Source organism: Actinocorallia aurantiaca, assembly GCF_039533685.1.
Classification (GTDB): Bacteria; Actinomycetota; Actinomycetes; order Streptosporangiales; family Streptosporangiaceae; genus Actinocorallia; species Actinocorallia aurantiaca.
In genome coordinates this window covers 29791-141999 of record NZ_BAAATZ010000012.1, presented here as the reverse complement: position 1 = coordinate 141999, position 112209 = coordinate 29791, and the positions used below count along the sequence as shown (strand labels likewise).

General features: G+C 72.0%; 111 protein-coding genes, 5 tRNA genes and 1 riboswitch (1 of these 117 only partly in view). Of the genes, 69 read left to right on the top strand and 47 right to left on the bottom strand.

The window, feature by feature from the left end; translation table 11 throughout:
• A protein-coding gene (locus tag ABD327_RS15810) for a formylglycine-generating enzyme family protein (protein ID WP_344451126.1) crosses the window boundary here: on the bottom strand, nt 1-96 show its 5' portion. Its footprint begins 813 nt before the window's first position; 96 of the gene's 909 nt are visible here — the first part of the coding sequence; the start codon lies at nt 94-96; the stop codon falls past the left edge of the window.
• A gap of 53 nt (nt 97-149) precedes the next feature.
• Between ABD327_RS15810 and ABD327_RS15805 the strand changes: the two genes are divergently transcribed.
• From ABD327_RS15805 to ABD327_RS15780, 6 genes are all read left to right on the top strand, one after another.
• A complete protein-coding gene (locus tag ABD327_RS15805; RefSeq protein WP_344451124.1) occupies nt 150-1283 on the top strand; it encodes a sensor histidine kinase in 1134 nt (377 codons plus the stop codon).
• Between the two features lie 31 nt (nt 1284-1314).
• Nucleotides 1315-2037, top strand: a complete 723-nt coding sequence (locus tag ABD327_RS15800) for a LytR/AlgR family response regulator transcription factor (RefSeq protein WP_344451123.1) — start codon at nt 1315-1317, stop codon at nt 2035-2037.
• A 49-nt stretch (nt 2038-2086) separates the two neighbouring features.
• Nucleotides 2087-2452 carry a hypothetical protein gene (locus ABD327_RS15795; protein WP_344451585.1) on the top strand — a complete coding sequence of 122 codons (366 nt, stop codon included), beginning with the start codon at nt 2087-2089 and terminating at the stop codon, nt 2450-2452.
• On the top strand, nt 2449-3918 hold the full coding sequence (locus tag ABD327_RS15790; protein ID WP_344451122.1) for a sodium/solute symporter: 1470 nt from the start codon (nt 2449-2451) through the stop codon (nt 3916-3918). The genes ABD327_RS15795 and ABD327_RS15790 overlap by 4 nt, the downstream gene beginning before the upstream one ends.
• A 192-nt stretch (nt 3919-4110) precedes the next feature.
• A complete protein-coding gene (locus ABD327_RS15785; protein ID WP_344451121.1) occupies nt 4111-4440 on the top strand; it encodes a DUF485 domain-containing protein in 330 nt (109 codons plus the stop codon).
• The gene (locus ABD327_RS15780) at nt 4437-6071 is read left to right on the top strand and encodes a solute symporter family protein (protein WP_344451120.1); all 1635 of its coding nucleotides are present in this window, start codon (nt 4437-4439) and stop codon (nt 6069-6071) included. Before ABD327_RS15785 ends, ABD327_RS15780 begins: the two co-directional genes overlap by 4 nt.
• Before the next feature lie 112 nt (nt 6072-6183).
• Here ABD327_RS15780 and ABD327_RS15775 read toward each other — a convergent pair whose 3' ends face one another.
• Nucleotides 6184-6732, bottom strand: a complete 549-nt coding sequence (locus ABD327_RS15775) for a hypothetical protein (RefSeq protein WP_344451119.1) — start codon at nt 6730-6732, stop codon at nt 6184-6186.
• 163 nt (nt 6733-6895) lie between these two features.
• On the opposite strand from ABD327_RS15775, the gene ABD327_RS15770 reads away from it, so the two are divergent.
• A complete protein-coding gene (locus ABD327_RS15770) occupies nt 6896-7570 on the top strand; it encodes a hypothetical protein (RefSeq protein WP_344451118.1) in 675 nt (224 codons plus the stop codon).
• A gap of 145 nt (nt 7571-7715) precedes the next feature.
• Here ABD327_RS15770 and ABD327_RS15765 read toward each other — a convergent pair whose 3' ends face one another.
• The 4 genes from ABD327_RS15765 to ABD327_RS15750 all read right to left on the bottom strand — a co-directional run bounded on the left by ABD327_RS15765 (nt 7716) and on the right by ABD327_RS15750 (nt 12675).
• The gene (locus ABD327_RS15765; RefSeq protein WP_344451116.1) at nt 7716-8837 is read right to left on the bottom strand and encodes an acetate/propionate family kinase; all 1122 of its coding nucleotides are present in this window, start codon (nt 8835-8837) and stop codon (nt 7716-7718) included.
• Complete coding sequence (gene pta / locus ABD327_RS15760; protein WP_344451115.1) at nt 8834-10876, bottom strand: phosphate acetyltransferase; 2043 nt, start codon at nt 10874-10876, stop codon at nt 8834-8836. The genes ABD327_RS15765 and pta overlap by 4 nt, the downstream gene beginning before the upstream one ends.
• Nucleotides 10877-10980: 104 nt before the next feature.
• Complete coding sequence (locus tag ABD327_RS15755; protein ID WP_344451114.1) at nt 10981-11853, bottom strand: hypothetical protein; 873 nt, start codon at nt 11851-11853, stop codon at nt 10981-10983.
• A gap of 372 nt (nt 11854-12225) precedes the next feature.
• A complete protein-coding gene (locus ABD327_RS15750) occupies nt 12226-12675 on the bottom strand; it encodes an ATP-binding protein (protein ID WP_344451113.1) in 450 nt (149 codons plus the stop codon).
• 212 nt (nt 12676-12887) lie between these two features.
• Between ABD327_RS15750 and ABD327_RS15745 the strand changes: the two genes are divergently transcribed.
• From ABD327_RS15745 to ABD327_RS15685, 13 genes are all read left to right on the top strand, one after another.
• Nucleotides 12888-13121, top strand: a complete 234-nt coding sequence (locus ABD327_RS15745; RefSeq protein WP_344451112.1) for a DUF397 domain-containing protein — start codon at nt 12888-12890, stop codon at nt 13119-13121.
• 199 nt (nt 13122-13320) lie between these two features.
• Complete coding sequence (locus ABD327_RS15740) at nt 13321-14217, top strand: helix-turn-helix domain-containing protein (protein WP_344451111.1); 897 nt, start codon at nt 13321-13323, stop codon at nt 14215-14217.
• 346 nt (nt 14218-14563) lie between these two features.
• A complete protein-coding gene (locus ABD327_RS15735; protein ID WP_344451110.1) occupies nt 14564-15805 on the top strand; it encodes an aspartate aminotransferase family protein in 1242 nt (413 codons plus the stop codon).
• Nucleotides 15802-16488 carry a hypothetical protein gene (locus ABD327_RS15730; RefSeq protein WP_344451109.1) on the top strand — a complete coding sequence of 229 codons (687 nt, stop codon included), beginning with the start codon at nt 15802-15804 and terminating at the stop codon, nt 16486-16488. The genes ABD327_RS15735 and ABD327_RS15730 overlap by 4 nt, the downstream gene beginning before the upstream one ends.
• The gene (locus ABD327_RS15725; protein WP_344451108.1) at nt 16485-17483 is read left to right on the top strand and encodes an SDR family oxidoreductase; all 999 of its coding nucleotides are present in this window, start codon (nt 16485-16487) and stop codon (nt 17481-17483) included. The genes ABD327_RS15730 and ABD327_RS15725 overlap by 4 nt, the downstream gene beginning before the upstream one ends.
• Before the next feature lie 8 nt (nt 17484-17491).
• Nucleotides 17492-17740: an acyl carrier protein gene (locus ABD327_RS15720; RefSeq protein ID WP_344451107.1), complete on the top strand. Its 249-nt coding sequence runs from the start codon at nt 17492-17494 to the stop codon at nt 17738-17740.
• Nucleotides 17737-19338, top strand: a complete 1602-nt coding sequence (locus tag ABD327_RS15715) for a fatty acyl-AMP ligase (RefSeq protein WP_344451106.1) — start codon at nt 17737-17739, stop codon at nt 19336-19338. Before ABD327_RS15720 ends, ABD327_RS15715 begins: the two co-directional genes overlap by 4 nt.
• A gap of 50 nt (nt 19339-19388) precedes the next feature.
• Entirely contained in the window at nt 19389-21164 is a 1776-nt protein-coding gene (locus ABD327_RS15710) for an AfsA-related hotdog domain-containing protein (protein ID WP_344451105.1), read from the top strand.
• Complete coding sequence (locus ABD327_RS15705) at nt 21161-23770, top strand: phosphoenolpyruvate synthase (protein ID WP_344451104.1); 2610 nt, start codon at nt 21161-21163, stop codon at nt 23768-23770. Before ABD327_RS15710 ends, ABD327_RS15705 begins: the two co-directional genes overlap by 4 nt.
• Entirely contained in the window at nt 23767-24771 is a 1005-nt protein-coding gene (locus ABD327_RS15700) for a hypothetical protein (protein ID WP_344451103.1), read from the top strand. The genes ABD327_RS15705 and ABD327_RS15700 overlap by 4 nt, the downstream gene beginning before the upstream one ends.
• Nucleotides 24768-25274 (top strand): hypothetical protein, encoded by a 507-nt coding sequence (locus tag ABD327_RS15695; RefSeq protein ID WP_344451102.1) that lies wholly within the window; start codon nt 24768-24770, stop codon nt 25272-25274. Before ABD327_RS15700 ends, ABD327_RS15695 begins: the two co-directional genes overlap by 4 nt.
• Complete coding sequence (locus ABD327_RS15690) at nt 25274-25717, top strand: type II toxin-antitoxin system RatA family toxin (protein ID WP_344451101.1); 444 nt, start codon at nt 25274-25276, stop codon at nt 25715-25717. The genes ABD327_RS15695 and ABD327_RS15690 overlap by 1 nt, the downstream gene beginning before the upstream one ends.
• 13 nt (nt 25718-25730) lie before the next feature.
• A complete protein-coding gene (locus ABD327_RS15685) occupies nt 25731-26381 on the top strand; it encodes an SDR family NAD(P)-dependent oxidoreductase (protein WP_344451100.1) in 651 nt (216 codons plus the stop codon).
• 136 nt (nt 26382-26517) lie between these two features.
• Here the strand turns inward: ABD327_RS15685 and ABD327_RS15680 are convergent, their stop codons facing one another.
• Nucleotides 26518-27297, bottom strand: coding sequence for an alpha/beta hydrolase (locus ABD327_RS15680; protein ID WP_344451099.1), 780 nt, complete (start codon nt 27295-27297; stop codon nt 26518-26520).
• 161 nt (nt 27298-27458) lie between these two features.
• On the opposite strand from ABD327_RS15680, the gene ABD327_RS15675 reads away from it, so the two are divergent.
• Both ABD327_RS15675 and pyk read left to right on the top strand, forming a co-directional pair.
• Complete coding sequence (locus ABD327_RS15675) at nt 27459-28673, top strand: MFS transporter (RefSeq protein WP_344451098.1); 1215 nt, start codon at nt 27459-27461, stop codon at nt 28671-28673.
• Between the two features lie 88 nt (nt 28674-28761).
• A complete protein-coding gene (gene pyk, locus ABD327_RS15670) occupies nt 28762-30186 on the top strand; it encodes a pyruvate kinase (protein WP_344451097.1) in 1425 nt (474 codons plus the stop codon).
• A gap of 52 nt (nt 30187-30238) precedes the next feature.
• Here pyk and ABD327_RS15665 read toward each other — a convergent pair.
• Nucleotides 30239-30312: transfer RNA gene (locus ABD327_RS15665), tRNA-Leu, on the bottom strand.
• Nucleotides 30313-30407: 95 nt separating this feature from the next.
• Here ABD327_RS15665 and ABD327_RS15660 point away from each other — a divergent pair.
• The 9 genes from ABD327_RS15660 (at nt 30408) to ABD327_RS15620 (ending at nt 38966) form a co-directional block, all read left to right on the top strand.
• Complete coding sequence (locus tag ABD327_RS15660) at nt 30408-31022, top strand: ANTAR domain-containing response regulator (RefSeq protein ID WP_344451096.1); 615 nt, start codon at nt 30408-30410, stop codon at nt 31020-31022.
• Nucleotides 31023-31214: 192 nt separating this feature from the next.
• On the top strand, nt 31215-32387 hold the full coding sequence (locus tag ABD327_RS15655) for a branched-chain amino acid ABC transporter substrate-binding protein (RefSeq protein ID WP_344451095.1): 1173 nt from the start codon (nt 31215-31217) through the stop codon (nt 32385-32387).
• A gap of 110 nt (nt 32388-32497) precedes the next feature.
• Nucleotides 32498-33448 (top strand): branched-chain amino acid ABC transporter permease, encoded by a 951-nt coding sequence (locus ABD327_RS15650; protein WP_344451094.1) that lies wholly within the window; start codon nt 32498-32500, stop codon nt 33446-33448.
• Entirely contained in the window at nt 33445-34638 is a 1194-nt protein-coding gene (locus ABD327_RS15645) for a branched-chain amino acid ABC transporter permease (protein WP_344451093.1), read from the top strand. Before ABD327_RS15650 ends, ABD327_RS15645 begins: the two co-directional genes overlap by 4 nt.
• 86 nt (nt 34639-34724) lie before the next feature.
• A complete protein-coding gene (locus tag ABD327_RS15640) occupies nt 34725-35465 on the top strand; it encodes an ABC transporter ATP-binding protein (RefSeq protein WP_344451584.1) in 741 nt (246 codons plus the stop codon).
• On the top strand, nt 35455-36225 hold the full coding sequence (locus ABD327_RS15635; RefSeq protein WP_344451092.1) for an ABC transporter ATP-binding protein: 771 nt from the start codon (nt 35455-35457) through the stop codon (nt 36223-36225). The genes ABD327_RS15640 and ABD327_RS15635 overlap by 11 nt, the downstream gene beginning before the upstream one ends.
• An 88-nt stretch (nt 36226-36313) precedes the next feature.
• Nucleotides 36314-37219 carry an ABC transporter substrate-binding protein gene (locus tag ABD327_RS15630; protein ID WP_344451091.1) on the top strand — a complete coding sequence of 302 codons (906 nt, stop codon included), beginning with the start codon at nt 36314-36316 and terminating at the stop codon, nt 37217-37219.
• A complete protein-coding gene (locus ABD327_RS15625; protein WP_344451090.1) occupies nt 37219-38166 on the top strand; it encodes an amino acid ABC transporter permease in 948 nt (315 codons plus the stop codon). The genes ABD327_RS15630 and ABD327_RS15625 overlap by 1 nt, the downstream gene beginning before the upstream one ends.
• On the top strand, nt 38166-38966 hold the full coding sequence (locus ABD327_RS15620; RefSeq protein WP_344451089.1) for an amino acid ABC transporter ATP-binding protein: 801 nt from the start codon (nt 38166-38168) through the stop codon (nt 38964-38966). The genes ABD327_RS15625 and ABD327_RS15620 overlap by 1 nt, the downstream gene beginning before the upstream one ends.
• Nucleotides 38967-39025: 59 nt before the next feature.
• On the opposite strand, the gene ABD327_RS15615 is transcribed toward ABD327_RS15620, so the two are convergent.
• Both ABD327_RS15615 and polA read right to left on the bottom strand, forming a co-directional pair.
• The gene (locus ABD327_RS15615; RefSeq protein ID WP_344451088.1) at nt 39026-39580 is read right to left on the bottom strand and encodes a DUF4352 domain-containing protein; all 555 of its coding nucleotides are present in this window, start codon (nt 39578-39580) and stop codon (nt 39026-39028) included.
• Between the two features lie 315 nt (nt 39581-39895).
• Nucleotides 39896-42592, bottom strand: a complete 2697-nt coding sequence (gene polA, locus ABD327_RS15610) for a DNA polymerase I (protein ID WP_344451087.1) — start codon at nt 42590-42592, stop codon at nt 39896-39898.
• Between the two features lie 194 nt (nt 42593-42786).
• Between polA and ABD327_RS15605 the strand changes: the two genes are divergently transcribed.
• The 8 genes from ABD327_RS15605 (at nt 42787) to ABD327_RS15570 (ending at nt 49007) form a co-directional block, all read left to right on the top strand.
• Nucleotides 42787-43176, top strand: coding sequence for a PaaI family thioesterase (locus ABD327_RS15605; protein ID WP_344451583.1), 390 nt, complete (start codon nt 42787-42789; stop codon nt 43174-43176).
• Nucleotides 43177-43330: 154 nt separating this feature from the next.
• The gene (locus tag ABD327_RS15600; RefSeq protein ID WP_344451086.1) at nt 43331-44443 is read left to right on the top strand and encodes an efflux RND transporter periplasmic adaptor subunit; all 1113 of its coding nucleotides are present in this window, start codon (nt 43331-43333) and stop codon (nt 44441-44443) included.
• On the top strand, nt 44440-45195 hold the full coding sequence (locus tag ABD327_RS15595) for an ABC transporter ATP-binding protein (RefSeq protein WP_344451085.1): 756 nt from the start codon (nt 44440-44442) through the stop codon (nt 45193-45195). The genes ABD327_RS15600 and ABD327_RS15595 overlap by 4 nt, the downstream gene beginning before the upstream one ends.
• Nucleotides 45192-46469, top strand: a complete 1278-nt coding sequence (locus ABD327_RS15590; RefSeq protein WP_344451084.1) for an ABC transporter permease — start codon at nt 45192-45194, stop codon at nt 46467-46469. Before ABD327_RS15595 ends, ABD327_RS15590 begins: the two co-directional genes overlap by 4 nt.
• Before the next feature lie 7 nt (nt 46470-46476).
• Nucleotides 46477-47037, top strand: a complete 561-nt coding sequence (locus ABD327_RS15585) for a hypothetical protein (RefSeq protein ID WP_344451083.1) — start codon at nt 46477-46479, stop codon at nt 47035-47037.
• Nucleotides 47038-47049: 12 nt separating this feature from the next.
• Nucleotides 47050-47430, top strand: coding sequence for a PT domain-containing protein (locus ABD327_RS15580; RefSeq protein WP_344451082.1), 381 nt, complete (start codon nt 47050-47052; stop codon nt 47428-47430).
• Between the two features lie 6 nt (nt 47431-47436).
• On the top strand, nt 47437-48411 hold the full coding sequence (locus ABD327_RS15575) for an HlyD family secretion protein (RefSeq protein WP_344451081.1): 975 nt from the start codon (nt 47437-47439) through the stop codon (nt 48409-48411).
• 62 nt (nt 48412-48473) lie between these two features.
• On the top strand, nt 48474-49007 hold the full coding sequence (locus tag ABD327_RS15570) for a hypothetical protein (protein ID WP_344451080.1): 534 nt from the start codon (nt 48474-48476) through the stop codon (nt 49005-49007).
• On the opposite strand, the gene ABD327_RS15565 is transcribed toward ABD327_RS15570, so the two are convergent.
• Nucleotides 49004-49810 carry an SAM-dependent methyltransferase gene (locus ABD327_RS15565; protein ID WP_344451079.1) on the bottom strand — a complete coding sequence of 269 codons (807 nt, stop codon included), beginning with the start codon at nt 49808-49810 and terminating at the stop codon, nt 49004-49006. The two genes, ABD327_RS15570 and ABD327_RS15565, sit on opposite strands and share 4 nt — an antisense overlap.
• A gap of 149 nt (nt 49811-49959) precedes the next feature.
• Here ABD327_RS15565 and ABD327_RS15560 point away from each other — a divergent pair, with 149 nt between their 5' ends.
• The gene (locus ABD327_RS15560; protein WP_344451078.1) at nt 49960-51591 is read left to right on the top strand and encodes a CocE/NonD family hydrolase; all 1632 of its coding nucleotides are present in this window, start codon (nt 49960-49962) and stop codon (nt 51589-51591) included.
• A 7-nt stretch (nt 51592-51598) separates the two neighbouring features.
• Here ABD327_RS15560 and ABD327_RS15555 read toward each other — a convergent pair whose 3' ends face one another.
• The gene (locus ABD327_RS15555) at nt 51599-51931 is read right to left on the bottom strand and encodes a PLD nuclease N-terminal domain-containing protein (protein ID WP_344451077.1); all 333 of its coding nucleotides are present in this window, start codon (nt 51929-51931) and stop codon (nt 51599-51601) included.
• A gap of 87 nt (nt 51932-52018) precedes the next feature.
• Here ABD327_RS15555 and ABD327_RS15550 point away from each other — a divergent pair, with 87 nt between their 5' ends.
• Nucleotides 52019-52738 carry an integrase gene (locus tag ABD327_RS15550; RefSeq protein ID WP_344451076.1) on the top strand — a complete coding sequence of 240 codons (720 nt, stop codon included), beginning with the start codon at nt 52019-52021 and terminating at the stop codon, nt 52736-52738.
• A 7-nt stretch (nt 52739-52745) separates the two neighbouring features.
• Here ABD327_RS15550 and ABD327_RS15545 read toward each other — a convergent pair whose 3' ends face one another.
• Nucleotides 52746-53492, bottom strand: coding sequence for a GNAT family N-acetyltransferase (locus ABD327_RS15545; protein WP_344451075.1), 747 nt, complete (start codon nt 53490-53492; stop codon nt 52746-52748).
• Between the two features lie 58 nt (nt 53493-53550).
• Here ABD327_RS15545 and ABD327_RS15540 point away from each other — a divergent pair, with 58 nt between their 5' ends.
• Both ABD327_RS15540 and ABD327_RS15535 read left to right on the top strand, forming a co-directional pair.
• A complete protein-coding gene (locus ABD327_RS15540) occupies nt 53551-53763 on the top strand; it encodes a DUF2277 domain-containing protein (RefSeq protein ID WP_344451074.1) in 213 nt (70 codons plus the stop codon).
• 172 nt (nt 53764-53935) lie between these two features.
• A complete protein-coding gene (locus ABD327_RS15535; RefSeq protein WP_344451073.1) occupies nt 53936-54523 on the top strand; it encodes a hypothetical protein in 588 nt (195 codons plus the stop codon).
• On the opposite strand, the gene ABD327_RS15530 is transcribed toward ABD327_RS15535, so the two are convergent.
• The 9 genes from ABD327_RS15530 to ABD327_RS15490 all read right to left on the bottom strand — a co-directional run bounded on the left by ABD327_RS15530 (nt 54475) and on the right by ABD327_RS15490 (nt 63932).
• Nucleotides 54475-55587, bottom strand: coding sequence for a hypothetical protein (locus ABD327_RS15530; RefSeq protein WP_344451072.1), 1113 nt, complete (start codon nt 55585-55587; stop codon nt 54475-54477). The genes ABD327_RS15535 and ABD327_RS15530 overlap by 49 nt on opposite strands.
• Nucleotides 55588-55666: 79 nt before the next feature.
• Entirely contained in the window at nt 55667-56344 is a 678-nt protein-coding gene (locus ABD327_RS15525; RefSeq protein ID WP_425547139.1) for an adenosylcobinamide amidohydrolase, read from the bottom strand.
• A 2-nt stretch (nt 56345-56346) separates the two neighbouring features.
• The gene (locus ABD327_RS15520; RefSeq protein ID WP_344451070.1) at nt 56347-57108 is read right to left on the bottom strand and encodes an ABC transporter ATP-binding protein; all 762 of its coding nucleotides are present in this window, start codon (nt 57106-57108) and stop codon (nt 56347-56349) included.
• Nucleotides 57105-58163 (bottom strand): FecCD family ABC transporter permease, encoded by a 1059-nt coding sequence (locus ABD327_RS15515; RefSeq protein ID WP_344451069.1) that lies wholly within the window; start codon nt 58161-58163, stop codon nt 57105-57107. Before ABD327_RS15515 ends, ABD327_RS15520 begins: the two co-directional genes overlap by 4 nt.
• Nucleotides 58164-58167: 4 nt before the next feature.
• Complete coding sequence (locus ABD327_RS15510) at nt 58168-59079, bottom strand: ABC transporter substrate-binding protein (RefSeq protein WP_344451068.1); 912 nt, start codon at nt 59077-59079, stop codon at nt 58168-58170.
• A 78-nt stretch (nt 59080-59157) separates the two neighbouring features.
• A riboswitch (cobalamin riboswitch) is annotated at nt 59158-59271 on the bottom strand.
• Nucleotides 59272-59289: 18 nt separating this feature from the next.
• The gene (locus ABD327_RS15505; protein ID WP_344451067.1) at nt 59290-60594 is read right to left on the bottom strand and encodes an AAA family ATPase; all 1305 of its coding nucleotides are present in this window, start codon (nt 60592-60594) and stop codon (nt 59290-59292) included.
• Nucleotides 60581-62074: a hypothetical protein gene (locus ABD327_RS15500; protein ID WP_344451066.1), complete on the bottom strand. Its 1494-nt coding sequence runs from the start codon at nt 62072-62074 to the stop codon at nt 60581-60583. The genes ABD327_RS15505 and ABD327_RS15500 overlap by 14 nt, the downstream gene beginning before the upstream one ends.
• Complete coding sequence (locus ABD327_RS15495; RefSeq protein WP_344451065.1) at nt 62071-63162, bottom strand: hypothetical protein; 1092 nt, start codon at nt 63160-63162, stop codon at nt 62071-62073. Before ABD327_RS15495 ends, ABD327_RS15500 begins: the two co-directional genes overlap by 4 nt.
• A complete protein-coding gene (locus ABD327_RS15490; protein WP_344451064.1) occupies nt 63159-63932 on the bottom strand; it encodes a hypothetical protein in 774 nt (257 codons plus the stop codon). Before ABD327_RS15490 ends, ABD327_RS15495 begins: the two co-directional genes overlap by 4 nt.
• Before the next feature lie 216 nt (nt 63933-64148).
• On the opposite strand from ABD327_RS15490, the gene ABD327_RS15485 reads away from it, so the two are divergent.
• From ABD327_RS15485 to ABD327_RS15475, 3 genes are read left to right on the top strand one after another with little or no spacing between them, the layout of a single operon-like run.
• The gene (locus tag ABD327_RS15485) at nt 64149-65759 is read left to right on the top strand and encodes an alkaline phosphatase D family protein (RefSeq protein WP_344451063.1); all 1611 of its coding nucleotides are present in this window, start codon (nt 64149-64151) and stop codon (nt 65757-65759) included.
• 35 nt (nt 65760-65794) lie between these two features.
• A complete protein-coding gene (locus tag ABD327_RS15480) occupies nt 65795-66271 on the top strand; it encodes an NUDIX hydrolase (RefSeq protein WP_344451062.1) in 477 nt (158 codons plus the stop codon).
• A gap of 41 nt (nt 66272-66312) precedes the next feature.
• Nucleotides 66313-67236 (top strand): hypothetical protein, encoded by a 924-nt coding sequence (locus ABD327_RS15475; protein WP_344451061.1) that lies wholly within the window; start codon nt 66313-66315, stop codon nt 67234-67236.
• Nucleotides 67237-67249: 13 nt separating this feature from the next.
• On the opposite strand, the gene ABD327_RS15470 is transcribed toward ABD327_RS15475, so the two are convergent.
• Both ABD327_RS15470 and ABD327_RS15465 read right to left on the bottom strand, forming a co-directional pair.
• A complete protein-coding gene (locus ABD327_RS15470) occupies nt 67250-68296 on the bottom strand; it encodes a Swt1 family HEPN domain-containing protein (RefSeq protein WP_344451060.1) in 1047 nt (348 codons plus the stop codon).
• Between the two features lie 17 nt (nt 68297-68313).
• Complete coding sequence (locus tag ABD327_RS15465; RefSeq protein ID WP_344451059.1) at nt 68314-70302, bottom strand: hypothetical protein; 1989 nt, start codon at nt 70300-70302, stop codon at nt 68314-68316.
• A 142-nt stretch (nt 70303-70444) separates the two neighbouring features.
• On the opposite strand from ABD327_RS15465, the gene ABD327_RS15460 reads away from it, so the two are divergent.
• The 3 genes from ABD327_RS15460 (at nt 70445) to ABD327_RS15450 (ending at nt 72642) form a co-directional block, all read left to right on the top strand.
• A complete protein-coding gene (locus tag ABD327_RS15460; protein WP_344451058.1) occupies nt 70445-70996 on the top strand; it encodes a DivIVA domain-containing protein in 552 nt (183 codons plus the stop codon).
• Nucleotides 70993-71271 (top strand): hypothetical protein, encoded by a 279-nt coding sequence (locus tag ABD327_RS15455; protein ID WP_344451057.1) that lies wholly within the window; start codon nt 70993-70995, stop codon nt 71269-71271. Before ABD327_RS15460 ends, ABD327_RS15455 begins: the two co-directional genes overlap by 4 nt.
• A gap of 99 nt (nt 71272-71370) precedes the next feature.
• Nucleotides 71371-72642, top strand: coding sequence for a cytochrome P450 (locus ABD327_RS15450; RefSeq protein WP_344451582.1), 1272 nt, complete (start codon nt 71371-71373; stop codon nt 72640-72642).
• A 7-nt stretch (nt 72643-72649) separates the two neighbouring features.
• Here ABD327_RS15450 and ABD327_RS15445 read toward each other — a convergent pair whose 3' ends face one another.
• From ABD327_RS15445 to ABD327_RS15420, 6 genes are all read right to left on the bottom strand, one after another.
• Nucleotides 72650-73297 carry an O-methyltransferase gene (locus tag ABD327_RS15445; RefSeq protein ID WP_344451056.1) on the bottom strand — a complete coding sequence of 216 codons (648 nt, stop codon included), beginning with the start codon at nt 73295-73297 and terminating at the stop codon, nt 72650-72652.
• Nucleotides 73298-73306: 9 nt separating this feature from the next.
• Nucleotides 73307-75610, bottom strand: coding sequence for a SpoIIE family protein phosphatase (locus tag ABD327_RS15440; RefSeq protein WP_344451055.1), 2304 nt, complete (start codon nt 75608-75610; stop codon nt 73307-73309).
• A 37-nt stretch (nt 75611-75647) separates the two neighbouring features.
• Complete coding sequence (locus tag ABD327_RS15435; protein ID WP_344451054.1) at nt 75648-77762, bottom strand: ATP-binding protein; 2115 nt, start codon at nt 77760-77762, stop codon at nt 75648-75650.
• An 86-nt stretch (nt 77763-77848) separates the two neighbouring features.
• Entirely contained in the window at nt 77849-78265 is a 417-nt protein-coding gene (locus tag ABD327_RS15430; RefSeq protein WP_344451053.1) for a hypothetical protein, read from the bottom strand.
• A gap of 109 nt (nt 78266-78374) precedes the next feature.
• Nucleotides 78375-79304 (bottom strand): helix-turn-helix domain-containing protein, encoded by a 930-nt coding sequence (locus ABD327_RS15425; RefSeq protein ID WP_425547123.1) that lies wholly within the window; start codon nt 79302-79304, stop codon nt 78375-78377.
• Between the two features lie 19 nt (nt 79305-79323).
• Nucleotides 79324-79608 carry a DUF397 domain-containing protein gene (locus tag ABD327_RS15420; protein ID WP_344451052.1) on the bottom strand — a complete coding sequence of 95 codons (285 nt, stop codon included), beginning with the start codon at nt 79606-79608 and terminating at the stop codon, nt 79324-79326.
• A 192-nt stretch (nt 79609-79800) separates the two neighbouring features.
• Here ABD327_RS15420 and ABD327_RS15415 point away from each other — a divergent pair, with 192 nt between their 5' ends.
• From ABD327_RS15415 to ABD327_RS15375, 9 genes are all read left to right on the top strand, one after another.
• Nucleotides 79801-80010, top strand: a complete 210-nt coding sequence (locus tag ABD327_RS15415) for a hypothetical protein (protein ID WP_344451051.1) — start codon at nt 79801-79803, stop codon at nt 80008-80010.
• 94 nt (nt 80011-80104) lie between these two features.
• Nucleotides 80105-80977, top strand: coding sequence for a 3-methyladenine DNA glycosylase (locus ABD327_RS15410; RefSeq protein ID WP_344451050.1), 873 nt, complete (start codon nt 80105-80107; stop codon nt 80975-80977).
• A 137-nt stretch (nt 80978-81114) separates the two neighbouring features.
• Nucleotides 81115-81954, top strand: a complete 840-nt coding sequence (locus ABD327_RS15405; protein WP_344451049.1) for a nitrilase-related carbon-nitrogen hydrolase — start codon at nt 81115-81117, stop codon at nt 81952-81954.
• 22 nt (nt 81955-81976) lie between these two features.
• Nucleotides 81977-83383, top strand: coding sequence for a dihydropyrimidinase (gene hydA / locus ABD327_RS15400; protein WP_344451048.1), 1407 nt, complete (start codon nt 81977-81979; stop codon nt 83381-83383).
• 10 nt (nt 83384-83393) lie between these two features.
• On the top strand, nt 83394-84398 hold the full coding sequence (locus ABD327_RS15395) for a TIGR03842 family LLM class F420-dependent oxidoreductase (RefSeq protein WP_344451047.1): 1005 nt from the start codon (nt 83394-83396) through the stop codon (nt 84396-84398).
• Entirely contained in the window at nt 84395-85219 is an 825-nt protein-coding gene (locus ABD327_RS15390; RefSeq protein WP_344451046.1) for an ABC transporter permease, read from the top strand. The genes ABD327_RS15395 and ABD327_RS15390 overlap by 4 nt, the downstream gene beginning before the upstream one ends.
• Complete coding sequence (locus ABD327_RS15385; RefSeq protein ID WP_344451045.1) at nt 85216-86043, top strand: ABC transporter ATP-binding protein; 828 nt, start codon at nt 85216-85218, stop codon at nt 86041-86043. Before ABD327_RS15390 ends, ABD327_RS15385 begins: the two co-directional genes overlap by 4 nt.
• On the top strand, nt 86040-86798 hold the full coding sequence (locus tag ABD327_RS15380; RefSeq protein WP_344451044.1) for an ABC transporter permease: 759 nt from the start codon (nt 86040-86042) through the stop codon (nt 86796-86798). The genes ABD327_RS15385 and ABD327_RS15380 overlap by 4 nt, the downstream gene beginning before the upstream one ends.
• Nucleotides 86799-86839: 41 nt before the next feature.
• A complete protein-coding gene (locus tag ABD327_RS15375) occupies nt 86840-87952 on the top strand; it encodes an ABC transporter substrate-binding protein (RefSeq protein ID WP_344451043.1) in 1113 nt (370 codons plus the stop codon).
• A 52-nt stretch (nt 87953-88004) separates the two neighbouring features.
• On the opposite strand, the gene ABD327_RS15370 is transcribed toward ABD327_RS15375, so the two are convergent.
• From ABD327_RS15370 to ABD327_RS15360, 3 genes are read right to left on the bottom strand one after another with little or no spacing between them, the layout of a single operon-like run.
• The gene (locus tag ABD327_RS15370) at nt 88005-88688 is read right to left on the bottom strand and encodes a hypothetical protein (RefSeq protein ID WP_344451042.1); all 684 of its coding nucleotides are present in this window, start codon (nt 88686-88688) and stop codon (nt 88005-88007) included.
• Entirely contained in the window at nt 88685-89296 is a 612-nt protein-coding gene (locus tag ABD327_RS15365) for an RNA polymerase sigma factor (RefSeq protein ID WP_344451041.1), read from the bottom strand. Before ABD327_RS15365 ends, ABD327_RS15370 begins: the two co-directional genes overlap by 4 nt.
• Nucleotides 89297-89327: 31 nt before the next feature.
• Nucleotides 89328-90638, bottom strand: coding sequence for a sensor histidine kinase (locus tag ABD327_RS15360; RefSeq protein ID WP_344451040.1), 1311 nt, complete (start codon nt 90636-90638; stop codon nt 89328-89330).
• A 165-nt stretch (nt 90639-90803) separates the two neighbouring features.
• On the opposite strand from ABD327_RS15360, the gene ABD327_RS15355 reads away from it, so the two are divergent.
• The 3 genes from ABD327_RS15355 (at nt 90804) to ABD327_RS15345 (ending at nt 93075) form a co-directional block, all read left to right on the top strand.
• Nucleotides 90804-91997, top strand: a complete 1194-nt coding sequence (locus tag ABD327_RS15355) for a PucR family transcriptional regulator (protein WP_344451039.1) — start codon at nt 90804-90806, stop codon at nt 91995-91997.
• 101 nt (nt 91998-92098) lie between these two features.
• On the top strand, nt 92099-92590 hold the full coding sequence (locus ABD327_RS15350) for an LURP-one-related/scramblase family protein (protein ID WP_344451038.1): 492 nt from the start codon (nt 92099-92101) through the stop codon (nt 92588-92590).
• Nucleotides 92591-92592: 2 nt separating this feature from the next.
• Entirely contained in the window at nt 92593-93075 is a 483-nt protein-coding gene (locus tag ABD327_RS15345) for a potassium channel family protein (RefSeq protein WP_344451579.1), read from the top strand.
• Nucleotides 93076-93097: 22 nt separating this feature from the next.
• Here ABD327_RS15345 and ABD327_RS15340 read toward each other — a convergent pair whose 3' ends face one another.
• From ABD327_RS15340 to ABD327_RS15300, 9 genes are all read right to left on the bottom strand, one after another.
• Nucleotides 93098-93586, bottom strand: a complete 489-nt coding sequence (locus tag ABD327_RS15340; protein ID WP_344451037.1) for a DUF1269 domain-containing protein — start codon at nt 93584-93586, stop codon at nt 93098-93100.
• A 52-nt stretch (nt 93587-93638) separates the two neighbouring features.
• Entirely contained in the window at nt 93639-94856 is a 1218-nt protein-coding gene (locus tag ABD327_RS15335) for an ion channel protein (protein WP_344451036.1), read from the bottom strand.
• A 16-nt stretch (nt 94857-94872) separates the two neighbouring features.
• On the bottom strand, nt 94873-95913 hold the full coding sequence (locus ABD327_RS15330) for an AI-2E family transporter (protein WP_344451035.1): 1041 nt from the start codon (nt 95911-95913) through the stop codon (nt 94873-94875).
• 75 nt (nt 95914-95988) lie between these two features.
• Nucleotides 95989-96063: transfer RNA gene (locus tag ABD327_RS15325), tRNA-Gly, on the bottom strand.
• A gap of 74 nt (nt 96064-96137) precedes the next feature.
• Nucleotides 96138-96209, bottom strand: a tRNA-Val gene (locus ABD327_RS15320).
• A 1-nt stretch (nt 96210) separates the two neighbouring features.
• A tRNA-Cys gene (locus ABD327_RS15315) sits at nt 96211-96284 on the bottom strand.
• A gap of 20 nt (nt 96285-96304) precedes the next feature.
• Nucleotides 96305-96376: transfer RNA gene (locus ABD327_RS15310), tRNA-Gly, on the bottom strand.
• 70 nt (nt 96377-96446) lie between these two features.
• The gene (locus tag ABD327_RS15305) at nt 96447-97235 is read right to left on the bottom strand and encodes a TIGR03084 family metal-binding protein (RefSeq protein WP_344451034.1); all 789 of its coding nucleotides are present in this window, start codon (nt 97233-97235) and stop codon (nt 96447-96449) included.
• On the bottom strand, nt 97235-98209 hold the full coding sequence (locus tag ABD327_RS15300) for an alpha/beta hydrolase (RefSeq protein ID WP_344451033.1): 975 nt from the start codon (nt 98207-98209) through the stop codon (nt 97235-97237). The genes ABD327_RS15305 and ABD327_RS15300 overlap by 1 nt, the downstream gene beginning before the upstream one ends.
• 207 nt (nt 98210-98416) lie before the next feature.
• Between ABD327_RS15300 and ABD327_RS15295 the strand changes: the two genes are divergently transcribed.
• Entirely contained in the window at nt 98417-101302 is a 2886-nt protein-coding gene (locus tag ABD327_RS15295) for an AMP-binding protein (RefSeq protein WP_344451578.1), read from the top strand.
• 3 nt (nt 101303-101305) lie between these two features.
• On the opposite strand, the gene ABD327_RS15290 is transcribed toward ABD327_RS15295, so the two are convergent.
• Nucleotides 101306-101887: a class I SAM-dependent methyltransferase gene (locus ABD327_RS15290; protein WP_344451032.1), complete on the bottom strand. Its 582-nt coding sequence runs from the start codon at nt 101885-101887 to the stop codon at nt 101306-101308.
• Between the two features lie 56 nt (nt 101888-101943).
• Here ABD327_RS15290 and ABD327_RS15285 point away from each other — a divergent pair, with 56 nt between their 5' ends.
• Together ABD327_RS15285 and ABD327_RS15280 are read left to right on the top strand one after the other, a co-directional pair.
• The gene (locus ABD327_RS15285) at nt 101944-102510 is read left to right on the top strand and encodes a pentapeptide repeat-containing protein (protein ID WP_344451031.1); all 567 of its coding nucleotides are present in this window, start codon (nt 101944-101946) and stop codon (nt 102508-102510) included.
• A gap of 27 nt (nt 102511-102537) precedes the next feature.
• Nucleotides 102538-104145: an MFS transporter gene (locus ABD327_RS15280; RefSeq protein WP_344451030.1), complete on the top strand. Its 1608-nt coding sequence runs from the start codon at nt 102538-102540 to the stop codon at nt 104143-104145.
• A 27-nt stretch (nt 104146-104172) separates the two neighbouring features.
• Here ABD327_RS15280 and ABD327_RS15275 read toward each other — a convergent pair whose 3' ends face one another.
• Both ABD327_RS15275 and ABD327_RS15270 read right to left on the bottom strand, forming a co-directional pair.
• Entirely contained in the window at nt 104173-105240 is a 1068-nt protein-coding gene (locus ABD327_RS15275; protein WP_344451029.1) for an MBL fold metallo-hydrolase, read from the bottom strand.
• 59 nt (nt 105241-105299) lie between these two features.
• Nucleotides 105300-105722 carry a pyridoxamine 5'-phosphate oxidase family protein gene (locus tag ABD327_RS15270; RefSeq protein WP_344451577.1) on the bottom strand — a complete coding sequence of 141 codons (423 nt, stop codon included), beginning with the start codon at nt 105720-105722 and terminating at the stop codon, nt 105300-105302.
• Nucleotides 105723-106426: 704 nt separating this feature from the next.
• Between ABD327_RS15270 and ABD327_RS15265 the strand changes: the two genes are divergently transcribed.
• Nucleotides 106427-106888 (top strand): DUF4259 domain-containing protein, encoded by a 462-nt coding sequence (locus tag ABD327_RS15265; RefSeq protein WP_344451028.1) that lies wholly within the window; start codon nt 106427-106429, stop codon nt 106886-106888.
• 205 nt (nt 106889-107093) lie between these two features.
• Here the strand turns inward: ABD327_RS15265 and ABD327_RS15260 are convergent, their stop codons facing one another.
• Nucleotides 107094-107603 carry a hypothetical protein gene (locus ABD327_RS15260; protein ID WP_344451027.1) on the bottom strand — a complete coding sequence of 170 codons (510 nt, stop codon included), beginning with the start codon at nt 107601-107603 and terminating at the stop codon, nt 107094-107096.
• A gap of 1085 nt (nt 107604-108688) precedes the next feature.
• Between ABD327_RS15260 and ABD327_RS15255 the strand changes: the two genes are divergently transcribed.
• The 3 genes from ABD327_RS15255 (at nt 108689) to ABD327_RS15245 (ending at nt 110330) form a co-directional block, all read left to right on the top strand.
• Entirely contained in the window at nt 108689-108898 is a 210-nt protein-coding gene (locus tag ABD327_RS15255; protein ID WP_344451026.1) for a hypothetical protein, read from the top strand.
• 109 nt (nt 108899-109007) lie between these two features.
• Complete coding sequence (locus ABD327_RS15250; RefSeq protein ID WP_344451025.1) at nt 109008-109670, top strand: hypothetical protein; 663 nt, start codon at nt 109008-109010, stop codon at nt 109668-109670.
• A 153-nt stretch (nt 109671-109823) separates the two neighbouring features.
• Nucleotides 109824-110330, top strand: a complete 507-nt coding sequence (locus ABD327_RS15245) for a hypothetical protein (RefSeq protein ID WP_344451024.1) — start codon at nt 109824-109826, stop codon at nt 110328-110330.
• Nucleotides 110331-110363: 33 nt separating this feature from the next.
• Here the strand turns inward: ABD327_RS15245 and def are convergent, their stop codons facing one another.
• Complete coding sequence (gene def, locus ABD327_RS15240) at nt 110364-110888, bottom strand: peptide deformylase (protein ID WP_344451023.1); 525 nt, start codon at nt 110886-110888, stop codon at nt 110364-110366.
• A gap of 185 nt (nt 110889-111073) precedes the next feature.
• Here def and ABD327_RS15235 point away from each other — a divergent pair.
• Nucleotides 111074-112209: penicillin-binding transpeptidase domain-containing protein (locus tag ABD327_RS15235; protein ID WP_344451022.1), on the top strand; the 1136-nt coding region annotated here is incomplete at its 3' end.

The window sequence follows — 112209 nt, the reverse complement described above, 5'->3', positions numbered from 1 at the left end:
CTTCCGCGCCGGGGGAGCGCTCAGCGCGACCGGCTGGGGCGCGGAGGCGGGACGGGAGGCGGCGCAGCAGGGGGGGACGGAGGACTCGGCGGTCATGAAACCCAGGTTATCTTCCGCCCGGAAGCCGCCGTCCGGGTTAGCTTTGCCGGGTGGAATTCGTCTTGCCGGCCGGGCTGGCGGTGGTTCTGGTGGCGGGGGCCGTGTCCCTGCTGGTGCGGCTGCGGCGGCGTGATCTCGGCGGGCCGGTGGAACGGGCCGCGTTCGAGACGCTGCACAAGGCCTCGCTGGCCGCGCCCGCGCTGCGCGGCGGGCTGACCCGGCAGGGCGCGGAGAAGGCGGGGCGGCACCTGCGGGAGCTGCTGGGCGCGGACGGGCTGGCGATCACCTGCCGGGACGAGGTGCTCACCGGGCCCGGGGACGCGCTGGGGCTCGCCGCCGAGACCCTCGCCTCGGGGCGCGCCCGGGTGGTGGAGCTGCCGGACGGGCGCGCGGCCGTCGTGGTGCCGCTGACCACGGACGGCGAGGTGGTGGGGGCGCTGATCGCCTACGGGGAGCAGGCCTCGGCGGGGCTGGTGCGGGCCACCGAGGAGGTCGCCCGGTGGGTGGACACCCAGCTGGAGCTGGCCGAGCTCGACCGGTCCCGGACGCTGCTGGCGGAGGCCGAGGTCAGGGCGCTGCGGGCGCAGATCTCTCCGCATTTCATCTACAACGCCCTCACCACGATCGCCTCGTTCGTGCGGACGGACCCGGAGCAGGCGCGGGAGCTGCTGCTGGAGTTCGCCGACTTCACCCGCTACTCCTTCCGGCGGCACGGGGACTTCACGACGCTGGCCGAGGAGCTGCGCAACGTCGACCGTTTCCTGCTGCTGGCCCGCGCCCGGTTCGGCGAGGACCGGCTGCGGGTGACGCTGCGGATCGCGCCGGAGGTGCTGCCGGTGGCCGTCCCGTTCCTGTGCCTGCAGCCGCTGGTGGAGAACGCGGTCCGGCACGGTCTCGAGGGGCGGCCGGGGCCGGGGCGGATCATCCTGCTGGCCGAGGACGCCGGAGCCGAGTGCCGGATCAGCGTGGAGGACGACGGCGTCGGCATGGACCCCGAGGAGATGCGCCGGGTGCTGGCGGGGGAGCGGTCGGGCGAGGGCGGGATCGGCCTGGCCAACGTGGACTCCCGGCTGCGCCAGGTCTACGGCGACGACTACGGCCTGGTGGTCGAGACGGCCGCCGGGGCCGGGACGAAGGTCGGCCTCCGGGTGCCCAAATATCATCCGGGGGTTTCGGCCGGTTGACATCTAATGTGAGGGTCATCACGCTTTGTGGATGCGTGTGCTGGCAGTCGACGACGAGGCCCCCGCCCTGGACGACCTGGTGTACCTGCTGCGCTCCGATCCCAGGATCGGCGAGGTCAGCGGCGTCCGCGACGGCGCGGCGGCGCTGCGCGCCCTGGACCGGGCTCTGGCGGCGGACAGGCCCTTCGACGCGGTCTTCCTGGACGTCCGGATGCCCGGCCTGGACGGCATCGTGCTGGGCAGGCTCCTCGCCCAGTTCGCCACCCCGCCCCGCCTGGTCTACGTGACCGCGCACGAGGAGCACGCCGTCCAGGCCTTCGAGATCCAGGCGGCCGACTACCTCCTCAAACCGGTGCGGCCCGAACGGCTGGCCGAGACCGTCCGCCGCATCACCGACGACACCGCCCCGCCCCCGCCGGAGCCCGAGCCCCTGGCCGTCGAGCTCTCCGGCGTCACCCGGTTCGTCCAGCCGGGCGAGGTCCACTACATCGAGGCCCAGGGCGACTACGCACGCCTCCACACGGCCTCCGGCAGCCATCTCGTCCGCATCCCCCTCACCGCGCTGGAGGACCGCTGGCGCGACGCGGGCCTGCTGCGCATCCACCGCAGCCACCTGGTCGCCGTCCAGCACATCACCGAACTCCGCCTCGACAGCGGCCGCTGCACCGTCGTGGTCGCCGGGAACGAGCTCCCGGTGAGCCGGCGTCACACCCGCGAGCTCCGGGACCGGCTGCTGAGGCGGGACCGCCCGTGATCTCGGCGTGTCCCGGCGCGTTCGCCTGCATGCTGGCCGGGTGGACGCGATGAGTGAACGCCGGGTGGCGGTGACGAGCCCCCGGAAGGGGACGACACGCCGCAGACCGAATCCCGGGACGCGGGAGATCGACGAGCAGACGCGCCTGGGAGAGGTGTACATGAGCGCGCTGGTGCGCTCGCAGCTGCGGCTGTCGTTGTTCGTGTGCACGCTGCTGGCGCTGCTGGTCGGCGGGCTGCCGCTGCTGTTGCTGCTGGTCCCGCCGGTGCGGGAGGCGCGGCTCCTGGGACTGCCGCTGCCGTGGCTGCTGCTGGCGGGGGCGGTGTACCCGGTGTTCGCCGGGATCGGCTGGTGGTACGTGCGCCAGGCCGAACGCAACGAGAGGGACTTCGAGGACCTCGTGGAGCGCCGGTGAACCTGGCCGCCGTGGCGCTGGTGTCGGTGGCGACGCTGCTCGCGGGGTTCTACGGGCTGCGCCTGTCGCGGACGACGTCGGACTTCTACGTGGCCTCCCGGACGGTCTCGCCGCTGGCCAACGCCTCGGCGATCGGCGGCGAGTACCTGTCGGCCGCCTCGTTCCTGGGGGTCGCGGGGCTGGTGCTGGCGGGCGGCGCCGACCTCCTGTGGCTGCCGGTCGGCTGGACCGGCGGCTACCTGGTGCTGCTCGTCCTGGTCTCGGCGCCGCTGCGCAGGTCCGGCGCCTACACGCTGCCGGACTTCGCCGAGGCGAGGCTGGAGTCGATGGCGGTCCGGCGCACGGCGAGCCTGCTGGTGGTGCTCATCGGCTGGCTGTACCTGCTGCCGCAGCTGCAGACCGCCGGACGGGTGCTGGCCGGGATGATCGGCGCGCCGGGCTGGCTGGGCGGTCCGCTGGTCGCCGCGGTCGTGATCATCGGGGTGCTCGGAGGCGGCATGCGCAGCATCACCCTCGTCCAGGCGTTCCAGTACTGGCTGAAGCTGACCGCGCTGGCCGTCCCGCTGGTGTTCCTGCTGGCGGCCTGGCGGCGCGACGGGGCTCCGGCGATCGACGACCGGGAGTGGCTGCTGCCGCTGACGGGCGACCAGCAGCTCTACTCGACCTACTCGCTGATCCTGGCGACGTTCCTGGGGACGATGGGGCTGCCGCACGTCCTGGTGCGGTTCTACACCAACCCCGACGGGCGGACCGCCCGCCGGACCACGGCCGTCGTGCTGGTGCTGCTCGGCGTGTTCTACCTCCTCCCTGCCGTCTACGGCGCGCTCGGCAAGCTGTACGCCTCCGACCTGGCCGACGCCGACGGGGTGGTGCTGGAGCTGCCGCGGCGGCTCGTCGGGGGCGTGCTCGGCGACCTGCTGACCGCGCTGCTGACGGCCGGGGCGTTCGCGGCGTTCCTGTCGACCTCCTCGGGCCTGACGGTGTCGGTGGCGGGGGTGATCGGCCAGGACCTGCTGCGCGGCGGGGTGCGCTCGTTCCGCGCGGCGACGGTCCCGGCGCTGGGCGTGCCGCTGCTGCTCGCCCTCCTGCTGCCCTCGTCGCTGCCGGTCGCGACCATGGTCGGGATGGCGTTCGCGCTGTCGGCCTCGACGTTCTGCCCGCTGCTGGTGCTGGGGATCTGGTGGCGGGGCCTGACCGCGGCCGGGGCGCTGGCGGGACTGCTCACCGGCGGGGCGCTGACCGGCGCGGCGGTGGTCTGGACGGTCGCGGGCGGTCCGGGCGAGGGCTGGGGAGCCGCGCTGCTGGCCCAGCCGGGAGCCTGGACGGTGCCGCTGACCTTCCTCGTCATGGTCGTGGTCTCCCGGTGCACGGCGCGTCCCGCGGGGGTGGCGCGGACGATGGTGCGCCTGCACACGCCCGAGCGGCTGCGGCTGGACCGGGGCGACTGGCGGCCCCGCCGGGTCTGAGGCCGGAGGAGCGGGAAGCACCCGGCGAAGGCCGTTCAACGCGTTTGATTGACCGTTCATCGCACGCCGTCAGGGATGAACGCAGCCTGGAAGCGGCTCGGCGATACATGTCTCCTCTGGTCATGGGCGGGGCTTTACGTTGTGGGCGCACGCCATCCGCCGTGACCACCGTCACTTTAAGGAGGCCCCCTGGTGAGCACCCCCCGAGAGGGTCGGGAAGTGAACGCCGTCTACGAGGAGCTCCGGGCCCGACCGGAGTTCTCCGAGCTGCGGCGCCGCTTCCGCGCCTTCGTCTTTCCCGTGACCGCCGCGTTCCTGTTCTGGTACCTGCTCTACGTCGTACTTTCGGGGTGGGCCCGCGACTTCATGGGACAGCAGGTCCTGGGCTCGATCAACGTCGCGCTGATCTTCGGCCTGCTGCAGTTCGTCTCGACCTTCGCGATCGCCTACTGGTACTCCCGGTACGCCGGGGCCAAGCTCGACCCGCTGGCGGAGAGCCTGCGAGAGGAGGCCCGCAGATGAGCCACGAGGCACTGGCCATCACCCTGTTCCTGCTGTTCGTCGGGCTGACCCTGTTCCTGACGGTCCGCGCCTCCCGGCAGACCAAGGACGCCACCGACTTCTACGCCGGAGGACGCTCCTTCTCCGCAGGGCAGAACGGCCTGGCGATCGGCGGCGACTACATGTCCGCGGCGTCGTTCCTGGGCATCGCGGGGATCATCGCGCTCAGCGGCTACGACGGCTTCCTGTACTCGATCGGGTTCCTGGTCGCCTGGCTGGTGGCGCTGCTGCTGGTCGCCGAACTGATGCGCAACTCCGGCAAGTTCACCATGGCCGACGTGCTGGCCTTCCGGATGAGCCCCCGGCCCGTCCGCACCGCCGCGGGGGTCTCCACCATCACGGTGTCGATCTTCTACCTGCTGGCCCAGATGGTCGGCGCGGGCGCGCTGGTGGCGCTGCTGTTCGGCCTGACCAGCGAGTCGGCCAAGGCGCTGACCATCGTCGGCGTCGGCATCCTCATGATCGTCTACGTGGTCGTGGGCGGCATGAAGGGCACCACCTGGGTGCAGATCGTCAAGGCGGTGCTGCTCATGGGCGGCGCGACCCTGATCACGCTGCTGGTGCTCGGCAAGTACGGCTTCAACCTCTCCAGCCTGCTGAGCGAGGCCGCCGCCCAGAGCGGCAAGGGCGACGCCTTCCTGGAGCCCGGCCTGAAGTACGGCACCGAGGCGCAGGGCCTGGCCGGCAAGCTCGACCTGATCAGCCTCGGCCTCGCGCTCGTGCTGGGCACCGCGGGACTGCCGCACATCCTCATCCGCTTCTACACCGTGCCGACCGCGCGGGACGCCCGCAAGTCGGTGCTGTGGGGCATCGGGATCATCGGGGTGTTCTACCTGCTCACCCTGGTGCTGGGCTTCGGCGCCGCGGCGCTGGTGGGGTCCAAGACGATCGCGGCGTCCAACGCGGCGGGCAACACCGCGGCGCCTCTGCTGGCCGAGCGGATCGGCGAGATCGTCTTCGGCGACGTCGGCGGCACGATCCTGCTGGCGTTCATCGCGGCCGTCGCCTTCGCCACGATCCTGGCCGTCGTCGCCGGGCTCACCCTGGCGTCCTCCTCGTCCGTCGCGCACGACCTGTACGCCCACGTCATCCGCAAGGGCGAGGCCACCGAGCAGGAGGAAGTGCGCGTCGCCAAGATCTCGGCGTTCGTCATCGGCGCCGTCGCGATCGTCCTCGGCATCTTCGCGCAGAAGCTCAACGTGGCCTTCCTGGTGGCCCTGGCCTTCGCCGTCGCCGCCTCCGGAAACCTCCCGGCGATCCTCTACAGCCTGTTCTGGAAGAGGTTCAACACCGCGGGCGCGGTCGCCGCGATCTACGGCGGTCTCGGCTCGGCCGTCGTGCTGGTGATCTTCTCCCCGGTGGTCTCGGGCAAGGGCGTCGGGCCCGACGGCAAGAGCCTGTCCCTGTTCCCCGCGAGCGTCGACTTCCAGTGGTTCCCGCTGGAGAACCCCGGCCTCGTCTCGATCCCCCTCGGCTTCCTCTTCGGATACCTCGGCACGGTCCTCAGCAAGGAGTACCGCGCCGACAAGTACACCGAGATGGAGGTCCGCTCCCTGACCGGCGTCGGCGCGGAGGAGGCGACCCCCCACTGACCGCCGCCGCCCGCCGACCTCCCCGGCCCCCGCCGGGGAATCGGGGGAAGCGCGGTCCCGGCCTCTTCCACTCGCACCCCGGGCCGGGGCCGCGCTCTCTGCCGTTCCCGCCTCAGTCGCGGTCGGTCCGGGCGAGGTAGTCGCGGGTCAGGCGGTCGACGGCGGCGAGGGCCTGCTCGGGGGCGGCCTCGCCGTTGAAGGAGGCCGTGACCCGCAGATCCCGTACCCGGGTCGTCAAGGTCGTCATGCTGCCGCTCGCGGCCGGTCCAGAGGGGGAGACGGAGGAGGGGATCTCGAAGGAGAGGAGGTAGGCCTCGTCGCCGAGTCCCGGATAGGAGGTGCCGCGTTCCCCCTGGCTCCGGACGTCCCGGCGCGCACGCTGGACGGCGTCCGCCTTCTCGGTGGCCCGGTGGCGCTGGGCGGAGAGGTCGATCGAACCGCCCGCCGGATCGGTCAGGTACTGGCACCGGGTGCTCAGCCCGTCGTTGTCGTCGTTGCCGCGCGAGACCTCGCCGAGCAGGGACCGGGCGGTCTCCTCGGTCAGCACGTCGCAGGCGCGGACGAGCGGCCGGGGGTCTTCGGACCGGCTCTTGAAAAAGAGGAGGCCCGCGGCGAGGAGGACCGCCGCTCCCGCCGCCGTGAGGATCAGCCATTTTTTCATCTGGGTATTAAGTCAGCTTCCGCGGCTTTTGGAAATTTCAAGCTTCGGAACGCCCCGTCCCGGCGGGCTTTCCGCCGGCGGGTAACGAAGCGTGAGGGGAAAGGATGCCCGCTCGTAACGCGGACATCGGAAGCCGTGCACTTTTGGTGGCTACGCTGGATCCATGGGGGAAATGCGGAGTGTGGATCTCCCCGGGGACGTGCAGCTCGCTTATACGGGGTGCTGGGTGCCGTCGTTGCGCGACCAGTCCTTCTTCAAGGAGCTGGACCTCACCGGGGTGAGCGATGAGATCTTGCGTGAGGTGGGGGAGATGCCCTGGCTCACGGTCCTGAAGGCGCAGGGTGATTTCAGCGACGCGGGGGCGGAGGCTCTGCGGGGGCTGAACGGATTGACCGATCTGACGCTGGAGTCGCCTCACCTGCGAGGCGACTTCGCGCTGCCGGAGGCGGACCTGCGGGTGGTCTCGCTGACGGGTGAGGGACTGACGGACAGGTCGTTCCGGATGCTGGGGCTGCATCCGGAGCTGAAGGTCGTCCGCCTGTCGGCGGGGGAGGCCACCGGGACGGGGCTGGGCTGGCTGCCGCCGGGGCTGCGGATGCTCTACCTGCGATTGCCGAGGCTGACTCCGGAGGCGCTGGACGTCCTGGCCCAGCTTCCCTACCTGAGCACGCTCACGTTCGCGGGCACCGAGCCGACGTTCAGGCTCGCGTCCCGGCTGGCCCGCTACGCCGGGCAGCTGACGCGGGTGGACTTCCTCGGGGTGGAGCAACCGCCGCCGGACATCCTGCGCACCCTCGCGGAGGCGGGGATCAGGGTCAACGCCGCGATCGCGATCTGAGCTCGCCCGCGGGCCTCGTCTTCGGGATTCGCCCGGGATCGAATTACTTTGTAAAGGTCCTGGCCCGGGCGAATCCCGGCGGAAGGCGAGACCGCGAAGCGGCCGATGCGCCGGACGGGTAGTACCGCCGGCCGGACGGCTCCGGTCAGCCCAGGCCGGTGACGGCGAGGGCCTGGCCGGCGATCTCGCGTTCCTCGTCGGTGGGGACGACGAGGACGGTCACGGGGGAGCCGGCGGCCGAGATGACGCGGGGGGCGCGGGAGGGGGAGGTGTTGGCCTCCGGGTCGAGGACGATGCCGAGGTTCTCCAGGCCGGTGAGGATCATGGCCCGGGTGCGGGGGTCGTTCTCGCCCACGCCCGCGGTGAAGACCAGAACGTCGAGGCGGCCCAGGACGGCGTAGTAGGCGCCGACGTACTTGCGGGCGCGGCGGGTGTAGACCTCCATGGCCAGGGCGGCGGCGGGGTCGCCCGCGTCCACCAGGGGCCAGATCTCGCGGAGGTCGTTGTGGCCGCACAGGGCGAGCAGGCCGCTCTCGTGGTTGAGGGCGTGGTCGACCTCCTCGACGGACAGGCCGCGGGTCCGGGCGAGGAAGGCGGCCAGGGCCGGGTCGACGTCGCCGGAGCGGGTGCCCATGACCAGGCCCTCCAGGGGGGTGAGGCCCATGGAGGTGTCGACGCAGCGCCCGCCCTCGACGGCGCTGGCGCTGGCCCCGTTGCCCAGGTGCAGGACGATCGAGTTGACCTCCGGGTACGGGCGGTCCAGGAACTCGGCGGCCCGGCGGGAGACGTAGGCGTGCGAGGTGCCGTGGAAGCCGTAGCGCCGGACGCCGCCGGCGGTCCACTCGCGGGGGATGGCGTAGGTGTAGGCCTCGGGCGGCATCGTCTGGTGGAAGGCGGTGTCGAAGACCGCGACGTGCGGCACCGAGGGGAAGACCTCGCGGGCGGCGCGCACCCCGATGAGGTTCACCGGGTTGTGCAGCGGCGCCATCGGGCTCAGTTCCTCGATCCTCCGCTCCACCGCGTCGTCGATGACCACGGGGTCGGCGTACCGGGTGCCGCCGTGCACCACCCTGTGGCCGACGACGGCGACCCGTTCCAGATCCGGGCCCGCGGCCTCCAGTTCGGCGAGGACCTTCCGCATGCCCTCGGCGTGGTCGGAGACCCGCTCGACGATGCCGCCCGCCGCCGTCTCCAGGGACGGGACCTCCACCAGCCGGTACTTGATGGAGGAGGATCCGCAGTTGAGCACCAGGACGTACCGCATCATGCTCCCTGCGCCTGGATCGCGGTGATCGCGACGGTGTTGACGATGTCCTGCACGGTCGCCCCCCGGGACAGGTCGTTGACCGGTTTGCGCAGTCCCTGCAGGACGGGGCCGACGGCCACCGCCCCGGCGCTGCGCTGCACCGCCTTGTAGAGGTTGTTGCCGGTGTCGAGGTTGGGCACCACGAACACCGTGGCGCGTCCCGCGACCTCGCTGTCGGGCATCTTGGCCCGGGCGACGGTCTCGTCGGCCGCCGCGTCGTACTGGATGGGCCCCTCGACGAGAAGGTCGGGCCGCAGCTCGCGGACGAGCGCGGTGGCCCGCCGCACCTTCTCCACCTCGGCTCCGCTGCCGGACGTCCCGGTGGAGTACGACAACATCGCCACCCGGGGCTCGACCCCGAACGCCGCGGCGGTCACCGCCGACTGGACGGCGATGTCGGCGAGCTGCTCGGCCGTCGGGTCGGGGTTGATCGCGCAGTCGCCGTAGACGAGGACCCGGTCCTCCAGGCACATGAAGAACACGCTGGAGACGATGGCGGTGCCCGGCGCGGTGCGGATGATCTCGAACGGGGGCCGGATGGTGTGCGCGGTGGTGTGGGCCGCGCCCGAGACCATCCCGTCGGCCAGGCCCAGCTGCACCATCAGCGTGCCGAAGTACGACACGTCCGTCACGGTGTCGCGCGCGAGCTCCAGGGAGACGCCCTTGTGCGACCGGATCCGCGCGTACTCCAGCGCGAACCGGTCGCGCAGCTCCCGGTCGTAGGGGCTGATCACCCGCGCCGCCTCGAGGTCGAGGCCCAGCTCGGCGGCCCGCGTCCGGATCTCGTCCTGCTCGCCGAGCAGGACGAGATCGGCGACCCCGCGCCGCAGCAGGGTGTCGGAGGCGCGCAGGATCCGCTCCTCGCCGCCTTCGGGCAGGACGATGACGCGCCTGTCGCCGCGCGCCCGCTCCAGCAGGTCGTACTCGAACATCAGCGGGGTGACGGCGGAGGAGCGCGTGACGTGCAGGCGCTCGAGCAGCCGCTCGCCGTCGACGTTCTCGGAGAACAACCGCAGAGCAAGGTCGATCTTGCCGGTGCTGGTGGGGCTGAACCGGCCCTCGGCCCGGCCCAGCCGGGTGGCGCACTCGAAGGTGTCCAGGTCCGTGGCGATCACCGGGAGTTTCGGCGCCATGCCGTCGACCAGCCTGAGCACCGGTTCGGGCAGGTCGAGCCCGCCGGTCATGACGATCCCCGAGAGGGCGGGGAAAGTGGCCGCGGAGTGCGCGGCCAGCAGCCCCGGCAGCAGCGCCGCCGCCCGGTCGGAGGGGATGATCACCGTCTGGCCCTCGGACAGCCGTTCCAGGATGTGGGGGAGGGACATGGCGCCGACCGCCAGTCCCGACACCTCCCGGCCGAGCTGCTGGGAGTCGCCCCGGAAGAGCGTGCCGGAGCAGGCGGCCATGAGGTCCCCGACGGTCGGCGCGTACAGCCGGGGCTCCTCGGGGATCACGAACGTGCGTTCGATGCCGACGGCGGCCCGCACCGCCTCGGCCTCGCCGGGGTCGACGCGGGTGATCGCCACGCCCAGCAGCGCCGCGTGCTCGGCGGCCAGTTCCTTGGCGGCGACCGCCACGCCCGCCGCGACCTCCTCGGGCCGCCGCCCGTGCCCGGCGGCCAGCAGCAGCACCGGGGTGCCCAGGTGGGAGGCGAGCACCGCGTTGAACTCGAACTCCGTCGGCGCGCCCACGTCGGTGAAGTCGGTGCCGACGACGATCACCGCGTCGCAGACGGCGGCCAGCGCCCGGTAGGCGGCGACGATGTCGGCGGTCGCCCTGGCGGGGTCGCGGTGCACCTCGCCGTAGGTGACCCCGGTGGCGCCGCGCGCGTTGAACCTGCTCACCACGGTCTCGATGATCGAGTCGACCCGCCCGTCCTCGACCACCGGACGGTACACGCCCAGTCTGCGGACCTTGCCGGAGAGCAGTTCGGCGAGCCCGAGGGTGACGGTCGCCTTGCGGGTCGCGGCTCCGGTGGCGGCTATGTAGACGGCGCTGGTCATGGGACTCCTGTCCGGAGGGGTCTTCGAAAAACGATCGTAGTTCCGCCGGGCCCGCCCGAACGAACGAGGTGGGGAAAACCCGGGAGACGGCGATCACGCCCGGGTCAGGCGGACCCCACCAGCCAGCGGGGGTCGGCGCCCAGCCAGGTCCCGGGAAGGGGGCGGACGTCCCAGCGGCGCCCGTCGTAGACGCCGAGTTCGCCCGCGCCCGCCGCGTACAGGGCGGTGGGGGAGGAGGCCAGCGCGTTGACGGACAGCGGGACCCGGTGCCGGGCCCAGCGGCGTCCCGTCCACTGCAGCAGGGTGCGGCCGGCCGCCGCCCAGGGGTGTCCGCGCCAGAACGCCAGCGTCGTGACGGGTCCCGTCCTGGTGCGGCGCTCGCTCCAGGAGCGGCCGTCGAAGAGCAGCAGCACTCCTTCGCCGTTGCGTTCGCCGCCCGCCCAGACGTACTGGTCGAGGGAAGTGACGGACAGGAGTCGCGTGGCGGGGCCGGGCGGGGCGACGGGCGTCCAGCCGCTGAGCCCGCGGCGCAGGACGACGGTGCCGGGGAAGCCGTGCCCCACCGCCCAGTCGCCGTGCACTCCGGTCAGTACGTAGGGGAATCCGGTGCCCGGGGCCTTCTCCTCGGTCCATCCTTCGGCGGTCCGGTGCAGCAGCAGCGGGGTCTCGGCGGCGGCGAGCCGGTCGAACGCCCCGCCGACGGCGGTACGTGCCGACACCCCGGTGAGCATCGCGCCGCTGAGCGCGGGGTTCGGGGCGGGCAGGGACTCCCTCTCCCAGAACGTCCCGTTCCAGGCCAGGACGAGGGGGCCGGAGCCGGTGGCGCCGACGGCGTAGGGGTCGCACACGGCCTGCAGCAGGAAGCCCGTGCCCGGGTCCGGCAGAAGGGTGCGCTGGAACCCCCGGGCGTCGCGGTGCGCGGCCGCGCCCCGGACGGTGCTGGCCTCCGCCGCGCGGACCGGTCCCCCGACGTTCATGCCGCGAAACTATAGACAGCCGAAACGGTCATGTCGCCCCACAGCCTTGAAACGATGACCTTTCCCCCTGTTTACCCCGCTCAACTACCTAACACTCCGAGACCGTCGTTTTCGGTATCGACTCGGAGGGTCGCCGCTCCCGGCCGGTCCCGCAGAGAGCACCGGTGCCGGGAACACCAGAGGGAACACGCCCGGGGGCGTCGGCGCAATCGTGTCGCGCCGGTTTGGGGAAATGCAGGGGGAAGAGGAGGCCGGGGCCTCCCCCGCGCACGCGCCTCGGTCCGCGCCGGCACCGCCGTCCGCGGAAGGGAAGGGCTTCCGGACGGCGAAGGTGCCGGGGATCGGCGCGACGCGGCGGGGGAGGGCGCGGGCTCAGATCGCGAACGAGGCCCAGACGGCCTTGCCGCCGGTCGACAGCGGGGCCCAGCCCCAGGCTTCGGAGACCGCCGCGACCACCTGCAGGCCCCGGCCGCTCTCGGCGAACTCGTCGGGCTCGCCGAGCACCGGGGGCTCCCCGCTGGGGTCGGTGACGATCACCAGGATGCGGCGCTCCTGGCGCATGAGGATCAGCTGGATCGGGGCGCGGGCCATCCGGTGCCGGCCCGGCAGGCCGTAGCGCAGGGCGTTGGTGACCAGCTCGGAGATCACCACCTCCGACTCGCAGAGGAGGTCCTCCAGTTCCCATTCGGCCAGGGTCCTGCGGGCGAAGTCCCGGGCGAGTCTGGGTGAGTCCAGGTTGCTGTTCAGCGGGTGACGGGCGAGCCGGCTGGTGCCCGAGACGGGAGGGGTAGGCCAGTGGCTCGCGTTCAGGGTCGGCAGCATCTCAGGCCATCGGCCTTCTTCGACGCAGGAGAGCCGCCGACTGTGAATCATGCGAGGAGCCCGCTTAACGGTCATGAAAAGTCCTGACGCGGTCCGGTGATGCGCTGCGTGGGTGTCCGCTATCTTTCCCTTCCGAGCCGTGCAGGTGCAAGGGCTTCTGCACGTGCATCGGTCCTTGCAGCGGAAAAATCATGCTTGGAACGGAGCAATCCATGGGGGATCACGCACAGGGAGCACTCGTGCACGCAGTAGAGCCGCTCTGGCTCAAAAGCCGCCGCAGCAACCCCAGCGGTAACTGTGTCGAGCTCAGCGCGCTGCCGAGCGGGGAGATCGCCATGCGCAACTCCCGGTACCCCGACGGCCCGGTGCTCATCTACACGAGGGCGGAACTCGAGGCCTTCCTCGGCGGCGCCAAGGACGGTGAGTTCGATCACCTTGTCGCCTGAGGCCGGAGACCCGGCCGCGGGGACGGCCGGGAAGTCCCGGCGGCCTGACCCGGGGGCTGACCCCGGTCACCTGGCCTTACGGAGGGCGGTCATCGCGCAACGCATGGTCAAAGCGTGGCATCTCGTGGGATACTGATCCGCCCGAAGATGGATTTCTCATAGGGCCCAGCCGGAAAGGCGGGCCTCAAGGGAGCCCCGAATGGTTCAGGCGGCAGACGCGACCGTGTTGAACATCTCCGCCGCGGCCGGCGGAGGCCCCACCGTGCTGCGCATCCTGCTGGGTGCGCAGCTGCGGAGCCTGCGGGAGGCCAGGGGCATCACCCGCGAGCAGGCGGGCTACGCGATCCGCGCGTCGGACTCGAAGATCAGCCGGCTGGAGCTCGGCAGGGTCTCCTTCCGCGAGCGCGACGTGGCCGACCTCCTCACCCTGTACGGGGTGCACGACGTCGCGGAGCGGGAGAAGGCCCTCGGCCTGGCCCGCCGGGCCAGCACCAACGGGTGGTGGCACAACTACAACGACATCCTTCCCCGGTGGTTCGAGAACTACATCGGGCTGGAGGAGGCGGCCAGCCGCATCCGCGCCTACGAGGTGCAGTTCGTCCCCGGGCTGCTGCAGACCGAGGGATACGCCCGGGCGGTCACGCTCCTGGGCCACAACGGGGCGGCCACCGAGGAGGTCGAGCGCCGGGTCGAGATGCGCATGAAGCGCCAGGAGCTGCTGCGCTCCGACCACGCCCCCCACCTGTGGGCGGTGGTCGACGAGGCGGTCGTGCGGCGCCCCCTGGGCGGCCGGGAGGTGATGCGCGAGCAGCTGCGGCACCTGATCACCCTGTGCGAGCTGCCCAACGTGACCCTCCAGATCGTGCCGTTCGCGCGGGGCGGCCACGCGGCGGCCGGAGGGCCCTTCAGCATCCTGCGCTTCGCCGAGCCCGACCTGCCGGACATCGTCTACCTGGAACAGCTCACCAGCGCGCTCTACCTCGACAAGCGCGACGACATCGAGCGCTACCTGACGGTGATGGAGCAGCTCTGCGTGGAGGCCGAGTCGGTCACCGACACTCCGGCCATTCTCAAGCGCATCCACGACGCCATGTGAAGCGGTCCCCTTCGTGGACGTCCGGTCTTCGGGTCACGACCCGAGGGCCGGGCGTTTTTGTTTTCCGGAGCGGTTCGGCGGGTGCGGTTCCAAGCAGGGACGATAATTGCTCGGCGGGGCCGAGTTTGTGATTTTCCTGACAGGATCGGAATGCGTTAAGCGGCCTGCAGCCCCTGTGGTGTAAGGGCTATCGCTCCTGGTGTGACCTGGGGCACCTCATTTTCTGAACCCTGTTAAAGGCATGTGAACACCAGATGCCATTTCCGTTTTTATTTGACAATCAAAGATCAATTCGTCTTCGATGGTTTCTCTGTGAACTAACACGCGAACCCCTCGAGGACGGTCAGTGAGAGAAGCCGCGCACTCCCCGACCATGGTGCTGGACTCCGTCCGGCGCCACCTGTCCCCGGGGCTCGCGCTGGGCTACAACCTCCTGGCCAAGGGCGCCGTCGAGACCGGGGCCTCCGGCGCCACCGTCCGGCTCTCCGACGGGCGCGAGCTGGTCGACTTCGGCTCCTACGCGGTGACGCTCCTGGGCCACCGGCCCCCGGACGTCGTCGCCGCCGTCCACGAGCAGCTCGACGTGATGCCCACCGCCACCCGCGCGCTGGCCAACCCGGCGGTGGCCCGCTTCGCCACCGCCCTGGCCGCCAGGACCGCGCCGCTGGGCCGGATCTGGCTGGGCAGCGACGGCGCCGACGCGGTCGAGGCCGCGGTGAAGCTGGCCCGCCGCGCGTCCGGCCGCACCCGGGTCCTGGCGGTGGAGGGCGCCTTCCACGGCAAGACCCTCGGCGCGCTCGCGCTGACCGCCTCGCCCGCCTACCGGGCCGGGCTCGAGCCGCTGCTCGCCGGGGTCACCCGGGTGGGGCGCGAGGACGCCGGGGCGGTCGCCCGCCACTGCGCCGACGGCGACGTGGCCGCGCTGATCATGGAGCCGGTGCAGGGCGAGGGCGGAGTCAGGCGGCTGCCGCACGCGGCCCGCTGGGCCGCCGACGCCCGCGCCGCCGGAGTCTTCGTCATCAGCGACGAGATCCAGGCCGGGCTGCACCGCTGCGGCCCGTTCTCCGTCGCGCTCGCCGAGGACTGGCGGCCCGACGCCGTGCTGTTCGGCAAGGCGCTCGGCGGGGGAGTGCTGCCGCTGTCGGCGGTGACCGCCACCGACGAACTGTACGCGCCGCTGCTGAAGGACCCCACCTGGCACACGGCGACCTTCGGCGGCCATCCGCTGTCGTGCGCCGCCGGGACGGTCGCCCTGGAGGTCCTGGAGCGGCTCGCCCCGCGCGGGGAGGAGCTGTCCTCCCGGGTCCGGGCGGGCCTGGCCGGACTCGCGGCCGAGCACCCCGACCTCATCACCGAGGTCCGGGGGCACGGCCTGCTGTGGGGAGTGGACTTCGCGACCCCCGCGGTCGCCGGAGGCGTCTTCACCGAACTGGCCGACCACGGGCTGCTCGTCTCACCCTGCCTCGGCTCCCCGCACACCATCAGGCTGCTGCCCCCGCTGGTCACCACCGCCGCCGAACTGGACCGTGCCTTCGAGGCGCTGACCAAGGCGTGCGCCGCCGCCCGCGACTACCTGGAGCCGACGTGACCGCCTGGTTCCTGGAACGCTACCCGCCCGCCAACGCCGCGCTCCTGCTGGTCGTCGCGGTGGTGGTGCACGCCTTCGGGCACGGCGGCCTCGCTCCCGGTGCCCTGGCCGCCTTCGCCGGGCTGTGGTGCTTCTACCTGCTGGTCCGGATCGTGGACGAGCACAAGGACTACGCCGACGACCTCGTCGCCCATCCCGAACGGGCCCTGCAGAGCGGGCGGGTGACGCTCGGACGGCTCCGGCTGGTGGCGGCCGCGGCCCTGGCCGTCCAGGCCGCGGTCGCGCTGCCCGCGGGGCGGGCGGCGTCCGGCTGGTGGCTGATCCTGCTCGGCTGGCTGTGCTGGGCGGCGCAGGACTTCTTCACCGGCGGACGGCTCGAGGGGCGGCCGCTGCTCTACCCGCTGGCGCACGTCCCGCTGTCCGGCCTGGCGTGCGTCTGGGTCGCGCAGCTGGGAGCGGGCGAACACCCCGTCGGGCTCTCGGCGTGGAAGGCGTTCGCGTTCGGAACGCTGCTGGCGCTCGCCGTCGACCTGGCCCGCAAGCTCGGCTCGGACCCGGACCGCTCCTACGGCCGCGCCTTGGGAGCGTTCCGCGCCCGCGCGCTGCTCGCCGGGGTCCTCTCGGCCCTGGCGGGGACGGGCGCGGCGGTAGTCCAGCCCGGAGTATGGAAGGCGCTGACTTGAGCACGATCCTGGTGACCGGAGCGACGGGACTGGTCGGCTTCGAGGTGCTCGACGCGCTGCGCGCCGCCGGGCACGAGGCCGTCGGCACCAGCAGGCGCGGGGATCTCGAGGCGGGGATCGTCCCGTGGACGCTGGGCGAGCCGGTGCCGTCCGGGTTGGACCGGTCCTGGGACGTCATCGTGCACAGCGCCGCCGACGTCCGCTGGACCATGACCGAGGCGGAGGCGCAGGCCGCCAACGTCGCGACCGTCGCGGCGCTCGCCCCGCTGGCCGGGCCGCGCACCCGCGTAGTCCACATCTCCACCGCCTACGCCACCGGACTGCGCGGCGACACGGACTCCGCGGACCCGGCGGACTACCGCAACACCTACGAGTGGTCCAAGGCGCACGCCGAACGGCTGGCTCGGGAGCTGTTCCCCCGGCTGACCATCGTGCGCCCGCCGCTCATCGTCGGGCGCCGCTCCGACGGCAGGGCCGCCCGCTTCGCCGGCATGTACACGATCCTGCGGGGCATCGCGATGAGCTCGGTGCCCGTCATCGCAGCCGAGCCGGACGCGCCCGCCGACGTGATCCCCGTGGACGACCTGGCCGGGCTCGTCGCGGAGTGCGCCCTGCTCCCCGGCACCGGCGAGGTGCACCTCCTGGCCGGGGGCAAGCGCGCCCCGTCCGTCGAGGCGGTGGTGGGGGCGATGCTCGCAGGGCTCAACGGCCGGCGCGCGGAGCACGGCGGGGAGCCCCTGGACGCCCCGCGCATCATCACCCCCGACAGCTGGCACCGCTTCTTCCTGCCCTTCGCGCGCCGGCACCTGACCGTCAGGCAGAACCGCCTGCTGGACCTGCTGTCCCACTTCGAGCCGTATTTCGCGCTCACCACCCCCCTCTCACCCACCCACGAGATCGACGACGTCCTGGGCTGCGTCGAGGCGTCCGCCCGCCACTGGGCCGACCGCAACCCGCGCCTGGCCTCGCTCGACCCCCGGCCCTGGAAGACGTGATGCAGGACGTGACGAACGAAGCCGAGATCCGCCGGACCGTCCGCACGCTGGTGCTGGACGCCGCGCCGATCAAGAACGGGCCGCCTCCCGAGCCGTCCACCAGGCTCGGCGGCGACCTGGGCTACGACTCCCTGGGCAAGGAGGAGCTCGTCGCCCTCCTGGAGCAGGAGTTCCCCGGCCTGAGCGTGCCCGACGAGGCGTTCGAGGCCGAGACGGTCGCCGAGGTGGAGTCCCTGGTCCTGGACGGGCTGCGGTGAGGACTTTCGCCGAGGTGCTGGCCGCCCGCTCCGCCGAGCGGCCCGGCGACCCCGCCTACGTCTTCCTGGGCGACGGCCTGAACGAGAGCGACCGGCTCACCTACCGGGGGCTGCACGAGCGGGCGGGGAGGATCGCCGCGGCGCTGGCGCCCGGCGCGCGGGTGCTGCTGCTCCTGCCGCCGGGCCTCGACTACATCGCCGCGATCTTCGGCTGCTTCGAGGCGGGCGCCGTCGCGGTGTCCGCCGCCCCGCCCACCGCGACCCGCCTCGACCGCGTCCTGCCCCGGCTGGAGGCGATCGCCGCGGACGCCGAGGTCAGCGTCATCGTCACCGACGACGCCGTCCGCGCGTTCGCCGAACCGCACTTCAAGGGTGAGGCCGAGTGGATCGGCCTGGACTCCCTCCCGGACGCCCCCGTCGGCACGCCCGGCCCGGAGGGCGTCGCGTTCCTGCAGTACACCTCGGGTTCCACCGCCGCGCCGCGCGGGGTGATGCTCACCCACGAGAACCTGCTGACGAACTGCCGGTCGCTCATCTCGGCGTTCGGCACCGGCCCGCACTCGTCGGTCTACAGCTGGCTGCCGCCCTACCACGACATGGGGCTCATCGGCGGTCTCCTGCACCCGATGCTGGCCGGGGCGCCCTGCTACACCACCTCCCCGATCACCGTCCTGCGGCGGCCGATGCGGTGGCTCGAGGCGATCTCCCGCCACCGCGTCACCTTCAGCGGCGGCCCGAACTTCATGTACGACCTGTGCGTCCGGCGGGCCAGGGACGTCGAGGGCCTCGACCTCTCGTGCTGGGAGAAGGCGGTCAACGGCGCCGAACCGGTGCGGGCCGCGACGTGGCGGGCCTTCCTGGAGGCGTTCGGCCCGTACGGGCTGCGCGAGGAGGCGCTCACCGCCGCCTACGGGATGGCCGAGACGACCCTGCTGCTGACCGCGGCCGACGGCCTGACCGTCACGTCCTTCGACCGCGACGCGCTGGCCGAGGGCAAGGCCGTCCCCGGCGCGGGCGCCGAACTGGTGAGCTGCGGCGGGACGGACGCCGACCACCGCATCAGGATCGTCGACCCGGAGACGGGGCAGCCGTGCACGGACGGGACGTGCGGCGAGGTGTGGGCCTCGGGGCCCAGCGTCGCGGTCGGCTACTGGCGCGGCGAGCGGTTCGGCGAGTGGATCCCGACCGGCGACCTCGGCTTCGTCCACGAGGGCGGGCTGTACCTGACGGGCCGCAGCAAGGAGGTCCTCATCCTCAACGGGGTGAAGCACCACCCGCACGACCTGGAGACCCTCGCCGAGACGGGAGAGGACCTGCTGCGCCCGCACTGCAGCGCGGCCTTCCAGACGGCGGGCGGCTCGGTGGCGCTGGTCGCCGAGGTGGCGCGCGGCCACGAGGCCGACGACCTGTCGTTCGTCCTGGCGGGGATCCGGGAGCGGGTGTCGGCCGGGGCGGGGGTGCGGGTGGACGCCGTCGTCCTGGTGCCGGCCCGCTCGGTGCCCAAGACCACCAGCGGAAAGATCCAGCGGCTGCTCACCAGGGAGCGGCTCCTGGCCGGAGAACTGAAGACCATCGCACGGCAGGGAGAGGTGGCATGACCGCGGCCAGTGTTACCCGGTTGGACGGGGCTCCTGAGGAGATTCCCGAGATGACGATCGGCGGAGAGCACGCAGAACCGGTTCCGGCCGCGCTCTCGGCGCTGCCGCGCAAGCGGGCGCTGTTCTCGGTCGACAGCTACTTCCGTGACGGCTGGGACGACCTGCTGGCGGTCGTCCCCGACCCGTGGACGCTGCTGGACCGGCACGCCACGCTCCTGCTCAAGCCCGACGCGGTGGCCGGACGGCGGCTGGAGGCGGCCCTGGAGTGGCTGCTGGAGCAGGACGCGGTGATCGTCGCGGCCGAGGCGGTCGCCCTGGACCGGCACAGCACCCGCGCGATGTGGTGGTACCAGTGGAACGTCGCCACCAAGGAGCGCCGGGACCTGGCCGACGCGCTGGTCCGCGCGGGCGACAGCCTGCTGCTGGTGGCGCGGCTGCCCGAGGCGCCGATCCCGGCGACGCTGCGGCTGAGCAACCTCAAGGGCCCGGCGGACCCGGCCCGCCGCGAGCCCTGGCAGCTGCGGCACCGGCTCGACAACGACGACTTCCTGGTCAACTTCGTGCACACCGCCGACGAGCCGGCCGACCTGGTCCGCGAGTTCGGCGTCCTTCTGGACGGGCCCGACCGGCGCCGCGTCTACGCCGACCTGGTCGCGGGGGCCGACCAGGAGGCGAAGGCGCGCACGCTGGTCGAGGAGCTGTACCGCCGCAGCCCGGCGCACGACCTGTCCCGAGAGTCGGCCCGCGAGCGCGGAGAGCGCGGCGAGGCGGACGAGCCCTGGGACTCGGTGGTGCTCGGCACCGCCGCCATGACCCCGTCGGTGCCCGACAGGACCGCGCTGCTCACCGGCGTCACCACCGCCCAGTGGGAGCACTCCGCATCCCGCGCCGCGGCACGCGAACCGCGGCCGCTGCGCCACGACCGCGCCCTCCCCGGCTCCCTGGTGCACAAGGACGGTCTAGGGGAGGTGTTCCTGACCGATCACGTGGCCACCGGCTCCGGAGGCGTCCTGATGGCCGGTGAGCTTCCCGTGGCCCACCGCTTCTACAACGACCTGACCGCGTCGAGGCTCGACCTCCTGCCTGTGCTGGAGCTGTGCCGCCAGGGCTGCTACGTCCTCGCCCACGGCCACCACGGCGCGCCCCCGGACTCCCGCTTCCTGCTGCGGGAGCTCAGGGGCAGGCTCACCGCGGCCCCCGAGCCCCTCCGGCACCGGCGGGTGCGGATCGAGGTGGACGTCACCCGCCGTTTCGCCTCCGGGCTGGCCCTGGACTACCGGATCACCACCCCGGACGGCGAGGAACTGGCCAGGGCCTCCTCGTCCTGCTCCTGGACGTCCGAGGACGCCTGGCGCGCGCTGCGCGCCACGAGCCGCGCCCGCCACGGGCTCGGCGAGGAGGTCGGCGCCCCCGAGCGGACCGGCCTGTTCCCCTCCGCCCGCAACGTCGGGCGCGCCAACGACGGCAACGTCGTGCTGTCGGACCTGGTGTGGCGGCGCGGCGAGACCACCGCGCGGGTCGTGGCCGACCCGGCCAACCCGGCGATGTTCGAGCACCCGCAGGACCACGTCCCGGGCATGGTGCTGGTGGAGGCGGCCCGCCAGTCCGCGCTGTGGACCATGTCCCGCCACTTCGGGATCCCGGCGGGGCACCTGGCGGTGACGGGCCTCGACGCGCGCTTCCCGGCGATGGCGGAACTGGACGTCAGGCTCGTCTGCACCGCGACGGTCGCCGCCGATCGCGGCGGAAAGGGCACGGTGGCGGTGAGGTTCGTCCAGGATGGGGTGGAACCGGCGGAGGTGATGGTGGAGGTGGTGCGGACATGAGCGCGCTCGGCGGCAAGGGAGAGAACCTGCGGCGGCTGACCGGGGCGGGCCTGAGGGTCCCCGCCTGGTCGGCGGTCGGACTGGACGTGCTGCGCGACTTCCGGGACCGTTCGGGCCTGGGCCAGGAGCTGGCCGGGCTGCTGGCCGGCCTCGACCCGGACAACGCCTGGGAGGTGTCGGCCCGCATCGCCAAGGCGTTCTCGGTGACCCCGCTGGACGGCCCCGCCCTGTCGGCGATCTGGCGGGCCTACGACGAGATCGGGCAGGGCCCCGTCGCGGTGCGCTCCTCCGGCGCCGACGAGGACCTGCCGAACTTCTCCTTCGCCGGCCAGTACTCCTCGTTCCTGGGGGTCGAGGGCTTCGACGCCGTGGCCGAGAAGGTCCGGGAGTGCTGGGCCTCGGCGTACTCGGCGCGGTCCCTGGTCTACCGGTGGCTGCACGACCTGCCCACCGACCGGATCGACCTGGCCGTCGTCCTGCAGGAGCTGGTCCCGGCGGAGGTCAGCGGGGTGATGTTCACCGCCGACCCGGTCTCGGGCGACCGCTCCAGGGCGATCATCAGCTGCGTCTACGGGCTGGGGGAGACCCTGGTCTCGGGCCAGGTCGACGCCGACACCCTCACCCTGGACCGGCCGTCCCGGGTCGTCGGCGACGCGGTGATAGGGGAGAAGGCCGAGCGGCTCGACGCCGGGCCCGGGGGGACCGCGCTCAGCCCGGTCTCGTCGTTCGCCCGGGAGCGGTTCGCGCTGACCAACGAGCAGGTCGGCGAGCTCGGCGACCTCGCCGAGGAGATCGAGGACCTCTTCGGCGCGCCGCAGGATGTGGAGTGGGCGCTGCGCGACGGCGTCTTCCACGTGCTGCAGAGCCGCCCGATCACCACCCTGCGCGAGGCCGAGGGGGAGGTGCGGGTGTGGGACAACTCCAACATCATCGAGTCGTTCGGCGAGGTCACGGCCCCGCTGACCTTCAGCTTCGCGCGCCACGTCTACCAGCGGGTCTACCGCGACTACGTGCGGCTGCTGGGGGTGCCGCGCCGGGACCTGGCGAAGATGGACGGGGTGTTCGGCGAGATGCTGGGCTACTTCGACGGCCGGGTCTACTACAACGTCCTCAACTGGTACAAGATCATCAGGCTGCTGCCGGGGTACGCGCTCAACCGGAAGATCCTCGCCGCGGCGATGGGCGTCCGCGAGACCTCCGAGGAGCTCGCGCTGGCCCAGCACCCGATCGAGTCCCCGCTGCGGGAACGGCTCGTACGGCTGCGCGTCGCGCTGCGCTTCCTGCGCATGTTCTTCACCGTCCGCAGGTCGGTCGCCTCCTTCACCGACCACTTCCACCAGGCGTACGAGGAGTTCGACTCGGTCGACTACGACACGCTCCCCGGTCACGAGGTCGACCGCGCCCTGCGCCGGCTGGAGGAGAGGCTCCTGTCGAGGTGGGGCGCCACCGCCGTGCTCGACAACGTGATCATGCTCTCGTACGGCGTGCTCCACGGGCTGAACGCCGAGTGGCTGCCCGACGCCCCCGAATGGTTCCTGTGGGAGGCGGTGAAGGTCGGCGACGACGTCGAGTCCACCGCGCCCGCGCGGCGGCTGGGCGAGCTGGCGGGGCGGCTCGCCGAGCGCCCCGAACTGGCCGAAGCCGTGCGCGAGAGCCCGGCGGACGAGCTCTGGGAGTGGCTGCGGGCCGCCGAGGGCGAGGACGCGGAGTGGCTGCGCGCCGAACTCGACGGCTTCCTGGCCGCGTACGGCTACCGCAGCGCCAACGAGCTCAAGCTGGAGGAGCCGGACCTGCACGACGACCCGTCGCTGCTGATGTCCATGCTCAAGGACGCGCTGCTGATCGCCGGGGTCGCCTCCGCGCCCCAGACGGAGCACGACGCCGACGCCTACCTGCGCGAGCGTCTGAACGGGCCGAAGCTGTTCGTCTACGACAAGGTGCGCGGCAAGGTCAGGGAGGCGCTGCGCGAACGCGAACGCGTCCGCTTCGCCCGGACCAGGGCGTTCGGCATGGCCCGCCGCATGTTCAAGGCGATGGGCCGCGACCTGGAGTCGGCCGGCGCGCTCGGCGCCCGGCGGGACGTCTTCTTCCTCAAACTCGAGGAGATCCGCGCCGCCTACGCCGGGACCATGAACCACCGCGAGCTGCGCCCGCTGGCGGAGCTGCGCAAGAAGCAGCAGGCCAAGCAGCGGCTCATGCCCGCGCCGCCGCCCAGGTTCCTCACCCGCGGCAGCGTCTACTGGGGCGTGCAGACCCCCGACCCGGCCCCTGCCGGGGAGGAGGGCGCCGACGTGCTGCGCGGCACCCCGTGCAGCCCCGGCGTCGTCACGGCGAGGGCCCGGGTCGTCGACAGCCCGCGCGACGTCGGCGGCGGGGTGCTGGTCGCCTACCGCACCGACCCGGGCTGGGTGGGCGCGCTGTCGTCGGCGGCCGCGCTGCTCATCGAACGCGGCAGCCCGCTCACGCACGTCGCGATCGTCGCGCGGGAGCTGGGCGTGCCGACCGTCGTGCAGATCCCGGGGCTGACCGAGCGGGTCGAGGACGGCATGACCCTCACCGTCGACGGGGGCACCGGGGTCGTCAGGATCGAGAAGGAGGACGGTTGAGCGGGGAAGAAGAGGCGCGCTGGAAGCGGGTCGACGACCGGCTGCGCGGCTACCACGGGGTGGGGCTGGCCGACGTGCTGGACTGCGTCGGCTACCTGCGCGAGGAGGGCGACACCGTCATCGCGGGCGGCTCCCTGGCCTGGGGCCTGGGCAACCGGCTGAGCGACTTCGACGTCGTCGTGGTCGGCGCGGGCACCAGCCCCTCGCGGGTGCCGCTGGAGCACTGGGTGAAGACCCTCCGCGTCGACGCCTGGACCCGCTCGCACGAGGGCGTGGCGAGGCTGTTCGCGCACGCCTCCGAGGCGCTGGAGTCCGGCGCGCCGCTTCAGGGCTCGTTCGGCACCCAGGAGGAGGAGCAGCAGCTCAAACTGCTGCACCGCCTCGCCTTCGGGCTGCGGGTCGACGGCCCGCCGCTGGAGGGCGTCGACGTCGCCGTGGCGCGGGGCCTGCTCGCCCGCGAGTACGCCGAGCGCGCCCGGGAGTCGGTGCTGATCGCCCGCCTGGCGCTGGACGCGGGACGGCCGCTGGCCGCCACCACCAACGCGCGCCTGGCCGTCGAGGAGACCCTGCACATGGTCCTGGCCCGGCGCGGCGTGCCGTTCACCGGGGACAAGTGGCTCCAGGAGCGGCTCATCGGCACCGCGCCCGATCTGCGCGTCCACCACGACCGGTTCTCCGCGCTTCCCGAACCCGGGGACGAGGCCGCGTTCGTCGAGGACGCCCTGTCCCTGGTGGCCGAACTGGGCGGCGGGGCCCCCGGCGGGGCGGTCTGGAGCGCTCCAGACCTGGCCCTGCACTCTCCCGGAGGCAGGGAGCACTTCCTGCTCGACCCCGAGCGGGGAGGCATGTGGGAGCTGTCGGCCGAGGAGGCCGAGACCTGGCGGGGACTGTCCGGACGGGACGAGTGGCGGGACTGCTCGGACGCCGAGACCGGACTGCTGGTCGGCCTGTACCAACTGGGCCTGGCCGGGCTCGCCTGGGATGAGGGGGTCGTCGGATGAAGGCGGTCGACGTCGACGCGAGGCGCTACGTCTGGTGCAAGGGCCAGGCGATCTGGCGCACCAGCATGCCGCTCACCGCGCTGCTGGAGGACCTGCGCGGCGCGCTCGCCGACGGCCAGGAGGGACTGGTCCGGCACACCGCCCGCAACATCGGGACGAACTGCGCGGTCGTCCTCAACCTCGTGGTGCGCCACCGCAAGCCGCTCCCCCCTGCCAGGATGCGCGCCGCCTGGGCGCTGGAGGGGGTCGCCGGCCACCCGCTGGGCGACGACTGCCTGACCCTGGTCCGCTCGCCCCGCGAACTGGACGCCGCGGCGCTGGCCGGGATCGCCGAACGGCTCGTCGAGGGGGTGCGGGAACTGGTCGGAGACGTGCCGGACCCGATGTCGCCCGACGGCTACTTCCCGGCGCTCGCCACCGCCAGGGACTGGCTGAAACTCGCCGACTCCGTCGGCGTGGAGGGCTTCCTGCCCGGGGAATGGACCAGCGAGGAGGCCCACTGATGCCGCAGATCGTCGTGGACATGCATATTCAGGCCCCTGCCGACCGGGTCTGGCGGACCGTCGTCGACATCGAGCGCTACCCCGAGTCGATGTCGAGCGTCCGGTGGGTCGAGCTGCTGGAGCCCGGCGAGGAGACCCGGCGCAGCAGGTGGTCCATCACGCTCAAGGGCTCGATCCTGGAGTGGGAGGAGCGCGAGACCCTCGACCACGCGGAACGCGTCATGTCCTTCCAGCAGCTCAGCGGGGACATGGAGCTGTTCGAGGGGGCCTGGCGGGTCACGGAGGAGCCCGGCGGGCGCACGCACGTCGCCCTCACCATCGACTTCGAGATCGGGATCCCGCTGCTGGCGCAGATGCTCAACCCGGTGGCGCAGCGCTCCCTGAAGGAGAACTGCACCGAGATGCTGGAAGGCATCGAACGTGACGCCCTCGCCGCGAGGTGAGTAAGGTCCTCCCGTGCGCAGTGCAGTGATCCTCGGGGCCCGCAACATCGGTGGGGCGATAGCCGCCCGTCTGCTGGAGGACGGGTGGCAGGTGGCCGCCGTGGCCCGTTCCGACGAGACGCTCACGGCCGTCGCCGAGCGGGGCGCGCTGGCCCTGAAGGCCGACGCCGCCAAGCCCCGGACGCTGGCCGCCGCGCTGGAGATCGCGGTGGAGGAGCACGGGGGCCTCGACCTCGTCGTGAACGCCATCCACCCCCAGCGGCCGCCGCAGGGCTCCCCGGAGTGGGGCGGGCCCCTGGAGACCATGGACCCGGCCGACTTCCAGGGCTGGGGGTCGGCCGTCGCCGAGCAGACCTACGTCTTCCTGAACACCGGCATCCGCGCTCTGCGGGCCACCGGCGGCGGCACCCTCGTCCAGCTGACGGGGGGCTCCGCCGTCACTCCCGCCGCCGGGCGGGGCGCCTGGGCGGCGGGCTGCGCGGCGGCCAGGGCGCTGGTCCTGTCCGCCCACGAGGAGCTGCGCGACGAGCCCGTGCACCCGTGCCTCCTGGTCGTCCACGGCGCCGTCAGGAGCCCGGAGGAGCGCGAGGAGATCGCCGCCACGGTCGCCCACCTGGCCGAGCCCCGGTCGCACCGCTCCCTGCCGGAGGTCCACCTCCGCTGAACCACCTCCGGGCGAGCCGTCCGGGGCTCTGCGAAGCCGTTCTACGGGGTTGAGGGGCCTGGCGACCGCACGGGCCACTCGGGTCCACTTGCGCTGACCCGCCCCCGGGCGGGCCGCCTCGGGTCCCGAGAAGCCGTCACCCGGCCCGCGGGGCCTCCGGGGCGAGGGGCCCGGCGGCCGCACGGGCCGCCCACTGCGCGATGCGGAGGCTCAGCGCCTCGGTGGTGGCGATCTCGGCGTGGCCCATCTCGGGTTCGAGCCACAGCTCCCTGGGGTCGGCGGCCCGCTCGTAGAGCAGCTCGCCGTGGTCGGGCGGGAAGAACGCGTCGCGCCCGCCGTGGACGATCAGCAGGGGGCAGGCGATGCCGCCGACCACCTCGAAGGGGGCCTCGGGGATCGGGTCCCAGCCCTTGGGGGCGATGCGGGTGCGCTTGGCCAGCCGGACGGCGGCGCGGCCCAGGCGGCGTTCGACGAACCAGTGGACCCGGCGCATCGGCACGGTGTCCCGGTAGTACCAGCGGGCGGGCGAGCTGACCGACACCACGGCGTCGACGCCGCCCATCAGCGCGGCGTGCCGCAGCGCGATCGAGGCGCCCATGGAGAAGCCGACGGTGACCACCTTGGCGTGGCGCTCCGCGGCGTAGCGGACGGCGGCCTCGAGGTCGTGGATCTCGTGGTCGCCGACGGTCGAGAGCCCGCCGGACCGGCCGTGGCCCCGGTAGTCGAGGGCGCAGACCGCGGCGGTGCGGTTCAGCGCCCCCGCGATGGCCTGGAGCTCGCGCATCCCCTGGTGGCAGGTGAAGCCGTGGCCCATCACCAGGCACAGCTCCGGATCCGCGCCGTGGGCGGCCGCGTGGTGCCAGGCGGCGATGCGGACGCCGTCGGAGGCGGTGAGAGTGACGGGAGTGGCAGGCACCCTCCCATTATCGGCCATCCCTCGAAACGGTATAAAGTCGCAGTTCGACCGCATGGCGGCTGCTCCGTGAGGGGGCGGTATCTACCCCGGTCCGACGCTGAAACTCTGGCGGACCGGGAGCCTGGATCCGTCACGTACTCGACGACGGAGACCCCCGGATCTTGAAGTCCTATCTCGCGGTGCTGGGCACTCCCGGCGCCTGGCGCTTCCTTCTGCCCGCCCTGTGCGCGCGCCTCCCCTTCGCGATGCTGCAGATCGGCGTACTGCTGCTGGTGCAGTGGTCGACCGGCTCCTACGGCTGGGGCGGAGTGGCCTCGGCCGCCGCCGCGGTGGCCCAGGCGGTCGTCGGCCCCTGGACCGGACGGCTGGTCGACCGGTGGGGCCAGGCCAGGGTGCTCGTACCCCAGGTGCTGGTGCACGCCGTCCTGCTGGGCGGGCTGCTGGCGCTGGCGCAGAACCGGGCCGCGCCGCTCGTCCTGGTGGGGGTGGGCTGCCTGGCGGGCGCGACGGTTCCCCAGGTCGGCTCGATGGTCCGGGCCCGCTGGGCGAACGTCCTGCCGCCGCGCCGGGTCGGCACCGCCTTCGCGCTGGAGTCGGTGACCGACGAGCTGACCTTCACCCTCGCGCCCCTGCTGCTCCTGCCGATCGCCACCGCCTACAGCCCCGTCTGGGGGTTGTCCCTGGCCCTGGTGATGGTGCTGGCGGGCACCCTGTTCTTCGCGGCCGTCCGGCACGGCGCCCCCGTTCCCGTCCCCGCCGTCCCGGGGGCCTCGCGAACGGTGGTCCTGGGCAGGCGGGGGGTCCCCCTGCTGGCGGGCGCGATGCTGGGGGTCGGGACGGTCTTCGGCAGCCTCCAGGTCGGCATCACCGCCCTGACCGCCGAACTGGGCGATCCGAGCGCGGCCGGGACCGTCTTCGGCACCTTCTCCGCGGGCAGCCTCGTCGGCGGCCTCGTCTACGGCGGCCTGCGCTCGGCGGCCGGCCGGCCGTCCCGGCTCCTCCTGCTGCTGAGCCTGCTGGCAGCCGCCCTGCTGGGACCGGCCCTGGTGGGCTCCCTGGGCCTGATGTACGGGGCCGCGGCGGTGGCCGGCCTGGTCATCGCCCCCTGCGTCATCACCGGCTACACCCTGCTGGACGCCCTGGTGTCGGCCGAGGCGAGGACCGAGGCATACACCTGGCTGAACGGCTCCATCGCGCTGGGGATCGCGCTGGGCGCCGCGCTCTCGGGCCAGCTGGTGGACCGCCTGGGCGCGGCGCCGGCCTTCTTCGTGCCGCCGGTCGCCGTCGCGCTGGCGGCCCTGGCCGTGGGCCTGCGCGGCGCGCTCCTGGTGCCGCGCGAGGCGGACGAGGTTCCGGGCCCGAAGGTCATGGTCTAGACCACAGGGAGAAGTTCTCGGTGAACAGACGGTGATCCCTGGCAGGGAAGATGCGCATACTGCCCGGTAACTACCTAGGGTGGAGAACGTGAGTCGTCGAGCGAAGATCGTCAGTACCATCGGACCGGCTTGTTCCGGCCGCGAGCAGATCAAGGCCCTCGTGGAGGCCGGGATCGACGTGGCGCGGCTGAACATGAGCCACGGGTCGCACGAGCAGCACGAACAGGTCTACCGCTACCTGCGCGAGGCGGGGGAGGCCACCGGCAGGGCCGTCGGCGTCCTGGCCGACCTGCAGGGGCCGAAGATCCGGCTGGGCCGCTTCCCCGACGGGCCGGTACGCCTCAACGTGGGCGACGACTTCACCGTCACCACCGAGGAGGTCCCCGGCAGCCGCAGGGAGGTCTCCACGACCTACAAGGGCCTGCCCGGCGACGTCGTCCCCGGCGACACCGTCCTCATCGACGACGGCAAGGTCGCCCTGGAGGTCACGGCGGTCGAAGGGCCGCGCGTGCTCACCCGGGTGGTCGTCGGCGGCATGGTCTCCGACAACAAGGGGCTGAACCTGCCCGGCGTCGCCGTCAGCGTCCCCGCCCTCACCGAGAAGGACGAGGCGGACCTGCGCTGGGCGCTGCGGATCGGCGTCGACATGGTCGCGCTGTCGTTCGTGCGCGACGCCGCCGACGCCCAGGAGTGCTACCGCATCATGGAGGAGGAGGGCGTCCGCGTCCCCCTGATCGCCAAGATCGAGAAGCCGCAGGCGGTGCAGTCCCTCCCCGAGGTCGTCGACGCCTTCGACAGCGTCATGGTCGCCCGCGGCGACCTGGGCGTGGAGCTGCCGCTGGAGCAGGTCCCGATCGTGCAGAAGCGCGCCATCGAGCTGTGCCGGGAGAAGGCGCACCCGGTGATCGTGGCCACCCAGATGCTGGAGTCGATGATCAGCGCGGCCCGGCCGACGAGGGCCGAGGCCAGCGACGTGGCCAACGCGATCTTCGACGGCGCGGACGCGGTGATGCTCTCGGGCGAGACCGCGGTCGGCCAGTACCCGATCGAGGCGGTCCAGACGATGTCGCGGATCGCCGTCGCGGCCGAGGCGGCGACCCTCCACGCCGACTCCACCCTGGACCGGGTGCCCGAGACGGTGGGCGGCGCGCTCGCCCGGGCCGCCGCCGAGGTCGGCGCGATCGTCGGGGCCAAGGCGCTGGTGGCCTTCACCATGTCGGGGGAGACCGCCCGCCGGCTGGCCCGCTACCGCAGCCCCATCCCGCTGCTGGCCTTCACCGAGGTCGAGCGCACCCGCAGCCAGCTCTCCCTGACCTGGGGCGTGGAGTCCTTCCTGGTGCCCCACGTCGACCACACCGACGAGATGGTGGCCCAGGTCGAGCAGTCCCTGCTGGAGATCGGCCGCTGCCAGAAGGGCGACCTCATCGTGATCGTGGCGGGCATGCCGCCCGGGACGGTCGGCTCCACCAACTCGCTTCGCGTGCACCGGCTGGGGGACGCGATCGCCTCCTGATCCCGGGAGGCCGAGAGCCGCTCACCCGTGGTGAGCGGCTCGCGGTGTTCGGTGCCCCAAGTGGGATTCGAACCCACACTGTGCGGTGTTTGAGACCGCCCTCTCTGCCGGTTGGAGTATTGGGGCCTCGCGGCGGCCGTCCGGTGGCGTCCGCCGCGCCCGCCCGCGCTCCGCCGGGGCGGCCGCGGGCAGGCACCAGGGTACCGGTTCCTTGTAGTCTCATGTGCGTGAGTGAGAGCGCCAAGCGAGTTGTCATCGCGGAAGACGAAGCCTTGATCCGACTCGATCTCAAGGAGATGCTGGAAGAGGACGGTTATCTGGTCGTGGGAGAGGCCGGGGACGGGGAGAGCGCGGTCAAACTCGCCACGGAGCTGCGCCCCGACCTGGTGATCCTGGACGTGAAGATGCCGATCCTGGACGGCATCTCGGCGGCCGAGCGCATCGCGGGGGAGCGCGTCGCCCCTGTGATCATGCTCACGGCCTTCTCCCAGCGGGAGCTGGTGGAGCGGGCCCGGGCCGCGGGCGCCATGTCCTACCTGGTCAAGCCGTTCACCAAGGCCGACCTGGTGCCGGCCATCGAGATGGCGGTCTCGCGCTACGAGGAGATCCGGCAGCTGGAGTCGGAGGTCACCTCGCTGAAGGACCGGCTGGAGACCCGCAAGGTGGTGGACCGGGCCAAGGGCCACCTGCAGGCGCGGCACGGCTGGAGCGAGCCGGAGGCGTTCCGCTGGATCCAGAAGACGTCGATGGACCGGCGTCTGACGATGCGGACGGTCGCTGAAGCGGTTCTGGAAACCGCTGCATCAGAGACTAATTCGGACATCAAGCCCGAATAGTCTGGACGATTTCTGGTGTTAAATGCTCATTTCAGAGATTTTTCTTTGATTGCGGCAAGGTCACGAGTCTGCATCACGATGTCGGGAGACCCGTGCTGGCCTGGTGTTCCAGGGAACGGTTGAGTACGTTTCGGCCAATCGTTCCCATGTGACCGACAGCGCTGAGGCTGCGGTTCGAGAAGGAGACCCGGCATGAAACGTGTACCCCCCACGATGCGGCTGCTCGCAGCGCTCGGCGCGGCCAGTCTGGCGCTGTCCGCCTGCGGTGGCGGCTCGGACTCCGGTTCCGGAGGTGACGTCTCCGAGGTCAGCATCGGCGTCATGGGTGACTTCACCGGCGAGAACGCGGGCATCGTTCTCCCGATCAAGAACGCGGCGCAGCTCGCGATCGACGAGTACAACGCCACCAACCCCGAAGTCAAGATCAAGCTGCTGCCCTACGACAGCCAGGCCAAGCCCGAGCAGGCCGTCTCGCTGGCGAAGAACGCGATCAAGCAGGACAAGATCGTCGGTCTGATCGGCCCGGCCTTCTCCGGCGAGTCCGCCCAGGTCGGCCCGGTCCTCGAAGAGGCCCAGATCCCCAGCATCTCCGCCTCCGCCACCAACGCCACCCTGGCGGAGAACAACTGGAAGTACTGGCACCGCGTCATCTCCGACGACGACGTGCAGGGCGCGGGCATCGGCGAGTTCATCACCACCGGTGTCGAGGCCAAGAAGGTCTTCGTCATCGACGACAAGTCCACCTACGGCCAGCCGCTGGCCGCCACGGTGAAGGCGAACGCCGAGAAGGGCGGCGCCACCACCCAGACGGACTCGATCGACCCGGACGGCGCGGACTACTCCTCGACCGTCAACAAGGCCAAGGCCTTCGCCCCCGACGCCATCTTCTTCGGCGGCTACTACGCCGAGGGCGGCAAGCTGATCAAGCAGCTGCGCGAGGGCGGTGTCAAGGCGACCTTCCTGTCCGCCGACGGCTCGCTCGACCCGGGCCTGGCCAAGGGCGCCGGCGGCGAGAACGCCGAGGGCTCCCTCATCGGCTGCCCCTGCCTGATCGACCCCGAGGGCACGGCCGGCGACGCGAGCAAGAAGTTCGCCGAGGCCTACAAGGCCAAGTTCAGCGCGCCGACCGCGATCTACGCCGCTGAGGCCTACGACGCGGCCACCGTGTTCATCAAGGCCGTCCAGTCGGGTGCGACCACCGCCGAGGACATCCAGAAGTTCATCGGCACGGCCGACTTCACGGGCGTGAGCAAGCAGATCAAGTTCGAGGCCAACGGCGAGGTGTCGGGCGGCGACGTCTACATCTACAAGGTCACGGGAGAGTCCCTCCCGCTGCTGGGCAACGCCAAGACGGCCAAGCCGTAACGTCCAGCCGCATCAGGGTCGGGGCGGGAACACGGGAACCACGTGAAGGCACGTATCACCCGGGTTCCCGCCCTTCTTCGTGAAAGTGACACACCTTGTTCAACGACTTCTTGACACAGTTCTGGCCGGCGACGGTGGACGGGCTGTCGCTGGGCGCGATCTACGCGCTGCTCGCACTCGGTTACACGATGGTCTACGGTGTGCTGCGCCTGATCAACTTCGCGCACTCCGAGATCTTCATGATCGGCACCTTCGCCTCGCTCGCCGTGGTGAACCTCTTCGGCTTCTCCGGGGTCGGCGGATTCACGCTGGTGGGAGTGGTGCTCGTGCTGGCGGTGGCCGGCGGGCTGGCCTCGGGGGCCAGCGCCGTGGCACTGGAGTTCCTGGCCTACCGGCCGCTGCGACGCAAAGGCGCCTCCCGGCTCGCCGCGCTGATCTCCGCGATCGGCGCCTCGCTCTTCCTGCAGCAGCTCTTCGCGCGCGTCCTCATCCCCTGGTGGTTCGACGTGCCCAAGGACAAGGGCGCGCTCCCGCTGCAGGGGCACTTCGTCGAGCGCGCGGACGTCTTCGCCATCGGCGACTTCGTCGTCCGCAACGACAAGCTCATCGTCTTCCTCGGCGCCGTCATCATGATGGTCGCCCTGGACCAGTTCGTGAACCGCACCAAGCTGGGCCGTGGCATCCGGGCCACCGCCCAGGACCCCGAGACCTCGGTCCTCATGGGCGTCAACATCGACCGGATCGTCACCGCGACCTTCGCCATCGGCGGCGCCATGGCCGGCGTGGCCGCGGCGCTGTACATGATGAGGTTCGAGGAGACCGACTACTTCGTCGGCTTCCTGCTGGGCATCAAGGCCTTCACCGCCGCGGTGCTGGGCGGCATCGGCAACCTGCGCGGCGCGCTGGTCGGCGGCATGGTGCTCGGCCTGATCGAGATGTACGGCTCGGTGCTGCTCGGTACCGAATGGCAGCACGTGGTGGCCTTCACGGTCCTGGTCCTGGTCCTGATGTTCCGACCCACCGGCATCCTCGGTGAATCCCTCCAGCAGGCGCGAGTATGAGCAGCATTGAATGGGCCAAGAAGCCCGCACGAAAGATCAGCGCACCCGTCGGCTCCGGGGTGGACGCCCTGCGGGACTGGTGGGCCGTCCAGCGCGGTCCCGTCCGCTGGACCGTCTACCTGCTCCTCATCGTGGCGGCGTTCCTGCTGCCGCACGAGGACCTCGGCACCTTCATGTCGCCGCACTCCGACTGGCAGAGCCTCCTGTTCTACCCGATCGGCGGGTACATCCTGCTGGCCATCGGCCTGAACGTGGTGGTCGGCCAGGCCGGCCTGCTGGACCTGGGCTACGTCGCCTTCTTCGCCGTCGGCGGCTACACCATGGCGGTCCTGGGCAAGCAGTTCGGCTGGAGCTTCTGGGAGATCATCACGGTCGGCGTGGTGCTGGCCGCGCTGTCGGGCGTCCTGCTGGGCGCCCCGACCCTGCGGCTGCGCGGCGACTACCTGGCGATCGTGACCCTCGGCTTCGGTGAGATCATCCGCATCGTGGCCACCAACACCGAGTCCATCGGCGGCCCGAACGGCGTCGCGGGCATCCCGCACCCCCCGAACCTCACCGACTGGGAGTTCCCCGACAACGCCTTCTTCCAGGCCCTGGACCTGGAGGGGCTCAAGCCGTTCACCTACGGGGCGCTCGACACCCGCCCCTACTACTACCTGATGCTCCTCGCGATCATCGGCACGATCGTCTTCGCCAAGCGGCTGGAGCACAGCCGGGTCGGCCGGTCCTGGGCCGCGATCCGGGAGGACGAGGACGCCGCCGAGCTGATGGGCGTCCCCACCTTCAAGTTCAAGCTCGCGGCGTTCGCGATCGGCGCGGCGTTCGGCGGCCTGGCCGGCGTCCTGTACGGCGCGCAGGCCACCTCGATCATCCCCAAGGACTTCCCGTTCATCCTCTCGGCCACCATCCTGGCCGCGGTGGTGCTCGGCGGGTCGGGCAACATCCCGGGCGTGATGGTCGGCGCGTTCCTCATCGCCTGGATCCCCGAGCGGGTCCGCGGCGTCGGGGAGTACCGGATCCTGGTGTTCGGCGCCGCCCTGGTGATCATGATGGCGCTGCGGCCGGAGGGCCTGCTGCCGTCCCGGCAGCGCAGGGCCGAGCTGAAGGAGGGCACCGGCGGCATGGGGTCGCTGGGCGCCGAGGTCGGCGGCCCCGGCGGAGCCGACGTGGAAGTCGAGGTGGCCAAGTGAAGGGCCTGAACAAGATCGGCAGGGCCAAGGGCGACGGGGGCTCCCTCACCCCCCGCGGAGGCCTGCTGGAACTGCACCAGATCGTCATGAGGTTCGGCGGCGTCACCGCGATCAACGGGCTCGACCTGACCGTCAACGCCGGTGAGATCTTCGCGGTCATCGGCCCGAACGGCGCGGGGAAGACCACGGTGTTCAACGTGGTCACCGGCGTCTACCAGCCGACGGACGGCGGCGTCCTGTTCGACGGCAGGCGGCTGGACGGCACCAAGCGGTACCAGGTCACCAAGGCCGGAGTCGCCCGTACGTTCCAGAACATCCGCCTGTTCCACAACATGTCGGCGGTCGAGAACGTCATGGTCGGCGCCGACGCGCACCACAGGACGGGGTTCGTCAGCGCCGGCATCGGGCTTCCCCGGCACCGCCGGGAGGAGAAGCAGGGGCGGGAGCTCGCCCGGGAACTCCTGGAGTTCGTCGGGGTCTCCCACCGCGGCGACGACGCGGCCAAGAACCTCCCGTACGGCGACCAGCGCAGGCTGGAGATCGCGCGGGCGCTGGCGACCAGGCCGAAGCTGCTGCTGCTCGACGAGCCCGCGGCCGGCATGAACCCGGCGGAGAAGGAGTCCCTGCAGGGGCTCATCCGCAAGATCCGCGACTCGGGCGTGACCGTGCTGCTCATCGAGCACGACATGCGCCTGGTCATGGGCATCAGCGACCGGGTCGCGGTCCTGGACTTCGGCCAGAAGATCGCAGAAGGGCAGCCCCGCGAGGTGCAGAACAACCCGCGGGTCATCGAGGCGTATTTGGGGGCTCCGGCCGATGCTTCTTGAGATCGAGAACATCCGTGTCCACTACGGCAAGGTCGAGGCGCTCAAGGGGATCTCCCTGACCGTCGACGAGGGCGAGATCGTCACCCTCATCGGCGGCAACGGCGCGGGCAAGACGACGACGCTCAAGACGATCTCCGGTCTGCGCAAGCTGACCTCGGGCAGGATCGCCTTCGACGGCAGGGACATCTCCAAGATGCCCGGCCACAAGCGGGTGATCGCGGGGATCGGGCAGTCGCCCGAGGGCCGCGGGGTCTTCCCCGGCATGACCGTCGAGGACAACCTGCTCATGGGCGCCTACACCCGCAGGGGCGGGGGCATCTCCAAGGACCTGGCCGAGGTGTACTCGCTGTTCGAGCGGCTCGCCGAGCGCAGGCACCAGATGGGCGGCACCATGTCCGGCGGCGAGCAGCAGATGGTGGCCATCGGCCGGGCGCTGATGTCCAAGCCGAAGGTGCTGCTGCTGGACGAGCCGTCCATGGGCCTGGCGCCCAAGCTGGTGCAGCAGATCTTCTCGATCATCGAGGAGATCAACCGGCGGGGCACGACGGTGCTGCTGGTGGAGCAGAACGCCCAGCAGGCGCTGCAGCTGGCGCACCGCGCCTACGTCCTGGAGACCGGCGAGGTGGTGAAGTCCGCCCCGGCCGGCGACCTGCTGGACGACCCCCAGGTGCGGGCCGCCTACCTGGGCGGGGACCTGGTGGAGAAGCCGGGCGAGAGCGAAGCCGCCGACGATACAGACAAAGAGGAAACGCAGGCGTAATACCTGCGGTTCGACCGTTCCAAAACCCCCGGATATTGTGTTCGAGCCTTGGATCCATGGAGATCCGATGAATATGGAGGAACCCACCGTGATTTCCGCTAGCGCCCGCCGCCGCACCCTCGCCGCGGGTGCCGCGCTGCTGGTGAGCGCCCTCGGTCTCACCGCCTGCGGTGAGAAGGAGAGCGACGACACCACCCCCCAGACCGGTGCCGCCCCCGCGGTCACCGCCGATGCCGCGCTGGCCGCCAAGGTCCCCGCCGACATCAAGGCCGACGGCGTCATCAAGATCGGCGTCGACTCCAGCTACGCCCCCAACGAGTACCTCGACACCGACGGCAAGACCGTCGTCGGCTGGGACGTGGAGCTGTTCGACGCGGTGGCCGCCAAGCTCGGCCTGAAGACCGAGTGGGTGACCAGCAACTTCGACGACATCGTCCCCGGCGTCACCGCCTCCGGCAAGTACGAGACCGGCGTCTCCTCCTTCACCATCAACCCCGAGCGCCTCAAGCAGGCGACGATGGTGAGCTACTTCAACGCCGGCACCCAGTGGTTCGCCAAGGCCGGCTCCACGATCGACCCGGACGACGCCTGCGGCAAGAAGATCGCCGTCCAGAAGGCGACCGTCCAGGTCGAGGACATCGAGAAGCGCTCCAAGGCCTGCACGGACGCCGGCAAGCCGGCGATCCAGATCAACCAGTACCAGGGCCAGGACCAGGCCACCTCCGCGGTGGTCTCCGGCAAGGAGGACGCCAGCCTGGCCGACTCGCCGATCGCCGCCTACGCGGTGAAGAAGGCGACCGGCCTCGCGCTCCTCGGTGAGATCTACGACGCGGCCCCCTACGGCTACGTGGTGAAGAAGGACTCGCCGCTGGGCCAGGTGTACGCCGACGCGGTCAAGGCGATCATCGCCGACGGCACCTACACCCAGATCCTGCAGAAGTGGGGCGTCGAGGCCGGCGGGATCACCGACCCGACGGTCGACCCGGCCTCCTGATGACCTCGCAGCAAGAACCCTCGGAGCGGGCACGGCCTGAGACCATCCAGGCCGTGCCCGTCCGGCGCCCCGGCCGCTGGGTCCTGGCCGCGGTGCTGCTGGTGCTGGCCTCCCAGTTCGTGCACATGCTCGTCACGAACCCGAAGTTCCAGTGGTCCTACATCGTGGACAACGCCTTCCGGCCCCCGGTCATCGAAGGCGTCCGCACCTCGCTCCTGCTGACGGTCCTGGCGATGGTCATCGGTGTCGTGATGGGCATCGTCATCGCGATCATGCGCCTGTCGGACAACCCGATCCTGCGCGGCGTGGCCTGGCTCTACACCTGGTTCTTCCGGGCGGTGCCCCGGCTGGTGCTGGCCATCCTGTTCGGCAACATGGGCATCCTGTACGCGGAGTACAGCTTCGGGCTGCCCTTCACCGAGCAGTTCGCCGACCTCCTGGGCGTCGACGTCAACGGCACCCTGTTCTCGGTGGACGCCACGACCCTGCTGACCGGGTTCATGGCCGGCCTGCTGGCGCTGGCCCTGTCGGAGGCCGCCTACATGGCGGAGATCGTCCGGGCGGGGCTCCTGTCGGTCGACCCCGGCCAGACCGAGGCGGCCGCCGCGCTGGGCATGTCCAAGTTCCAGATCACCCGGCGGATCGTGCTGCCGCAGGCGATGCGGGTCATCCTGCCGCCCACCGGCAACGAGACGATCGCGATGCTCAAGGACACCTCGCTGGTCGCCTACGTGCCGGTCACCAACGAGCTGTTCTTCCAGCTCCAGGCGATCGGCAACCGCGAGTTCCAGACCTTCCCCATGCTGGTCGCGGCCTGCCTGTGGTACCTGGCGCTCACCAGCGTGCTGCTCGTCGGGCAGTACTTCCTGGAGCGCCGCTTCGCCCGCGGCACGGGCACGTCCGGACAGGCGAAGCTGCGGCTGCGGATCATGAAAGGCGACCACTGATGACCGAGCCCGTGGGGAAGGACGCTCCTGAGGTCCCGGCCGAGTTCATGGTGCGGGCCGAGAACGTCCACAAGAGCTTCGGCCGGGTCGAGGTGCTCAAGGGCATCGACCTCCAGGTGCGGCCCGGCGAGGTGATGTGCATCGTCGGCCCGTCCGGTTCGGGCAAGTCCACCTTCCTGCGCTGCATCAACCACCTGGAGAAGATCAACGGCGGCCGGCTGTGGGTGAACGGCAAGCTCATCGGCTACCGGGAGAAGAACGGCAAGCTGTACGAGCTGAAGGACCGCGAGGTCGCCGAGCAGCGCCGTGAGATCGGCATGGTGTTCCAGCGGTTCAACCTGTTCCCGCACATGACCGCGCTGGAGAACGTCATGGAGGCGCCGCTGCGGGTCAAGCGGCGGTCCAGGTCCGAGGCCCGCGCGCGGGCCGAGGAGCTGCTGGACCAGGTCGGGCTGGGCGGCAAGACCGGCAACTACCCGTCCCAGCTGTCCGGCGGCCAGCAGCAGCGGGTGGCCATCGCCCGCGCCCTGGCCATGGACCCGGCCCTGATGCTCTTCGACGAGCCGACCTCGGCACTCGACCCCGAGCTGGTCGGCGAGGTCCTGACCGTCATGCAGCAGCTGGCGGCCGACGGCATGACCATGGTGGTCGTCACCCACGAGATGGGCTTCGCCCGCGAGGTCGGCGACTCCCTGGTCTTCATGGACGGCGGCGTCGTCGTGGAGGAGGGGACCCCGAGCGAGGTCCTCGCGAATCCGAGCCACCCCCGCACCCGGGAGTTCTTCTCCAAGGTCCTGTGAGCGCCGCTCCCGGCCGCGGGCGACGGAAGGCCCCTCCCGCCCCCCGTCCCCGAGATCCCTCAGCCCAGGGAGATCTCGGCGGCGGGGGGCGGGCTCGTCGTGTAGGGGGTGCTGCCCAGCAGCACCATGCCGCTCGGCCGGAGCCCGGCCGGGATGTCGTACCAGAGGTCGAACTCCAGCCGGACGCCCCCGCCCAGCTCCGGGCGGAGCGGCTGGCGCTTGAGCGTCATGGTCGGCCCGTCGGGGGAGAAGAACCCGCCGGAGGTCACCAGCCGCTGCTCCCGGAGGTCCACTTCACTGCTGGTCCGGCCCAGGTTCTCCACCAGCACCCGGACCCGGACGTACTGGCCGCGTACGGCGTCGACCTCGGCGTGGCTGCCGGTCGTCCGCGCCATCCCGTCGCTCACCCCCAGCACCTGGAAGAGCAGCTCCCCGCTGTTCCTCGCGGGGGCGCGCACGGCCCGCTCCCCGTCGCGGACGGGCCGCGGGGCCTGCTGGTAGACCTCGGGCCCCGGGGAGCCCTCCTTCTCCGCGGCGCAGCCGGACAGCACACCGCAGCACAGCGTGAGAGCGACGAGCAGGCGAGACGGCGAGGAACCAGAGGGGAGGCTCATGGGGGGCCGATCTGGTCGGTGCGGGGGGCAGGACCGGACAAGGGCCTGGAAGCGCCTTTGGGGCCGCACACCCCTTCCCCGAAGGTGTGCGTTATCTACTCGGCGCTTCCAGACCCCGATACGGCCACGTTAGCGACCCGCGACCGTCTCGCGCAAAGTCCGGGGGACAGCCGGGACCCGATCGGCGGGAACCCCCGTACCTCACACTGAGACAAGATCTTTCCATGAGGCGGGGGTCTGAAACGGCGGGCCGGTGAATCGGCCCCGGCCCGCGGCCCGCCCGGCGGAGGACCGGGCGGGCCGCACTCCGGCGGGTCAGTGGGCGGCGTCGTACCAGGTGCGGCCGGTGCCCATGGCCACGGCCAGGGGGGCGCGGAGCTGGTAGGCGCCGTCCATCTCGGTGCGGACGAGGGCCTTGAGGGTCTCCAGTTCGTCCGAGCAGACCTCGAAGATGAGCTCGTCGTGGACCTGGAGGAGCATGCGGGACTTCAGGCCGGCGTCGCGGAGGGCGGCGTCGATCCTGATCATGGCGACCTTGATGATGTCGGCCGCCGAACCCTGGATGGGGGCGTTGAGGGCCATGCGCTCGGCCATCTCGCGGCGCTGGCGGTTGTCGGAGTTGAGGTCCGGCAGGTAGCGGCGGCGGCCCAGGATGGTGGAGGTGTAGCCGTCGCCGCGGGCCTCGGCCACCACCGAGGCCAGGTAGTCGCGGACCCCGCCGAAGACCTCGAAGTAGCCCTCCTTCAGGGCGCGGGCCTCGGCCGGGGGGATGCGCAGCTGCTGGGACAGGCCGTACTCCGACAGGCCGTAGGCCAGGCCGTAGTTCATCGCCTTGATCTTGCTGCGCAGCTCGTGGGTGATCTGGTCGGGCTCCAGGGCGAAGACCTTGGCCGCGGTGATCGTGTGGAAGTCCGCGCCGGACACGAACGCCTCGATCAGCTGCTCGTCGCCGGACAGGTGCGCCATGATCCGCAGCTCGATCTGGCTGTAGTCGGCGGTGAGGAGGGTGTCGTAGCCCTCGCCGACGGTGAACGCGGCGCGGATCTGGCGCCCCTCCTCGGTGCGGGCCGGGATGTTCTGCACGTTCGGGTCGGTGGACGACAACCGCCCGGTGGCCGCGACCGTCTGGTTGAAGGTGGTGTGGATCCGGCCGGTCTCGTCGGCCAGCGGGATCAGCGAGTCCACCATCGACTTGAGCTTGGCGACCTCCCGCCAGCGCAGGATGTGCTCCAGCACCGGGTGGGCGTTCTTCTCCAGCAGGCCGGTGAGCGCCTCGGAGTCGGTGGTGTAGCCGGTCTTGGTGCGCTTGGTCTTGGGCAGGCCCAGCTCGTCGAAGAGCACCTGCTGCACCTGCTTGGGCGAGCCCAGGTTGAACTCGCGCCCGACGGCGTCGAAGGCGCTCTGCTCGACCTCCTTGGCCTGGCCGCCCAGCGACGCCGACAGGCCCGCCAGGTGGTCGTGGTCGATGGCGATGCCCGCCCGCTCCATCCGGGCCAGGATGTCGACCAGCGGCAGCTCCAGCTCGTGCAGCAGCCGGTCCGCGCCGCGCCGCTCCAGCTCGGCGTCGAGCTCGGTGGCGAGGGCCGCCACGGCCCGGGCGCGGACCGCCAGGTCCTGGGCGGCGGTGTCCTCGTCGGCGCCGTCCAGGGTCAGCTGGCCGGACTGCTCGGCCTCCTCGCGCAGCTCCTTGTGCAGGAAGCGCAGCACCTGCTCGCCCAGCTCGTAGGAGCGCTGGTCGGGGGCGACCAGGTAGCAGGCCAGGGCGGTGTCGCTGGTGAGCCCGGCCAGGGACAGGCCCCGCGCCGCGAACGCCAGGCTCGGGCCCTTGGCGTCGTGCATCGCCTTGGGCGCCGAGGGGTCGGCCAGCCAGCCGGCGAAGGCCCGCTCGTCCTCGGGGGACAGCAGCGCCGGGTCGAAGTGCACGGCGGCGCCCGAGGGGGAGGCCAGCGCCACCGCGGTCAGCTCGCCCGCGCCCCGGCCCCAGCGGCCGGAGACCGCGACGCCGGTGCGGCCCTCGCGGCCGTGGGCGGCCAGCCAGGCGGCGAGCTCGCCCTCCGCGGCCCGGGTCAGCTCGACGGTGAAGCCCTCCCCGGTCTCGGCGGCCTCCACGCCGGCGTGCTCGGAGAGCGTGTTGAACAGGCGCTCGCGCAGCTCGCCCCGGAACTCCAGGGTGTCGAGCAGGGCCTGGATCTCCTGCCGGTCCCACTCGCCGATGTTCAGCGCGGCGGGGTCGGCCTCCAGCGGGGCGTCGGTGTCCAGCTCGTTGAGCTGCTGGTTGCGCAGGACCTGGCCCAGGTGCTCGCGCAGGCTCTCCCCGGCCTTGCCCTTGATCTCGTCGACCCGGGCGACGAGGTTGTCCAGCCCGTCGTACGCCAGCAGCCACTTGGCCGCGGTCTTCGGCCCGACCCCCGGCACCCCGGGCAGGTTGTCGCTGGTCTCGCCGACGAGGGCGGCCAGCTCGCGGTAGCGCTGAGGCGGCACCCCGTACTTGGCGGTGACCGCCTCGGGGTCCATCCGGGCCAGCACCGAGACGCCCTTGACCGGGTAGAGCACGGTGACCTTGTCGTCGACGAGCTGGAAGGCGTCCCGGTCGCCGGTGACGACCAGGGTGCGCATGCCCGCCGCGGTGGCGCGCGTCGCCAGCGTGGCGATGAGGTCGTCGGCCTCGAACCCGGACACCGACAGGTGCCTGATCTTCAATGTGTCCAGCATCTCGCAGATCAGCTGGATCTGGCTGTGGAACTCGTCCGGCGTCTTGGCCCGCCCGGCCTTGTACTCGCTGTAGGCGGTGTGCCGGAAGGTCGGCTCCGACCGGTCGAAGCAGACCGCCACATGACTGGGCTTCTCGTCCCGCAGCACGTTCACCAGCATCGACGTGAAGCCGAACACGGCGTTGGTGTGCTGCCCCGTGGTGGTGGAGAAGTTCTCCACCGGAAGGGCGTAGAACGCCCGATAGGCAAGCGAGTGCCCGTCGAGGAGAAGCAGGGTCTCAGTCGGTTCCGAAGTAGCCACACTCAGAGCCTAATCCGCCGGGGGGACAGTTTCCGGCGTCTTCGACTTGTGCACCGGACTGTTCCGACCTGCGCATCGGGCTCCGAGGGGCAGGCTTTAGTCTCGGGTCCGGACACTTTTCCGGCTTGCGGCCGGACCGATTGCCAGGAGATTGGGCGGGCGTGGAGAACGAGCACCAGGAGTTGCTGGAAGAGATGGGCGGAGACTCGATGGGGGACCTCGGGAACCGCATGGGGATCGAGTTCGTGGAGGCCACGCCCGAACGGGTGGTCGGCAGGATGCCGGTGAAGGGCAACACCCAGCCCTACGGGCTGCTGCACGGCGGCGCCTCGTGCGTGCTGGCCGAGACGCTGGGCTCGGTCGGGTCGGCGCTGCACGCCGGGCAGGGGCGGATCGCCGTCGGCGTGGAGATCAACGCCACCCACCACCGGTCGGCCACCGAGGGCTTCGTGACCGGCGTGGCCACCCGCGTCCACGGCGGCCGGACGCTGGCCACCTACGACATCGTGATCACCGACGACAGGGACCGCCGGGTCTGCACCGCGCGGCTGACCTGCATGCTGCGCGACCGGCCGTCCGAGTAGACCGGCGCGGTCAAATCAAAGAGGTCGTCATGCCCCGGCAGGAGGGTTCTGAACCCTGTTGCCGGGGCTCGAAGGCGGGAGATCTCCTGGATCTCATCTGACTCTCACGTTCGCGTCACCCTCGCCCCAGACGCCGCCACCAGGCTCTGGCGACATGAAATCCCTCCTCAAACGCCGGGGCGTCCTGGTCAACGGCACGCTGGGCGTGTTGCTGGTCGGGGGCATCGGCGTCGCCTATCTTTTCCTGGAGGCGGACGGGAAAGAACCCGTCTCCGCATCCCGGACCGTCGCGGTCTCCCGGGGGAACCTCACCGAGTCCGTGTCGGCCTCCGGCTCGGTGGAGAGCGCCAAGACCAGCGCGCTGAACTTCAGCGGGTCCGGCACCGTGAAGAAGATCTACGTCAAGGTCGGGGACAGGGTCGAGAAGGGCGCCGAACTGGCGGTCCTCGACCAGACCGAGGCGCTGGAGGACCTGAACGCCGCCAAGGCGAACCTGGCCGTGGCCGAGGACGGGGACACCGCCACCACGCAGGGCTACGCCGGTTACGTGCAGGCGCAGAACGCCGTCAAGAGCGCCCAGCGGGCACTGGACGGGACCGTCATCCGCGCTCCCTTCGCCGGCACGGTCACCGCCGTCAACGGGACGGTGGGCAGCTCCGCCTCCGGCTCCTCGGGCTCGGGCAACGGCGCGAACACCTCCTCCGGCTCCTCCAGCGGGTTCATCGAGATCGCCAACCCCTCCAAGCTGAAGATGGACGGCTCCTTCACCGAGGCTGACACCACCAAGCTGGAGGTCGGCCAGAGCGCCACGATCAACTTCAGCGCGCTCAGCGGGGTCACCGCCGACGGCAAGGTCACCCAGATCGACACCCAGCCGACCACGACCGACAACGTGGTCTCCTTCGGCGTGACCATCACGCTGACCGGCAAGCCCGCCAAGGTGCGGATCGGCCAGACCGCGACGGCCACCGTGACGGTCTCCGAGGCCTCCGACGTCCTCTACGTGCCGGCGGCGGCGGTCAGCACCGCAGGAGGGCAGAGCACCGTGACGGTCCTGGAGAACGGCAAGCCGGTCGTCAGGACCGTCACCACCGGGATCACCGGCACCATCGGGATCGAGATCAAGTCCGGGCTCGAGGAGGGCGACCAGGTCCGGCTGGCCACCTCGACCTCCACCTCCGGCACCGGCGGGAACATGCCTGGCGGAGGACTGGGCGGCGGGTTCGGCGGCGGCAACATGGGCGGCCGACCGGGAGGCGGCCGATGACCCCCGGCACACCCGCGGTCCTGGACATCCGCGGCGTCACGAAAATTTACGGAGGCCACGGCCCGGCCGAGACGACCGTCCACGCCCTGCGTGGCATCACTCTGAGAGTCGAGCGCGGGGACTACGTGGCGATCATGGGCCGGTCCGGCTCCGGCAAGTCGACCCTGATGAACATCCTGGGCTGCCTGGACGTGCCCACCGCCGGCCGCTACCTGCTTGACGGCACCGACGTGGGCTCCCTGCAGGAGCACCAGCTGTCGATCCTGCGCAACCGCAAGATCGGGTTCGTCTTCCAGAGTTTCAACCTCATCCCCAGGATGAGCGCCCTGGCCAACGTCGAGCTCCCGCTGGCCTACGGCGGGGCCAAGCCCGCCGAACGGCGCAGGCGCGCGCTGGCGGCGCTGGAGCTGGTCGGCCTGGGGGACAGGGTCGGCCACGAGCCGAACGAGCTGTCCGGCGGCCAGCAGCAGCGGGTCGCGGTGGCCCGCGCGCTGGCCACCTCCCCGTCCCTGCTGCTGGCGGACGAGCCCACCGGGAACCTCGACACCAGGTCCACCGAGGACGTGCTCGACATCCTGGACCGGGTGTCGGCCTCGGGCCGCACGATCGCCCTGATCACGCACGAGGACGAGGTCGCGGCGCGGGCCAAGAGGGTGCTCAGGCTGGTCGACGGCGACATCGTCGAGGACAGCAGGCAGGCGCCGGTCGACGGCCCGCCGCCGCGGCTCCTGCAGGCCGGGGGAGTCCAGTGAGGTTCTACGAGGTCCTCCGCTTCGCCCTGCGCGGGCTGAGCGCCAACAAGCTGCGCAGTTCGCTGACCACCTTGGGCATCCTCATCGGCGTCGCCTCGGTGATCCTGCTCGTCGCGGTCGGCAACGGGTCGTCCCTGCAGATCGCCGACAGCATCTCCTCGCTTGGCGCGGGCACGCTCACCGTCTCCTCGTCCACCAGCGGTCGGGGCGGAGACGGCGGCGGACGAGGCGGAGGCGGTTTCCCCGGCGCGCCGGGGCAGTCCACCGAGAGCGGGCCGCGCACCCAGGCCAAGAAGCTGACCATCGAGGACGCACAGGCCCTGGTCGACCCGAAGAACGCGCCGAACGTCGAAAGCGCCTCCCCCGTAGTGAACGCCAGCTCCGTGACCACCACCTACGAGGGCACGAGCCACGCCATCAGCCAGTTCGTCGGCACCTACCCCGGCTACCTGAAGGCCACGAGCAAGAGCCTGAGCTCCGGGAGCCTGTTCACCCGGCAGGACGTCGACGCCGCGAAGAAGGTCGTGCTCCTCGGCAAGACCGTCGCCGAGGAGCTCTTCGGCCGGGTCGACCCGCTGGACAAGAAGATCAACGTGGACGGCGTGTTCTTCACGGTCGTGGGCATGCTGACGGAGGCGGGATCGTCGTCGAGCGGCTTCCAGGACGCCGACGACGTCGCGATCGCGCCGATCACGGCGGTCCAGGGCACGCTCACCAGCTACGGCTCGCTCAGCCAGATCGTGGTCCAGGCCAGGAGCGCCGACGTGGTCGACGCCGCGCAGTCGGAGATCACCTCGATCCTGAACCAGCGGCACGGGATCACCGGCTCGACGACGGACTTCACCGTCTACAACCAGGCGACGGTCCAGTTGGCGGTCGCCGACTCCAACAAGACCTTCACGGTGCTGCTGGGAGCGGTCGCCGCGATCAGCCTCCTGGTCGGCGGCATCGGGGTCACCAACATCATGCTCGTCACGGTGACCGAGCGGACCCGCGAGATCGGCATCCGCAAGGCGATCGGCGCGCCCAAGAGCGCGATCCTCGGCCAGTTCGTCATCGAGGCGACGATCCTGTCGCTCCTCGGCGGGATCCTCGGGGTCGCCGTCGGCATCGCGGGGAGCCGGTTCGAGATCGTCGGCGTGGAGCCGGTGATCGTGCCGTCCTCGGTCTTCCTGGCCCTGGGCGTGTCGGTGGTCATCGGCCTGTTCTTCGGCAGCTATCCCGCGAACCGGGCGGCCAACCTGCGGCCCATCGAAGCCCTGCGACACGAGTGAGAGACCTATGAACGCGATCAATGAGGCGCGGCACCGGAGCGACGACCCGGAGGAGACCGTGCTCGACGTGAGCCCCTTCCAGGGCGACCTGAACACCGAGCTGAAGGCCGTGCCCAGGCGGACGAGGCCGGGCCTGACGGCCGTCCTCGTCGCGGGCGTCATCGCGGTCGCCGGATTCGTCGGCGGGATCCAGGCGCACAAGACCTGGGGCGCGGAGGAGTCCGGTGGGGCCCCGGCGGCCGCGGGCGGTGGACAGAACGGTCAGCGCGGCCAGGACGGCCGGCGGCCGGGCGGGCCGTCCGGCGGCCTGACCTCAGGGACGGTCGCCGAGGTCAAGGACGGGGTCATCTACGTGAAGACCTCCGACGGGCAGACGGTGCAGGTCAAGACCAGCGGCGACACCAAGGTCACGTTGAGCGAGGAGGGCTCGGCGAAGGACCTGGAGTCCGGCGCGAGCGTCGTCGTCCAGGGCGAGGCGGCGGACGACGGCACGGTCACCGCCTCCACCGTCACCGAAGGCGGCGGTACGGGCGGATTCGGCGGCATGAGGCCCCAGAACGGAAATTGAGGAGACCCCCCGATGAACGAGCTCATTCGACTGGCCGGCGGTGTCACGCTGGCGGGAGCCCTGCTGTTCACCTCCGCGTGCGGCGGAGACGACGACAAGTCCGGCGACGGCGGTAACGGCGCCGACATGTCCGCCTTCCAGGACTGCCTGAAGGAGAAGGGCGTGACGATGCCCGAAGGCGGCATGGGCGGCCGGCCGTCCGGCAGGCCCACCGACCGCCCGTCCGGGAACCCGACGGACCGGCCCTCCGGCAGGCCGTCCGGCCGTCCTTCGGGCGGCCCCAGCATGTCCGCGGAGATGCAGGAGGCCATGAAGGCCTGCGCCTCGCTGCGGCCCCAGGCCCCGCAGGACGGCCAGGGCGGACCGGGCGACCGGCCGCAGGACGGCGGCTGAGGGGCGATGAAGCTCACGAGGAAGAAGACCGCCGTCGCGGGCGGAGTGCTGAGCCTGGTGCTCGCCGGTACGGGCCTGGCGGGCTGCTCCGGCGGCGACGGCCCGGACTCCGCCCCGGCGGCGGCCGCCCCGTCCGCCTCCGCCACGGCCGTCCAGGTGTCGACCGGCGACACCGTCTCGGCTTCGGGGACGGTGCAGAGCTCGCGGGTGCGCGAGCTCGCGTTCACCACCGGCGGCGTGATCACCAAGCTGAACGTCAAGGCGGGGGACAAGGTCGCCAAGGGCGACCTGCTGGGAACGGTCGACTCCACCGTCGCCCGGGAGAACCTCTCGGCGGCCTACACCGCCTATGTCGCGGCGCAGGACGACTACGAGGACGTCAAGTCCGGCAAGAACCTGACGGCGTCGTCCGAAGACGACAAGGACTCGGACGCCCCGGGCGCGAACAACGGCCAGGGGCAGGGCACGCAGGGGTCGGGCAACGGATCGCAGGGCCGGACGGGCGCCGTCCAGACGACGGCCGAGGCCTACGCCGCCCTGGTGAAGGCCAAGAACGCCTACACCAAGGCGCAGCGGGAGGTGGCCGGGACGAAGGTCCACGCCCCCTTCGCCGGGACGATCACCGCCCTGTCCGGCACCGTGGACGCGGAGGTCCAGCCCGGTACGACCGTGTTCACCCTGACGGACGGCGCGCACCTGCGGATCAGCGCCGAGTTCAGCGAGGCCGACACTTCCAGGCTGAAGAAGGGCCAGAAGGCGACGGTCGTCTTCGACTCGCTGGACGAGGAGGTCGGCGGAAAGATCATCTCGGTCTCCCCGGTCCCGGTCTCCTCCTCCGCCACGGCCGCGGCCGGTCCGGGCGGGGGTTTCCAGGCCTCCTCCACCAGCGTGGTGCGCTACCAGGTGCTGGTCTCCCTGAACCGGACCCCCGCCGAGACGAGGGTCGGGGCGCCGGTCACCGTCGAGGTGAAGACCGGCTGATCTCATCGTCCTCTCATTCGCCGATCAGGATTTCCCCAGACGGCGGCCGGATCCTGCGTCCCATGCCGGAGCCGATGAGTCCGCAGGAACTACTGGACGAGCCTCCCTTCGAGGAGTCCCTCGAGGAGGCGCTCGCCGCCCACCCGCCCCGGGCGGGACTCCCCATGGTCACGTTGTGCCTGGGCGCGGGTGTGGTGGCGGTCGCGGGGTTCATCGGCGGCGTCCACGCCGACAAGGCGTGGGGCGGCGGTGACGACGCGCGGCCCGCCGCGGCCCAGGACCAGGGGCGGCGCGGTCTCCCCGGGCAGGGCGGCCGGCAGGACCAGGAGGGCCGGCCGGGACAAGGCGGCCCGGGTCAGGGCGGCTTCCCCGGCGGGGGAGGCTTCCCGGGAGGCGGCGGCCTCACGTCGGGCACCGTCAGCAGGGTCTCCGGCGGCACCGTCGAGGTGAGGACCGCCGACGGCCGGACCGTCGAGGTGACGGTCGGAGACCGGACCAGGGTGACGACCTCGAAGGAGGGCACAGTCAAGGACATCGAGCCCGGCGTCTCGGTGACGGTCCGGGGCGACCAGATCACCGTGACGCCCGCGCGTTAGGCGTCCTTGCGTCCGAGGACGGCGGCCATCTGGTCGTGCAGGGGGTGCTCCGGCTCTCCGGCGGGGCCGTCCGGGCGCCAGGCGGTGCAGGCGGTCACGCCGGGCTCCAGGACGGTCAGGCCGTCCATGAAGGACAGGATCTGCTCCGCGCCGCGGAAGTGGGACCCGCCCAGGCCCGACTGCAGGATCTTCCTGGCCTCGGCGACCCGGGGGTCGTCCCCGGAGTCGTGCAGGTGGGTGAGCATGATGTGGCTGCCGGGCGGGAGGAACTCGTGCAGGCGCATGACGACGCCTCGCGGGTCGTTCTCGTCGGGCACGTGGTGGATGATCGCGGCGAGGATGAGCCCGACCGGCTCGCCGAGGTCGATGAGGTCGGTGAGGCGCGGATCGGTGAAGATCTTCTCCGGCTCGTACAGGTCGCCCTGGATGAACGCGGCGACCCCGTCCTCGGTGAGCAGCGCCCGTCCGTGCGCGAGCACGATGGGGTCGTTGTCGACGTAGACGACCTTCGCCCCGGGGTGCGTCTCGGTGGCGTACTGGTGCACGTTGCTGGCGGTGGGGAGCCCGGAGCCGATGTCGACGAACTGGGTGACCCCGCGTTCCGCCAGGTACCGTACGGCCCGTTCGATCGCGATCCGGTTGCCCTGGGCCACGACGGGCGCCTCGGGCACGAGCTGGATGACGAGGTCGGCGACCTCCCGGTCGGAGGCGAAGTTGTCCTTGCCGCCGAGGAAGTAGTCGTAGACCCGCGCGAAGCTCGGGGTGTGGATGTCGATGCCGGGTGGCGCCTGCTCGTCGGCCACGCTAGCTCCTAGCTGACGCAGAGGGGGGAAGGGCCTGTGCAGGGCCACCCTACGCAGTGGGCATCCTCCGGGCCATCGACTTCACCGGAAACCTCACAACGCTCGTTTAATAGGTCAGTATTTTCCGGACGAATGGTTTGATTAGCCCCATGTCGACCGTCAGCAGGGTCACCGAACGCCTTCTGGGGCTGCCTCCCGCCCTCACCCGGGACGTGGAGGTCCGCCGCGGCCTCGCGGTGCCGATGTCCGACGGCGTGGAGCTCGCGGCCGACCTGTACCTGCCGCGCCGGACGCCGGGAGCGCCCACCGTCCTGGTCCGCAGCCCCTACGGGCGGCGCGGCTGGGTCGCCCTGCTCGCCGGGCGGACGTTCGCCGAACGCGGCCACCAGGTGCTGATCCAGGCGGTGCGCGGCACCGAGCGCTCCGGCGGCGAGTTCGACCCGTTCGGCGACGAGCGCCGCGACGGCCTGGACACCCTCGCCTGGCTGGAGAAGGAGCCCTGGTTCAACGGCAGGGTCGTGACCTTCGGCCCGAGCTACCTGGGCTACGCGCAGTGGGCGCTCGCCCCCGACGCCGGAGACCGGCTCTCGGCGATGGCCCCGTTCGTCACCGCCTCCCAGTTCCGTGACCAGACCTACCTCGGCGGCGCCTTCACCCTGCGCGGCTGCCTGTCGTGGTCGGCGATGATGGCCCGGCAGCGGTCGGAAGGCCCGCGCGCCCGAGTACGGAGTCTCTTCGGCGGCGGGCGGCTGGAGCGGGCGTTCGACGTGCTCCCTCTGAACGGCGCCGACACCGCCGTCCTCGGCCGGGCCGTCCTTTGGTTCCAGGAGTGGCTGGAGCACGCCGAGCCGGACGACCCGTACTGGGTGCCCGAACGCGACCACCGCGCCCGCGTCGCGGAGGTCACCGCGCCGGTGAGCATGGTCGGCGGCTGGCACGACCTGTTCCTCGCCTCCCAGCTGGAGGACTACCGCGCGCTGCGCGACGCGGGACGCTCCCCCCAGCTGACCGTGGGGCCGTGGAGCCACACGTCCCCGGGCCTGTTCGGCGCGGCGGTCCGGGACGCGCTGGAGTGGTTCGGCACGTCCCTGCGCGGCGAGCCCCGCAGGCGGGCGCCCGTCCGCCTGTACGTCCAGGGAGCGGGGGAGTGGCGGGACTACGCCGACTGGCCGCCGCCCGCGACGCCCACCGCCTTCCACCTGCATCCGGGCGGCGTCCTGGCCGCGGACGAACCGGAGGACGGCCCGCCTTCGGCCTTCGTCTACGACCCCGCCGACCCCACCCCGGGCGTCGGCGGCCCGCTCCTCGGCTCGGGCGCGGGCCCCCGGGACCAGCGCGAGGTCGAGGAGCGCGCCGACGTCCTGCTGTTCACCGGCGAGCCGCTCGCCGAGGACCTGGAGATCGTCGGCCCGGTCTCGGCGCGCGTGTACCTGCGCTCGGACGCCGGCCACACCGATCTGCTGGTCCGGCTCTGCGATGTGGACGCCCGGGGCCGCTCGGTCAACGTCTGCGACGGGCTGCGCAGGCTCGTCCCGGACCCGTCCGCGAAGGACGGCGTCCGCGAGGTCGAGATCGAACTGTGGCCCACCGCCCACCGGTTCGAGGCGGGGCACCGGCTGCGCGTTCAGGTGGCGAGCGGCGCGCATCCGAGGTTCGCGCGCAACACCGGCGGCGGCGAGCCGCTCGGCTCGGCCGCCCGGCTGGTCGTCCAGCGCCAGGAGGTCCTGCACGGCCCGGCGCATCCGTCGGCGGTCCTGCTGCCGCTGGCCGCGCGCCCCTGAGAAGAGGTCAGTCCTGATCGTCGGACGGGTCCTGCCCCTCGCGCGCCCTGCGCCGCTGCTCCTCGACCCGCTCGCGCAGGCCGCGCAGGAACTCCTCGTCGTCGTCGGGCGGCACCGGCACGGCCCGCTCCGCGCGCTCGGGCGGGTGGGCGACGATCCGCGGGCGGCCCGCGATCAGCCAGGCGATCGACCCGAGGTCCGGCAGCACCAGCACGATGGGCAGCCAGAACATTTTCGGGAGGTTCCGGCAGTCCCGGGGGTCGGTGGTCACCACGTCGAAGATGCAGTAGATCCACAGCGCCAGCAGGAGCAGGCTGAAGCCTCCGAAGAGAATTGGCACGGTCGGGCCCTTCCACGAATCTGAAAGAAGAACGGTAGTCGAACTCCGGCACCGGAAGCAGCGTCTCTCCCAGGAGGAGGGACACGCATGCGGGTGAGCTGGGCTACGGAGGCGGTTCCGGGACGGGACTGGCCGAACGAGGATTTCGTGGCGGCGGCGGAGGGCGCGGTGGTGGTGCTCGACGGCTGCAGCCTGCCGCCGGGCACGGATCTGGGCTGCAGGCACGGTACCGCCTGGTACGCCCGCACCCTCGGCCTGGAACTGCTGGCCCGGCTGCTGGAGGAGCCGCCGGGCAGGCCGGAGGAGCGGGGCGAGCGCCTTCGCCCGCTGCTGGGCCGGGCGATCGACGCGGTGGCCGCCCGGCACGTCCGCACCTGTGACCTGGGCCATCCGGCCACTCCCGCCGCGACCGTGGTGGCGGTGCGGGAGCACCGCGGCGCGGTGGAGCATCTGGTGCTGGCGGACTCGACGCTGCTGCTGGACTCCGGCGACAGCCTGGAGGTCGTGTCGACGGCGCAGGCGCGCCGGTACGCCGCCGCGGACCCCGGGGCCGCCGCGTACGCCGTCACCGGGGCGCGTCCGGCGGGCGCGCTGCGCCGGGCGGCGCTGCTCACCGACGGCGCGACCAGGCTCGCCGACCGCTTCCGGCTCCTGGGCTGGCAGGACCTCATGGGGGTGCTCGGCGGAGAGGGGCCGGGCGAGCTCCTGCGCCGCACCCGCGAGAGCGAGTTCGGCGATCCGCACTGTCAGCGCTGGCCCCGGCACAAGCGCCACGACGACGCGACCGCCGCGCTGTGCGTCTTCTGAGCCGCCTTCAGGAGGCCGGAGGGGGCGGGAAGCCGGTGACGTACAGGTGGTCCTCGCGCACGAGGCGGAAGCCGAGCTTGGCGGCGACCCGGAGGCTGCCCAGGTTGTCAGGGGAGGTGGACCACGACGGCCGCCGTCCCCGGCGCAGGACGCCCTCGACGACCCTGGCGGCGCAGGCGGCGGACAGCCCGCGCCCGCGGTGGCCGGCCTCGGTGATGACGCCGAGATCCTCGTACCGCTCGCCGCAGTAGAAGGGGAGGGCCACGGAGACCAGGCGTCCGTGGACGAAGGCCCCCACGGCCAGCCCTGAGGCGGCGGCGGCCGCGTGCCCGCCCCACGTCTCGGTGATCCACCGCAGTTCCGGCGAGAGCGCCTCCAGCCCGGCGGTGTCGCCGGGGCCCAGGAGGCGCAGGCCGGCGGCCACGTGGGGCACCGGCTTCGGCTCACCGGTCAGTTCGTGGACGACGCGCGGCCAGCGGTGGAGCTCGCCCGAGCGCTCGGCCAGCAGCGGGGCGAAGTCCTCGTCGGTCCGGTAGAAGCCGTGAGGCAGCTTGTCGCAGTCGAGCCCCGCCGGGTCTCCACTCAGGTCGTAGTTGCCGCCGCCGGTCTCCGCCAGGACCGTTCCCGGCTCGGCGGGGTCGTCCACCAGGATCCGGCCGTGCCCCGTCCGCATCACGTGCGGGCCGATCAGAGGCCCCGGAACCTCCGGCCGGAACCAGTCGCGGATCTTCTCCTTGTCCGAAAGCTCGATCATGATCGAACCGTAGGCGGGAAGCACCACACCGCGCATTCGATTAGCCGATGATGGGGATATGTGCAGAAGCATCAAGACGCTGCGACCGCCTTACGCCGAAGAAGTCACCGATGAGGACGTGCGGGCGGCGGCCCTGCAGTATGTGAGAAAGATCTCCGGGTTCCGCAGCCCCGCCGCCCACAACGCCGAGGCCTTCGACGAGGCGGTGGAGGAGGTGGCGCGGGCCACCGCGAAACTGCTGGCAGGCCTGCGGGTGCGCGGCCGGGAGTAGCCCGCGCGAGGCGGGCCGGAACGTCCGGGGAAGGTTTCTCCGTTCCTCGGAGCGTTCCGGAAAGTCTTGTGCGGAAACGGTTCACGACCCCACGATGGTGACCATGGGTCATGTGTCGGCCAGTGGTTTCGGTTCTTCGAGGGCGTCGGGAGAGGAAGGGTTCCGTACCGAATTGTCGGGCCGGGCGGTGTGGAAGCTCCTGGTCAAGGGGCTGCAACTGTATCTTCCGGGCTACACCGTGACCCCGGGCGAGGTCCGGGTCTCCGACCGCCCCGCGCCCTTCCCCGTGCCGGTCCTCGTCGACGGCGCGGGCTTCGGGCTCCAGGTGCGCAGGGAGCCCGTCCGGGGGAGGACCGAACGGGAGATCTTCGTGCGCGGCGAGGGCGGCGGCGTCATCGGCATCGCCATCGCGGGGCCGGTGGGCGCCGTGGGCAGCCGGGTCGTGGACGCTGGTTCGCTCGTCCGGTACGCCCGCAGACTGATCTACGAGACCCTCTACGACCCCGAGGACGCCGACTCGGCCGGCCCCGCCGTACGGGCCGCCGGGGCGCTGCGGGACGTGGTCTTCCTCGACCCCGAGCACGGGTTCGGGCTGTGCGTCGAGCTCGACCCCGCGACCGGCGGGCCGGTGGCGCGGCTGCTGGTCAGGCTGGAGAGGGGCGGCGGAGCCGGCCGGGAGGACGGGAGCGGCGGGACGGTGAGCGTCCAGGCCTACCCGGCGGCGGGCCGGCCCGCCCAGGCCGTCAGGTCCCAGAACTGATGCACCGGCAGCCCCCGTAGCCGGGCGGTGGTCCCCGCCGGGTCGGACAGGAGGTCGTGCCGGTCGAACTCCATGCTCTGGGAGTGGGTGAGCACCGCGCACACCAGGGCGTCGGGGGTGCGGCTGACCACCAGCGGCCCGAGCCGGGCCACCGCCCCCGCGGACTCGTGCAGGGCGCGCAGCAGCGCCTTCACCGACGACTCGTCGCTGGGCAGCCTGCGGCGCAGCGACGGCGAGCCGACGTCCATGGTCAGCGAGATGAGCAGCGCGGTGTAACCGCCGCCCAGCTCCTCCAGGACCCGGCCGGTCAGGTAGTAGCGGGTGAGCCTGTCCTCGACCGTCTTGAACTGCACGCTCAGGCCGCTGCCCTCCACACACCGCTCGTAGACGTCGGCCAGGACGTCGCGCAGCGCCGGGTCGGCGCACATGAGCGAGCCGCCCACCGTGGTGATCGGCGCGGTGCCCGGCTCCAGGGTGGCGGTGATGGCGCGGTCGAGCTCGCCGGAGGTGTGGTGCAGCAGGTCGGCGACGACCCCCTCGACCTCCTCCAGCGCCTGGGACAGGTCGCGTTGGAGGCCGAGCATCTGGGCGCGGTTGTGCTCGAGGTCGGCGATCCGGGTGAGCGCGGCCTCCACCCTGGTGTCGGATGGGCCCTGGCCCGCGATCGCCGGGACCGCGACGGGGAAGGAGGTGCTCTCCATGTCGGCGAGCCTGCCGCGCAGCTCGGCCAGGGCCTCGCGCTGCTTCTCCAGCTCGTGCAGCCGGATGGCCTGGGCGCGGATGTACTCCTCCGTGCGGTGCAGCAGGGCGGCGAGCTCGTCGATGCGCCCGCCGTGCTGGTGCACCCGCAGGTCCAGGCCGGGCAGCAGCCGCTGCCTGACCTCGCCGAGCTCCTCGGTCAGCTGCTTCCCGGTGCTCTCCAGGGTCTGGTTCTGCCGCCTGACCAGCGAGTGCAACTCCTTCACCCGGTTGACGAAGGCCTCGGTCTGGTACTTGGCCTGCCGCCCGGCGTACAGCTCCAGGACCCCGACTGCCACGCAGAGCAGAACCAGGGCGATGGTCATGGCGCTCCTCGACCTCTGGGAATCCCGGGAGGATCCTCTTGATCCTCTTGGCCTGACTTTAACCCAATTCCCGGAGATTTCATGGGGAAGAAGGTCCCGCCTCCAGCCGCCGGGTGTAGTCGCGGGCCCCCGCGAGGACCGCCGCGTGGACGGCCCGCGCGATCCGCGCGCCCCACACCGACCGGGGCCCGGCGAACGGCTCGGGCGCGCCCCGGGGACCGGCGGCGACGCAGACGGCGTCGCTGGCCGTGCCCGAGCAGTCGTACCCGGCCTCCAGCAGCGCCTGGGTCTTGGCCTCGGTCGCGGTCATGACCGCGTTCACCAGAGCCGCGTCGTCGAGCGCGACGGGGACCGAGACGACGATGTTGATCGTGCCCGGCCGGAACTGCTCGGGCACGGTCGGAGCCAGGACGGGGTCGGGCCTGCCCTCGGGCGAGGCGGCCCAGGTGGGCACCCGCAGCCCGACGGTCGCCGTCGCGGAGACGCCCCCGTCGCGGCCCTGCCGGAAGGCGCGCACCTCGGCGGCGGTCAGCAGCCCCACGCCCGGTCCGTCCAGGCCGAACCGCTCGGCGAGTTCCCGCAGGTGGGCCACGGGGTCCATACGCGAGTAGCCGCCGGGCACCTGGGCGTTGAGCACCCACCCGGCCGTGCCGATCCCGCCGCCGAGCATCCCCGAGGAGATCACCTTGCGGAGGCCGGGCCGCCATACCAGCGCGGGGAGCTCGCCGCCCGCCTCGGCGCGCCACACCGTGTCGATCCTCACGGCCGCTCCAGCGAGAGCACGGGCCGCCCGTCGGGTCCGGCGGCCACGCTCACCCGGGCGCCGAAGTGGGCGCCGACCAGTTCGGCGGTGAGGACCTCGGCGGGCGGGCCCGAGGCGGCGACCCGGCCGCCGGAGACGAGCACCAGCGTGTCGGCGTACCGGCCCGCCATGCCCAGGTCGTGCAGGGTGGTGATCACGGTCAATCCCTCGGTGACGCGAAGTTCGTCCAGGAGTTCCAGGACCTGCTGCTGGTGACCCAGGTCCAGCGCGGTGGTCGGCTCGTCCAGCAGCAGGATCGGCGCCTCCTGCGCCAGGGCGCGGGCCAGCACCACCCGCTGCCGCTCCCCGCCCGACATCCGGCCCAGCCGCCGCCCGGCGAACTCCTCCAGGTCCAGCCGGCGCAGAGCCCGTCCGGCGACCTCCCGGTCGGCGGTTCGCTCCCGCCCCAGGTAGGGGATGTGGGGGGAGCGGCCCAGCAGCGTGTAGTCGAAGACGGTCAGGTCCTCGGGCAGCACGGGGTTCTGCGGGGCGTAGGCGACGGTGCGCGCGCGCTCCCGGCCGCGCAGCCCCTTTCGCCCGTTCAGCCGGACGTGCCCGGTGTGGGGCAGCAGTCCGGCGATCGCCTGGAGCAGCGTCGACTTGCCCGCCCCGTTCGGGCCGATCACCGCGGTCCAGGAGCCCTCGCCCGCGCTCAGCCCGACCTCGCGCAGCACGGGCCTGCCGTCCCGCAGCACCCCGAGGCCCTCCACCGCGATCATGAGGCCCTGCCCCGGGTGGACCGCAGCACCATGAGGAAGAACGGGGTGCCGATGAACGCGGTGACCACGCCGAGCGGCAGTTCGCCCGGCGAGAGCAGGGTCCGGGCCAGCAGGTCGGCCAGGACCAGGAAGGCGCCGCCGGCCAGCAGGGACAGCGGCAGCAGCGTGCGGTAGGACCCGCCCGCCAGCCGCCGGACCGCGTGCGGCACCACGATGCCCACGAACCCGATGAGCCCGCTGACCGCCACGGCCGAGGCGGTGGCCAGCGACGCGGCCGTCAGCACCACGAGCCGGATCCCGGAGGCGTTCACCCCCAGGGAGGACGCCTCGTCGTCGCCGACGGCCAGCACGTCCAGCAGCCGGCCGTGCACCAGCAGCACGCCCGTCGACACCGCGGCGTAGGGGAGGACCATCCAGAGGGCGTTCCAGGACGCCCCGGACAGCCCGCCCAGGATCCACGAGTAGACGCGTTCGAGCTCGTCGACCCCGGCCTGCTGGACGAAGGTCTGTGCCGCCGACAGGAACGAGGAGACCGCGACCCCGGCCAGGATCAGGGTTCCGGTGCCGGGCCCGGCCGCCTTGCCCAGCGCGTAGGCCAGGGCGACGCCCGTCAGCGCCCCGGTGAACGCCGCCAGCGGCACCCCCACGGAGGCGGGCACCGGCAGGTGGACGATCACCAGGGTGGCGCCGAGGCCCGCCCCCGAGGAGGCGCCCAGCAGGTACGGGTCGGCCAGGGGGTTGCGCAGCACCCCCTGGTAGCCGGCGCCCGCGACCGCCAGCAGCCCGCCGACCAGCGCGCCCAGGAGCACGCGCGGCAGCCGGAGCTCGACCAGCAGCGCGTGCTCCATGGGCGACAGGCCGGTGTCCAGGCCGAGGACCGTGCGCAGCACCTCGCCGGGCGGCAGGGAGACGGCGCCGGCCAGCAGGCCCGCCGCCATGGAGCCCAGCAGCAGCACCACCGCGACGGCCAGGGGGACCGGCCGGAGCCGCGCCCTCGCCGGGGACGCGGCGGCGGACGGCGGCACGGAGGCGTGCGGCCGCGGGCGGACCTTCATGCGGTCAGGCCGCCCGCTTGACGGCTTCGGAGATGTCCTCCACCAGGTCGGGCAGGCGCGGACCCCAGCGGGAGGCGACGTCGTCCTCCAGGGCGAACACGTTCCCCTCCTTGACCGCGGTCAGACCCGCCCATCCAGGACGCTTCGCGGCGCTCTCCGGCGATTCGCCGGTGCCCTTGGGGTGGGACATGAAGATGAGCTTCGGGTCGTCCTTGAGCAGGGACTCGGCGGACAGCTGCGGGTACCCGCTGCCCTGCTTGTCGGCCTTGTCGGCGACGTTCTGCAGTCCGAACAGGGAGTAGACCCCGCCGACGAACGTCTTGGACGTCACCGTGTACATGCTCGTGTCCAGCTCGTGGTAGTAGGTGAGGTCCGAACCGTCCGGCGCGGCCTTCACCGCGTCGTCGATGCGCTTCTTCATGTCCGCGACGACGTCGGAGGCCTCCTTCTCGTGCCCGGTCGCGACGCCCAGGTCGACGAGCTGGTCGTAGGAGTCGTCGATCTTCACGGCGGCCGGCTCGTGCAGGACCGGGATCTTCAGCTTCTCCAGAGCGGCCAGGATGCCGCCCTGGTCGTCGGAGACGAGCACGAGGTCGGGCTCGTACCCGGCGATGGCCTCGGCGTTCGGCTGGTAGCCCGACAGCTTCGTGCGCGGCGCCTCCTCCGGGTAGGTGGAGTAGTCGTCGACCGCGACGACCTGCTCGCCCGCGCCGATCGCGAACAGCATCTCGGTCCCGGTGGGGGAGAGCGAGACGATGCGCTTCGCGGGGGAGGGGAGGGTGACCGGGCCGTTGGCGGCCTCGACGGTCAGGGATCCGGTGGCCGGACGGTCCGCGCCGTCCGTGTCGTTGGAGGAGCCCCCGCAGCCCGCGGCCAGCGGGACGAGGAGCAGGAGCGCGCCGATGAAGCGCCGCATCTTCACAACCTTCCGTAGGGGGGACCCCGGGGAAGGAGAGCGTGTCCGGGAAGGGACGGCTCGCCCTTCCTCGAGGGCCGGTTCGTCGCGCGCGCGGAAGGCGTCCTGGCTAGGGCCCTCGAAGGACCACCACAGTTGCGGGACAGCGCCGGAATCTCACCGGACTTCGCTCCCATGCGCGGCTGAACCGTATCAGCCTGCGGAAATCCCTCAGACGGAGACCTTGTAGGACTCCAGATGGGCGAGCACCGACTGGTTGGCCTCCCAGCCGTCCGGGAACTTGATCGGGACGCCCAGGTGGACCGGCCCGGTCGAGGGATGGGCGTCCAGCAGCTCCGGGATCCCGGCCCGCGCCACCACCAGGCAGGCGTGCCGGTGCCGGGAGGCGAGCACGCACAGCCGTCCGGCCTGCAGGTGGAACTCGGTCGCGTCACGCCGGCCCGACAGCGGGTGCAGGACGACCGTCACGTCGTACTCGCGGCCCTGCAGCCGGTTGGCGGTGTCCACCGTGATCCCGGTGCCGCGCAGCAGCTGCTTGACGGCCGCGACCTGGTCGCGGTGGGCCGCGCCGACCGCGATCCGCTCGGCCGTCACCGGGGACTCCTCGCCGCCGGAGACGGCCACCGCGCCGCGCTGCAGCACCCGGACGGCCAGCGCCGCGGTCGCCTCCACCGCCTCGGAGTCCGTCCTGATGGTGTGCCGCGCCGGCAGCTCGTACAGCCCCCACCCGGAAGCCGCCGCGATGTCCAGCACGTCGTCGTGGGCGCCCATGCCCCTGGCCCCGAAGCCCAGCAGCCGGTCGCCGGGCCCGGTGCCGGACTCGAAGGGCGTGTAGGGGTAGAACGCGTCCGACACCACCGGCGCCGCCGACGCGGGCAGCCGCCACGACACCGGCAGCCGAAGCACCGGCAGTTCGGGATTGTGCGCCAGCAGCACCGACACCGCCGACTGGGTGGGGTCCCAGGACTGGCCCGCCCAGCGTTCGGCGTCCACGGTCGAGAACGGGTCGAGCTGCCCGGGGTCGCCCACGAACAGCGCGCGCTCGAACCGGCAGGCGATGCGCAGCAGCGCGTCCGAACGCATCTGGTACGCCTCGTCGATGATCGCCCACGGCCAGGTGCCGTCGCCGAGCGTCGCCCACTTGGCGGCGGTCGCGATGACGACCGGCGCCCCCGCCAGCGGCTCGGACTTCGGGCTGACCAGCACGTTCGGCCGCTTCACCCGGTCGCTGGGCTGGTAGTCCCCGGCCGACAGGCGGCCGATCACCAGCTCGGGGGCCTTGGCGCACAACCGCTCGATGAGGTCGTCGACCTGCTCGTTGGTCTGCGCCACGATCATCAGCCGTTCCCCGGCGTCCGTCAGGTGCAGGGTGGCCCGCACCACCAGGGTGGACTTGCCCGCGCCGGGAGGGGAGTCCACGACGACGCCGCGGTGCTCGCCGCCGGTCAGGAGCGCCAGGACGTCCGAGACGACGGCGTCGGCCCGCGCGCCGGGCGACGACTCAGGCTGACTCATGGCTCATCTCCTCGGCGGTCGTCTCGTTCGGCGGCTCGTACGCCTCGGGCGGCCCGCCGTGCGTCCAGGGCGTCTCCTCCGGATCGGGCAGGTTCGCCGAGGGCCGGAACTCGTCGGTGAAGGTGGTGAAGCACATCCGGTCGCCGGGTTCGGGGACCGAGCCCGGGTTGGGCTTGCGGGAGTTGCCCATGCCGTTCTCGATGCGCAGCAGGATCTCGCCCTTCGACACCTCCAGCACCTCGGCCTTCTGGGTGCGCGCGGCGTTGTGCACGATCTTGCCGGGCTCCACGCGCAGCCTGTCGTCGGTGGCGATCTGCACCAGCGGACGACGCAGCCCCTTCTCATTGACGTTCTCCGGATCGGTCCACACGACCTCGCCGCGGAAGGCCTCACCCGCCAGCCGGCGCTCGGCCAGCACCAGCGGATCGTCCAGGGCGCGCTGGACGGCGTACCGGGAGGCGGCGCCCTCCAGCGAGGCCAGCCGCCGCGCGGCGGCGACCGCCCCGTCCCTGCGGGCCTGCGGCGCGCCCTCGGCCATGGACTCCTCGAAGGTGGTGAAGGACTGGCGGTCGCCCTCGAACCGCTGGGGGACGCTCGGCGCCTCGGGCAGGGAGCGCAAGAGCTCCACCCCGCGCCACATCAGCTCCCAGGTCGGCTCGAGCTGGGTGGACAGCGCCTTGGCGACGCGTTCGGCGGCGAACTCGCGGGCAGGGCCGTCGTCCTCGGCCAGGTCGTAGGCGGCGATCAGCGGCGCGAGCACCTCGTTGTCGAACGAAGGGTCGGTGGCGGGGCCTGCGGGCGGGTGCAGCAGCGGGTCCTCGGCCTCCAGCGAGGCCTCCAGGCCGGTGCGCCCCTGCGGCGGCTCGATCCAGGCGAGCTGCGAGGCCAGGTTGCCGTCCTCCATCGGGCTCTGCCCGGTCGCCCAGTGCAGGGCCAGCAGGTCGGTCATCGCGCACAGGACGCTGGAGCCGGGGTAGTCCGAGCGGTCGGCGAACCAGGTCAGCCAGCGGCCCAGCAGCGGCACCTCCTCGGGCACCGGCCATTCGCCCTCGGTCTGGCGGAAGCGGGTGGAGCGGCCGGTGAGCCGCAGGAACTCGATGCCGTTGCGGTTGGGTACCAGCAGCTGCGGCGCGTCCAGGAACCGCTGGTAGGTCTCGCCCTTGCGCTCGCCGCGCTTGATCTCCAGCGTCTCGGCCGAGACCTGGGCGCCTGCGACGGCCCGCAGCACCACCCCGGCGAGCTCGGTGAAGAAGGCGAACCGCAGGTCGCGGTTGCGCGGCTGCGGCACGACGAACAGCCGGGGCTCCTCGCGCCGGGTGCCCGCCATCACGGCCAGCGGCGCGGCGGCCTCCCCGGCCAGCCGCAGCGGGATCAGCACCGTGGGGTGCTCGGCCAGCCGGACGTGCCGGACGGTGGCCAGCGGCACCGCCCGGCCGCTCCGCAGCGCCTCCATCCGGGCCAGCGCGTTGAGCAGGCTCATGCGCGCAGCTCCGCCAGCAGCCGCCGGGCCTCGCGCAGCTCCGCCGTGATCTCCTCCAGATCCTCCGGCGGGGTGAGCGTGCCGTCGGCCAGGGCGAGCGCGTCCTCGATCCGGGTGATCCCGCCGAGCTGGTCGCCGAGCTGGCGGCCCAGCACCTCGGTGGCGCCGCAGGCGCGGGCCTCGGACCGGCAGAAGAACGCCAGGTCGCAGGTGGCCATGCAGGCGGGGGCGTAGCGGGCCTGGACGCGGGTGAGCGAGTCGTTCAGGTTCTCGTCGAGTTCGAAGGTGAGGTCCTCGGGCAGCGAGTCCAGCAGCTCTTCGATGCGGCGCATGCGCCGCAGCTGCCGCCGGATCACGCTGAGCTGCGGCCGGACGTCGACCAGGGTGGCGGTCGGCCGGTTGGAGAAGTTCTCCGGGCAGACCAGCACGACCTCCTCGGACACCAGGCTCTCCGGCTGCTCCAGCTCGGCCATCATCCGCTGGAGCGCCAGCACGTAGACGGCCGACTGGCGGGCCGCCGCGGCGACCTGCTCGGGGTCGGCCCGCCCGTCGACGACCGGGAACGACTTGATCTCCACCACGTGGAAGCGGTCCCGGAGGCGGAAGGCGATGACGTCGGGTTCCAGGTAGACGAGGTGGCCGCCGACCTCCAGCCGCAGCAGCGGATGGTCGAAGAGCGTGCCCTCGCCCTCGACGGCCCGCTTGAGGAGCTGCTTGGTGCGGGTGTAGCGCATCTCGCGGCTGATGTTGCCGCCGACCTCCTCCAGGTCGGCGTACGCGGACTCGGGAACCGGCAGCCCGAGCCTGTCGCGCAGCAGCCCGTACAGCTGGGCGCAGCCGTCGTTCTTGACCAGCGCCTCGAAGGCGTTGCCCCGGGTGATGGCGAACTGCGACTGGCCGAACGGCATGTTCTGGCCCAGGTACCGGGCGATCTCCCCCTTGTCGGCCCCGGCGGCGTCCAGGACCGCCCGGCGCGCGCAGCCGGGGTTGGTGGTGAGCGAGGCGATGCTGCGGGCGTCGTGGTTGCGCGGCGGAGCGCTGCCGCGCATGCGGTCGAGCCTGAGGTCGACGGCGGAGCTCGAAGTCATGAACGGTTTCCTAGGGCACGTGCGCCCTGCAGACGGGCGCCGAAGAGTCGGGTGACGGGGTCGAGCCTGGCCGCGCGTTCGGCGGCCTCCTGGCGGCAGGCGGTGTCGGCGGCCAGGTGGACGTCGAGTTCGGCGTGCGCGGCGGCGCGCACCCCGGACGGCTCGACGGCTCCGCGCGGGCCGGTGGCCCGGGGGATCCCGGCGGCGAACCGCCACAGCAGCCGGCGCGCGGCCGGGCCCGGTTCGGCGTCGAGCCGCTCCAGGTGCTCGGTGACGCGCAGCGCGGAGGTGAGGAAGTCCACCCGGGGACTGAGCGGACCGACCATGCGCCGGGCCGCGGGCCAGGTGCTGAGCGCCAGCAGGCCCCGGGCGGGGGCCAGCAGGTCGGCGGTGAGGGCGGCGCACAGGTAGTACGGGCGGGCGTGCGGACCGGACCGGAAGGACCGCTCCTCGTCCCGCCGGAGGCTGGTGAGCTGGCCCGAGGCCAGTTCACCGGAGAAGAACGCCTCGTGGACGCCGAGGATGAGCTTGGGCGCCGCGGGCACCCCCAGCAGGTTCAGCGCGTGGTGGACCTGCTCGCGCACCGGGATGACCCGGGCCGGTTCGGAGGCGGCGGGCACCATGACCGCGCTGTCCCAGAGCCGTTCGGTGCGCCGTAGTTCGGCGCGCAGTTCCCGGGCCAGCGACCGGTCCCCTTCGGCCACCGCCCGTCTCACACGCGTGCGCAGTTCGCTGATGCGCCGTTCCAACTGGTCGGGGGAGTCGGACATGGCGCAGACAGTAGCGGATCTTCCCTTGAGTTCCAGGGTTTTCCAGCAATCACAGGCGTGTCGCACCGCCCCATCGGGGGTCGGCGACCGGATCGGGCTCCGATCGGGCCTCGGACGGGCTCCCGGCCGCCTTTCCGATAAACCTCGATGAACGGCCGATGTCGGCTCTCCGAAAGGCCTTCTCGGCGTCTTGAAGCCGAATTAGCTTCGGCTCTCGTGACCCCTCTGAATCGCCGTGAAGCGCTGAAGCTCGGCGGCGCGGGTGTCGCGGTGGCCGCACTCGCCCCCGCCGCCTCGCACGCCGCTCCCCCCACCCCGTACTTCCAGCACGGTGTCGCCTCCGGAGACCCCCTGCCCCAGGCCGTCGTCCTCTGGACCAGGGTGACGCCGACCCCCGAGTCCCTTCCCGGCAGCGGAGTCGGCCCCGCCGTCGAGGTCGGCTGGCAGGTCGCCGAGGATGCCGCCTTCACCACCGTGGTGGCGGAGGGCGCGTTCGCCACCGGCCCCGAGCGCGACCACACCGTCAAGGTGGACGTCCAGGGCCTGCGGCCCGGCACCGCCTACCACTACCGCTTCTCCTTCCAGGGCGAGCCCTCCCCGGCCGGGCGCACCCGCACCGCGCCGGCCGAGAACGCCGACGTGGAGTCGCTGGCGTTCGCCGTGGTGTCCTGCTCCAACTGGGAGGCCGGATACTTCGGCTCCTACCGGCTGCTGGCCGCGCGCGACGACCTGTTCGGCGTGATCCACCTGGGCGACTACATCTACGAGTACGCGACCAGGGCCTTCGGCACCGGCGACGGCGGCGCGGTGCGCGAGCATTTCCCGGCCAGGGAGATCATCACTCTGGCCGACTACCGGCAGCGGCACGCCCAGTACAAGACCGACCCGGACCTGCGGGCGCTGCACGCCCGCCACCCGTGGATGATCGTCTGGGACGACCACGAGATCGCCAACGACACCTGGTCGGACGGCGCGCAGAACCACGACCCGGCGACCGAGGGCTCCTTCGCCGCGCGCAAGGCCGCCTCACGGCAGGCCTACGCGGAGTGGATGCCGGTCCGCTTCGGCGACGGCGGAGTCATCTACCGCACGCTGCGCTTCGGGCAGCTCGCCGAGCTCACCATGCTGGACCTGCGCAGCCACCGCTCGAAGCAGACCACGGGCCTGGCCGTGGACGATCCGGAGCGGACCCTCACCGGCGAGGCGCAGATGGAGTGGCTGAAGTCCACCCTGTCCGGCAGCCGGACGCGCTGGCGGCTCGTCGGCAACTCGGTGATGATCGGCCCGCTGGTGCTGGGCTCGCTGCCCGCCGAGGTGCTCGGGCCGCTCGCCGAGCTCCTCGGGCTGCCCTCCGGCGGCTACTCGCTCAACCCCGACCAGTGGGACGGCTACACGGCCGACCGGCGGGAACTGCTCGGCCACCTGAACGGCGAAGGGATCGCCAACACGGTGTTCCTCACCGGGGACATCCACACCAGCTGGGCCATCGAGGTCCCGTTGAAGGCCGGGAGCTACCCCGTGAGCCCCGCCGTGGCGACCGAGTTCGTGGTGCCGTCGGTGACGAGCAACAACATCGACGACATCCTCCAGGTGGCGCCGAGGACCGCCTCGCTGGCGGCAGAGGCCGCGATCGCCACCACCAACCGGCACGTCCGGTGGTCGGAACTCGACTCCCACGGATACGGGGTGCTCACCGTCCGGCGCGAGCAGACCCGGATGGACTGGTACTTCCTGTCCGACCGCACCAGCCCGACGGCCACCTCCCGCAAGGCCGTCTCGTTCACCACCGAGTCCGGTTCGCAGAAGTTGAAGCGGGCCTGGGGATGAACGCCCGTCACGTCCTGGGGTGAGAGACTCAGGGCGTGACGGACGGAATCAGGAAGAACCTCCGAGTCGCCGCCTACGGGATCTGCGTGGAGGAGGAACGGATCCTGCTCGCCCGGTTCATCGGCGACGGGACCCCCCGGTGGACGCTGCCCGGCGGAGGGCTGGACCACGGTGAGGACCCGGAGGACGGCGCGCTGCGCGAGCTGACCGAGGAGACCGGCTACACCGGACGGGTCGTCCGGCTGCTGGGCGTGCACTCCCTGCACATCCCCGAACGGGAGTGGTACGGCGAGATCGTCGACCACCAGAGCCTGCGCGTCGTCTACGAGGTGGAGCGCACCGGCGGCGAGCTGCGGCACGAGGTGGACAACTCCACCGACCGCGCCGAATGGTTCCCGCTGGAGGACGTGCCCTCGCTGGAGCGCATGGACCTGGTGAACACGGGCCTGAGGATGTGGAGGGACGCGCAGGACGGGGGAGCGGCCCTGGCGAGACGCACATCCATGGGATAGAACAGAATGTCGAGTCGCCGTCCAGTCCCGAGGAGCGGCCTTTGCCGACCGTACCGGAGCTCAGCAATCCCGTGGCGGCCGTGCCCGAACGGGCGGCGGGGCCCGTGCGCGAGCTGCGGGCGGTGCAGGCCCGCCGGCTGGCGCTGGAGGCCTGGCGCGAGGCGCGCCTGAACAGCCCGTCGGGCCGGGCGCACTTCCTGTCCACCGTCGACTCCTGGCTGGAGCGCGGCTGGAGCGTCGCCTACTACGCGACGGGCGCCCGCGTCATGCTCTACAGCTTCGGCGCCCCCGGCGCGTGGCTGCCGTCCTCCCCGCCGCCGCGCCGCCTCGCGCTGCCCCGGGGCACCGGGCGGCTGGCGGGCGTCTACACCGGGGAGCCCCTCTTCCCCGGCGACAAGGGCGACTACGCGGAGCTCGGGGCGCCGGAGCACAGGAGCGGCCCGCTCGAGGCCGAACTCGTCCTCGGCGTCCACGGCGAGGACCTGCACATCATGTACCGCGACGAGGCGAGCGCCGCGGTGGCCCATCTGGACGCGGCGTTCAGCGCCCGCACCTACGGCGAGGCCCGCGAGATGGGGCTCCAGGTCGACGACCGCCGCCGCTGCCTGGACTACTACGTCGAACTCGTCTGCCGCGCCCACGAGGACGTGGACGAGGAGTTCCTGCGCACCCGCTCCACCCAGGACCTGTGGAACGCGGTCCGCCCCGCCGACGACCAGCCGTTCGACGTGACCGAGCACCCCTGCTTCGGGGAGAGCGACTGGCGTCCGGCGCCCACCGTCCGGGGGCCCTGGGCCGACGCGGGGTTCCGCGAACTGTTCGGGCCCCTCGAACGCGACTGGTCGACCGGACACGAGCGCGTCTCCGCCGAGCACGTCAACGACGTCCTGGCCCACCTCCGCGGCGCGGGCTGGTCCGTGGGCCGCGACGACGCGCTCTTCGCCGCCTTCTGGCCCGACGCCTGAGCACGCCGCGGCGTCACTCGGGCCGGGGGCGTTTCCAGACCTTCAGATCGAACCGCACCATGCGATCGGGTTTCTGGCGGATTCCGGTGACGGTGAACAGGCCGACCGCGCCCTTGTCGGTGGTGACGCAGAAGCCGCGCCCCTTGGCGATCCGCTCGACGGGGAGCTCGGACTCCTCGGAACCGGCGTCGAGGCAGGCGCGGTAGGAGCCCTTGGCGTTCTCCGGCAGGAGCGACAGCCGGCGGTCGGGCGCGATGAGGAATCCCGAGGAGGCGAAGAGGTCGCCGCGGTGCCGGCCCTTCCGCGGGTGCTCCGCGTCGTCGAGCAGCACCAGGTGGTGGCCGTCCGGGAGTTCGACGCCGCGGTGCGAGGCGAGCTCCGACCCCGCCGGGAGGTCGGCGTAGTCGCCCTTGTAGGGGTCGTCGGGGGACTCTCCCGGCCCGTACAGCTGGATGAGGGCCACCAGGACCAGCCCGCCCACGACCAGCGCGGCGAGACGGAGCTGGGAGGAGTCCAGGCTCCTGCCCGCGGACTTGACGGCGGGTTTGGCGGGAGCCGCGGCGGGCGCCGCCTTCTTGGGCTTGCGGCCGAAGGGGACCCGCTTGCGCTCGGCCTTCTTCTCGAACGAGACCGGCGGCTCGTACTCCGCCTGCGGCGGCCTGGGCGGCAGGAGGAGGGCCTGCGTCTCGGCGGACAGGTCGCGGGCCCCGACGAGCCGCAGCAGCTGCGCCATGAGCCGCAGCGCCTGCGCGGCCTCGGCGTCCCGGAAGGGCCGGAACCCCAGCCTGTCGCCGATCCCGATGACGTCCGAGGCCAGCTCGGTGCCCGGCGCGGGGATGATCTCGCCGAAGAACTCCTCCTCGGTGAGGAGGGTCAGCAGCAGGCGGGTGTCCTCGAGCTGGTGGCGCACCGGCTTCCCGAGCCGCTCGGAGTCCCGCGCCGACCGCTCCTCCAGCCATCCGGGGCCGTACCGGTTGGCCATCTGCCGGTCCACGTAGGGCCGCAGACCGCGGCCGACCAGTTCAAGTCCGCGCCCGAGGCGCTCCTCGTTGCCCGCCACCGGGGCAGCCTAACCGATCAGTTCGTACGGGTGTTGGGGAGATGGTCACCGACGTACCCGATCCACACCTTTCCGGTGGCGCCGCCCGCGTCGTCGTGGAAGTGGATGCGCGGCGCGGGGGTGCCGGTCTTGCGCAGCTTGATGTGGGCGGGCATGAACATCCGGCCCGAGGAGTCCACCTCGGGCGGCACCGGGAAGGTGCGGGGCGCGGCGAACTTCTCCCGCCCGGACACCGAGTCGGACTCCTTCATCGCCAGCAGCGCCGCGGAGATGACCCGGCGGCCCCCGGTGCCGGCCATGCACCAGTCGCGGAACCCGCCCTGGAAGTCCCCGCCGGAACGGGCCCTGGCGTAGTCGTCGAGCGCGCGCAGCGCGTCCCACGCCTTGCCCGCCCAGACCCGGCGCAGTCCCGGGTAGGCCAGGTCGAGCAGGCCCGCCTCGTGCGTGGTCTCGCCGATGACGACGTGGGTGAGCGACTCGGCCGCGTGCAGCGCGTCCACCAGCGAGGCGGGGGACTCCGGCGGGGTCTCGGCGACCGCGGGCCGCCGGTCGCGGGAGAGCAGCTCGGCCTCCAGCCGCCGGACCCGCTCGGCCAGCCGCCGCTCCCTCGAGACCGCCTCCGACAGGTCGCGTTCCAGCCCGGCCTGGTGGCGGCGCAGCCGCTCCACCTCGTCCTCCAGCCGGGCGGTCTCGCTCTCGGCCTCGTCCCTGCGGGAGTCGGCGCTGCGGCGGCTCTCCCTGGCCTCCTTCAGCTCGTGGGTCAGGGTCGCCACGTGGGAGCTCATCGTCCGCATCTGGCGGACCAGTTCCTGCGGGTCGGCGGTGATCAGCTCCAGCATGCTCTCCAGCTCGTCGTGCAGGCCCGCCCCGACCGTCCCGGCGACGGTGTCGGCCAGGCCCGCCAGCCGCTCGGCGACCCGGTCGGCGACCGTCTGGGCCAGCAGCTCCAGGTCCAGGGAGGGCACGGGCGCGGGGACGGGCTCGGGGGCGGCCGGCGGCACGGGCTCCCGCGACGGACCGGGCTCGGGGGGCCGCGGCCGGGGAACCACGCCGGCCTCGGCGGTCTTGGCCGTGGCCAGCGCCATCATCTTGCGGTAGAGCTCGGAGTCGGCGAAGGGCGGCGGGGCGGGCCTCGGCCGCGCCGCCGCGCCCGCGCGCAGCGCCTCCGCCGGGGCCTCGCCCTGCAGGACGCGGCCGACGATCCGGTACGGCTCGCGCAGCTCGTCGGGGAGCTTCTGCGGCGCGGTCTCGCCGATGACGTACCCGGCGGCCAGGTCCAGCGCGCCCTCGCCCCGGTCCCGCAGCATCCGGCCGCCCATCACCCGGTGCCGGTCGGGGTAGGTCTCCGCGCCCGGCCGCCAGCCCGCCAGGTAGGTGCGCACCCCGCCGCCGTAGACCGCGCAGTCGTCGCCGACGCCGTCGTTGAACCTGTCCTGGGCGCGCAGGTCGGCCAGCCACAGCACCTGCGCCGTCCCGGCCACCCTGGCCGCCAGGTACTCGGCGTTGGCCCGCGCCGACTGCGGGTTCCTGGCGTCCACCGACGCCACCACGACCGGCACCCGGCGGCGCGGCCTGGCCAGCTCGGCCAGCAGGTGCACCACGCCGTCCTCGTCGGCCTCCTCGGCCGTGCCCGAGAGGTGGACCGCGCCGTCGGTGACGCGTTCGGTGGCCAGGTAGTCCGGCACGAAGCCCGGCGCGTACGCCTCCACGGCGGGGCCCGTGTGCTGCTCGACCGTCACCACCACCCAGCCCGTCGCCTGCACGCCGCCCTGCGCGTACGTCACCCGGGTGCGCAGCCGGGAGTCCTGGAGGACGAAGCGGCCGCAGCCGGGACGGGCCTCCAGGCAGGCGCGCCTGTCCTGGTGGGTGTACTCCACGCGCGGGCTGATCGGGATCTCGGGGAAGCCCTGTCCGGTCAGCCAGGTGCTGAAGGCCCGGCGCAGCCGTTTGCCCAGGGTCGGCCCCGGATCTCGCAGAACTGCCTGGTAAAGCCTGATGGTCGGCATATTTCCAGTGACGGGTCGGGGATCGGGTGGCTCCAAAATCCTATGTGCTTTCCTCCCCGTGGCACCCCTCTTGGGCAAAGATTGCGCCGGTCGGGCCCGAGTCATGGGCCGTGGGGGCGTCGCGCTCAATAATCTGCGCGCCATGGGCGATGCAGAAGAACCCGAGTTCGGGATCCGGGTGTTCGGATACTCCCGCCGCGAGGTGGACGCGTTCGTCGCCGAGGTGCGCCGGGAGCTGCGGACGCGGTCCGGCGGGACCGGGGACGTCACCGTGATCGGCTCCTCCCCGTCGGGGGAGAGCGGGACGGTCCGGCTGCTGCGGCTGGCCGGCGAGGCCGCCGAGCAGCGCAGGGCGGAGTCGGTCGAGCAGGCCGAGCTGACCCTGCTCAGCGCCAGGGAGCTGGCCGACCGGATGGACGAGGAGGCCAGGGAACTGGTGCGGGAGGCGGCGGCGGAGGCGGAGAGGCTGGTCGCCGAGGCCCGCAAGCGGGCGCGGGAGCTGGAGGACCAGGTGGCCGAGACGCTGGAGCGGGAGGTCGCCTCGCGGGTCGGCGAGCTCGCTCAGGCGCACGAGCGGCTGGTCACCGGGCTCGCCGGGGTGCGCGACGCGCTGGAGGAGGTGCTGACCAGGGACGCGGGGCGCGGCCCGGTCACCGCGCACACCCTGGTGCCGCGGCAGGGGAGGGGCGAATGATCGAGGACGGCGCGTCCTTCCCCTCGGACCTGATGATCCTGCCCCTGCTCTTCGTCGTGACGTTCCTGGCGGTCACCGCGGTGTTCGTGGTGTGGCGCAGGCTGACCGGCCGGAGGCGGGCCGGGTTCGGGCCCGCAAAGCGGCGTCCGATGGGCGTCCCCACGGCGGTGGCCCGGCTGCGGGCGGCGGGGCTGGACCCCGACGCGCTGCTCGGCCCGTGGCTGCTGGAGGCGAGACAGGGTCGTGATCGGGAAAGTACTCCAGAATTCAATTAACCATGCGATAGTGGCGCGGTGAGCGACGAATCAGACGTTACTCGTGTTACCGACCTTCCCGGACTTTCTTCGTTGTCGGCATTGGCACGGCTCGGACTGATGCTGGCGCGTGACCCTTATGAGGGTTTGCAACGGGTTCAGAGCGCCTCTGGGAGTATCGCCGGTTTTGGCTGGGGGCCGGTGAAATATGTGCTGATGTTCGGCCCTGAGGCGAATGCCTTTCTCTTTGCGAACTCGGGGCTTTTCACCGTCAGAGAGGCCTTCGACGTGCTCGTCCCCGTCAACGGGGAGACCGCGCTCATCGCCTCCGACGGCGAGGCGCACCGGCGCCGCAGACGGCTGGTCCAGCCCGCCTTCCACCGCCGCAGGGTCGACGGCTACATCGCGCGGATGGCGGAGAACGCCGACGCGCTCCTCGACACCTGGAAGGAGGGCGAGACCCTCGACGTCTACGCGTCCCTGCGCGAACTCACCCGCCGCACCACCGTCGAGCTCCTCTTCGGCGACCGGCTCGCCGCGGACGAGGAACTCCTCGGCGGCGAACTGCAGACCCTCCTCGACGGCATCGACCGCCCCTACAGCCAGCTCGTCGCGCTGCGCGCGGTGCCCAATCCGTTCTGGCGCAAGGTCCTGGAGGCCCGCGCGACCGTCCTGGAGCGGCTGGAGCAGGAGATCGCCGACCGCCGGATGGACCCCGCCCCCCGCGACGACGTGCTGGGACTGCTGCTGGACTCCCGGGACGAGGACGGCGGCGGCCTCACCGACGTCGAACTGCAGGACCAGGCGATCAGCCTCATGGGGGCCGGCTACGAGACCACCAGCGCCGCGCTCGGCTGGGCCGTCCACTTCATGCTCACCACCGAGGGCGTGTGGGAACGCGCCAGGCGCGAGCTCCCGCCCGGACCGCCGACGGCCGAGACCCTGAAGGAGTGCGCCTACCTCGACCACGTTGTCGACGAGACGCTCCGCCTCTTCCCCCCGGTCGTGATGAGCGCCCGCAAGGTGGCGGAGGACTTCGTGTTCGAGGGCCACCGGGTGCCCGCGGGGGCCATGCTCATCTACAGCCCCTACGTCACGCACCGGATGGCGTCGGTCTGGCCCGATCCCGACACGTTCCGCCCCGACCGGTGGGACCCCGCCTCGCCCGGCCACATCCCGGCCACCCCCGCGTCGTTCCTGCCGTTCGGCGGCGGCCAGCACCGCTGCGTCGGATCGGTCCTCGCCACCACCGGCCTCAAGGTCACCCTGGCGCGGCTGCTGGCCAGGACCGAGCTGGAGCACACCGGCGCGCCCGTCAGGCCCCGGAGCATCACCGCGATGCGGCCCCGCGACGGGGTCCCGGTCGTGGTGAAGGAGGTCAGGCCCGCCTGACCGCCCGTCAGCTCCTGCGGACGAGGGTGACGCCGTCGCGCAGCGGGAGCATCACCGAGGTGACGCGGGGGTCCGCGGCGATCCGGTCGTTGAGCTCCTTGATGACCAGGTCCTCGGCCCCCTGCGCGGCCGGGTCGACGACCCGGCCGCCGCGCAGCACGTTGTCCAGCACCAGCAGTCCGCCGGGCCGCAGCCGGGCCAGCAGCTCCTCGTAGTAGACGGGGTAGCCGCCCTTGTCGGCGTCGATGAAGCCGAAGTCGAACACCGGCTCCTCCGGCAGGGCGCGCAGGCTCTCGGCGGCCGGGCCCAGCCGCAGGGTGATGCGCCCGGCCAGGCCGGCGCGCTCCCAGTAGCGGCGCGCGACGGACGTCCACTCCTCGCTGACGTCCAGGGCCAGCAGCTCGCCGTCCCCCGGCAGGCCGCGCGCGATGCAGATCGAGGAGTAGCCGGTGAAGACCCCCACCTCGACGGCGCGCCGCGCCCCGCTGAGCCGGACCAGCAGGGTGAGGAACTCCCCCTCGTCGTGGGAGATCTGCATCCTCGCCTGCCCGGGCAGCGCCGCGGCGGTCTCGGCCGCCAGATCGCGCAGGACGTCGTCGGCGGGAGTGCAGTGGGCCAGCAGGTAGTCGCTGATCCGGGGATCGAGGAAATCCATGATCCGAGCCTACAGACCGCGGCCCTCCGGTCCCGTGAGCCACTCGTCGCGCCGCCGGAACAGGGCCTCGTTCCCGGGCAGCGCGGCCAGCCGCTCCCTGCCGTAGCCGCGCACCCCGTGCAGCAGCCGGTATCCGCGCCCGCGGCGCCCCATCTCGCTGGCGACGACGGACTTGCCGACCAGCGCCGACAGCGCGGGCAGCATCTCCTCGACGGGAAGCAGGCCGTCCACGCAGACCCGCTCCACCGCGTGCAGGTCGAACCGGCCGTCGAACACCGACAGGCGCGCCCACAGCAGCCGCTCCTCCCCGGTGCACAGCTCGTGGCTCGACTCGACGGCGGCGCGGGCCGCGGCCGCGGCCTCCTCGTCCCCGAACCCGTCGAAGTCCCCGAACGCGTCGAACCGGTCGGCGAAGGCGGAGGCGGACAGGCCGGGGGACGCGCTGCGGGCGGCGAGCTCCACCATGAGGGGGACCGCGTCGAGCCGCGCGCACAGCCGCCGCACGTCCGCGGGGTCCTCTCCGGCGGTCCGTGCCCCGCAGAGGGAGGTGAACAACCGGGCCGCGGCGTCCAGCCCCAGCGGGGACAGCGGCAGCACGTGCTCGCCGGTGAGCCCGAACGGCTGCCGTCCGGTGCTCAGCACCCGCAGCCGCGGCGCCGCCCGCAGCAGGGACCGGACGAACAGGGCGCAGGCGTCCAGCAGGCCGTCGCAGCCGTCCAGCACCAGCAGCAGGCTCCGGTCGGTGAGCTCGACCAGGGACAGGCCGACGGACTCGCGCAGCGCGCCCTCCACCGCGCGGGGCACCTCGGAGGGCGAGCGCACCGCGGCCAGGTCGACGCTGACGACACCGTCGGGGAAGTCGTGGACGAGGGAGGCGGCGCTCTCCCAGGCCAGGCGGGACTTGCCGATGCCGGGGCCGCCGGTGACCGTCACCAGCCGGGCGTCCTCCAGCATCCGCCGCACCTCGTGCAGCTCCGAGGTGCGTCCGACGAACTCGCCGTCGCGCGTCGGCCGGCGCCAGGAGGCGGAGACCGCCTCGCCGGGCGCGGCGGCGGGCGCGGGCAGCCGGGCGGCCAGCAGCGCCACCGTGTCCGGACCGGTGCTCTTCAGCAGCCGGTCGCACAGTCCCGCCAGGCCGCCGACGCCGGTGAACTCCGACGCCTCGGTGAGCGAGGGCCCGCCGGCCCGGCTCCGGTCGACTCCCACGAGGTCCTCGCCGACGAGGGCCAGGCCCCGGGTCCCCAGCAGCAGCAGGGAGCCGGGTTCGAGGTCCAGGAAGCGGGTCGAATAGGCGATCTGCCCGCCTCCCAGGGGCAGGGCGGGCTCGGGTTCCAGGAACTCGGCCCGGCCGTCCGGGCGGACCAGGACCGAGGTGATCCGGCCCGCGGAGGCGAGCCGGAGCTCGCCCGCCGCGGGGTCGTGCACCGCGTACAGGCAGCTGACGCCGGATCCGCTCCGCACGCCGTCCTGCTGCCGGACGAGCCTGTCCAGCAGGTCCAGCAGGGGGCCCGGCGCCAGGTCGGCCAGGGCCAGCGCCTGGATCTGGGCGCGCAGCCGCAGCAGCAGGGCGGCGGCCCGCGGCCCGGAGCCGCCGGTCTCCCCGACGACCAGGCCGGTGCGCCCGGCGGGCAGGACCAGCACGTCGCACCAGTGGCCGTCGAGGGGCTGCTTCACCCGGGTCGCCACCTCCAGGCCCGGCCGGCTCACCTCCTGCGGCGGGAGGGCCGCCCGTTCCAGCTCCGAGACGAGCGACAGCCGGTCGCGCAGCTCGCGTCCCGCGCCCAGGGCCTGGCCGGTCCAGCGGGCCAGCTCGACCAGGGCGTCGAGCCGGTGCCCGGGCAGCGGCACGGCCGACAGCAGCAGCGCCGCGCCCATCAGCCCGCCGGAGTCCAGCAGCGGGAGCAGCAGCACCATGCGGGTGCGCGCCGCCTCGGCCAGCCGCGGCTCGCCCAGGTCCGCGGCGAGCCGCGCGGCGCCCTCGCCGCCCGCCACCGCCAGGTGCACCGCCTCTCCCCGCGAAAGCGCGCGCATGGTGGGGGTGTCATGGGGCCAGCGGGCGAGCTCGCGCTCGGGGAAGAGCCCGGTCAACGCGGCGTCCCTGCCGACGGACGCGGTGCGGCGCACCGGCATGCCCTCGCCGTCCCGCCGGGCGTCCTCGGGAGCGCCGGTGAGCACCCGGTCGGCGACGTACATCAGGGCGAGGTCCACCCAGCCGGGCGCGGCCATCTCGGCCAGCCAGCGGGTGGGGTCGGAGCCCCGGTCCGCCGTCGTCCGCCTGCGCATCAGGTCGTCGAGTCCCGTCCGCGTCCCCATCAGGCCTCATCTCGCGAGGAAAAGGTGGTGTGCCGTCTCAACAGGAGTCCTCACCCATGGCGTAGGCGAAACCCCTCTCCAGGTTCAACCCGCCGCCCAGGGAGAACTCCCGCTCGTAGGCGTGGGCCCCGAGCTCCTCCCTGGCCAGCGACTCGCACACGTCGCGGGTGCGCCTCAGGTCCTCGGACCCGATCGAGGTGATCCCGAACGTGCGCCAGATCTTCTGCCCCAGCCCCAGCAGCCTGGCCCCCCGCTCGGCATCCCCGCCGAGGGCGGCGGCCAGCGCCAGGACGTCCACGGCCAGGGCGCAGCCGACGCTGTCCCCCAGCCTGGTCTTGAACCGCAGCGAGGCGCGCCCGTACTCGACGGCGCTCGCGATGTCGCCGCGGCGCAGCTCGGCCAGCGCCCGGACATAATCGGCGAACGACAGCCCCCAGCCGTCCAGGCTCCGCAGGGCCGACGAGCGGCACCGCTCGGACACCGCGACCGCCTCGTCCGGGGCCCCGCGCAGCACCAGCACCAGGGCGTGCAGGAAGTAGGTCATGGTCAGGTCGCCGTGCTCGCCGTTGCTCCGGTAGCGCACCGCGGCGCTCTCCAGCAGCCGTACCGAGGCGTCGAAATCGCCCTGGACCATGGCGATGGTGGCGGCGACGTAGTCGGCCATGGCCAGGGCGGACGGGTCGCCCTGGCGTTCGGCGTGGCGCAGGCACCGGGCGCGGTACACCCGGCCGGCCTCGGTGTCCCCCTGGACGGTGGCGAGCCGGGCGACGCCCCACAGCGCCTTGGTGAGGGCGGGCCCGTGAGCGGGATCGAGGGCCAGCAGCCGCTCGGCGTAGAGGCGGCCCTCGCGGATGTGCCCGCACGGCAGCCAGAAGAGGAACAGGGAGCCGAAGATCTCCAGTCCCCGGACGCGCTCGCCGGGGCGGTCCAGGCAGAACTCCAGCGCGGCCCGGATGTTGGGAAGCTCGCGCTGCATCCGGTCGCACCACACCACCTCCATGGGGCCGTGCCATTCGGCTTCGTAGCGCCGGGCGAGCTCCAGGAAGCAGTCGCGGTGCCGCCGGTGGACGCGCTCGCGTTCGCCGAGCTCGGCCAGCCAGCCCGCGCCGTACTCGCGGATCGGCACGGGCAGCCGGTAGCGGGAGTTCTCCCCGAACGAGCCCTCGCAGGGCTCGCGCAGCAGGATCGAGGTCTCGACCAGGCCCTCCAGCAGCCCGGGGATCCAGGAGGTGGGCAGCCGCTCGTCGGCGCACACCCGGACGGCGGAGGAGGTGTCGAATCCGTGGGGGAAGACCGAGAGGCGCGCCCAGAGCAGCCGTTCGGGCGGGGTGAGCAGCTCGTGGCTCCAGCCGATCGCCGCGTGCAGGGTCTCGTGCCTGGCCAGGCTGCGGTCGCCCCCGGTCAGCAGGGAGAAGCGGCGGGCGAGCCGGTCGGCGAGCTCCTCGGCGGTGAGGGTGCGCAGCCAGACCGCGGCCAGCTCGATGGCGAGCGGGATGCCGTCGAGCCGCCGGCACAGCCGGGCGACGGCGTCGCGGGTCGGGCCGTCGAAGGAGAACGCGGGGTCGACCGCACCGGCCCGGTCGACGAACAGGGCGACGGAGTCGTGCCCGAGGAGGGCTCCGGGGTCCTCGCCGCCGTCGCCGGGTTCGGCCGGGACGGGCAGCGGCTCGACGACCATCACCCGCTCGGCGGGCAGGCCGAGCGGGCGCCGGCTGGTGGCCAGGACGCGCAGCCCGGGCGCGGCGGGCAGCAGCTCCCCGACGAGCTGCGCGCAGGCCTCCAGCAGGTGCTCGCAGGTGTCGAGGACGAGGAGGAGCGAGCGTCCGGCCAGGAAGTCGACGAGCACCTCCGGCTGGCGGCGCGCGCTCTGGTCGGCCACCCCCAGGGCGTGGGCGACGGTGTGGGGGAGCAGATCGGGGTCCTGGAGGCCGGACAGGTCGACCAGCCACACCCCGTGGGGGAAGCGGGCGCCGGCCGATTCGGCGGCGCGCAGCGCGGTCCGGGTCTTCCCGACGCCGCCGATCCCGGTGACGGTGACCAGGCGGGATCGCCACAGCAGGGCGGCGAGCCGGTCGAGTTCCTCGTGCCGCCCCACGAAGCTGGAGATCTCCGCGGGCAGATTTCCGGAGTCGCGCTCGACGGTGCGGGTCATGCGGCCTCCCTGGGACACCAGGCCGATCCTAACTCCGGGGCGGGAGCGGCGGCCGGGTTTCCCCGGGAAAGGGGCGGCAGAGAAGGTCAGACTCCGGCCAGCGCCGCCTTCCAGGCGCGCCCGCTGGCCCGTCCGGAGCCGATCCCCGCGACGTGCGCCGGGGTGGTCTGGGTGTTCTGCGGCTGGAGGAAGGAGAACCGGTACGGGGCCCCGGCGACCGTCAGCTTCATGCCGCCGCCGAAGTAGTACCAGGGGAAGCGCACCTGTCCCACCTCCGGCATCGGGGCGTCGAAGAGCACGAGGGAGTGGCCCATGGTGAGCCGGTCGGTCAGCCCGGGACGGCCCGTGCGCTGTTCCAGGGTGCGCAGCTGGCCCATGGTGAGCGCACCCCGCCCGTGCGCCTCGAAGCGCAGCCGGCCGCCTTCCATGCCGAGCACTCCGGGAGTGCTGCCGGTCGAGCCCATGATGAGCCACGCCAGGGTCTGCAGGTGCTGAGCGTTCACTTCTTCCTCCCCGTTCGGATGACTCTCCGACGGTAGGGAGGGCGTTGTCCCGCCCGACAGGGATCGATGTCCCGGACGCCCCGTCCGGACGCTTCCGGGCGGGGCGGGCTCACATCTCCCGCAGCAGCTCGCGCAGCGTCTCCCTGGTGCGCTCGGCGCTCTCGGCCACCACGCACAGCCGGTCCATCGCGCCGAGGTAGCCGCGGACCTCCTCGGGCTTGTCCAGGTACAGGGCGCTGTTGAGCTGCTCGAGGTACACCACGTCCGGCAGGTCGGGCTGGGGGAAGCGCAGGATGGTGAAGGGGCCGCCCGCCGCCGGGTGGGCGCCCACCCGGAACGGCACCACCTGCAGCGTGACCGCGGGGTCCTCGGTCAGTTCCAGCAGGTGCCGCAGCTGGCCCCGCATGACCTGGCGCCCGCCGAGCGGGCGGCGCAGCACCGCCTCGTCCAGCACCGCCCACAGCCGGGGCCGGTCGGGGGCGGCGAGCAGTCGCTGCCGGCTCAGGCGCAGCACCACCCGTCGCTCCGTCTCGTTCTCGGGCATGTGCTCGGCGCCGATCGAGATCACCGCGCGGGCGTAGTCCTCGGTCTGCATGAGGCCGTGCACGAACTGCACCTCGTAGCTGCGGATGACCGCGGCCGCCTGCTCCAGGCCGATGTAGGGCTCCAGCCAGCCGGGCATGACGTCCTGGTAGCGCTGCCACCAGCCCGGCTCGCCGGCCTGCCGCGCCAGCTCCAGCAGGGTCGCGCGCTCGGCGGCGCCGCCGACGCCGTAGAGGTCGAGCAGGTCGAGGAGGTCGCGCTGCTTGAAACCGCTGCGGCCCAGCTCCAACCGGCTGATCTTGGAGTGGGTGGCGCGGATCGCGTCGGCGGCCTCCTCGCGGCTGATCCCGCTGCGCTCCCGCAGCCGCCGCAACTGCGCGCCGACCATCATGCGCAGGGCGGTGGGGCCGGTGCGGGCGGCCCCGGCGGCACCGAGGGGAGGGGAGGTCCGGGCGTCGGCGGAGGCGGACGGGGCAGGATGGGGCGCAGGTGGCACGGGACTCCCCTGGAAGAGTTCAGGCGGTCGGGTTCCAGTCTGGCAGTTCCGAGCCCCGGCACGGAACGATCAGGTCGTCGAACTCCCCGTCCTTGGCGCCCTGGACGAACGCCGACAGTTCCGCCACGGTGAAGATGAGAGCCGGTCCGGCCGGATGTCGGGAATTACGGAGAGCGATCTCAGGTCCGGGCAGGGCGGCCACCTCGACGCAGCTGCCCTGGGGGTTGCTGTTCCTGCTCTTTCTCCACCTCACGGCGGTGAGAGCCTGGGCCGGAATGCCGTTGAAGGGCCGGGGGGCGCCCATACGTCTCCTCGTCCGATTGTCACTCAGGGTGTCTGCACGTGCATCTGTACTTGTATCTGTTTTATCAGTTGCGCTTGCATGAAAGCCCGGCAGCTCAGAAGATAACCATCGAAACCTTCGGAGTCAGGCTTGATCGCGGTTCGCTCCCGGCCGCTTCTGGTGACTGCTCTCTCTCCCCTCGGAAGGCCGGACATGGGATATCTCAGCGAAAGCGACCAGCAGGCCGTGATGCTCGCGGGCGAACTGCAACGCTCCATGCAGGAGTGGCTGCGCAGCCGGGGTGTGAGCAACACCTGCAGCGTCTCTCCCTATGTGGACTCCGGCGGCCAGCCCTCGGTCCTGATCAAGATGAACTCCCATGTGGCGCACGCCATGCTGGCCTCCTTCAACCAGAACGCCTGACGGCCTTCGAACGCAGCGTCCGGCGGCGCCGCCCGCCGCGCCCGCCGGGGTCCGGTTCGCCTCGGCGGCGCGCGGTTCCTACCATGCAGGGGTGGTGACCGTTCTCGAAGAGCAGGAATGGCGGGCCCGGGCCGCCGCGCACCGGACCCGGCTGGAGTCGCTGCTCGGCGACTACCCGGCGCGGCGGCGAGAGGGCCGCGTCCATCCGGTCGAGGACTTCCTCTTCACCTACTACGGGCACCGCCCCGGACGGCTGCTGACCTGGCACCCGGGCGCCGGAGTGGTGCTGGCGGGCGCCCGGGGCCGCGGTCCCGGGTACGTGGACACCCCCGAGGGCGCCACGCTCGACCTCGCGAACCTGCTGCCGCGCCGGCAGGCCTTCGTGCGGTGGACCCGCGACCTGCTCGCGGCGATCTCGGCACGGCCCGCGCACCTGGGCTGCTTCGGCCTGCACGAGTGGGCCATGGTCTACCGGCTGGAGCCCTCGGAGATCCGGCACTCGTCCTGGCCGCTGCGGCTGCCTCCCGAGCGCATCGCGGACCTGCTGGAGCGGCGCGGGGTGCGGTGCAGCCACTTCGACGCCTTCCGCTTCTTCACCGAACCCGCCCGCCCGCTCAACGTGCTCCGGCCCTCACGGGAGAACCGGGAGGAACTGGAGCAGCCCGGCTGCCTGCACGCCAACATGGACCTCTACAAGTGGGCCTACAAGCTCTCCCCGCTCATCCCCGGGGAACTGGTCGCCGACTGCTTCGCCCTGGCCGGGCGGATCCGCGCCGTCGACATGCGGGCCAGCCCGTACGACCTGAGCGGGCTGGGCTACGAGCCGATCCGCGTCGAGACCCCGGAGGGGCGCGCCGAGTACGCCGAGCACCAGCGCGACTTCGCGGAGGCCGCGGTCCCGCTGCGCGAGCGGCTCGTGTCCGAGTGCGACCGGCTCCTGCGCGCCCGCGACCTCCTGCCCGCCTGAGCAGAGCCCGGTTCCTGCGCGAGAAGGCGTTAACGTCCCCGGAACGCACGCGTAATTGCGGTGTCCTTTGCCGAACGTACGGTCCCCTACACCTGACGCCGGGTATCTCGCTGACCCGGCTGGGAGAGGGGGAGGGCATGTCCGATGTCATCCGCGCCGCTCTGGTCCAGACGAACTGGACGGGCGACAAGGAATCGATGATCAAGGCGCACGAGGAGTACGCGCGCCAGGCGGCCGCGGCGGGCGCGAAGGTCATCTGTTTTCAGGAGCTGTTCTACGGGCCTTATTTCTGCCAGGTGCAGGATCCGGAGTACTACGAGTACGCCGAGTCGATCCCGGGCCCGACGACCGAGCGCTTCCAGGCGCTGGCCGCCGAACTCGGCATGGTGATGGTGCTGCCCATGTACGAGCAGGAGCAGCCGGGCGTGCTCTACAACACCGCCGCGGTGGTGGACGCCGACGGGTCCTACCTCGGCAAGTACCGCAAGACGCACATCCCACAGGTCAAGGGCTTCTGGGAGAAGTTCTACTTCCGGCCCGGCAACCTCGGCTACCCGGTGTTCGACACCGCGGTCGGCAAGGTCGGCGTCTACATCTGCTACGACCGGCACTTCCCCGAAGGCTGGCGCGCGCTGGGCCTGAACGGCGCGCAGATCGTGTTCAACCCGTCGGCGACCAGCCGCGGCCTGAGCTCCTACCTGTGGAAGCTGGAGCAGCCGGCCTCCGCCGTGGCCAACGAGTACTTCGTCGGCGCCATCAACCGGGTCGGCATCGAGGACCTGGGCGACAACGACTTCTACGGCACCTCCTACTTCGTGGACCCCGAGGGCAAGTTCGTCGGCGAGGTCGGTGACGGGCACGAGGCCGAGCTCATCGTCCGGGACCTGGACCTGGGCCTGCTCGCGGAGGTCCGCGACCGCTGGGCCTTCTACCGCGACCGCCGCCCCGACGCCTACGGCGACCTGACCGCCCCGTGACACGGGTCAAGGAGGCATACGTATGACGACACTGCTCATCAAGGGCGGCACGGTCGTGGGACCGTCCGGGACGTTCGCCGCCGACGTGCTGGTCGACGGCGAGCGGATCGCGGCGCTGATGCTCCCGGGCACCGCGCCCGAGACCGGCGGACGGGTCTTCGACGCGGCCGGCAAGTACGTGATCCCGGGCGGCGTCGACGCCCACACCCACATGGAGCTGCCGTTCGGGGGGACGGCCGCCAGCGACACGTTCGCCACCGGGACGGCCGCCGCGGCATGGGGCGGCACCACCACCATCATCGACTTCGCCGTGCAGCGCACCGGCGAGAGCGTCCAGGACGGGCTGGCCGCCTGGCACGCCAAGGCCGAGGGCGAGTGCCACGTCGACTACGCCTTCCACCAGATCCTCGGCGGCGTCGACGAGGCCTCGCTGAAGGCGATGGACTCCCTGGTCGCCGACGAGGGCATCACCAGCTTCAAGCTGTTCATGGCCTACCCGGGAGTCTTCTACAGCGACGACGGCCAGATCCTGCGGGCGATGCAGAAGGCCCGCGAGAACGGCGCCATGATCATGATGCACGCGGAGAACGGGCCCGCGATCGACGTCCTGGTCGCCCAGGCCCTGGCCCGCGGTGAGACCGATCCGATCCACCACGGCCTCACCCGGCCGGCCGCGCTGGAGACCGAGGCGACCAGCCGCGCCATCTACCTGGCCGAGGTCGCGCGGGACACCCCGCTCTACATCGTCCACCTGTCGGCGAGCGGCGCGCTGGAGAAGGTCGCCGAGGCCCGTGACGCCGGGCGCAACGTCTTCGCCGAGACCTGCCCGCAGTACCTCTACCTGACGCTGGAGGACCAGCTCGGCGCGCCCGGGTTCGAGGGCGCCAAGTGGGTCTGCTCCACGCCGCTGCGCTCCAAGCACGAGCCGCACGCCCGCGACCTGTGGCAGGGCCTGCGCACCAACGACCTCGCCGTCGTCTCCACCGACCACTGCCCGTTCTGCTTCAAGGACCAGAAGGAGCTCGGCCTCGGCGACTTCTCCAGGATCCCCAACGGGATCGGGAGCGTCGAGCACCGGGTCGACCTGCTCTACCAGGGCGTCGTGGACGGGAAGCTCTCGCTGGAGCGCTGGGTGGAGACCATCGCCACCACGCCCGCCCGCATGTTCGGCCTCTACCCGCGCAAGGGCGTCATCGCGCCCGGCTCGGACGCCGACATCGTCGTCTACGACCCGGACGGCCGCACCCGCATCAGCGCCGAGACCCACCACATGAACATGGACCACTCCGCGTGGGAGGGCTTCGAGATCGCAGGGAAGGTCGACACGGTCATCAGCCGCGGCACCGTGCTGCTGGAGAACGGCACGTTCCACGGACGCAGGGGACACGGGCGCTACGTGCGCCGCGGCCTGTCCCAGTACCTGGTGTAGGGGGAACAACTTGGACATCGGAGCCGTCTTCCAGCTAGACCCGCCCGCCTCGTCCGTGGTGGACCTGGCGGTCAGGGCCGAGCAGGCGGGTTTCAGCCACGTGTGGAGCTTCGACTCCCACCTGCTGTGGCAGGAGCCCTTCGTGGTCTACAGCCAGATCCTGGCGAAGACCGAGCGCGTCATCGTCGGGCCGATGGTCACCAACCCCGGCACCCGGGACTGGTCGGTGACCGCCTCGCACTTCGCCACCCTCAACGAGATGTACGGCAACCGCACGGTCTGCGGCATCGGCCGGGGCGACTCGGCGCTGCGGACCCTCGGCCTCAAGCCGACGACCATCGCCGAGCTGCGCTCCTGCGTCAACGCCATCCGCGACCTGGCCGAGGGCCGCGTCGCCGACGTCCGGGGGCAGGAGATCAACTTCCCCTGGGTGAAGGGCGGTTCGCTGCCGGTCTGGGTCGCCGCCTACGGTCCGCGGGCCCTGGCCCTGACCGGAGAGGTCGGCGACGGGTTCATCCTGCAGCTCGCCGATCCCGACATCGTCGCCTGGACGATCGGCGCGGTGAAGGCCGCCGCCGAGAAGGCCGGACGCGACCCCGACGCCATCACGTTCTGCGTCGCGGCTCCGGCCTACGTGGGCGACGACCTGGCGCACCAGCGCGACCAGACCCGCTGGTTCGGCGGCATGGTCGGCAACCACGTCGCCGACATCGTGGAACGCTACGGCACGGACGGCTCGGCCGTCCCCAAGGCGCTCACCGACTACATCAAGGACCGCAAGGCCTACGACTACGCCGAGCACGGACGGGCGGGCAACAGCCACACCGACTTCGTGCCCGACGAGATCATCGACCGGTTCTGCGTCCTCGGGCCGGTGGAGGACCATCTGGCCCGGCTGAAGGAACTGAGCGAGCTGGGCGTCGACCAGTTCGCCGTCTACCTGCAGCACGACGACAACGAGAACACCCTGGCGGCCTACGGCGAGCACATCATCCCGGCGGTGGCCGGGCTGTGAGACGGGCTCTCGGCTCCCTGGCCCTGGCGGCGGCCGCCGCCGGGGTCTGGGAGCTCTACAAGTGGCTGGGCTCCGACGACGGGACGACCGTCGCCGGGGTCCGGATCCTCCCCAGGGCGGACGACCTGTCCATGCCCCACCTGTGGACGGTCCTGGCCCGGCTCGGCGACCCGGAGCTGACCGGCGGGGACCCGATCTGGCAGGTCCTGCTCCGGGCGTGCCTGACCACGCTCGGCATCGTCGCCGTCGGATTCGCCGCGGGGGCGCTGGTCGGGCTGGTGCTGGCCGTCCTGATGGAGAGGTTCCGGTTCGCCGAGCGCGGGCTGCTGCCCTACGTCGTGCTCTCCCAGACCGTCCCGCTGGTCGCGCTGGCCCCGCTCATCTCCGGCTGGGGCGGGACGATCATGCCGCAGTGGGCGACCGTCTCGGTGATCGCCGCCTACCTGGCGTTCTTCCCCGTCGCCGTCGGCCTGCTGCGCGGGCTGCAGTCACCGCCCCCCGAGGCGGTGGAGCTCATGCGCAGCTACTCGGCGGGCTGGTGGCACACCCTGGTCAAACTGCGGCTGCCCGCCGCGACGCCGTTCCTGTTCCCGGCGCTGCGCCTGGCCGGGGCCGCCGCCGTGGTGGGCGCGGTGGTCGGGGAGATCTCCACCGGCACCAAGGGCGGCATCGGCCGCCTGGTCATCGAGTACTCGCGGGAGGCCACCACCGACCCCGCCAAGGTCTACACCGCGATGCTCGGCGCGGTCCTGCTGGGTCTCGCCGTCACCGGGCTGCTGGTCGGTGCCCAGCGCCTGTTCGCCAGAGGAGTCGCCACGTGATCGAGTTGTCCGGAGTCACCAAGGTGTTCAACCCCGGGCGGCCCGACGAGGTCCCCGCGGTCGCCGCCGGTGACCTGAGGGTCGGGGCCGGGGAGTTCGTGTCGCTGATCGGCCCGTCCGGTTGCGGCAAGAGCACCCTGCTGAGGCTCATCGCCGATCTGCTGCCGCCGACCGCCGGGACCGTCACGGTCGCGGGCAAACCCGCGGCGCAGGCCCGCAAGGAGCGCCGCTACGGCATGGTCTTCCAGAAGGCCGGCCTGTTCGACTGGCGCACCGTGCGGCGCAACGTGGAACTTCCGTTGGAACTGCGCGGAACGGGGCGCTCCGAACGGCGGGCCCGCGCGCAGGAGATGCTGGAACTCGTCGGCCTCTCGGACTTCGCGGGGCACTACCCGGCCCAGCTGTCGGGCGGCATGCAGCAGCGCGTCTCCATCGCCCGCGCCCTCGCGGACGCGCCGCCGCTGCTGCTCATGGACGAGCCGTTCGGCGCCCTGGACGAGATGACCCGCGAACGCCTCCAGGGCGAGCTGCTGCGGATCTGCGCCGCCACCGGCACGACCGTCGTGTTCGTCACCCACTCCATCGACGAGGCGGTGTTCCTCTCCGGGCGGGTGGTGGTCATGTCCGCGCGGCCCGGACGCGTCACCGAGGTGGTGGAGATCCCGCTGGGGGAGCGCAACGAGGCGGTCCGGCAGGCCCCGGAGTTCTTCGAGGCCGTCACCGAGGTCCGGCGCGCCCTGCGCGCCCCCAAGAGCGAGGAGGCTCCGGAAGCCGCGGAATCCCCGAAGAACACGTCGGTGCCCGCGCAGCTGGAGGCGTCGTGAACGTCCGTGCCGTTCTCGCGCCCGTCGCCGTCGGGGTGGGCGCCCTCGTCCTGTGGGAGGCGTTCGTCCGGCTCGGCGAGGTCGCCCCCTACGTGCTCCCCGCGCCCTCGGCCATCTTCACCGAGCTCGTCGAGAACTTCGGGACCATCACGGAGACCGGCCTCGCCAGCGGGACGAACACGCTCGTCGGCCTGGTCGTGGGCACGGTGTGCGCCCTGCTCGCCGCGCTTGCCGCGACCCGCTTCACCGGGCTGGGGGAGGTCTCCATGCCCCTGGTCGCCGCGCTGAACGCACTGCCGATCATCGCTCTGGCGCCGATCCTCAACAACATGTTCGAATCCACCAGCAGCATCCCGCGCCGCACGGTGGTGGCGCTGGCCGTCTTCTTCCCGGTGTTCCTCAACACCCTGCGCGGCCTGCGCGAGGTCGACCCGACGCACACCGAGCTGATGGACTCCTACGCGGCCGGCCCGTGGGCCTTCAACCGGCACGTCCGGCTGCCCGGCGCGCTCCCGTTCTTCTTCACCGGACTGCGCCAGGCGTCCTCGCTCGCGGTCATCGCGGCGGTCGTCTCGGAGTACTTCGGCGGGCTGCAGGACGGTCTGGGCTCCCGGATCACCTCGGCCGCGGCCAACACCGCCTACCCCCGGGCCTGGGCCTTCGTGGCCGGGGCCTGCGTCCTCGGACTGCTGTTCTACGCGGCCGCGCTGGCGATCGAACGCCTGGCGACCCCGTGGAAGCGGTCCGCCGCCTGACCTCCCACCCCCACACCCCCCTTTCGGAGGAAAGAGAACACGTGAAGAGAATCCTCGGCCTGCTGACCGCCGGCCTGCTGCTCACCGGGTGCGGCACCGCCGACACCTCCGAAGGCGAGAGCACGTCCGGCCCCGTCAAGGTGAAGCTGCAGCTGCAGTGGTTCGTCCAGGCCCAGTTCGCCGGCTACATCGCGGCCGCCGAAAAGGGCTTCTACAAGGACGAGGGCCTCGACGTCGAGATCCTCGAGGGCGGGGTGGACATCGTCCCGCAGACGGTCCTGGCCCAGAACCGCGCCGACTACGCCATCTCCTGGGTGCCCAAGGCGCTGGCCTCCCGCGAGCAGGGCGCGCCGATCACCAACGTCGGCCAGATCTTCCAGCGGTCCGGCACCTACCAGGTGTCCTTCGCCGACAGCGGGATCAAGACCCCGGCGGACCTGAAGGGCAAGAAGGTCGGCAACTGGGGCTTCGGCAACGAGTACGAGCTGTTCGCCGCGATGACCAAGGCCGGGATCGACCCGGGCAAGGACGTCGAGCTGGTCCAGCAGCAGTTCGACATGCAGGCGCTGCTGCAGAAGGACATCGACGCCGCCCAGGCGATGTCCTACAACGAGTACGCGCAGCTGCTGGAGGCGGAGAACCCCGAGACCGGCGAGCTGTACGAGCCGGAGGACTTCACCGTCCTGGACTGGAACCAGGTCGGCACCTCGATGCTGCAGGACGCGATCTGGGCGTCGACCTCGCGGCTGGAGGACAAGACCTACCAGGACACCACGGTCAAGTTCCTCAAGGCCAGCATGAAGGGCTGGATCTACTGCCGCGACAACGCCGCCGAGTGCCGCGACCTGGTCGTGGCCAGGGGCTCGAAGCTGGGCGCCAGCCACCAGTTGTGGCAGACGGTCGAGAGCAACAAGCTGGTCTGGCCGTCCCCCAAGGGCATCGGCCACATCGACGAGGCCGACTGGAAGCGGACCGTCCAGCTGTCCCTGGAGACCAAGAACGCCGACGGGCAGACGGTCCTCACCAAGCAGCCCGAGGGCCTGGCCTACACCAACGACTACGTCGAGAAGGCCCTGGCCGAACTGTCCGGTGAGGACACCAAGGGCGAGTCCTACAAGCCTGAGGCGGTCACGCTGGCGCCGGGCGGCAAGTAAGAGAGACGTCCGACGGCCCGGCCAAGGGCGCGCAGGCCGGGCCGCCGGACGTCTAGCGCCTGCCCGGGTCCGGGCGGGCTGGCCGGGCGGTGTTGTCGGGCCGGCCGGGCCTGCCCGTCGGCCGGTCCGCCGGGCGGGCTCCCTCGTCTCCGGGTCTGCCCGCCGGCTTGGCCGAAGGACGGCCGGGTCGGCCCGAGGGCTTCGACCCGGCGTCCGGAGACCTCAGGGAGAGGCAGTACCCGTACACCTTGCTCTTGCCTCCCGCGGCCTCGGCCAGTTCGGCGTAGGCCGCCCCGCGACCGCCGTCCCGGCGGCCCTTCTCGTCCCGCAGGATCTGCCGGCACAGCGCGGCGAGGCGGGCTTCGGGGGAGCTCGACGGAGTGGGCCGGGCTGTCGGGGAGCCGGTGGAGGGGGCCCGCTTGGGCTCGAGCCTGATCCCCTCACCTCGGAAGACGGGCTTGCCGTCGTCATTGCCGGGGAAAGTGAGCCCGGTTCCGGTGGCGAGGGCCACGCCGCCGCCCAGGACCGTCACGCAGAGCACCGCGAGGCCGGTCTTCACGGTCAGCAGCCGGGCCCGGGCGCTCTTCACGGGGTTCGCCCGGGAAACGGGGAGGGGGCGGGCCGCCGCCTCCTGGAACGCGGCCAGCGCCCGGTCCCTGCCGTCCAGTTCCCCCGGGTGCGCCGGAACGGTGAGGGCGGCCAGCACCCGGTCCAGCGGCGTCGCGTCTTCATTCATGTCGTGTCCTCAAGCGCCGCCGTCATACGTAGCGTCACGGGTTCCCCGGAGAACCGCTCCAGTTTCTTCGCCAGGTTGCGCAGCCCCCGGTAGGCGGCGGTGCGGACGGCGCCCGCCCGCTTGCCGAGCACCCGTCCGGCGGCGGCGGAGTCGAGTTCGAAGAGCACGCGCAGCAGTACGGCCTCGGCCTGGTCGCGGGGGAGCGAGGCGATGAACCGGACGGCCGCGTCGGTCGCCAGTTCGTCCAGGACGAGCTGTTCGGACCCCTCGTCGCAGCCGACCAGTTCCACCAGCCGGTCCAGCGGTACCGGCTCCACCGGACGCCGCTGCTTGCGGCGCAGCAGGTCCATGGCACGGTTGCGGGCGATACGCGCCGTCCAGCCGCGAAATCCAGCCGAGTCTCCGGAGAACTTCCCCAGGTCGCGGGCGATCTGCAACCAGGCCTCGGACGCCACGTCCTCGGCCTCGTCTCCGACCAGGGTCCTCAGGTAGCGCAGCAGCCGGGGCTGCACGTCCGTATAGATCCTGTCGAAGGCGTCGACATCACCCCTCTGGGCGAGCAGTACGAGCTCATCGAGCTCGCCGAGCTCAAGGTCCTCCGGGTCCACGGGTTGTCAAGCGCCGGGAAGCGTCCGGATGTCACAGGGAGGGCGTGTGATCTTCCTCGTGGGCGGGAGGAACGTCGATCAACGGCAGGCGCAGCTCGAAGCGCGCGCCCTTTTTGCTGTCGGCCACCACGAGGCTGCCGCCGTGGTCCTCGGCGATCTCCCGGGAGATGGGCAGCCCCAGGCCGGTTCCGGCCGGGTCGCGCTTCTTGCTGTCCTCCAGCCGGACGAACCGTTCGAAGATCTTCTCCCGGTAGGCCGGAGGAACCCCGGCGCCGTCGTCGGTGACGGACAGCAGGGCGTATCCGTCCTCCCGCTCCACCTTGACCTCGACCTCGGAGGCGGCGTGGCGGACGGCGTTGTTCAGGAGGTTGGCCAGCAGTCTGGTCAGCCGGATCCGGTTGCCCGCCACCAGCAGCCCGTGAGCGGCCTCCACCTTGATCTGCGGGTGCACCAGGGCTCTGGCGACCACGAAGTCGCCCAGGTCGATCGGCTCCATCTCCACGGTGTTCGCCTGCAGCCGGGCGATGGTCAGCAGGTCGTCGACGATCGCCGAGAGCTGTTCGGAGGAGGTCAGGGCCGATTCGATCACCGCCCAGGGATCGACGCCGTCGCGGTCCAGCAGCGCGTCCTCCATCCGGAGGCTGAGGCCGGCGATCGGGTTGCGCAGCTCGTGGGCGACGTCGGAGACGAACCGCCGCTGCTCCTCCACGGCCTTCTCCAGCCGGGAGAGCGTGTCGTTGGCGGTGCGCGCCAGATCGGCGAGCTCCCGGGCCTTCTCGGGGACGGGCACCCGCATGCCCAGGTCGGAGGCGGTGATCGCGGCCATGCGGGTCCTGATCTCCTCGACCGGGCGCAGGGTTCTTCCGGTCAGTGTCCAGACGACCCACGAGATGAGCCCCAGCAGGGGGAGGAAGACCGCCAGGAGGGTGTACTCCAGGGCGTGGCCGGTGAGGAGGGACGGGGCCGCGATCGCGGCGTAGACGACGGCGGACTCCTCGGACTCGTCCACTCTCACGGCCGAGATCATCAGGCAGTCGCCCGAGCGGCATTCGATGAAGTTGTCGATGCGGTCCTGGGGCGGGGGCCGCACTTCGCTCAGCGGGGGGCGCCCGGCGATCGCCTCGCTGGTGCCCGTCACCTTGCCCAAGGCGTTCACCACCTGGACGACGCTCGCTTCGCCCGTGTTGGTGGGGATGGGGGAGGGGAGCGTTCCCTTCCGGTACCGCTCCGTCCAGATGAGGGCCGTCCGCTGAAGGTCCTGGTAGTTCTCCGCCTGGAGGGAATAGCGGATGTACTGGTCGGCGGCGGTGCCGAGCCCCAGGAAGAGCAGCGCGACCAGCACGGTGACCAGCAGCGTGTAGCGAGCTCTGAGCGACTTCAGTGTCCGACCTCCCCCGAGGAACCCCTTCCGACCATACCCAAAGTGACGATCCGATTACCCAAGGGGAGGTCTTGCGCGAGGGTCCCCCGTCTGGGCAAGCTGGATGACCGTCTCAGGGAGGACACGTTGGGCGCACTCGGTCTCATCGAGCGGGACGACACCCACCGGGAGGTCGTGGGCGCGGCCGCCAGGCAGCTGTCCTCGGACATCCCCGCGCTGGCCACCCGGCTCCTGGCCAGGATCCGGGCGACCTGCCCCTCCAGCGCCAGGCTGGTGTCCGAGGACGAGCAGTTCGAATCGGTCAGGCTCGGCCTCACCTACGGGCTGGCCACGATCCCCGAGCCCGGCCCCGAGCGGCGCGAGCTGAGCCAGGCGGCGCGCACCGGCCGCCGCCGGGCCGCCCAGGGCGTCCCGCTGGACGAGCTGGTGAAGGCCTACCACCTGTCGGTCCAGCTGGTGTGGGACGAGATGGTGAAGACCGTGCGCGAGGAGTCCCCCGGCCGGCTGGACCTCCTGATGCGCAGCAGCATGCACATCTGGGCGGGCATCGAGCGCCAGGCCGACGCCGCCGCGGAGGGATACCGGCAGGCGCAGGCCGAGCAGCGCCGCTTCCAGGACGAGCGGGCCAGGATGCTGCTGGGCCGCCTCCTGGAGGCCGACGAGCCGGCCCCGGAGCTGGTCGACGCCGTCCGTGACGCGCTGGGCCTGGAGGAGGACGGCGGCTACGCCGTCGCGGTCACCCGGTACACGCGTGCGGCGCGCGGCGGGCTGTTCCGCCACCCCGAGACCCTGGACGGCTCTCGGGTGGTGTGGTCGCCCGGAGCCGACGGGGACCTCGCGGTGATCAGCGTGCGCGGCGAGGACGTCCACCGGATCTCCAAGGCGCTGGAGGCCGAGCTGGAGGGGCCGATCGGGCTCAGTCCGAAGGTGCGCGGGCTGGCCTCGCTGGGCTTCGCCCGGCGGCTGGCCGAGACCGCGCTGGCCGGGCGCCGTCCCGACGACCGCGGGGTCATCGCCCTGGACGAGCACCTGGTCCGGTCGTTCGTGCTGTCCGCGCCGGACCTGGCCGAGCTGCTGCGCCGCCAGGTCATGTCCGGGGTGCTGGCGCTGCCCGAGCACGAGGCGTCCGCGCTGCTGGACACCCTCGCCTGCTGGCTGGAGGTCGGCTCCACCACCGAGGCGGCCCGGCGACTGTACTGCCACCGCAACACCGTCCTCAACCGGCTGCGCAGGCTGGAGCAGGTCACCTCCCGCAAGCTGGACGAGCCGCGCGACGTGGTGCTGCTCGCCCTGGCCCTGGACGCCGTCCGCATCGGCTGAACCGCGGCTTTGCCGGCAGTTGCCCACAGTTCGGCATCGCTTGGCCGCCCCGCCCCGGCGGGGCGGGTAGGGCTCCGGGCAGCGACGAACGGAGCCCGGCCATGCGGTACCGCGTACAGGACAAGGCCTTCTCGATGGGGGACGACTCCTGGATCGAGGACGAGCAGGGCCGGAAGGCCTTCCTGCTCGACGGCAAGCTGCTGCGCGTGAGCCAGACGTACGAGCTGAAGGACGGCACCGGCGAGGTGCTCCTGGTGATCAGGAAGAAGGTCGTCGCGCTGCGCGAGACCATGGTCGTCGAGCGGGACGGCGGAGCCGTCGCCAAGGTGCACGAGAAGGTCAAGATCGTCCGAGAACGGTTCTGCGTGGACCTCAAGGGCGGCGAGGAGTGGACCGCCACCGGCGACTTCCTCGGCAAGGAGTACGAGGTGGACCGCGACTCCGACGGCGTCCGGGTCGCCCTGGTCTCCCGCAAGTGGCTGCGCCTGCGCGACGTCTACACCGTGAACGTCTCCGAGGGCTTCGACGTCCCGCTGGTGCTGGCCGTCGCGGTCGCCGTCGACGCGCTGGCGCGGGCGGGGCGGGACCGTTGACGATGCGGCGCCTGAGCTGCTGGGCCGGGATGCTGCTGAGCACCGTGGGGTTCATGCTCCTGTACTTCGCGGTGCCGATGAGCCGCGACGACCTGGCGGGCGGGGCCCCCGCCGTCCGGGCGGTGCTCCTGCTGGCGGCGCTCGTCCTGATCACCCTGTTCCTGGGCCTGCAGGCCCGCCGGAGCCTGCGCCCGGACCGCCTCCTGGTCGAACGGCTCTCTCCGCTGCTGGGCGCGGTGAATCTGGTGGTGGTCTTCTTCGCGATGATCTACTACGGCAACGCCGAGGACTTCTCCGGGCTGGAGACCCGGATGGACTCCCTGTACTTCACGGTGGCCACGCTGTGCACCGTCGGATACGGCGACATCGTGCCGGTCTCCCCGGCCGCGCGGGCGGTCGTGACGCTGCAGATGGTCTTCGACCTGGTGATCGTCACGTCCGCGATCTCCTTCATCGTGAACGCCTGGCGGCCCCGCAAGGACTGAGGGCCGCCGGCCCGGCGGCGGGTCAGGCGGCTCGGGCCGCCTGGAAGGCCTCGCGCAGGCAGGTCTCCTGCAGGGGGCTCAGCGAGGTCCGGACGACCTCGCCCCCGTACTCGGAGATCTCCGGGAGCAGTTGTTCCGAGGGCTGGCGGGCCAGCAGGAACAGGGCGGCGCCGCCCGGCCGCAGCGCGGCCCCGAGCTCTTTGACGAACCGCTCGTCGGCGCCGTGCTCGTTCAGCGCGCCGGCCGCCGGGCTCGCCCCGGCGTCGAGCACGGTCCCCATCAGCGGCACGAAGAACAGCATCCCGATCAGGCCGCCCCACAGCAGACCCCAGGCGGCGCCGATACCGGCCCCGTACACCTGGTGGAGCTTGACCGTCCCGTCGGCCCGCTTCTCGACGACCGCCGCGTCCGCGAGCTGGACCAGGCCCTCCTGGCGCATGCCGATCAGGCGGTCGCGTACCTTCAAGGCGGTCGCCACGTCCTGGTAGGCGATCGCGACGAGACTGCTCATGTCTTCCCCCGGATGTGTCCCCCGGCCGCACCCCTACGGCCGTGAACGTGATCTACCCGGGGGAGGGTGAGGCAACCGCTTCGGCCCGCATCTCCGGCCTCCCGGTGGCCAGCAGCCAGGCGGGCAGGATCGCCACGCACAGGACGGGCAGCAGTTCCTGCCCGCCGACCAGGATCGCGCCGAGGAACAGGCTCAGCCAGCCGCTGCGCGAGACCGCCACGCAGACGCCCATCGCGGCGCAGGCCACGGCCAGGGCCATCGGCACTCCCGGCACCAGCGCGGCCGCCAGCATCCCGAGCGCCACTCCGAGGAACACCGAGGGGAAGATCCGTCCGCCGCGGAACCCGACGGAGGCGGCGACGACCAGCGCGGTCAGCTTGACCGCGATGATCAGTGCGAGCCGGGGGGCGCTGAAGGCCCCGGGGTCGCGGGCCAGCTCCTGCATCTGCTCCAGGCCCTTGAACAGGGTGATCCGCCCGCCGATCATGCCGAGCACGCCGAGGACCAGGCCGCCCAGGGTCAGCAGGACGACCGGATGGCCGATCCGGTGGGCGAACCGGTGGACGCGCGGAAGCGCGTAGACGGCCGCCAGGCCGAGCGCGCAGCCCAGCGCGGCGAGCACCGAGCCGGTCACGAGGTCGAGGGGCTGGAAGCCCCGGTAGGGCGGCAGCCCCAGGGTGAACGTCAGGCCCGGGCTGACCAGGTGGACGGTGAGGGCGCCCGCCCCGGCGGCCACCAGCGGCGCGACGAGCCGGTCCCACAGGGGGGCCTTGCTCTCGGAGGGCGTCTCCGAGAGCAGCAGCGCGGCGGCGACCGGGGTGCCGAACAGCCCGCCGAGCGTTCCGGCCATGGCGAGCGCCGTCCAGACGGGGAGGGGCGCCCGGGGGAGGAACCGGTGGCCCAGGGCGGTCGCCAGCGCCACGTTCGCCACGATGGTCGGATTCTCCGGGCCGAGGCTGACGCCGAAGGCGAGGGTCACCGACAGGGCCAGCAGGACGCCCGGTACGGCCGAGACCGGGATCGGCGGGGCGACCAGCCCCTCGGTCGCGGGGTCGGGACCGCCGTGCCCCGGCGTCTTCCAGAGGATGAGGCCGGTCAGGAACCCGCCCAGGGTCAGCATGAGGAGGGTCCACCAGGGTGACTCCGGCAGCCAAAGCAGGCGTGAGAGCTCCTCGGCGGCACGGCTGACCCCGGTCAGGAGCAGGGCGGCGCCGACGCCGACGACGAGCGCGGGGATCGTCAGCGGGAGCAGGGCTCGGGCGGTTCCCATCGGGCCGGCGTCCTGTTCAGTGGCCGGAGAGCAGGGGCCTGAGCCAGCGCTTGCCGGGATCGGGATCGACGAAGAGGGCGAGGGCCAGGGCGCTGAGCGGGACCGCCAGGATCGCGCCGAGCGGGCCGATGACCAGGCTCCACAGCACCAGTGACAGCAGGGTGGCGGTGATGGACAGGCCCACCGTGCCGCCCGCGAACTTCGGCTGGACCAGCGACTGCAGCACGAAGTTGATCACCGAGTAGAACACGATCACCCACACCGCGGTGACCCAGCCGGACTCCAGCCAGGCCAGCATCGCCGGAGGCACCAGTCCGATGACGAAGCCGACGTTGGGGATGTAGTTGGTGATGAACGAGAGCAGGCCCCACACCAGCGGCGCCGGGACTCCCAGCCAGACCAGCGCTCCGACGTCCAGGACCGCGACGATCAACCCGAACGCGGTGGTGACCAGGAGGTAGCGGTAGGTGCCGCGCGCGTAGTCGCGCAGCGCGGCCACCAGCTCCGGCCGTTCGTCGGACAGGCGGTCCATCGCCCGGCTGAGCCCTACCGCGTCCAGGCTCATCCCGTAGAGCAGGATGACCACCAGCACCACCGACGACAGGGCGCCCAGCAGCCCGTTCATGAACGACTGGACGTAGGGAAGCAGCCGGTTGAAGTCGAAGGCGGCCAGGAACTGCTGGGCCTCGGCCGTGGTGACCCCGAACCGGGTCACCAGCTCGATGATCTGGTCGCCGCTCTGGGAGAGCTCGGTGGCGTAGCCGGGGATCAGCGCCGCCAGCCTGGCCCCGGACAGGGCCAGCGACACCGCCATCGCCAGCAGGCCCAGCAGGACCACGACCAGGGGCACCAGCGCGGCCACCAGGTAGGGCAGGCCCCGGCGCATCAGCATGGCGCGCAGCGGGGTGACCGCGACGGTGAGGACGAGCGCGAGGAAGAAAGGCCCCGCGACGGAGGAGACGGCCCGCAGTCCCGCCAGGACGACCACCGCGGCGGCGATGCCCAGCAACAGGATGTAACCCGGCGCGTATCGGCGGGGCGGGGAGGCGACTGGCATGCCGGTTCCGTTCCCCGGAACCGCCGTCGAAAGATCTGGCCGGGGCAAAGCTTCCCGAGGCCGGAGGACCTGCTGTGGAGCGGAAGACGGGATTCGAACCCGCGACCCTCACCTTGGCAAGGTGATGCTCTACCACTGAGCCACTTCCGCGTGGGGGAGGACCCCCGAGGTGCTTCGATCCTCCGGCCGGTGAGTGGTGCTCACCGGCCGGGTGGACCGTGCAGTGGACGATACTGGGATTGAACCAGTGACCTCTTCCGTGTCAGGGAAGCGCTCTCCCGCTGAGCTAATCGTCCGTGGAGGTGGAGACGGGATTTGAACCCGTGTGCACGGCTTTGCAGGCCGCTGCCTCGCCTCTCGGCCACTCCACCGCGAGGCGATGGCCTCTCCGAGCGGAAGACGGGATTCGAACCCGCGACCCTCACCTTGGCAAGGTGATGCTCTACCACTGAGCCACTTCCGCCTGCCGCCTTCGGATCTTCCCTTGCGGGCTTCCCCGTGGCGACGTCGTTAACCCTACAGGAACTCGGACCTCAGTGCGTACTCGACGCCGCCGGAGAGCCCTTCGCAGGCGGCCTTCCCGGCCCGGGAGGACCGGCGAAGGCCTGGACGAGGTCGAGCCAGCGGGAGGCGTCCCCGCCCCGCGCGGTCAGGGAGAGATCGTCCCGGTGGCGGCGGCGCACCGCCAGCAGGCAGAAGTCCAGGGCGGAGCCGGTGACCGTCTGGGCGGCGGTGCTCGGCCCCCAGGACCAGTGCTCTCCGGAAGGGGACTCCAGGACGACGTAGAACGGCCGCTCCGGCGCGCTCAGGCCGTTGACGGAGAAGGCGTAGTCCCTGGCCCGGACGGCGATGTGCGCCACGTGCCTCAACCGCTCGGAGGGCGTCCGGGCGACCCCGAGGGCGTCGGCGACGTCCTGGCCGTGCGCCCAGGTCTCCATGAGCCTGGCGGTGGCCATGCTGGGCCCGGCCATCGGAGGCCCGAACCAGGGGATCCTCCCGCCCGGAGGGACGGCGCGCAGCGCTTCGGCGACCTCGGCGCGGCTCGTCCGCCAGGCCTCCAGGAGGCCGCCCGGCGAGTGGCCGGAGGGGTCGGCGCCCCGCTCCACCAGATCGGGGTCGGCCGTCCGCAGCATCTCGCGGAACGCCTCGGGGTCGGTGGCGGCCAGTGTCGCCTGGCGGTCGGTCCACACCAGATGGGCGATCTGATGGGCGACGGTCCAGCCCTCGGCGGGGGTCGGCAGCGCCCATCGCGCGGGCTCCAGCCCGGAGACCAGGGCGTCGAGCTCCTCGCCTTCGGCCAGCAGGTCCTCGAAGATCCCCATCAGGCCGCGGCCTCCCTGTCGCCGGCCCGCTTCAACGCGTCGCGGACCCATTCCCCGTAGGTGCTTATGGCGGCCCTGGACTCGGGCAGCGCGGGGCCGAACATCTGGAAGACGTGCAGCTGCCCCGCCCAGGTCTGCAGGAACGTCGGGACGCCCGCGGCGGCGAGGCGCTCGGCCATCAGCTCGGAGTCGCAGGCCAGCACCTCGCTGGAACTGCAGCACAGGTAGGACGGCGGCAGCCCGGCGAGGTCGGCGTGGACGGGGGAGACCTTGGGATCGAGCGGGTCGAGGCCGTCGAGGATCTCGCCGATGAAGGCGTCCAGCAAGGGCATGAGGCTGACCTGGTCGAGCTCGTTGTTCGGGTGGGCGCTCTTGGCGGTCAGGTCCATGTCGAGCATGGGGGACAGGGCGATCAGCCCGGCGGGCGGCGGCAGGCCGTCCTCGCGGGCCAGCAGCGCGGTGGCGAACGTCAGGTACCCGCCGGCGGAGTCGCCCGACATGACGACGTTCCCCGGTTCGACGCCCTGCTCCAGCAGCCACTTGTAGGCGGCCAGGCAGTCCAGCGCCTCGTCGGCGAAGGTGACCTCGGGCAGCATCCGGTAGTCGACGGACAGGGCGGGGATCCCTGCGGAGGCCGACAGGTGGGCGATCATGCGCCGGTGGGTGTTGAGCCCGCAGGAGATCCAGCCGCCGCCGTGGAAGTACAGGATGACCCGGGAGCGGTCGCGGCCGACCCCGGGCCCGTGTACCCACTCGGCCTTGAAGCCGTCGAGCCGGACGCGCTCCACCCGGGTGCCCTTCGGCGGGCGGGAGCGCCGGGCCATGCGGTCCAGGGACGCGGCGCGGCGGAAGTCGATCGGGCCCCGGGGGACCCGCTGGATCGCGGGCGTCAGGACCGCCCGCACTCCGGCGTTGAGCGCCTTGGCCCGCCAGCTGACGTGCGGATGCCGTTCGATGACCAGGGGCACGGGCATGTGGGCCTCCTCCGGGCTCGGAGTGATGCTGGCACGGAAGGACTCCCCGTGCCTACCCGATTGTGGGGTAATTCACTGCTTACTGAACGGCCTTCCCCGGGGGCGGCGCCCCGGATCCGCCGGCAGGTCGTTCAGCGGCCCGCGATTTCGTCACCGGCACGTCGGCCGTTGACCGGGGCCCGGTAAACGGCGACGATGTCCTCTGTGATGGAGCGTCTGGCGGCACCGTTGCCCAAGAACCTCGTCCGGCTGGGGGACCGGCTGGCGCGAGGCCTGAGCGCGACCGCGCAGAACGCGCTGGAGGTGGCCCGCTTCGGCGGCCTGCGCACCGACGAGAAGGCCTCGCCCCACCAGGTGGTGGCCGAGCAGCCCGTCTACCGGCTGCGCCGCTACTTCCCCGACACCTTCGGCGAACGCCCGGCCGTCCTGCTGGTGCCGCCTTTGATGCTCACCGCCGAGATCTACGACATCGCCCCCGCGGCCAGCGCCGTCGCCGTCCTGCACGGCCTCGGCCTCGACCCGTGGGTCGTCGACTTCGGCAGGCCCGAACGGGAGCCGGGCGGCCTGCGGCGCTCCATGGCCGACCACGTGCTGGCCGTCAGCGACGCCATCGACCGCATCCGCGAGGTCACCGGCCGCGACGTGCACCTCGCCGGCTACTCCCAGGGCGGCATGTTCGCCTACCAGACGGCGGCCTACCGGCGCAGCGAGGGCATCGAGTCGCTCATCACCTTCGGCAGCCCCGCCGACCTGGACGCGGCCAACCCGTTCGGCGTCCCCCAGTGGATCCCGCGCAGGCCGTTCGTCGACCTGCTGGGCGACCTCCCCGGCCTGTCCATTCCCGGCTGGGTGACCCGCTCGGCCTTCCAGGCGCTCAGCCCCACCAAGTCCGTCCGCAACCGGCTGGAGTTCCTGCTCCAGCTGCACGACCGCGAGGTGCTCGCCCCGCGCGAGCGGCAGCGGCGCTTCATGCAGAGCGAGGGCTGGGTCGCCTGGCCCGGTCCCGCGCTGGCCGACTTCCTCCTCGAGTTCGTCGCGCACAACCGCATGCTGCGCGGCGGCTTCGTCATCGGCGACCGGATGGTGACCCTCGCCGACATCGACTGCCCGGTGCTCGCCTTCGTCGGCGAGGTCGACGAGATCGCCCCGCCCCCGATGGTCAGGGGCATCGTCCGGGCCGCGCCCCGGGCCGAGGTGTACGAGGCCTGCCAGCGCACCGGCCACTTCGGGCTGGTCGCCGGCTCGCACGCCGCGGCGTCCACCTGGCCCGTCGTCGCGGCCTGGGTGCACTGGCGGGAAGGCCAGGGCATGGTGCCCCCCGAGGTCGGTCCGGTGAAGGAGGACGAACTCGGCAAGGGGCGGCTCTCCTACGGGATGGAACTCGCCGTCCAGGTGGGCGCGGGCGCGGTCCGCTCGGCCGTCGACACCACCACCGCGGCGGTCAGGAGCGTGGTCGGGTTCGGGGAGGCCGCGGCCGAGCTGCTGCCCCGGCTGGCCCGGCTGGAGCGCATCGCCGGGGACACCCGGGTGTCGCTGGGGCTGCTGCTCGACGAGAACGCCCGCCGCGCGCCCGGCGACATCCTCTTCCTGTTCGAGGACAGGGCCCACACGCAGGCGGCCGCCAAGCGGCGCATCGACAGCGTGGTGCGCGGCCTCATCTCCCTCGGGGTCCGTCAGGGCGAGCACGTCGGGGTGCTCATGAGCACCCGCCCCAGCGCGCTGGCCCTGGTCGCGGCGCTGAACCGGCTCGGCGCGGTCGCGGTGCTGCTGCGCCCCGACGGCGACCTGGCGCAGGAGCTGGTGCTGGGCCAGGTCACCCGGGTCGTCGCCGACCCCGAGCACGCCAGGCTCGTCGAGGGCGTCGAGGTGCACCTGCTGGGCGGCGGCGAACGAGACGCGGGCCTGGCCGACATGGAGCGCATCGACCCCGGCGCGGTCGAACTGCCCGGCTGGTACGAGCCGAACCCCGGACGCGCCGGCGACCTGGCGTTCGTCCTGTTCACCGGGTCCGGCGAGGACACCCGGGTCAGCCGGATCACCAACCGGCGCTGGGCGCTGTCGGCGTTCGGCACCGCCTCGTCGGCGGCGCTGTCCTCGGCCGACACCGTCTACAGCCTGTCCCCGCTGTCGCACCCGTCCGCGCTGCTCATGAGCCTCGGCGGGGCGATCGCGGGCGGCGCGCGGCTGGCGCTGGCCACCTCCTACGACCCGGCCACGTTCTGGGAGGAGGCGCGCAGGTACGGCGTCACGGTCGTCTCCTACACCTGGACGCTGCTGCACGGGCTGGCCGAGGCGCCGCCGCACCCGGGGGAGCGGCACCACGCGGTCCGGCTGTTCATCGGCTCGGGCATGCCGCGCGGGCTGTGGCGGCGGCTGGAGTCGCGGTTCGCGCCGGCCCGCGTCCTGGAGTTCTACGCCTCCCGCTCCGGCGAGGCGGTCCTGGTGAACCTGACCGGCAAGAAGCCCGGATCGCTGGGACGGCCGCTGCCGGGCAGCGCCCGGACGCGCATCGTGCGCTACGACCTCGACCGCGGCCTGGTCGTCCCGGGCAGGGACGGGTTCGCCGTCCGCTGCGGTCCGGGCGAGACGGGCCTGCTGCTGGCCCGCGGCACCGACTCCTCCGACCCGCTGCGCGGGGTCTTCGAACCGGGCGACTCCTGGGTGGCGACGGGCGACCTCTTCCAGCGGGACACCGACGGCGACCACTGGATGGTGGGGCGGACGTCCGAACTCGTCCACACCCCGCGCGGGGTGGTGCCGACGGGCGGCGTCCGCGACCGCGTCGGCGACGTGCCGGGGGTCGACCTGGCGGTGGCGTACGGCATTCCGGCGGGACGGTTCGAGCTGCTCGCCGCCGCCGTCACCCTGCGCACTCCCGTCTCGCCCGAGGACTTCACCGCGGCCTTCCCCGAGGAGGGACCCGACCTCATCCGCGTCGTCGAGGAGATCGAGACCAGCGCGTACGCGCGCCTGCTCACCCGGGAACTGCGCGCCGAGGGCATCCCCGAAGAGGGGACGGCGTTCTTCCGGGACTCCGGCGGGCGCTACCGGCCCCTCACCGACGCGGACAGAGAGCGGCTGCGCACGCTTTAGGCGTCAGCCGGGAGCCTTCGCCGTCACCAGGGTGTCGATCGCGGTGCGCTCCCCGACGGGACGCCTGACGCGTTCGGCCCGGACGATGTCGAGCCCGGACAGTGCTTCGGCGACGTCCTCGGGCGTGTGCAGGATGTCCGGATCCTGGGGGCCGCCGACACCGTCCGTCAGGTTCCGCCGGTCGTGGCCGACGAAGAAGAACACGCCTCCGGGCGCGAGGGCGCGGGCCGCGTCGTGCAGCAGCGGCCGCATCTGCGCGGGCGGCAGATGCAGGTAGGAGACGAGCACCAGGTCCTCCTCGGCGGAGGGGAAGGAATAGGCGGTCAGGTCGGCCACCTCCCATGCGACGGCGCCCTCCGGGTCGAGCTCCTTCGCCCGGGCGACGGCGACGGGGGAGAAGTCGACGGCCCTGACCCGCCAGCCGAGCGAGGCCAGCCAGAGCGCGTTGCGGCCCTCGCCGCAGGCCAGGTCCAGGGCACGGCCCGGCGCGAGCCCGGCCAGCTCCTCGGCGACGAAACGGTTCGGCTCGACCGACCACAGCATCTCCTGGGCGGAGTACCTGCGGTCCCAGTCCTCTGCGTCCATACCCCGATCGTAGGCCGGACCCGGGAGGGGCCGTTCCCGGAACGTAACCTGAGGGCATGGACTGGAACGGCAGGAAGATCGAGGCCGGGGAGGCCTTCACGGGCCGGGTCTTCGTGGCGGACGACATGACCGAGGTGACCGACGAGGGCGCCTCCTTCACCGGCTGCACGTTCCGCGACGTGCGGTTCAACGCCTCGAAGCACGAGGAGGCGGAGTTCGTCGACTGCACCTTCGTGAACTGCGACTTCTTCGATTCCACGTTCGAACGGTGCAGGTTCACCGGAAGCAGGTTCGAGTCCTGCCAGTACGGGCTGTTCCGGGCCGAGGGCGGCGACTGGTCGTCGGTGAACCTGTCCAAGGCCGACCTCAGCGGCTGCTCCATCCGCGGGGTGCGGCTGCGGGAGGCCGAACTGGGCGGCGCGCGCTTCGTCGACGGGTCGGTGCGGGACTGCGACCTGGCCGGGGCCCGCCTGGACCGCGCCGTCTTCGACAACTGCGACCTGCGGGGCAGCGACCTGTCCACGCTCGACCCGCGGAACACCCGCCTCAACGGGGCGATCATCGACCCGCGCCAGGCGATCGAACTCGCGGGGGCACTGGGTCTGGAGATCAGGGATCATTGACCGGCCGATGGCGTATCGTCGTCGGCCGTGACCTCCCCCCTGAGCCGCTGGCGCGGCAACCCCTGGGCGATCCTGCTGACGCTGGCTCTGGGCTTCTTCATGACGCTGCTGGACCTGACGATCGTCAACATCGCCATCCCCAGCATGATCGACCGGCTGGACGCCTCCCTCGACGAGGTGCTGTGGGTGGTCAGCGGCTACACCCTCGTCCTCGCGGTCCTGCTGATCACCGCGGGCCGACTCGGCGACCTGCGCGGCCAGCGGCGGATGTTCATGCTGGGCGTGGCGGTCTTCACCGCGGCCTCCCTGCTGTGCGGCCTGGCCCAGGAGCCCTGGCAGCTCATCGCCGCCCGGGTGGTTCAGGGGCTGGGGGCCGCGCTGCTCATGCCGCAGACCATGGCGCTGATCGTCGCCACCTTCCCGCCGGACCGCCGGGGCGCGGCGATGGGGATCTGGGGCGGGGTCGCGGGACTGGCCACCATCGCGGGCCCGACCATCGGCGGCGTGCTGGTCAGCCTGCTGGACTGGCGGTGGATCTTCTTCGTCAACGTGCCGATCGGCATCCTGGTCCTGGTGCTGGCCGTCTCGGTCATCCCGGACGTCCGGTACTCGCGGGAGCACCGGCTGGACCTGCCCGGCGTCGTGCTGGCCACCCTCGCGCTGTTCTTCCTCGCCTTCGGCCTCACCGAGGGTGAACGGTACGGGTGGAACGGTCTCATCTGGGGCTCGTTCGCGGCGTCCGCCGTGGTCCTGAGCCTGTTCGTGATCCAGCAGAAGCGCCGCCAGGGAGACGAGCCGCTGGTGCCGTTCTCGCTGTTGCGGCAGCGCAACTTCACCATCCTCAGCCTCGTCGGCATGACGGTGTCCATCGGCATGATCGGGATGTTCCTGCCGATCTCCCTCTACCTGCAGTCGGTGCTGGGCTACTCGCCGATGAAGGCGGGGCTGGTGCTGGCGCCCTGCTCGGTGATGTCGATGCTGCTGGCGCCGGCCGCGGGCAGGCTCTCCGACCGGATCGGCGGCAAGCACATCCTGCTGTTCGGGATGCTCCTGTACGCGCTGGGCCTGGCCTGGCTGACCCTGTCGCTGAGCCTGGACGCGCACTGGGCGGTCCTCGTCGCGCCGCTGCTCGTCGCGGGCCTGGGCATCGGCTGCGTGTTCGCCCCGATGGCCACCGAGGCGATGCGCGAGATCCCGCCCACCCTGGCCGGCTCGGCCGCCGGGGTGAACAACACCATCCGCCAGCTCGGCTCGGTGCTGGGCAGCGCCGTGGCCGGCGCCATCCTGCAGAGCCAGATCGTCTCCTCCATCAGATCCGAGGCGGTGGCGCGCTCCGGCGAACTGCCCGAGCCGCTGCGCGAGGACTTCGTCGCGGGGCTCTCCCGGGCCGTCGAGGGAGGCGTGGAACTCGGCGCCCACCACGAGGTGGCGCTGGAGGGAGCCCCGCCCCAGGTGGCGAACCTGGCGGAGGAGGTCTTCGGCCGGGCGTTCATCGACGCCGTCCAGCCCACCCAGGCCTTCGCGGTCGCGGCGATCCTGCTGGGCGCCGCCGCCTGCCTGTTCGTCCGCTCCACGCGGACCGGCGCCGCGGCCCCCTTCGAGGCTCCCGAGCCCTCCGCCGCCCCGCCCGCCTGACGGGCGGTGCCGGGCGGGTCGGTGGGGTCAGCCGAGGGAATCCCACCAGCCGTCGGGTTCGGGCGGGTCGTCGACGGTGATCCGCTCGCCGGGGCGGGGGACGGCGACGCGGAGGTCGAGGATCTTGGCCTCGGCGCGGACCCGGTTCGGCGGGTCGTCCCAGGGGTGGGGGGCGAGCACGAAGGTGCCCCAGTGCACCGGGACGAACAGGCCGCCCCGCAGTTCGCGGTGGGCGGCCAGCCCCTCCTCCGGGGTCATGTGGACGTCGGGCCAGGCCGGGCTGTAGGCGCCGACCTGCATGAGGGTGACGTCGAAGGGGCCGTGCGCGGCGCCGATCCGGGCGTACCCCGGGAAGTAGCCCGAGTCGCCGCTGTAGTAGACCCTCCGCCTGCCGCCCGCGACCACGAAGGAGCACCACAGCGTCGGGTTGCGCTTGAGGGCGCGGCCGGAGAAGTGGTGGGAGGGCGTCGCGGTGACCTTCAGCCCGGCGACGACCGCGGACTCCTCCCAGTCGAGCTCGATGATCCGCGAGGTCGGCACGCCCCAGCGCTCCAGGTGGGCGCCGACGCCCAGCGGCACCACGAACGGGGCGGTCTGGGTGCGCAGCAGCGCCTTCACCGAAGGCAGGTCCAGATGGTCGTAGTGGTCGTGCGAGATCGCGATCACGTCGATCCTGGGCAGGTCCTCCACCGGCACCGGCACCTCGTGCACCCGCTGCGGGCCCAGCAGCCGGCTGGGGGAGCAGCGCTCGGCGAAGACCGGGTCGAAGAGCACCCGCTTGCCCTCGATGTCCACCAGCGAGGTGCCGTGGCCGAGCCAGCAGACCTCGAGGTCGCCGGGCGGGCCGAACTCCGGGGCGACCACCGGGACCGGGAGCAGCGGCCTGCGCCGCCCCCGGCGCAGCGTCTCGCGGGCGGCCCGCCGGATGTCCGGCCGGGCGGTGCCGCCCTCGTCGAAGTTGTGGAACGAGCCGTCCCGGTAGTGCGGCGAACGGCGCACCCGGGGGCCGGGATCCAGCGCCCCCAGCGCGAGCGGGATGTCGTGAAGGCCCCAGGTGACCACGGCGGCGGCCACCACGCCGAATCGGATCTTCACTCGGAGTCTCCTCGGGAGTCTGCGCCGGTGGTCACACCGGAACCCTAACCGGATTCCCCTCACTCCATGCCTGAGTCGTGATCGGCTTTGGCCGGTTCGGCGGGAGGCGGGTCAAACTTCGTCCTGGTGTTCCCCAGGACGCGGGTGATCGCGATTTCGATGACCACGCGGTTCGGATTGTCCCCGGCCGGCCGGTAGCGCTCGGCGTAGCGGCGGACCGCGTCCGCGACGGAATCGGGATCGCGCAGGACCCGCGCGGTCCCCTCCAGCGTGGCCCAGCGGGGGCCGTCCACCTGGCACACCGCCGCCCGCGCCCCTTCGCGCGCCGCGTTGCGAGCCTTGCGCGAGGAACCGTTGCAGATGATCCGGGCGACCCCCGCCTCGGCGTCGAGCGTGACGCCCACCGGCACCACGTGCGGCGTGCCGTCGGGCCTGAGCGTGGTCAGCGTGCACAGATGCCGTTCCCGCCAGAAGGCGAGCATCTCGGGACCGATCTCCAGCACCGTTCTTCTCCTTCGTTTCCCGCCGAGGCCGCACGGCCAGGCTTTTTCATGAACAACGTGCGCTTGACGGCGCACTGCCCGTGGCCGCACGCGCACTGACGCGCACCGGGTAATCCACAGAAGAACAATCATCGCGTAGGCGGCTCCGGAGTGATCCGGGGTCGCCTTCCTGCTTGTTGGCTGGACCTGTGACCTGGGGGTTTGTGGCCGCGCGTGGTCCTGTTTGCTGATCTTGTCTCACTGGTGGGCGTTGGTGATCACCGGTGCTCGCTGGTCGTGGGCCATGCGCGGGCCATGGCCCGGGGTGTTGTGCCTGGTGGGGGGCTGTCTGTGCGTGAGCTCGGGTCGGTGGTCTCGACCTGGGCGGGTGGGCGGGAAGCTCGGGGAGGGTGGACGGATCCGGACTTGGGCGGGGGAGCAAGGCCGCTAGCATCCGGCGAACGGGCAGGATCAAGACATGACCGTAGGTAACCCGGAGGGCGGCGAAGCCGTGTCTTGGACCCTCCTGACCGCAAGCCCGAGGGGGCGGCCTTGCGCGGGGTCCCCGTCCAAGTCGGGATCCGGCCGCTCGGCTGTCCGTGCGGCAAGCGGCCGGTACTTTGACCGTTGGCCGGTGAGGTGATCAACGTGTCCGAGGTCGTGTTGGTATCGGCCTTGGGAGGTCGAGGAAGTGAGGGTCTTCTGTGGTGGAGGGCAAGGCTTGGTGGGAGACGGTGGCACCGACGCCTCCGTGGAATGCTCCATGGCTCGGTCACTATGCGGGCCCGTTCGACAGCGACGAAGCGCACGATGACCTGGCCGACATCTCCAGAGCATCCGACGTTCAGATTGCGCTTACGGCATTCCTCGCCGACTTCAGCCGGGCGGAGACACGGATCTACTCTGACGACGCGGACGGCCCTGTCGCTGCGGCCTGCTTGGTCGCCGCCCGCCTGTCCGGCCAGATCCTCGACGACTACGCCGAGCAGCATCTGGAGGAGACGCCCTTCGCCGTCACCGAGGACCTGCGAGCCCTGGCCGCCGCTGTCCTCGACCGGGTCGTGCGCCCTGGCGACAACGAATACCGAGAGTGGTACGACGATGACGCCGAAGCCTGTGCGGATTGGCTGGGCCAACTCGCCTGGTATCGCGTCTTTCTGGCCTGATGCCTCGCTCAGTGTCCGGCGGCATCATCTTTGGATCTTCTGGGCTCGGAGCGTTGGTGCGTGTTCGTCGGAGTGTGGGTGCTACCTGGGCGGGTGGGCGGGTGGATTGGCGCACTTTGGGGAGAGAACAGTCCGGGCTGATCCCTAGAGGGAGAAGCATCCGCCGCAAAGTGGTGGCCTGGACCAGCCGTACAACGCGCCGGGTTCAGCGTTCACGGAAGGAGGCAGCGTTCAGAAAAACGTCGCGGTTCTGGATGCCCCATGGAGCGCGCTCATATCCAGGCACTCGCGAGATCGCGGCGAGGCGCAGGAAATGGAGGAAGCTTCCCACGGTGGTCCTGCGCGACTCCTCGTGGTCGTCGGGGGCGATCTGGTACTCGTAGAAGTCGATGGCCTTCAGGACGACTCCCGGGTCGGGCTGGCCGGGGAGCGGGTCGAAGGCATATCCCTCGACCTCTGCCCGGCTGGGTACCCCTTCGTCCCCTTCGTCTCCGAAGGTCACCCACCAGTCGCAGTACTCCATATGGACGAGCCACACGATTCGGCCCAGGACATGGGCGTGCTCGGCGCGCAGAGGAAGCAGGGGTCCGGACTCGGTACCATCCGGGTGCCATTGCTCCCTGAACTTGAACTCCATGAAGTCCTGGGTGTTCCACTGCACGCCTGCGGTGAGCAGGGTATCCACGTGCGCCCGGTACATCAGGATCTCGCTCATGCGGCACCGTCTCTCGCCAGATCGAGGCCGCACCGATCGGTCGGCCCGATCATGAACCTAGAAGGCCATTCGTCTTCTGACGCCCCCGTTATCGAACCGCCACCAAAGCAAGGTCGCAGATGTCAGAACCCGGTCCGATCCTCCTCGTGGACCAATCACTTGGGGAAGACAATGGGACGGTGAAGGGCTGGCTGTCGAGAAGTGCTGGCTTGCGCGCTTGATCAGCAGGCTTTGGGAACCGCCGCACAGCGGTGGCCCCTCTTGATCCTGTAGGGGAAAGCCTCACGCAGAGCCGAGTTGATCCGGGCGGCCTCCCACGCCCCAAACTTTTCCAGTCGCATTTATCGCCGAGAAATTGACCGTAATAGGCCATGCGGGTTCCCGGGGTGAATTCTTTTCCTCCTGGCCCGTCGCTGGCCCGTGCGCCATTTCTGAGGAGGTGGCGTAAATGGTGTCGAATTCCTTCCTCTCGGTCGATGGCATGGTATCCGAGCTGGACATATCGCGCTCCGCGCTGTATCGGTGGTTCGCAACGGGGAGGGGTCTGAAAGTGATTCGCCTGCCGAATGGTGCTATTGGAATTCGCCGGTCGGATTTGGAAGAATGGTTGTGCACGCTCGAATCCCCCCGAAAGGCTTGATCATGAGTGCGCAAGACATCCAATTCTGGCAGATTCGCAGGCGGAGTAACAGGCGTAAGCCGTGGGAAGTGCGGTGGCGCGTCGATTCCTCCTCGTTCTCTCGGTCGTTCCTGACCAAAGCGCTCGGTGAGACCTACCGGGCTGAACTGTTCGCCGCTGCCAAGGGCGGTGAGCGGTTCTCGCTCGTCACGGGTGAGCCGGTGAGCTGGGCTGTGTCGGCTGAGACTCTGTACGCGCATGCTCGGGCGTACGCAAGGCTGCGGTGGAATGACGGCGGGGCGGCCAGTTCCCGCAAAGTGCTGACTGAGCGCATGGTGCATGCGGTGCTGGCCTTCCTCGACCCGCGCAAGGCGCGCAAGGGCCGTCCTGCTGAGCGGCTGCTGCGGTGGGCTCTGCACGAATGGGCGTTCCGTCCCCCGCCTGGGAGAGCGAGCCTCCCGAAGACGTGGCGGCGGCGCTGGAATGGGTGGCCGGTGCCTCTCGTCCCGTGGCTGACCTGGCTGAGGCAGAGAACCTGCGGGGCCTGCTGGATGCGCTGTTTCAGCGCTTGGACGGTAAGCCTCTGGCGCACACCTCTGCTCGGGCGCGGCGGGCCGTGCTGTACGGCTGCCTCGACTACGCGGTGGAACGCAAGTTGCTGTCCTCCACCCGCTGAAAGGGTTGAAGGTGCGGCGGCGTCGGGTCTCCGACCGGTGGATCCCCGGCGGGTGCCGTCCCTGGCTCAAGCGCGCAAGCTCCTGGGGGCGCTCGCGGACAGGAAGGGGATGGACGGTCACCTGCACGCCTGGTTCTCGATCGCCTACTACGCGGGCTGCCGTCCCGCTGGGATCCGGGACCTGCGGGAAGCGGACTGCTTCCTGCCCGATGCCGGGTGGGGGCGGCTCACCCTGGCCGGGAGCGCTCCTGAGGTCGGCGGGGAGTGGACCGATAGCGGGGAGTGCTTCGACCCCCGTGAGCTCAAGCACCGGGCACGCGGTGAGGTGCGCATGATCCCGATTCCGCCTCTGCTGGTCGACGCCTTGCGCGATCACCTCAAGCGGTACGGGACGGCTCCGGGCGGGCGGCTGTTCTGGGACATCACGACGGACGGGCATGCCTACATCGACGGGCAGCGCTATCGGCGGGTGTGGGACCGTGCCCGCACAGCAGCGCTGAGCAAGACCGAATACGCCTCCGCCCTGGCCAAGCGGCCCTACGACCTGCGGCACGGCAACGCCTCCTGGCTGCTGAGCCTGGGCGTGCCCGCTCCTGAGGTGGCCCGTCGGCTCGGCCATTCCGTGGCCATGCTCCACACCACCTACGCCCACTGGCTGGAAGGCCAGGAAGAAGAAGCCAACACCGCCATAGACCGGGCCCTGGCCGCCGCTGACGAACAAGACAGCGGCGGGCCAGTCACGGGCCAAACCGACGAAACCGACTCCAAGTAGCACATAACACCAGGTCAGAAGCCTGAAGCTTCGGCATCGTCGGAATCCACAGAACGCGGTTCGGTTCTTCGTCGGGGGTCCGGGTGGCGCACCATGGCATCCGTGAGACCACTCGGGTACGACACCCGGTGTACAGGAGATGGAGGGACCCCGATGACGGAACACGGTTTTGACTTCGATCCTCAGGCGGCCAGGCAGGCGCTCGCGCTCCTGTGCCCGGGGGAGGCGGAGTCCTCGACGCGTCCGGGGTCCCCCGGCCTCCCGGATCCCCCGGGGGATCCGGCCCGCCTGGCCGGCCGCCTGGTGGCGGCGGTGGAGCTGGCCGCCGGGTCGGGAGGCCGCTGCAAGGACTGGGCGCGCTTCGACGAGGGGTACCGCTCGGTCCTTCCGGAGGGGCAGCGGCGCACTGTGGCGCTCAAGCGCCTCATGCGCACCGTCCGGGAGCTGACCGACCTGCCCGGCGCCGCCGCCCGGGGAGCCGCCACCGGCCTGCTGGCCAGCACCTCGGTCCTCTTCGCCGAGATCCTGCTGGCCGACGACCGCACCGAGCTCGCCTCGGCGCTGGAGCAGCTCGAGGAGGCCCGCGCCCTCTTCGGCCAGACGATGGTCCAGCTGGACGGCGTCACCCGCATGCTCCGCGACTCCCTCTCCCCCGGTTGACCGCGCGAGAGGGCCTCGGGAGGCCTTCCCGGGTCAGGAGGCCTGGTCGGCGGTCTGGGCGCGCAGGGCCTCGTACTCCTTGAGGACCTGCTTGCGGGCCTTGGCCGCGAGGCGGTCGACGTAGAGCTTGCCGTTCAGGTGGTCGGTCTCGTGCTGGAAGCAGCGGGCGAGCTGGCCGGTGCCGTGCAGGCTGATCGGGTTGCCGTCGAGGTCGAAGCCGTGGCAGTGCACGTGGGCGACGCGGGCGACGTCGGCGTAGGGGCCGGGGACGGAGAGGCAGCCCTCGGAGTCGTGGTCGAGGACGCGGTCGCGGTCGGGGAACTCGATGGTCGGGTTGACGACCACGCCCTTGTGCTCGCCGCCCTCGGCGTCCTGGCAGTCGTAGACGAAGACGCGCAGGTCGACGCCGATCTGGTTGGCGGCCAGGCCCACCCCGTTCGCCTCGTACATGCTGGCGAACATGTCGTCGGCCAGGTCCTTCAGCGCCTGGTCGAACTCGGTGACCTCCTTGAGCGGCCGGTGCAGGACCGGTTCTCCGATGAGTGTGATCGGCCGCACGTTCCCCGACATTCCGTTCCCTCCACCGAGATCCATTTCCACTCATGCTATTGCAGTTCGGAGCACCCGCCGGGCATTCGGTGTGATCCGGATCATAGGAGAGAGCAGGTTCATGGCCTAGATTGCGCGCTTTGTTGACCATGTGCCGTACAGCCCGTGATCCACGGGTGGAGAGAGCGAGTCCCATGAAGTGGCTGGCCGGGATCCTGGCGGCGGTGGTGCTGGCCGGGGGCGGTACGGCGCTGTACCTCCACTACTGGATCGAGGGGGACCCGCGGGAACTCGCCGCCGACTACTTCGCCTACTGGCGGGCCGGCGACTTCTACGGGATGCGCGGGCTGGCGGCCTCCCCGCCGGCGGACTTCGTCGAGCAGCACCGGGGGTTCTCCGCCTCCCTGCAGGTGAAGGCGCTGCGGCTGGAGCAGGGCGCGCTCACCCGTCCCACGGAGGAGACCGCCGAGGTCCCGTTCGAAGCCGTGCGCACGCTCCCGCCGGGGGAGTGGAGAGTGAAGTCCGTCGTGCGGATGCGGATCGTCGACCGGCGCTGGCGGGTCGTCTGGACCGCCGCGACGCTGCTGCCCGAGCTGAAGAAGGGCGGGCGCCTCGCGCTCACCCGCACCGAGTCGTCAGCCAGCACGGTCACCGACCGCGGCGGCCGGAAGCTGCCCGAGGACTCCTCGATCCAGGAGTACGCGGCGGGCCTTTCCACCTCGTACGGCGGGGAGGCCGGCGAGCCGGGCTGGGCCGTCACCCTCGACAGGACCCCGCTCAAGGTCTTCAGCGCCCCGCGGGGCGCCGAGCTGAAGACCACCATCGACGCGAAGACCCAGCGCGCCGCCGACGCCGCGGCCAAGTCCTCGGCCCGGCCAGCCGCCGTGGTGGTGCTGCGCCCCTCCACCGGGGAGATCCTCGCGATCGCCGACCACCTGGACGTCGCCAAGGCCGCGGTCAACGGCCGGTACCCGCCCGGCTCCACCTTCAAGGTGGTCACCGCCGCCGCCCTGGTGGCCGGGGGCCTCACCCCCTCCTCCAAGGTGGCCTGCCCCGGCAGGCAGCTCATCGGCCAGCGCACCATCCCCAACCACGACGGCCTCGATCTCGGCATCACCACCCTGCACCAGGCCTTCGCCCACTCCTGCAACACGACCTTCTCGTCCCTGGCCGTGGAACGGGCCGAGGCCGGCGGAATGAAGGAGGCCTCCGTCCTCTTCGGCTTCAACCGCGCCTTCGCCCACAACGCCGCCCGCGCGAGCTTCCCGGAGTCCCCCGGCACCACCGCTCTCGCCGAAGCGGCCATCGGCCAGGGCGAGGTCCTGGCCTC

Coding starts and splice junctions, on each gene's coding strand:
- ABD327_RS15800 (WP_344451123.1), top strand. CDS start 1,315: ATGCGTGTGCTGGCAGTCGACGACGAGGCCCCCGCCCTGGACGACCTG.
- ABD327_RS15795 (WP_344451585.1), top strand. CDS start 2,087: ATGAGTGAACGCCGGGTGGCGGTGACGAGCCCCCGGAAGGGGACGACA.
- ABD327_RS15780 (WP_344451120.1), top strand. CDS start 4,437: ATGAGCCACGAGGCACTGGCCATCACCCTGTTCCTGCTGTTCGTCGGG.
- ABD327_RS15775 (WP_344451119.1), bottom strand. CDS start 6,732: ATGAAAAAATGGCTGATCCTCACGGCGGCGGGAGCGGCGGTCCTCCTC.
- ABD327_RS15770 (WP_344451118.1), top strand. CDS start 6,896: ATGGGGGAAATGCGGAGTGTGGATCTCCCCGGGGACGTGCAGCTCGCT.
- ABD327_RS15765 (WP_344451116.1), bottom strand. CDS start 8,837: ATGATGCGGTACGTCCTGGTGCTCAACTGCGGATCCTCCTCCATCAAG.
- pta (WP_344451115.1), bottom strand. CDS start 10,876: ATGACCAGCGCCGTCTACATAGCCGCCACCGGAGCCGCGACCCGCAAG.
- ABD327_RS15755 (WP_344451114.1), bottom strand. CDS start 11,853: ATGAACGTCGGGGGACCGGTCCGCGCGGCGGAGGCCAGCACCGTCCGG.
- ABD327_RS15750 (WP_344451113.1), bottom strand. CDS start 12,675: ATGCTGCCGACCCTGAACGCGAGCCACTGGCCTACCCCTCCCGTCTCG.
- ABD327_RS15745 (WP_344451112.1), top strand. CDS start 12,888: ATGGGGGATCACGCACAGGGAGCACTCGTGCACGCAGTAGAGCCGCTC.
- ABD327_RS15740 (WP_344451111.1), top strand. CDS start 13,321: ATGGTTCAGGCGGCAGACGCGACCGTGTTGAACATCTCCGCCGCGGCC.
- ABD327_RS15710 (WP_344451105.1), top strand. CDS start 19,389: ATGACGATCGGCGGAGAGCACGCAGAACCGGTTCCGGCCGCGCTCTCG.
- ABD327_RS15705 (WP_344451104.1), top strand. CDS start 21,161: ATGAGCGCGCTCGGCGGCAAGGGAGAGAACCTGCGGCGGCTGACCGGG.
- ABD327_RS15695 (WP_344451102.1), top strand. CDS start 24,768: ATGAAGGCGGTCGACGTCGACGCGAGGCGCTACGTCTGGTGCAAGGGC.
- ABD327_RS15690 (WP_344451101.1), top strand. CDS start 25,274: ATGCCGCAGATCGTCGTGGACATGCATATTCAGGCCCCTGCCGACCGG.
- ABD327_RS15660 (WP_344451096.1), top strand. CDS start 30,408: ATGTGCGTGAGTGAGAGCGCCAAGCGAGTTGTCATCGCGGAAGACGAA.
- ABD327_RS15655 (WP_344451095.1), top strand. CDS start 31,215: ATGAAACGTGTACCCCCCACGATGCGGCTGCTCGCAGCGCTCGGCGCG.
- ABD327_RS15645 (WP_344451093.1), top strand. CDS start 33,445: ATGAGCAGCATTGAATGGGCCAAGAAGCCCGCACGAAAGATCAGCGCA.
- ABD327_RS15640 (WP_344451584.1), top strand. CDS start 34,725: ATGAGGTTCGGCGGCGTCACCGCGATCAACGGGCTCGACCTGACCGTC.
- ABD327_RS15635 (WP_344451092.1), top strand. CDS start 35,455: ATGCTTCTTGAGATCGAGAACATCCGTGTCCACTACGGCAAGGTCGAG.
- ABD327_RS15625 (WP_344451090.1), top strand. CDS start 37,219: ATGACCTCGCAGCAAGAACCCTCGGAGCGGGCACGGCCTGAGACCATC.
- ABD327_RS15620 (WP_344451089.1), top strand. CDS start 38,166: ATGACCGAGCCCGTGGGGAAGGACGCTCCTGAGGTCCCGGCCGAGTTC.
- ABD327_RS15615 (WP_344451088.1), bottom strand. CDS start 39,580: ATGAGCCTCCCCTCTGGTTCCTCGCCGTCTCGCCTGCTCGTCGCTCTC.
- ABD327_RS15605 (WP_344451583.1), top strand. CDS start 42,787: ATGGGCGGAGACTCGATGGGGGACCTCGGGAACCGCATGGGGATCGAG.
- ABD327_RS15600 (WP_344451086.1), top strand. CDS start 43,331: ATGAAATCCCTCCTCAAACGCCGGGGCGTCCTGGTCAACGGCACGCTG.
- ABD327_RS15595 (WP_344451085.1), top strand. CDS start 44,440: ATGACCCCCGGCACACCCGCGGTCCTGGACATCCGCGGCGTCACGAAA.
- ABD327_RS15585 (WP_344451083.1), top strand. CDS start 46,477: ATGAACGCGATCAATGAGGCGCGGCACCGGAGCGACGACCCGGAGGAG.
- ABD327_RS15580 (WP_344451082.1), top strand. CDS start 47,050: ATGAACGAGCTCATTCGACTGGCCGGCGGTGTCACGCTGGCGGGAGCC.
- ABD327_RS15575 (WP_344451081.1), top strand. CDS start 47,437: ATGAAGCTCACGAGGAAGAAGACCGCCGTCGCGGGCGGAGTGCTGAGC.
- ABD327_RS15570 (WP_344451080.1), top strand. CDS start 48,474: ATGCCGGAGCCGATGAGTCCGCAGGAACTACTGGACGAGCCTCCCTTC.
- ABD327_RS15560 (WP_344451078.1), top strand. CDS start 49,960: ATGTCGACCGTCAGCAGGGTCACCGAACGCCTTCTGGGGCTGCCTCCC.
- ABD327_RS15550 (WP_344451076.1), top strand. CDS start 52,019: ATGCGGGTGAGCTGGGCTACGGAGGCGGTTCCGGGACGGGACTGGCCG.
- ABD327_RS15545 (WP_344451075.1), bottom strand. CDS start 53,492: ATGATCGAGCTTTCGGACAAGGAGAAGATCCGCGACTGGTTCCGGCCG.
- ABD327_RS15540 (WP_344451074.1), top strand. CDS start 53,551: ATGTGCAGAAGCATCAAGACGCTGCGACCGCCTTACGCCGAAGAAGTC.
- ABD327_RS15530 (WP_344451072.1), bottom strand. CDS start 55,587: ATGACCATCGCCCTGGTTCTGCTCTGCGTGGCAGTCGGGGTCCTGGAG.
- ABD327_RS15520 (WP_344451070.1), bottom strand. CDS start 57,108: ATGATCGCGGTGGAGGGCCTCGGGGTGCTGCGGGACGGCAGGCCCGTG.
- ABD327_RS15515 (WP_344451069.1), bottom strand. CDS start 58,163: ATGAAGGTCCGCCCGCGGCCGCACGCCTCCGTGCCGCCGTCCGCCGCC.
- ABD327_RS15510 (WP_344451068.1), bottom strand. CDS start 59,079: ATGCGGCGCTTCATCGGCGCGCTCCTGCTCCTCGTCCCGCTGGCCGCG.
- ABD327_RS15505 (WP_344451067.1), bottom strand. CDS start 60,594: ATGAGTCAGCCTGAGTCGTCGCCCGGCGCGCGGGCCGACGCCGTCGTC.
- ABD327_RS15500 (WP_344451066.1), bottom strand. CDS start 62,074: ATGAGCCTGCTCAACGCGCTGGCCCGGATGGAGGCGCTGCGGAGCGGC.
- ABD327_RS15495 (WP_344451065.1), bottom strand. CDS start 63,162: ATGACTTCGAGCTCCGCCGTCGACCTCAGGCTCGACCGCATGCGCGGC.
- ABD327_RS15490 (WP_344451064.1), bottom strand. CDS start 63,932: ATGTCCGACTCCCCCGACCAGTTGGAACGGCGCATCAGCGAACTGCGC.
- ABD327_RS15465 (WP_344451059.1), bottom strand. CDS start 70,302: ATGCCGACCATCAGGCTTTACCAGGCAGTTCTGCGAGATCCGGGGCCG.
- ABD327_RS15460 (WP_344451058.1), top strand. CDS start 70,445: ATGGGCGATGCAGAAGAACCCGAGTTCGGGATCCGGGTGTTCGGATAC.
- ABD327_RS15455 (WP_344451057.1), top strand. CDS start 70,993: ATGATCGAGGACGGCGCGTCCTTCCCCTCGGACCTGATGATCCTGCCC.
- ABD327_RS15450 (WP_344451582.1), top strand. CDS start 71,371: ATGCTGGCGCGTGACCCTTATGAGGGTTTGCAACGGGTTCAGAGCGCC.
- ABD327_RS15445 (WP_344451056.1), bottom strand. CDS start 73,297: ATGGATTTCCTCGATCCCCGGATCAGCGACTACCTGCTGGCCCACTGC.
- ABD327_RS15440 (WP_344451055.1), bottom strand. CDS start 75,610: ATGGGGACGCGGACGGGACTCGACGACCTGATGCGCAGGCGGACGACG.
- ABD327_RS15435 (WP_344451054.1), bottom strand. CDS start 77,762: ATGACCCGCACCGTCGAGCGCGACTCCGGAAATCTGCCCGCGGAGATC.
- ABD327_RS15420 (WP_344451052.1), bottom strand. CDS start 79,608: ATGGGCGCCCCCCGGCCCTTCAACGGCATTCCGGCCCAGGCTCTCACC.
- ABD327_RS15415 (WP_344451051.1), top strand. CDS start 79,801: ATGGGATATCTCAGCGAAAGCGACCAGCAGGCCGTGATGCTCGCGGGC.
- ABD327_RS15405 (WP_344451049.1), top strand. CDS start 81,115: ATGTCCGATGTCATCCGCGCCGCTCTGGTCCAGACGAACTGGACGGGC.
- hydA (WP_344451048.1), top strand. CDS start 81,977: ATGACGACACTGCTCATCAAGGGCGGCACGGTCGTGGGACCGTCCGGG.
- ABD327_RS15370 (WP_344451042.1), bottom strand. CDS start 88,688: ATGAATGAAGACGCGACGCCGCTGGACCGGGTGCTGGCCGCCCTCACC.
- ABD327_RS15350 (WP_344451038.1), top strand. CDS start 92,099: ATGCGGTACCGCGTACAGGACAAGGCCTTCTCGATGGGGGACGACTCC.
- ABD327_RS15345 (WP_344451579.1), top strand. CDS start 92,593: ATGCGGCGCCTGAGCTGCTGGGCCGGGATGCTGCTGAGCACCGTGGGG.
- ABD327_RS15340 (WP_344451037.1), bottom strand. CDS start 93,586: ATGAGCAGTCTCGTCGCGATCGCCTACCAGGACGTGGCGACCGCCTTG.
- ABD327_RS15335 (WP_344451036.1), bottom strand. CDS start 94,856: ATGGGAACCGCCCGAGCCCTGCTCCCGCTGACGATCCCCGCGCTCGTC.
- ABD327_RS15330 (WP_344451035.1), bottom strand. CDS start 95,913: ATGCCAGTCGCCTCCCCGCCCCGCCGATACGCGCCGGGTTACATCCTG.
- ABD327_RS15305 (WP_344451034.1), bottom strand. CDS start 97,235: ATGGGGATCTTCGAGGACCTGCTGGCCGAAGGCGAGGAGCTCGACGCC.
- ABD327_RS15300 (WP_344451033.1), bottom strand. CDS start 98,209: ATGCCCGTGCCCCTGGTCATCGAACGGCATCCGCACGTCAGCTGGCGG.
- ABD327_RS15295 (WP_344451578.1), top strand. CDS start 98,417: ATGGAGCGTCTGGCGGCACCGTTGCCCAAGAACCTCGTCCGGCTGGGG.
- ABD327_RS15290 (WP_344451032.1), bottom strand. CDS start 101,887: ATGGACGCAGAGGACTGGGACCGCAGGTACTCCGCCCAGGAGATGCTG.
- ABD327_RS15285 (WP_344451031.1), top strand. CDS start 101,944: ATGGACTGGAACGGCAGGAAGATCGAGGCCGGGGAGGCCTTCACGGGC.
- ABD327_RS15270 (WP_344451577.1), bottom strand. CDS start 105,722: ATGCTCGCCTTCTGGCGGGAACGGCATCTGTGCACGCTGACCACGCTC.
- ABD327_RS15260 (WP_344451027.1), bottom strand. CDS start 107,603: ATGAGCGAGATCCTGATGTACCGGGCGCACGTGGATACCCTGCTCACC.
- ABD327_RS15250 (WP_344451025.1), top strand. CDS start 109,008: ATGGACGGTCACCTGCACGCCTGGTTCTCGATCGCCTACTACGCGGGC.
- ABD327_RS15245 (WP_344451024.1), top strand. CDS start 109,824: ATGACGGAACACGGTTTTGACTTCGATCCTCAGGCGGCCAGGCAGGCG.